Source organism: Paracoccus alkenifer, from assembly GCF_900108405.1.
In the GTDB taxonomy this organism is placed as follows: domain Bacteria; phylum Pseudomonadota; class Alphaproteobacteria; order Rhodobacterales; family Rhodobacteraceae; genus Paracoccus; species Paracoccus alkenifer.
Window position 1 is genome coordinate 446,205 of record NZ_FNXG01000001.1, and the last position, 111,271, is coordinate 557,475.

Here is a 111,271-nt window from a genome sequence, read left to right on the forward strand (position 1 = left end):
TGCGCACGCTTCCCTCGATGCGGCCGACCCCGGCGACGTTCAGCGCGACCACCTGTCCGGGGCGCAGCTCCGGCAGCGCGGTCTCGATCACCTCGCCCTCGAACTCGACCGAGCCGTCGGCGATCAGGGTGAACATCGGCCCGGCGCTGGCCGAGGCGATTGCCCCGATCTGCGCGCTGCGGCTGGCGACGCGACCTGCCACCGGGGCGGTGATCACCGTGCGCTCGACGTTGATGCGGGCGATGTCGCGGGCGGCGCGGGCCTGCGCCTCGGTCGCGCGGGCGACCTCGATCCCCTCGCGCGAACTGGCGGCAACGCCGCGGGCGGCGGCCTCGGCGGCGACGGCCTGATCCAGCGCGGCCTGCGTGCCGCTGCCCGACTGCCGCAGGCTGCGGGCGCGTTCCAGCGCGGCGACAGCCTGCGCCAGCGCGGCCTCGTTGCTGGCGATCTGGCTTTCCGCCTGCGCCACCCCGGCGGTCGCGCGCTGCAATTCCGCATCGGCCTGCGCCAGCTGTGCGCGCAGCGTCACGTCGGACAGGCGGGCAAGTTCCTGCCCCTGTTCCACCCGGTCGCCCGGCTCGGCTCCCAGCGACAGGATTTCCTGACCCTCGATCCGGGGGGTGACCTGCACCACCTCGCGCGCGACCAGCGTGCCCGACAGCGGCACCCGCGCCTGCATCTCGGCGGTGACGGCGGGGGCCACGGTCACGGCGGGGGCCGTGGCCTCGACCACCGCAGGGGCGGCAGGCGGGCGGTCGCCCATCGCCAGCGCCGCCCCCGGTCCCATGCCCCCCGTCGCAAGCAAGGCCAGCATGAAGAAAAGGAAATTGCGCTGCATGGTCAAAAGGCCCCGAGGTTACCGCTGCCACATAAGCAACGCCGCGGCCTGCCACAATGTGCCATGCCCCGCCGCCGCCCTCGGCACAGAGCCGCCGGCTACAGCTGGACCTTGACGCCGGGCAGCCGCAGTTCGGTCAGCAGGTCGCGCAGTTCCTGCCGGGCGGCGATGTTCGACATCGACAGCTGCTGCGTGCCGATGTCGCGCAGGTCCAGCAGCGTCAGCCCGCGGGGGAACAGCTCGCGGTAGATCACCCGTTCGGCAAACCCGGCTGCGACGCGGAAACCGATGCGGCGCGACAGGCGGGTCAGCGCCTCTCCGACCCTGCGTTTGTTGTGCATTTCGGTGGTGCCCAGCCGGTTGCGCAGCACCACCCAGTCGATCGGCCCGGCCCCCGCCTGCCCGCGCAGCTGCCGCGCCGACCAGACCATTTCGGCATAGATCGAGGGGCCCAGCACCTCGCCCTCGGGCGACATGCGGGCCAGCAGGTCAAAGTCGATGAAGCTGTCGTTCATCGGCGTCACCAGCGTGTCGGCCAGCGTATGCGCCATCTGGCTGAGCTTGGTGTGCGAGCCGGGGCAGTCGATCACGATGAAGTCATGATCGGGGTCCAGTGCCCCCACCGCGGCCGACAGCGGGTCCATGTCCTCGACGTCGCGGGGCAGTTCGGCCAGCGTGGGGGTGGGCAGCGCGACGCCTTCGCGCGCGATAAAGGCGATGCGGTTTTCCAGATAGCGGCCGAAGCTGCGCTGGCGCACATCCAGATCCAGCGCGCCGACGCGATACCCCATCCGGGCCAGCGCCGTCGCGATATGCATCGAGGTCGTGGATTTCCCCGACCCGCCCTTTTCATTGCCGACGACGATGATATGCGCCACGAATCGCCTCCGCTTGTGCCGGCAATCTAGCGGGCGCGCGCGGTCGAGTCATGGGCGCGCCACGACTAAGCTGTGGACAACCCGCGAAAATATCATGAAAATCCAACGCAAGACGCCGCCCGGATGGGGGCGGCGTCTCTTTTTTACGGCAACGGTCGGGATCAGAAGCCCAGACCGGCGTATTTGTTCTTGAAGCGCGAGACGCGCCCCCCGGTGTCCATCAGCTTGGCCGAGCCGCCGGTCCATGCGGGGTGCGAGGTCGGATCGATGTCCAGCGACATGGTGTCGCCCTCTTTGCCCCAGGTCGAGCGGGTCTGATAGGTGGTCCCGTCGGTCATCTTGACGGTGATCATGTGATAGGCGGGGTGGATTTCGGCTTTCATGTCGCGCGACCTCAGGCTTGGGCGTCGGCCTTGGCGGCCTTGGGCTTGTAGTTGGACATTTCGGCGATCCGGGCGGATTTGCCGCGGCGCTGGCGCAGGTAATACAGCTTGGCGCGACGGACGCGGCCACGGCGCACGACCTCGATCGAATCGACGTTGGTCGAATACAGCGGGAACACCCGCTCGACGCCCTCGCCGAACGAGATCTTGCGCACGGTGAACGAGGCGGCCAGCGTGTCGCCGCCGCGGCGGCTGATGCAGACGCCTTCGTACATCTGCACGCGCGAACGGGTGCCTTCGGTCACCTTGTAGCCGACGCGCACGGTGTCGCCGGCCTTGAAATCGGGGATGGTCTTGCCGAGAGCGGCGATCTGCTCGGCTTCCAGCTGGGCGATCAGGTTCATCGCATTTCGTCCTTGTCATGCTCGCGGTGGTTCCGCGATTGGTCTGATGCGCCCGAGAGCTGCGTCCTTCGGCCCGGGTCCACATGCGCTTGCGCATATGCCCGCCACAGGTCGGGGCGGCGTTGTCTGGTCAGGCTTTCGGCCTGTTCTGCCCGCCAGCCCGAGATTGCCGCGTGATTGCCCGACAACAGCACGTCGGGGATCCGGCGACCCTCCCATTCGGCGGGTTTCGTGTATTGCGGGTGTTCAAGCAGGCCGTGAGCAAAGGACTCATCGGCCAGAGAATCCTGATTCCCCAGCACGCGCGGTATAAGACGGACCGTCGCGTCGATCAAGACCTGAGCCGCGATCTCTCCGCCGGTCAGGACGTAATCGCCGATGCTGATTTCGGTGACGTCATGGGCTTCCAGCACCCGCTGGTCCACGCCCTCGAACCGGCCGCAGATCAGGGTGACGCCGGGGCCTTGCGCCAATTCGCGCGCCAGCGCCTGGGTCAGCGGGCGGCCGCGCGGGGACAGATAGACCACCGGCAGGTCGGGCGCGGCGGCCTTCGCCGCCTGCAACGCGGGGCCCAGCACATCCGCGCGGATCACCAGCCCCGCCCCGCCGCCCGCGGGCGTGTCGTCCACGTTGCGATGCCGGCCCAGCCCGAAATCGCGCAGCTGGATGGTGCGCAGCGCCCAGATCCCGTCCGCCAGCGCCCGCCCGGTCAGCGACAGGCCCAGCGTGCCGGGGAACGCCTCGGGGAACAGGGTGACGATCTGCGCGGTCCAGGGCGCGGTGGGCGCGGGGCTATTCATCGCTGTCCGGAGGGTCGGCGACGATGCGCCCGGCGGCAACATCCACCGTCGGCACCGCCGCGCGGGTAAAGGGGATCAGCAGCGCGCCCCCCTGCCCCTGCACGTCCAGAATGTCGCCGGCGCCATGGTCGTGGATCGCGCGCACCCGGCCCAGCACCGCGCCGCCGGGGTCCACCACCTCAAGCCCGATCAGGTCGGCGTGGTAGAATTCATCCTCGGGCAACGAAGGCAGCGCGTCGCGGTCGGCCCAGAGCGTCGCACCCTTGAGCGCCTCGGCCTGTTCGCGGGTCTCGACCCCCGACAGGCGCGCGGCCAGCCCGCCGGTGACAGGCCGGGTCAGCCGCACCGTAAAGCGGCGGGCGCCGTCCTCGGTCGCAAGCGGGCCATAGGTGGCGATGTCCTCGGCGGTGGTGCAGAAACTTTTCAGCCGCACCTCGCCACGAACGCCGAAAGCGCCGGCGATGGCGCCGACGCAGACGGTTTCAGCCTTGGCGCCTTGGGTCATGGGCGGCCTTTCGCTGGGCAGGGCCTGAACGTCGGCGGTGGGGCAGCCCCCCGCCGCCGCAGGGGTCATTCGGTCGCGGCTTCCTCGGCGGGGGCCTCAACGGGGGCCTCAACGGGGGCAGCCTTGGCCTCTTCGGCGGCGGCGCGGGCGGCCTCTTCGCGGTCCAGACGCTTTTGCACGCGCTCTTGCGCGGCCTTGCCCGGCTCGCCCTTTTTCAGGTTCTTGCGCTCGGCCTTTTCCCGCACGCCGGCGGCTTCAAGGAAACGCGCCACGCGGTCGGTCGGCTGCGCGCCGTGGCCCAGCCAGTATTGCACCCGCTCAAGGTCGATCTTGATGCGGTCTTCTGCATCCTTGGGCAGCAGCGGGTTGTAGGTGCCCAGCTTTTCCAGAAAGCGGCCGTCGCGCGGCATCCGCGAATCGCACGCCACGATGGCGTAATGGGGGCGCTTCTTGGACCCGCCACGGGCGAGACGGATTTTCATGGCCATTTGGTTTCTCCTTTGGGAATGGCGTGTTGCGACGCGGGGGCGCCTCAGGATTGCAGGATCTCGTGATGCCGGATCACCTCGGCGATCACGAAGTTAAGGAATTTGCGCGCGAATTCCGGGTCGAGATTGGCCTCGCGCGCGAGGCGCTCCAGCCGCTCGATCTGCTGCGATTCACGCGCAGGGTCCGAGGGCGGAAGATCGTGTTCAGCCTTGAGCCGGCCGACGGATTGCGTGTGCTGGAACCGTTCGGCCAGCGTATAGACGATGATCGCATCCAGCCGGTCGATGCTGGCGCGATGTTCGCGCAGCAGCTCGGCGGCGCGATGGGGGGCGTCGCTCATGCGCGGGTTTCCCTTGCGGTGGAGGTCGAAGCGCGCGCGGTCATTTCTTGCCAAACAGCCCCGACAGCCCGCCGGGCAGGTTCATGCCGCCCAGCTGCCCGCCCATGCCGCGCGGATCTTGCAGCATCCTGGCGGCCTCGGCCATTTTCGCGGGGTCGGCGTCGGCCAGATCGGGCAGCCCGCCGCCCTTGCCGGACATGGCGCGCATCGCCTGTTTCAGCATGGCGCCCTTGCCCATCTTGCTGACCTTTTTCATGGTGTCGGCCATCTGGCGCTGCATCTTGAGCAGCTTGTTCAGCTCGGCCACCTCCATGCCCGCGCCGGCGGCGATGCGCCTTTTGCGGCTGGCCTGCAACAGATCGGGGTTGGCGCGTTCCTTTTTGGTCATCGAGTTGATCAGCGCGATCTGCCGGCGCAGCATGGTGTCGTCGATGCCCGCGGCCTCGGCCTGTTTCGCCATCTTTCCCATGCCGGGCATCATGCCCATGATGGACTGCATCCCGCCCATCTTTTGCATCTGTTCCAGCTGGTTACGCAGGTCGTTCATGTTGAACAGACCCCTGGCAAAACGCTTCATCATGCGCTCGGCCTGCTCGACCTCGAGAACCTCTTGCGCTTTTTCGACCAGCGCCACGATGTCGCCCATGCCGAGGATGCGGCCCGCGACGCGTTCGGCGTCAAAGCTTTCCAGCGCGTCCATTTTCTCGCCAAGCCCGACAAAGCGGATCGGCTTGCCGGTGATCTGGCGCATCGACAGCGCCGCACCGCCGCGGCCGTCGCCGTCCATCCGGGTCAGCACCACGCCGGACACGCCGACCTTGGCATCGAATTCGGTCGCGACGTTCACCGCGTCCTGCCCGGTCAGCCCGTCGACGACCAGCAGGGTTTCGCGCGGGTTCACCACGTCGCGGACGGCCTGCACCTCGTCCATCAGCACATCGTCAACATGCAGCCGGCCGGCGGTGTCCAGCATATAGACGTCATAGCCGCCAAAGCTGGCCTGCTGCCGGGCGCGTTTCGCGATCTGCACGGCGTTTTCGCCCGGCACGATCGGCAGCGTATCGACGCCGACCTGCTGGCCGAGGATCGCTAGCTGCTCCATCGCGGCGGGGCGGTTGGTGTCGAGGCTGGCCATCAGCACGCGCTTTTTCTCGCGTTCAGTCAGGCGCTTGGCAAGTTTCGCGGTGGTGGTGGTCTTGCCCGAGCCTTGCAGCCCGACCATCAGGATCGGCGCAGGCGGCGTGTCGATTTGCAGGGTTTCCGGGGCGTCGTCGCCTTGCAGGGTGCGGATCAGCTCGTCATGGACGATCTTGACCACCTGCTGGCCGGGGGTGATCGACTTGGTGACCGCGGCCCCGGTGGCCTTGGCGGTGACCGCGCGCACGAAGCTGCGCACCACGGGCAGCGACACGTCGGCATCCAGCAGCGCCTGACGCACCTCGCGCATGGCGGCGGTGACGTCATCCTCGGTCAGGGCGCCCTGCCGGGTCAGGCGGTCGAAGACACCGCCAAGACGGTCTGATAGGCTTTCGAACATCGCGACCTCCGGCAATCGCCGCATAAACCAGTATTGCCCCCGTGGGCGCATCCGCGCTGACGGGGGGCGATCCCCGGACAGGCGGGGACCGGAAGGACGACCTTCCGGGGAATCCGGGTGGACATTTCAGATCGCAGGGCCAGAGTCAACCGGAACCGCAAGGATGGGGGCTCTGCCCCCGCCGCGTTGCGGCTCCCCCGGGGTATTTGAGCCAGAAAGAAGACCATGAACCCACCGATCAGCCGCTTTGCCATCCCGAATCTGCGCGCCCTGCCGACGGATATTCAGGAAATGATCCGCGCCGTGCAGGAAAAATCCGGGTTTGTGCCCAATGTGTTTCTGGCGCTGGCCCATCGCCCGGCCGAGTTCCGCGCCTTTTTCGCCTATCACGACGCGCTGATGGACAAGGACGAGGGGCTTTCCAAGGCCGAGCGCGAGATGATCGTGGTCGCGGTCAGCGGGCTGAACCGCTGCCAGTATTGCGTGGTCGCGCATGGGGCGATCCTGCGGGTGCGGGCCAAGGATCCGCTGCTGGCCGACCGGTTGGCGGTCAACTGGCGCAAGACTCCGTTGAGCGACCGCCATTATGCGATGCTGGATTATGCCGAATTGGTCGCGACCGAGGCCGAAAGCATCAGCCAGGACGATTATGAGGACATGATCGATTTCGGCTTCACCCCGGACGAGATCTGGGACATCGGCTCAATCGCGGCGTTCTTTGGCCTGTCGAACCGGATTGCGAACATGGCCGACGTTCCCCCGAACGAGGAATTTTTCATGCTGGGAAGGGTGCCGCGCCCGTCGTGAACCGGTCATGCGGCGCGGGGTGCCGTGCGCTGCCGCCGCACCCCGCGTCGCTCAGGCCGCCCGCGCCTCGGGGTCCACCAGCGCCACCAGGTCCATCATGATCCGGTTCAGCTCGAAATCCTTGGGCGTATAGACCCGCGCCACCCCCATCTCACGCAGCGCTACCGCGTCATCCTCGGGGATGATGCCGCCGACGATCACCGGGATATGGTTCAGCCCGGCGCCGCGCATCCGCTCCATCACATCGCGCACCAGCGGCAGGTGGCTGCCCGACAGGATTGACAGCCCGACCACATGGGCCTGCTGTTCCTGCGCGGCCGCCACGATCTCGGCCGGGGTCAGGCGGATGCCGTCATAGGTGATGTCCATGCCGCAGTCGCGGGCGCGAAAGGCGATCTGTTCGGCGCCGTTGGAATGGCCGTCCAGCCCCGGCTTGCCCACGACGAATTTCATCCTCCGCCCCAGCCGGGTGCTGACCGCATCCACTGCCTCGCGGATCGGCTCAAGCCCCTCGGTCCGGTTCGAGGGCGAGGGCGAGACGCCCGTGGGGCCGCGGTATTCGCCGTGGACCGCGCGCATGACCCCGGCCCATTCGCCGGTGGTGGCCCCCGCCCTGGCCGCCGCGATGGATGCCGGCATGATGTTGCGCCCCTCTTGCGCGTCCGCGCGCAAGCGTGACAGCGCGGCCTCGACGGCCGCGTTGTCGCGGGCCTCGCGCCAGTCGTTCAGCCTTGCGATCTGGTCCTGTTCCACCGCCGGATCGACGACAAGAATGCCGCCGTCGCCCGAGGTCAGCGGCGAAGGCTCGCCCTGCTGCCAGCGGTTGACGCCGACCACCACGGTCTCGCCGTCCTCGACCCGGTTCAGCCGCGCCGCATTCGATTCCACCAGCCGCGATTTCATATAGTCGATGGCCGCGATGGCACCGCCCATCTCGTCCAGCAGCTCAAGCTCGGCCCGCGCCCCGTCCTTGAGCGCCTGGACCTTTGCCGCCACCGCCGGGTTGCCGTCGAACAGATCGCCGTATTCCAGCAGGTCGGTCTCATAGGCCATGATTTGCTGCATCCGCAGCGACCATTGCTGGTCCCAGGGGCGCGGCAGGCCCAGCGCCTCGTTCCAGGCGGGCAGCTGCACGGCGCGGGCGCGGGCGTTTTTCGACAGTGTCACCGCCAGCATCTCGATCAGGATCCGGTAGACGTTATTTTCCGGCTGCTGCTCGGTCAGGCCAAGGGAGTTCACCTGCACGCCGTAGCGGAAGCGGCGGTATTTCTCGTCCTCGATCCCGTAGCGGCCGCGGCAGATTTCGTCCCACAGCTCGGTAAAGGCGCGCATCTTGCACAGCTCGGTGACAAAGCGGATCCCCGCGTTCACGAAAAAGCTGATGCGGCCGACCATGGCCGGGAACGCCTGCGGCTCGACCTTGGTTTTCAGGTCGTCCAGCACCGCGATGCCGGTGGCCAGCGCATAGGCGAGTTCCTGTTCCGGCGTCGCACCGGCCTCTTGCAGGTGATAGGAACACACGTTCATCGGGTTCCATTTCGGCAGGCTTTTCGCCGTATAAGCCGCGACGTCGGTAATCATCCGCAACGAGGGCTTGGGCGGGCAGATATAGGTGCCGCGCGACAGGTATTCCTTGATGATGTCGTTCTGCACCGTGCCTTGCAGGCTGGCGACATCCGCCCCCTGTTCCTCGGCCACCGCGATATACAGCGACAAGAGCCACGGCGCGGTGGCGTTGATCGTCATCGAGGTGTTCATCTGTTCCAGCGGGATCTGGTCGAACAGCGCCCGCATGTCGCCCAGATGGCAGACGGGCACGCCGACCTTGCCGACCTCGCCCCGCGCCAGCACATGGTCCGAATCGTAACCAGTCTGCGTCGGCAGATCGAAGGCCACGGACAGACCGGTCTGCCCCTTGGCAAGGTTGCTGCGGTAAAGCTGGTTGGACTTTGCAGCAGTGGAATGGCCGGCATAGGTGCGGAACAGCCAGGGTTTGTCCTTGGGGGCCACGGCGAATCCCTTTCGCAAGATTCTTTCGGTTGAGGTCAGTTAGCGGACATAATGCTGCGCCGTCAATTCGCTGCGGCGCGGCACGGGTCTTGCGTGAGGGCGGGAGCCTCCGGCGGGGATATTTGGGGCAAGATGAAAGCCTCCTGTCAGGACGCAGCGACATGAGAGACATAATATTGCGCGACTGATGCAGGGCGCTATTGCAATGTTGCGCATGGATCTTTAGCGATTGGGGCCGGACGCCGCGATTCTGCGCTGCGGCATGATTACGCAAGGACTATGGCCATGGCATTCGACACCCCCAGCCCCATCGCCCCCTATGACGCGCCTGAAAAGGATCTCTATGAAATCGGAGAGATGCCGCCCCTGGGCCATGTTCCCAGGCAGATGTATGCTTGGGCGATTCGGCGCGATCGGCATGGCGAGCCGGACAAGGCCATGCAGGTCGAGGTCGTCGACACCTGGGAAATCGACAGCAACGAGGTGCTGGTGCTCGTGATGGCCGCGGGGGTCAACTACAACGGCATCTGGGCGGGGCTGGGTACGCCGGTCAGCCCCTTCGACGGGCACAAGCAGCCCTATCACATCGCCGGCTCGGACGCCTCGGGGATCGTGTGGAAGGTCGGCGACAAGGTGCGCAACTGGAAGGTCGGCGACGAGGTCGTGATCCACTGCAACCAGGACGACGGCAACGACGAAGAATGCAACGGCGGCGACCCGATGTATTCCCCCAGCCAGCGCATCTGGGGGTATGAAACCAACGACGGCAGCTTTTCCCAGTTCACCCGCGTGCAGGCCCAGCAGCTGATGCCGCGCCCGCGCCACCTGACATGGGAGGAATCGGCCTGCTACACGCTGACGCTGGCCACCGCCTATCGGATGCTGTTCGGCCACGAGCCGCATGAGCTGAAGCCGGGCATGAACGTGCTGGTCTGGGGCGCCTCGGGCGGGCTGGGGTCGTTCGCGATCCAGCTGATCAACGCCGCCGGCGCCAACGCCATCGGGGTGATCTCAGAAGAGGACAAGCGCGAATTCGTGATGAACCTGGGCGCCAAAGGCGTCATCAACCGCAAGGATTTCAACTGCTGGGGCGCCCTGCCCAAAGTCAACAGCGAGGAATACAAGCAGTGGTTCAACGAGGTCCGCAAGTTCGGCAAGGCGATCTGGGACATCACCGGCAAGGGCAACAACGTCGATATCGTCTTTGAACACCCGGGCGAGGCGACTTTCCCGGTGTCGACCTTTGTCTGCAAAAAGGGCGGCATGGTGGTGATCTGCGCCGGCACCACCGGCTTCAACTGCACCTTTGACGTGCGCTACATGTGGATGCACCAAAAGCGCTTGCAGGGGTCGCATTTCGCGCATCTCAAGCAGGCGTCGGCCGCCAACCGGCTGATGCTGGAACGCCGCATCGACCCGGCCATGTCCGAGGTGTTCCCCTGGGCCGAAATCCCGCAGGCGCATCTGAAGATGCTGCGCAACCAGCACAAGCCGGGCAACATGGCGGTGCTGGTGCAGTCGCCCGAGGCCGGGCTGCGCACCTTCGAGGACGCGCTCGAGGCCGGCCGCAGGGGCTGAACGCCCATCGCCGGAACGTAAAAGCGCGCCCGTTTCGGGCGCGCTTTTCGTTGGCGAGGTGAGGCTCAGTAATTCCCGGGCGGATCGCTGGACGGGAAAGAGGCATCGCTGGCCTCGTCCACATCTTCCCAGCGCCGCGGCGGGTCGCGCATCGCGCCGCGCCCGGCGGGGCGGACGAAATCGCAATCGTCGGTCGCCTCGCCCTCGGCCGCGGCCTTGTCCGAAATCGCCGCCAGCCGCCTGCGCCGATGCTGCGGCCCGTGCTGCCGCCCGTCCGGCCGCCCATGCGAAAGGCGCCCCTGGCGGCAAAGCATGGCGGCACCCCAGCCCAGCACCCCGGCCAGCGCCACAAAGGGCAGGATCGAGCCGGCCCGCTCATGGTGATGTGTCATCTTCCTTTGCTCCGTTGCAGCCCGGCGGCGCCCTGCGGCAACCCCGGTCGCGACCCCAACGCGCCCGCTTGCCGCGCGGATCCGCTCCGCGCCCCGCAACAGGTGCTTTCATCTTGCCCCAAATATCCCCGCCGGAGGCGCCGGCCGCGCCACCACGCGCTCGGCCCCCGGCTGTTCCCGAACGCCGCCGCTTGGCCCCACCCGCCGCCGCGGCTAGGATGGCGCGATGCAGCCGACGCTTCGCCTCGACGCCCCCGCCGAACGGCCCGATCCGCCGTCGCTTTCCCCCGACCAGGCCGAGGCATGGGACCGGCTGGCCGAGGCATTGGCTGCCGCCGGCGTGGACCTTGTCTCCGAAGAGATCGTGCCCCCCGCGCCCGGCAAGGCACAGGTGCTGGCGGTGCTGGGCAAGGCCGGGTCCGGCAAGACGCTGCTGCTGGCTGAAATCACCCGCGCGCTGGTCGCAGCCGGGGTGCATGTGGTCAGCGGCGATTACGAGAGCAAGCGCCGCAAGGACGCCCGCAGCGTGGCGATTCTGGCGCCGACCAACAAGGCCGCCTTTGTGCTGCGCACCCGGGGCGTGCCCGCCACGACTATCCACCGCATCCTTTATACGCCGGTCTATGACCCCGAATACGAACGCCTGGCCGAGTGGCTGGCCGGCACCGGCGAGCGTCCGGTGATCGCGGCCCTGACCGACGAGGCGATGGACCGCGCGCTGCTGTTTTACCAGCAGCACGGCTCGATCCCCGGGGCCCTGGCGGCTGCGGGGCTGAGGGGCTCGGATTTCATCACCGGCTGGAAACGGCGCGAGGATCCGCTGGACATCGGGCTGATCGACGAATCCTCGATGCTGGACGAACGCCCGTTCGAGGATCTGCGCGAGATCTTTCCCCTGCTGGTGCTGTTCGGCGACCCGGCGCAGCTGGCCCCGGTCGGGCAGTCGGGGCAGATGGTGTTCGACCGGCTGGCGGCGCCGCAGAAACTGATGCTCAGCCGCATCCACCGGCAGGCGGGGGACAGCCCGATCCTCGATCTTGCCCATGCGCTGGCCGACCCGGCGGTGGATTTCCCGGCTTTCGAACGGCTGGTGCGCGATGCCGCAAGCCGCGACGACCGGGTGGTCTGGGCGGAGCGGATGGACAGCGACCTGATGGCGCGCTCGCCCGCGCTGGTCTGGCGCAACGCCACGCGGGTGCGGCTGATCACCGCCTTTCGCGCCGCCCACGGCGCGCCGGGCGACGCGCTGTTGCCGGGCGAGCCGCTGGTCTGCGACGGGATCGAGCTGCCGCTGAAGCACCGCAAGAAGCGCATCGACCTTGAGGCGCGGGGGCTGATCAAGGGCGCGCAGGTGATCTATCTGGGGCCGGGCAAGAAACCGGGGTTTTCACGGCTGCACGTCATCGGCGTCCCCGAGCCGCGGCTGTCGGCCGCCAGCATCATCAAGATCGAGACGCCGGACGTCGAGGAACCCTTTATCCCCTATGCCGCCCGCATGGGCGCGGCCTTTCTGCATGGCGCCGCGGTGACGATCCACAAGGCGCAGGGCTCGCAATGGCCCGAGGTGCAGCTGTTCGGCCCCGACATCTCGGCCGCCGCCTGGGCGAACCGGGTCGAGGCCGGGCTGCCGCTGTGGAAACGCCTGGCCTATGTCGCGATCACCCGCGCGCAAGAGCGGCTGTTCTGGGTCACCCGCGCGGCGCTGGCGCGGCCGAAATCGGGTCTGTCGGTCAGCGACCTGACGGTCGAGGCCGCGGCGCTGGAGCTGGCGGCACCCGAAGCCGCGCCCGAGTGAGCGGTGGCGCGGCCGGAGCCTCCGGCGGGGATATTTTCGGCAAGATGAAAGCGGCGGCAGATCGCCTTAGCGGCGGGCCGGTTTTTGCAGCGCCTTGCTGCGGCGCTGGTCCATGCGATCGACCAGCGCCTCGGTCAGGGCCTCGCGCGGCAGGCCGGTTTCGCGCGCCAGCCGCAGCAGCCCGAAATGCACCCGCGCGATTTCCTGATAATACCCGGCAAAGGCAAAGTTGATCGAGGCCCCCGCCACCGCCCCGAACACCGGCGTGGCCTGCGCCGCCAGCTTCTGGCCCAGCACCGCCGCCAGCCGCGGCGCGATGCGGGCGATCAGCCCCTGCACGGTCTGGCCGGTGATGGTCACCTTGGCCGCCAGCAGCCCCAGGTCGGTGCCGTCGTCATCCGACATCGGCCCGGCGGCGGCAAAGACGCGGATCGCCTCGATCCGGGTTTCCTCGGCCTCGGGGTCGAAACCGTGTTCGGCGGCAATTTCCAGGATCGCGCGCAGCAGCATGGATACCGTCAGCGGCAGTTCCACCATCGCGCCGGGCAACCCGGCCGCGCCTCCGGCGGCGCCGGATACGGTCGTCGCCAGCCGGTTGAACCAGTCGCCGCGGTCGCGGACATAGTGGCGCGAGCGGCTGGCCGCGTCAAAGGCGCGGTTCAGCGCCGTCAGGGTGATCCCGTCCAGCCGGTGGCGCACAAAGCCCGGCAGCCGGTCCAGCAGCCCCTGCGCGCCGCCGCCGATGCTGACCAGCAGGTCCATCACCAGCCCCCCGGCATCAAGGTATTTCCCGGCCAGCCGGTCGATTTGCAGATGCACCGACGGGTCGTCGATCGGCGGCAGGATCGCCTGTCGGGGGATGGTGGTGGGCGTGGCTGCCATGGGTCCGTCCTTGCTTGGCGCGACATCATCACGAAAACGCGCCCCGCCCGGCGCTGTCAAGCGTCAGGGGGGCGGGTGTTCGCGGCCGCGGCTTCGCGCGTGACCGCGCCGCGCAGGTCAACCCATGCGCCGGGTTCCAGTTCCAGCCCCAGCACCCGGTCGGGGTTGGTGGGGGGCGGCATCTCGACCCCGTCCAGCCGCGAAAAACCAAAGCGGCTGTAATAGGGCGCATCGCCCACCAGCATCACCCGCTGCCAGCCCCTTTGGGCCGCGAGCGCCAGGCTTTCGCGCATCAAAAGCCCGCCCAGCCCTTCGCCCTGCGCCGTGGGGTGGACCGCGACCGGCCCCAGCAGCAGCACGGTTTTGCCCGCCACCCGCACCGGCCAATAGCGGATCGCGGCCAGCAGAACGCCGTCGCTGCCGTCCCCGTCGCCGGTGCTGGCACGCAGGGTCAGGCACAGATCGCGCACCGGGGCCACGCCTTCGCGCAGCCGATAGGACGACAGCGCCGTCCGCCCCGGGGCAAAGCACAGGTCCAGCAGGGCCTCGACCTCGGGGGTGTCGGCGTCGGTTTCGGGGGACAGCGTATACATCGGACCTTTGCGCCGCGGATCGGCGCGGGCTTAACACCCTGCGCCCGCGCGGGAAAGGCCGGCGCCGCCGCTTGCCCCCGGCCGGGCGTCCGTCCATCATGACCGCCCGACCGCCATCGAAAGCCCGCGCCCATGTTCTATCGACCCGAGGCCGGGCATGGCCTGCCGCACAACCCGTTCAACGCCATCGTGGCCCCGCGCCCCATCGGCTGGGTGTCGACCCGCGGGCGGCAGGGCGACAACCTTGCGCCCTATTCCTTTTTCAACGCCACCGCCTATGTGCCGCCGCAGGTCATGTTCGCCTCGACCGGGGCCAAGCCCGACCGGCCCGGGACCAAAGACAGCGTGGCGCAGATCGCGGAAAGCCGAGTGTTCTGCATCAACATCGCCGACGGGGCGCTGAAGGAGGCGATGAATGCGTCCTCGGCGATGCTGCCCGCCGGGGTGAACGAGTTCGAGGCCGCCGGGCTGACCGCCCTGCCCTGCGAAACCATCGACTGCCCGCGCGTGGCCGAGGCGGCGGCAAGCCTTGAATGCCGCGCGACAAGGATCATCCGGCTGGCGGGCAAGGCCAATCACATGGTGCTGGGGGTGGTCACCGGCATCCACATCCGCGACGATTGCGTGGTCGAGGGGCGGTTCGACCTGCGCCGCACCGGCTGGCTGTCGCGGCTGGGCTATCACGACTATACCATCACTACGGAACTGTTCGAGATGCGGCGCCCGGATTAGGCGCCGCTTTTCGGGCCCGCCCCCAGCCGTGTCAGCAGCCGCGCCCGCGCGGGGGGCAAGGGCCGGCCCACCTGCCCCTCGGCCAGCCGCGCGGTCAGGAAATGCCCGGTCAGCGCCAGCGCCTCGGCCAGCCCCCCTGCCCCCGCGGGCCCACCAAGGATCGCAGGCAGGGGCAGCAGCCGCGGCGCCCATTCCCCCGCCGCCGCCGCCGTCACCGCATGGCCGGTGCGGGGGGAAACCCCGGCCAGCCCTTCGCGCGCGCCGCTGACCGCGCAGCGATCCAGCGACAGGCCGAAGCCCAGCTCGTCCAGCAGCAGCAATTCCCACCGCAGGTAATCGGCGGCCCAAGATGTGGGTTCTTCATCACCGAAATATCCTCGGGGCTCTTGAGCGCCCGGAAAACGGTCCGGGGGACCGTTTTCAGCGAAAGAGGCCACGGCAGTGGCGCGGGGGGCAGACAGCCCCCCGCCGGCGCCACCGCCGCCGGGCACCGCGATTCCGGCCTCGATCGCGTCCAGCAGCGCCTCGGTCGCGTCGGTCAACTGCGGGTGGGGGTCGCGCTCGGGCAGCGCCCAGCTTATCAGCGCGGTGACGGCGTTCAGCCCGGCCAGCGCATCGGCATCGGCCATCAGCCCCGGCCGCGCCCGCGCGGGTTCCGCCGAGAAACTGCCCAGCTGGTCGTCCAGCCGCGCCCGCCAGCGCAGGCTCAGCCGGTTGCCCGGTTGCAGCATGGCGGCGCGCTTGACGCTGGCCCCGCCCGGCACCACGCCGGAAATCAGCCCGGCGTCGCGCGCCAGCACGGTCAGGATCACCGCATGTTCGCCGTGCCTGCGCCGCGCGATCGCGGTTGCCTCGCCCTGCCACTCCATCCGTCTTTCCTTCCGGTGCCGCCTGCCGCAATCTGGGGCATTATCCGGCAAAGGAAAGGGCCCGCGATGTTGAAACCATGGATCGAGGCGCAGGCGCGGCTGGTCGAGGTCGCGGCAGGGCGCGCGCCCGCCGACATGGTGATCCGGGGCGGGCAATGGGTGAACGTGCACACGCGCGAGGTGCTGGCGGGCCACGACATCGCCGTCGCCGACGGGCGCATCGCCTGCGTGCTGCCGGATGCCGGCGCCAATATCGGCCCCGACACGCAGGTGATCGAGGCGCAGGGCCGCTACATGATTCCCGGGCTGATCGACTCGCATATGCATGTCGAATCCGGGATGCTGACGCCGGCCGGTTTCGCCGCCGCGGTGATCCCGCACGGCACCACCACAATTCTGCACGACCCGCACGAGATCGCCAACGTGATGGGGCTGGAGGGGGTGCGGCTGATGCGCGACGAAAGCCTGGCGCAGCCGATCACCATGCTGACCCAGATGCCCAGCTGCGCGCCCTCGGCCCCCGGGCTGGAAACCACCGGCCACCCGATCACGGCGGGCGAGGTCGCGCAGGCGATGGGCTGGGAAGGCATCGTGGGTCTGGGCGAGATGATGAATTTTCCCGGCGTGGCGGCGGGCGACCCGGCGATGCTGTCCGAGATCGCGGCGACACGAGCGGCGGGCAAGGTGGTCGGCGGGCATTACGCCAGCCCCGATCTGGGGCGCAGCTTTGCGGCCTATGTCGCGGGGGGCGCGGCCGACGACCACGAAACCGTGGCCGAACATCAGGCCATCGCGCGGGTGCGGCAGGGGATGGGGGCGATGCTGCGGCTGGGCTCGGCCTGGCACGATGTGGCCGCGCAGATCACCTCGATCACCGAAAAGGGGCTGGACCCGGCCGGGTTCATGCTGTGCACCGATGATTGCCATGCGGGGACGCTGGTCCATGACGGGCATATGGACCGGGTGGTGCGCCATGCCATCGACTGCGGCTGCGACCCGCTGATCGCGATCCAGATGGCCACGATCAACACCGCCCGGCATTTCGGGCTGGAACGCGAGCTTGGCTCGATCACCCCGGGGCGGCGGGCGGATGTGATCCTGAGCAGCGATCTGGGCACGCTGCCGGTCGAGCTGGTGATCGCGCAGGGCCGCGTGGTGGCGCAATCGGGGCGGCTGCTGGTCGATTGCCCGCAGATCGAGTGGCCCGAGGCCGCGCGCAACTCGGTGCATCTGGGCCGGGCGCTGACAGCGGCGGATTTCCGCGTGCCGGCCACGGGCAGCCGCGCCACCGTGCGGGTGATCGGCGTGGTCGAGAACCAGGCCCCGACACAGGCGCTGACCGCCGATCTGCCGATCCGCGACGGCTTCGTTCAGTCCGAGGCCGAGGTGGCACGCATCGCGCTGGTCGAGCGCCACCGCGGCACCGGCGGCGTGGTCAACGGTTTCGTGCAGGGGTTCGGCTATCAAGGGCGGATGGCGGTAGCCTCGACCGTGGCGCATGACAGCCACCACATGATCGTCGTCGGCACCTGCGGCGACAACATGGCGGCCGCCGCGGCGCGGCTGGGGGATTTGGGCGGCGGCATCACCGTATTTCGTGACGGGGTCGAACTGGCCCATGTCGCGCTGCCCATCGCCGGGTTGATGTCCGACCGCCCGGCGCCCGAGGTCGCAGCGGCTGCGGAAGCGGTCAATCAGGCGATCCGTGATTGCGGCTGCACCATGAACAACGCGGTAATGCAGCATGTGCTGCTGGCGCTGGTGGTGATCCCAGAGTTGCGGATTTCCGATCTGGGGCTGGTGGATGTGACGCGGTTCGAGATGGTCGATGTGGTGATGTCGTCGGCGTAGAATGGGTATTTGAGCCAGAAAGAAGCTATTCCTCGGTCGCCGTTGAGGCGGCGCCGTCGCGGTGGATCGACAGGTAGCGGGCGCGCGGGCCGAAGGCGGAAAACAGCTCGCGCCCGGTGCCGGTCAGGAAGGATTGTGCGGGCAGCGCGGTGATTTCGTCGTAAAGCGCGGTGCGGCGGTCGGCGTCGAGATGGGCCGCGACCTCGTCGAGCAGCAGCACCGGGCGCTCCGCCGCCAGCGCGCGGGCGTTGGCGAGGATGAGGGACAGCAGCAGCGCCTTTTGCTCTCCGGTCGAGCTTTGCGCGGCGGGCATGTCCTGCGGCCCCCAATGCGCGCCAAGGTCGGCGCGGTGCGGGCCGGTCAGGGTGCGGCCGGCGGCCATGTCGCGGGGGCGGGTCGCGGCCCACCGCGCGGCGATGCTGTCCGCGTGGGGGTCGTCGGCGTGGCCTTCGCCCGGCAGCAGCGCCAGCGTCGCGGCCGGAAAGCTGGTCGCGGCCGAGGCTTGCGCGGCATGGATGCGGTCCAGCGCGGCCAGCCGGTTCGCGGTCAGTTCCGCCCCCGCCTGCGCCATGCGGGTTTCCAGCGCCCGGAACCAGCGGTCGTCGCGGATTTCATCCCGCAGCAGGCGGTTGCGTTCGCGCATCGCACGCTCATACGCCAGCGCGGTTTCCGCGTGCGAGGGGATCAGGCTGAGCGTCAGCCGGTCCAGAAACCTTCGCCGCGATTCGGGCGGGTCGGTCCACAGCCGGTCCATCGCGGGCGTCACCCAGATCAGCCGCAACAGCCGCCCCAGCGCCACCTGCGGCGCGGGCTTGTCGTCGATGGTCAGCTTGCGCGATTCGCCGGGGCTGGCGCCGGTTTCCACCCGATGATCGCCGATCACCGCCCGGATCCGCCAGCCCGCATCCGGCCCTTGCCGAGCCTGATCGCCGGGGGCGGCATTGCGCAGGCCGCGGCCGGGGGACAGCATCGACAGGGCTTCGAGGATGTTGGTCTTGCCCGCGCCGTTCGGGCCAAAGATCGCCAGCGGCCGGTCGTCGAGGTCCAACCCCAGCCGGGGCCAGGACCGGAATTGCGCAAGCTCCAGGCGGGTGAGCGTCACACCCGCATCGGCATCACGACATAGACCGCCGAATCGTCCCCGCCCTCGCGGATCAAGGCGGCGTCGCCCGAGCCGTTGAACAGGAACACCGCGTTTTCGCGGTCGATCTGGGCGGCGATTTCTTGCAGGTATTTGGCGTTGAAGCCGATCTCCAGGGGCTCGTCGGCATAGGCCACGGCCAGTTCCTCGTCCGCGGCGCCGGCATCGGGGGCGTTGACCGACAGCACCAGCCGATCCTCGTCCAGCGCCAGCTTGACCGCGCGCGAACGCTCGCTGCTGACCGTCGCCACCCGATCCACCGCGCGGGCGAAATCGGCGGCATCGACCTCGAGCCGGCGGGTGTTGCCGCGCGGGATCACCCGGCTGTAGTCGGGGAAGGTGCCGTCGATGACCTTGGAGGTCAGGGTGATCGTCGGCGTCGCAAACCGCACCTTGGTTTCCCCGACCGAGACCGCGATTTCGGCCTCGTCATCATCCAGCAGCTTGCGCAGTTCGGCCACGGTCTTGCGCGGCACGATCACGCCGGGCATCGCCTCGGCCCCCGCGGGCAGGGCCGCATCGACGCGGGCCAGCCGGTGGCCGTCGGTCGCCACGCAGCGCAGGCTGCGGGTGCCGTCCTCGGTCTCGGCGACATGCATGTAGACGCCGTTCAGGTAATAGCGGGTTTCCTCGGTCGAGATCGCAAAGCGCGACTTGTCGAACAGCCGCCGCAGCACCGGCGCGGGCGCCGCGAAATTCGCCGCGTATTCGGTCGAGGCCATCACCGGGAAATCCTCGCGCGGCAGGGTCGCGAGGTTGAAGTTGGAACGCCCCGCCTGCACGGTCAGCCGCGCGGTGGCGGCATCGGCGGCGATGTTGACCAGCGCCCCGTCGGGCAGCTTGCGGGCGATTTCGTTCAGCAGCGCCGCGCTGACAGTGGTGGCGCCGGGGCGCTCCACCATCGCGGGCGCGCGATCCACGATTTCGGTGTCAAGGTCGGTGGCGCGGAAGCTGACGCCATCCGCCCCGGCCTCGATCAGCACATTGGCCAGAATCGGGATGGTGTTGCGGCGTTCGACCACCGACTGGGCCTGATTGGCCGCCTTGACGAGCACCGCGCGTTCGATCGAAAATTTCATGGCTTCCTGGCCCCGTCTGCTGGCCGCTGTCTGCCGGCCCGTCTGTCTTGCGACCCCATCCCGCGGACAGGGGCGCGCGCGCCACGTTGTTTCAATGCGCGGCGGCGGTCAAGCACTTGCAGAACCTACATCTGCAGCGCGCGGCGCAGCAGGTCGATATCCTCGGCCATGCTGCGATCCTCGCGCCGCAGTTCCTCGATCTTGCGCACCCCGTGCATGATGGTGGTGTGGTCGCGACCGCCGAAGCGACGACCGATTTCCGGCAGGCTGCGGCTGGTCATCTGCTTGGCCAGATACATGGCGATCTGGCGCGGCCGGGCCAGCGTGCGCACCCGTTTCGGCCCCACCAGATCGGACAGGCGGATGTTGTAATGTTCCGCCACCTTGCGCTGGATTTCCTCGACCGAGACCTTGCGGTCGGATGCGCGCAGGATGTCGGCAAGGCTTTCCTGCGTCATGTCCAGGTCGATGTCATGGCCGGTCAGGCTGGCAAAGGCGAACAGCCGCTGCAGCGCGCCTTCGAGCACGCGGACGTTCGAGGTGATGCGGTGGGCGAGGAATTCCAGCACGCCGTCGCACAGCGTCAGCCCGGGATAGGTGGCGCGGAACAGATCGGTCTTGGATTGCAGGATCGACAGGCGCAATTCGTAGTCGGTGGGGTGCAGGTCCACGATCAGCCCGCAGGACAGGCGCGAGCGGATGCGTTCCTCCATATCCTTGATCTCGCCCGGGGCGCGGTCGGCGGAAATCACGATCTGCTTGCCCTGATCGACCAGGGCGTTGAAGGTGTGGAAGAATTCTTCCTGCGTGGAATCCTTGCCGGCGATGAACTGCACGTCATCGACCATCAGCAGGTCGACGGTGCGGAACAGCTCCTTGAAGTTCATCACCGTGCGCTCGCGCAGGGCGCGGACAAAGCGATACATGAACTGTTCGGCCGACAGGTAAAGCACGCGCGCGTCGGGGTCGCGGGCCTGGCGTTCGCGGGCGATGGCGTGCATCAGGTGGGTCTTGCCCAGCCCGACACCGCCGTAAAGAAACAGCGGGTTGAAGGTGACGGGACCGCCCTCGGCCACGCGGCGGGCGGCGGCATGGGCCAGCTCGTTGGGCTTGCCGACGATGAAATTGTCGAAGGTAAAGCGGGAATCCAGCGGCGCCGACATTTCGTCATCGCCCATGATGCCGCGGGCGGGGACGCGGGGCGCGGGCTGTTCGGGCGCCTGTGCCGGCGCGGCGGCGGCCGGGCGGGTGCCGGTCGCGATGGTGAAGTTCAGCCGCTCGACCTCGGCGCCCTGCCGGCTGAGCGCGTCGAGAATCGGGCGCGTATAGTGGCGCGACACCCAGTCGGACAGGAACCGGGTCGGACAGGCGATGTCGGCGGCGCCGCCCTCGATCGCGCGCAGATCCAGCGGTGCGATCCAGGTCGCAAAATTATGCGACCCCACCCGCGCCTCAAGCTCTGACCGCACGCCCGCCCATAGTTCGTTCATCGACTTGTCCCTTCTGTCCCCGGATCCGGCCGCTTCGTCGGCAGGACATGCGATGCCGCCCGCGGCAGGGGACGAACGGAACGGGGCGAGCCCCGGAATACCAAGGCACGCGAGGGCCTTGCAGGCCCTGTCATTCTGTTCCCGGGTCAGCCGTTCCGGTGGCAGCCGGATCGACCTGCGGCGCGCCGCAACAAACCCGGTGGCAGCCGAGGCAGTTGCGGCTGGCGCCTGCCCGAACACGGCGGAATGGCCGGTCCGGGCGATCGCCCCCTGTCGCGAGTGAATCGCTGCGACAAAGCTAGCGGCAAGCGCAGCGACCCTGCAACCGAACTATGCGCTTGACAGCCGCTTTGCGCCGCGAATCTGCCGGACTGTGGCAGCGGCGCAATTTGTCAGATTTTACAGGAATTTGGCAGCTTCCACAAAGCGGGAAGCCCAACGAAAAAGCGCCCCGGAAAACCCCGAGGCGCCTTGATCTGCAAGCGTTCCGGCCCGTCGATCAGGCCCTGATCCGACAGGGCCGTCCGGCGTCTGACCGGGCCGGAATCAGGCCGGGACGGTCAGTGCCTTCACACGGGCCGACAGCCGCGACATCTTGCGCGCGGCGGTGTTCTTGTGGACCACGCCCTTGGTCACGCCCCGCATCAGCTCCGGCTGCGCGGCGCGCAGCGCCTCGGCCGCAACCTGCGCGTCACCGCCCGCAATCGCTTCCTCGACCTTCCGCAGATAGGTGCGGATGCGCGAGCGACGGGCCTTGTTGACGGCGGTGCGGCGCTCGGTCTGGCGGGCGCGCTTCTGGGACTGGGGGGTATTTGCCATGGGTGCTTGTTTTCTCTGTCGGTCTGTTGCGGTTTGTATCGGTGCGCAAAAGACCCGGCAAACCGCCCCCGAAGGAGCGGTGCTGTTTCTTGCCTAAGCGGGCCCACGCGCATGTCAGCGGGGCCTATAGAACAGCCCGCGCCGAAAGAAAAGCCGAAATCAGCGATCGCGGAACTGCGCCTCGCGCTTTTCGGCGAATGCGCTCATCCCTTCCTTCTGGTCCTCGGTCGCGAACAGCGCGTGGAAGGCGCGGCGTTCATACAGCAGCCCCTCGCGCAGGGTGGTTTCATAGCTGCGGTTCACGGTTTCCTTGGCGACCATGGTGGCCACCGCGGATTTCGAGGCGATCTTGCGCGCCGCCGCCATTGCCTCGTCCACCAGCTTGTCCACGGGGACCACGCGGCTGACCAGCCCGGAACGCTCGGCCTCGGCCGCATCCATGAAACGGCCGGTCAGGTTCATGTCCATCGCCTTGGACTTGCCGACGAAACGGGTCAGGCGCTGGGTGCCGCCGATGCCGGCAATCACGCCCAGGTTGATCTCGGGCTGGCCGAACTTGGCGTTTTCCGCGCAGATGATGAAATCGCACATCATCGCCAGCTCGCAGCCGCCGCCCAGCGCATAGCCGGCGACGGCGGCGATGATCGGCTTGCGAACGCGGTTGATCTGTTCGATCTCGGGACCGAACAGGTCGCCGGTCAGCACGTCCACATAGGATTTCGAGGCCATTTCCTTGATGTCGGCGCCGGCGGCAAAGGCTTTCTCGCTGCCGGTCAGCACGATGCAGCGGATCGCCGGGTCGGCGTCCGCCGCTGTCACCGCCGCGGCGAGTTCGGTGATCAACTCTCCACTGAGCGCATTCAGCGCCTCGGGGCGGTTCAGGCGGATCAGGGCGACGCGGTCATGATTTTCGACGATGAGGGTCTGGTAGGCCATGCGAAACTGTCCCTTTTCTGGGTTGGGCGGCGTTGCGGGCTTGTTACCAAAGCTCACGCCCGCGTGCCAGCCGGTCGATGCGGCGGGGTCAGTGCTGGCACTGCGGGCAGAACCAGCTCGAGCGGCCGGATTGCGTGATCCGCGCGATCGCGCCCCCGCAGCGGGGGGTCGGGCACACCGCCCCTTCGCGCCCGTAGACGCGGAAATCATGCTGGAAATACCCCATCTCGCCCGACGCCTGCCGGTGGTCGCGCAGGGATGAACCGCCGGCCGCGATGGCATCGGTCAGCACGTCGCGGATATGGCCCCACAGCGCCGCGATCTCGCCCGCGGCCAGCGCGCCGCCGGGGCGGGCAGGATGGACGCCGGCACGGTGCAGCGCCTCGCATACATAGATATTGCCCAGCCCGGCGACGATGCGCTGGTCCAGCAGCAGCGATTTCACCGGCGCCTTGCGCCCCGCAAGCGCCGCCGCGAGCACAGCGGGGGTGAAATCCTCGCCCAGCGGTTCGGGGCCAAGCGCGGCCAGCAGCGGATGATCCTGCCCCGGGCGCAGCAGATCGACCGCACCGAAGCGACGCGCGTCGTTCAGCGTCACGCTCACGCCCTCGTCCGTGGTCAGCACCAGATGGTCGTGTTGCGGGCGCAGATTGGCGTCGTGGTGAAAACCGCCCAGAATCCCGCCCTCGACCCGGATACGCCCCGACATGCCCAGATGCAGCAGCATGGACGCATCGCGGTCGAGGTCGATCAGGATGTATTTCGACCGCCGCCGCAGCCCCTCGACCCGCGCGCCGGTCAGCACCTGCACCAGATCTGGCGGCATCGGCCAGCGCAGGTCGGGGCGGCGCTGATCCACCCGCACCAGCCTGCGGCCGGTCAGATGCGGCTCAAGACCGCGGCGCACGGTTTCCACCTCTGGCAGTTCTGGCATTTCCCCGGTTTCCGCTGCATGGTGCCGCCCGGACCGGCGACTGGATGGCTGACCTATGAACGACAAGGCGCGTAATCAAACCCATTTCGGCTTTCGGCAGGTCGCCGAGGACGAAAAACCCGCGCTGGTGCACGGGGTGTTTTCCCGCGTCGCCTCGAAATACGACGTGATGAACGACCTGATGAGCGTCGGCATCCACCGCGTCTGGAAAAACGCGATGATGGACTGGCTGGTGCCGCAGTCGGGCCAGCACCTGCTGGACGTGGCGGGCGGGACCGGCGACATCGCATTCCGCTTTCTGGGCCGCGCACCGGGCGCGCGCGTCACCGTCTGCGACATGACCGAATCGATGCTGGTCGAGGGGCGCAAACGCGCCGAGGCCGGGCGGCTGGCCGACAGGCTGGCCTGGGTGACGGGCGACGCGATGGCCCTGCCCTTTGCCGATGCAAGCTTTGACCGCTACACGATCAGCTTTGGCATCCGCAACGTCACCCGCATTCCCGATGCGTTGTCCGAGGCGCATCGCGTGCTGAAACCCGGCGGCCGGCTGATGGTGCTGGAATTTTCGCAGATCCCGGTGCCGGCGCTGCAATGGGCCTATGACCGCTATTCCTTCAACGTGATCCCGCCGCTGGGGCAGCTGGTGGCGCAGGACCGCGACAGCTACCAGTATCTGGTCGAATCGATCCGCCGCTTTCCCGATCAGGAAACCTTCGCCGCGATGATCCGCGATGCCGGGTTCGAGCGGGTGCAGTATCGCAACCTGTCCATGGGAATCGCGGCGCTGCATTCGGGCTGGAAGCTCTGAATGCGGGGGCCTCACAACATCTGGCGGCTGATCCGCACCGGCGCGACATTCCAGCGCACCGGCGCAATGGGGGCCGCGCTTGACGCGATGAACGCACCCGCGCGGGTGCGGGCGGCGGCGCGGCTGCTGGGCTGGCCCTTTGCCTGGCTGGGCTACCCGGGCGACCCCGACCTGCCGCCGATCACCCGCGCGCTGACCGCGCTGGGGCCGGCCTATATCAAGTTCGGCCAGATCCTTTCAACCCGGGCGGACGTGGTGGGGGTGGAAATGGCCGGGCATCTGCGGATGTTGCAGGACCGGCTGCCGCCCTTTCCGGACGAGATCGCCCGCGCGCAGATCGAACAGGACTTGGGCGCGCCGGTGTCCACGCTGTTTTCCGAGTTTTCCCCGCCGGTTGCGGCGGCCTCGATCGCGCAGGTGCATCGGGCGCGGCGGGCGGATACCGGGGCCGAGGTGGCGGTCAAGGTGCTGCGGCCCGACATCCTGGCCGATTTCCGCCGCGATCTTGACGCTTTCCACCTGGCGGCCTCGCTGATCGAGTTCCTGTCGCCGGCCTCGCGACGGCTGCGGCCGCTGGATGTGGTGGGGCATTTCGAATCGGTGGTGCTGGGCGAGCTGGACCTGCGGCTCGAGGCGGCCTCGGCCTCGGAATTCGCCGAGAACACGCGTGGGGACGAAGAACTTGCCGTTCCCCGCCCGCATTGGGATCTGAGCGGGCGCCGGGTGCTGACCAGCGACTGGGCCGAGGGCATCCCGATGGCCGATGTCGCCGCGATCCGGGCGGCGGGGCACGACACCAGCCGCATCGCCGCGCGGCTGCTGCAACTGTTCCTGTCCCACGCGCTGCGCGACGGATTTTTCCACGCTGACATGCACCAGGGAAACCTGCGGGTGGCGGCGAACGGCGACATCATCGCCTTTGATTTCGGGATCATGGGCGAGATCGACGAATACACCCGCCGGGTCTATGCCGAGATCCTGTATGGTTTCATCCAGCGCGATTATCACCGCGTCGCGAGGGTGCATTTCGAGGCGGGCTATGTGCCCTCGGACCGCAATATCGCACAATTCGCCCGCGCGTTGCGGGCGGTGGGCGAGCCGATCTTTGACGCCGATGCCAGCCGCATCTCGATGGCCAACCTGCTGGCATATCTGTTCGAGGTGACCGAGCGTTTCGGCATGGCCACGCGGACCGAACTGATCCTGCTACAGCGCACCATGGTGGTGGTCGAGGGCGTAACCCGCACGCTGGACCCCCAGATCAACATCTGGGCAACCGCACGGCCGGTGGTCGAGACCTACATCCGCAGCAATCTTGGCCCGCGAGCGCTGCTGCGCGACGGCCTGCGGGTGATCGAGGCGCTTGGTCGGCACGGCCCCCTGCTGCCCGAGGTCGTGGACCGACAGCTGGATCGCCTGTCACGCCCACAGCCGGCCCCGGTCGTCGTCGAGCGCCGCAACCCGGGCTGGCTCATCACCACGATATTGATCGCCATCGGCGCGGCAATCGGCGCATTTCTGGCCTGACCCGGCGGCCAAGGAAACATGGCCCGCGCGCTGACGCATTGGCGGTGCGATAATCAACCCTGCTGCCGGTCAGACCCTTGTGATAACAAGGGTTGGCGGCGCGTCCCGCAATTCGATCTGCCTGGGTATTCCGCCAGGGTCAAAAATCCATTACCCTCCATAACGAAGAACCGGCTAACCCAAGGCCGGTCGGTTGGCGCTGTTCGACAGCAACAGCAACGCGGCGCTGTAAGATGATTGCACCGGGCTGATCATTTCCGCGCGGATCAGAAATTTCTGAATGAGTTTTTCCAGATTTTTCGGATCACCAAAGGCCGAAGGCGAGGCGGAGCCAAACATCGCGGCGGTGCGCTGCTTTAATTGTTCGACCTGTTTTTCTACCGGAAACTTGATGAAATCCGAGGTCAGCCCCAGCGCGCCCTCGATCACTTTCCGCAGCGGTGCCGAGCCGATGATATTATACCAGCGGACATTATCCGAAGCAGCCGATTCGCCAATCTTGGCGAGTTCCCTCTGCGCATTCATGGCCAGGCGCAAATTGCCGTCGATCGTGCCCACACGTCTTTCCAGCTCGGCCGATACATGGCGCTCGGCAATTTCATCCGCCAGATCCCTGCTCGGTCCCGATCCGGATCCATAGCCGAATGCCTCGGCCAGCGCGAGGTAGCGCTTATCCCCCAGCCGATTGGCAAGACTCTTGGGGTCGCTCAGATCCGATTCAAGCACTTTGCGAATAAAGAATCGGTTGTTCACGTCATCTTCAAGACCGAAAGCGCTCAATGCGGTATGTCGCAGACGATAATCGGCAACAAGCGCCTCGGCAGTTTCCGTGCTGCCCAACCGCTCGCGGACATAGGCAACGTCGCGGGCAACCGACTGCTCTTTCGCGACCAGGGATCGCTGCAATTCGCCAGTGCGTTGCAGCAACCGCCAGCCCGAATAACCGCCCTGCCCCACGATCGGCTGAAAGCTCATGACAAATGCGCGAGCAATCGCGCCTCCCGCGGCAAAAGACTGCGCAGTTGGCGCAGCGCGCGATAGATATTGCCGTCGATCACATCGGCTGTCGCGCCATCCAGTGCCTGCCGGCTGTCCCTATCGTCAAACACCTGCGACAATTGTTCGATCCCGCGCAGCAGATTGCGCCGGCCTTGGGAATCATCGGCGTCGCCCGACAGGACCAATTGCGCATCGTAACAGACCCGCGCTACCGGCGTGGAGATATCGGTCGGATGAATCGCATCCTTGAGCCGCAGGATATTGGCATTCGGGGTCTTGATCGAAATCTTGCAGCGCCGGTCCCCGTTCTCGATAACGGCGCCGTTGATCAGCACGCGCTCATTGGGCGCGAGTTTCAGGATGAGTCCGCTCATGATATGCTCCGTTTCGGCCGCATGATGCCGCCAGTATCAATGGGACCGCCAGCGCCGGTCGTGGGCGTAAAGGCGTTGACAGTGCATCAACCCGGCTGTTCAAAAAGCCCGCGTGCAACCGTGCGGTTGAGTTCGATCAGCGTCTGGGCATCGTTGCCGCCGCCCAGCACCCGCGCGGTTTCCTGTTCCACGAACTGCGCCAGCGACAACAGCTGAACCCGCAACGCTTGTGGCAATTCATTGCCATCATCGGTCAGATCCATCGCAACAATGCGCCAGAAACGCCGGTTTTCATGCACGGCGCTCGCCAGCGCGGCAAAGCCCGACTTGCCGAGTTCAGAAGCGCGGATCATGCCGGCCGCCAAGCGCGAAAGCACAAGAGCCTCTGCCCGCCTGGGGTCTGTATCAGCATGAGCAGCAGCCGCATAACCGGTTGAAACCTGTATGTTCAAAACCGTTCCTTTCAATGCCCGAAACAGGGCGGCGTCCAGGTGCTCCGGGGCCCCGAAGGGCCCCGGAGCAGTTCATCAGCCGCGGAACAGCGACAGCAGGGTCTGCGGCGCCTGGTTGGCGATCGACAGCGACTGCGTCGCCAGCTGCTGCTGGACCTGAAGCGCCTGCAGGCGCGCCGAGGCTTCCTCCATATCGGCATCCACCAGCGCACCGATGCCCGAGGTCATCGCATCCGACAGCTTCTTGACGAAGTCCGACTGGATATCGATGCGCTTCGCCACCGAACCGAAGTTGGCCGAGGCGGTGATTGCCGCCTGCAACTGCGTTTCGATATCGGCCAGGGCAGCCTCGTGATCGCCCTCGACATCATAGGCCGCCACCGCGGTGTGGATCGCATCGAGATCCTGCGGGGCAACCGCAATGCTTGCGGCCGTCACCGAGCCATCCGCCGCACGGTCAAGCGAGGCGAGAACCGAAACGTCGGCAGTCTGGCTGCCATCGACCAGATTCAGGCCGTTGAACTGCGCGGCGCTGATGATCGAGCCGATTTGGGCGGCCCGTTCGGTGATATCCGTCTGGATCTTGGCCCGGTCGACGTTTTCTTCCTGCGCCGAGACGATCAGTTGCTTGATCTCTTTCAGCAGGTCAGTCACGCTTTCCGATGCGGCACGAGCCACGCCAACGGTGGACTGCCCCAGGGCGAGGCTGTCGCCGATGGCTTTGAAACCCGCCACGTCGGTTTCCATCGTCTTGGTGATTGCCCAGACGGCGGCGTTATCCTTGGCGCTCGCAACCGATTTACCGGTCGAGATCTCGTCCTGAATCTTGGCCAGGTTGCTGTTGATGCCGCGAAGGGTCTGCAGCGCGACCATCGCGCTGTTGTTGGTCAGAATGCTGGACATTATATCCTCCGTTATTCCGGATGAATTATCCCACCCGGGTTTCATTGGTTTCGGCCTTCTGACCCGCGGAATTATCCGGCGTCGTCTTGACGCAATCACCTTTTATGCCGGTGACACCTAAGGAATAGTAAATTTCCCGTCGGACACCAAAGCCGGAATCCAAAGCATTTTATCAAAACCTTTCCGCGCGAGCGGGCAGGTCGGTGACGACCCTTTGCCGGCCCGAGCGATCATAGACATCCAGCCCGCCCAGCACGGCGGATAATTCACGCAGCCAGTCCCGCGACGCATCCAGCCCCTCGGCCGCTGCACCGGCCAATCCCCTGAGCCGCTCAAGCCGGCGACCGCATTCGGCACGCGCGGCGGCGTCCAGTGATTCGTGCTCGACCCTCGCGCGGAATCGCTCGAGAAATGATTCGCAACCCTGCGAATCCCCGGCAATCATTGCATTGCAGGCGTCATCCAGCAGTCGGATCAGGTCAGCCATTGGGTGCCTCCAGCCGCGAATCGAGCTTCAGATCAATGCGCGACGCGATCGCCGTTGCATGTTGCTCGATCAGGAATGATGAAAACTGCGATTCGCCGATGCCGCCGTGAAACGGCCCCTTGCCTGGTTCCGGCATGGCGATTTTCAGCATTTCGCTTAGAAATGCGCCCTCTAGCCGGTCGCCGACACTGGCGTTTCCCGATGGTCGGGGCGGCGGGGACATGGACATGTTGATCTTCACAAAGCGCCTCCGATTAAATTGCCGTGTTTTGTTTGATATCGGACGCCGGTAAATATTTGGTAACGAAAAGGGCGTAAAACGACGAGGTGATTCTAAAAGGTCGGACCATGACGGCGCTGAATATTCCTGCCCTGACCACGCCACCCATACCGGGGGCGGCGATGGCGGACCCAACCCGGAAACAAGGCGGTGCCGAATTCGGGCGATTGATGGCGGCTGCCGACTCGCGCGAACAGGCAGACAAGCCTGCGCCCGATCAGCCTGGCGGCGGGGAAGGTTCCGCGCGGGACAATCCGATTCGTTCCGATTCGGGGCATGGGGAACGACGTCCCGGCGTGCCCCCCCCATCCCAACCCGACGACGCCGAAACAGGGCCCGCGTTGCATGATATCCTGACTGAGGATGAGGCTTGCGACGTCTTTTGCGCGGTTCTGCCTCAGCCCCCGCCGTCCGAATCACTGAGCGGTCATGTTGACGCGTCCGTGGCCTATCCGGCACTGGCGCCACAGCCGACGGTGATCGACCCAGCTTTCGATAACGATCCGGCCGCCCCGGCCGCCGATGACGATCCAGAACTGTCGTCCGACATTCCTGCAAAGATGCTGCGCGCTGATATGCGCGAGTCGATTCGCAATGGCTCCATACCGGCTGCAAAACCGCCCGAACAGCCGCCCCTCCAACCGACCGGCGAGGTCGTTCAACACCGCAACTTGCAGCGAAATACGAGCATGACCTGGCCCGAAGCCGAGATGCCAACCTCGACGGCTACGCTGGATTCGCAATCCGTCCTGGACCCGGTGGTCGGGTTTGCGGCCACCGCGCCTGCGGCCCGCGACGTCGCAGCAACGCCGGATCAGCTGGTCGCCACCAGAGCCGCAGCCTTGCCCGAACCGCATCGGCAGATTGCCGATGCGATCGTGCGCACCCGATCCGGGCAGGTCGAAATCATGCTCGACCCCGTCGAACTCGGCCGGGTGACCGTGCTGCTTGGCGAGGACGGCAATCCGGGACGGATTGCAGTGTTCGTCGAGCGCCCCGAGACGCTTGAACTGATTCGGCGCCACAGCGACCAGCTGCTGCGGGATCTGCGCGAAAACGGAATGCCTGACGCGCAGCTTGAGGATTTGCGGCAGGACGGCTCGGGAAATCAGCGTGAAAGCGCCCTGCCGCCCGCTGCCCGGGACAGGTCCGAGGCGCAGGATCAGCACGCGCCCGAACTCGAAACCCAACCGCCCGCCAGGGCAGTGACCCTGACCCGGCTTGATATTCGCTTCTAGGAAAGCTTCATGACCAGTTCCATCCCCGCGACCACCGCCCCGAACCCGCAAGCAGCCACGCAGCCTGGCAGCACAAGCTCCCAGGCCGCCAGTTTTGCCGGCGGCGATTTCCAGACCTTTCTCAAGATGCTGACCACCCAGATCAAGCATCAAGATCCGCTCAACCCGATGGAAGGCTCTGACTTTGCAGTGCAGCTTGCGACGTTTTCCGGCGTCGAGCAGCAGGTCCGGACGAACCAGATTCTGGAACAGCTGGCGGGCACTCAGGCCGGCGGTCTGGCAGCATTGGCCGACTGGATCGGAAAAGAGATCAGGACCACTGCACCCGTCGCATTCGACGGCACCCCGATCACCCTTGATATCCGGCCGGACCCGGGCGCTGATCGGGTCGAACTGGTGACGCTGGACACAAGGGGCCGCGAATTGCTGCGCGAAAATATCGGGCTGGGCAGCGGCGAGGTCGACTGGGCCGGACGAACCGACAACGGGTTGCTGCCCGACGGCATCTACAGTTTCCAGTTGATAAGCTATCGCGGCGACGAGATTCTGTCCTCTGGCGCGGTCGCGGCCTTCACCCGCGTGACCGGCGCCGAACTGACCCGCGAAGGTGCGCGGCTGTCATTGCATGGTGGGGCAAGCGCGCTGGAAACCCAGGTCACTGCCCTGCGTGAGGCGCGATGACACGCGCCCACCGGGAACAGAATCGTCGCAAGCACCATTCCTGACGGCATGTCATGCGCAGTTAAGGGCAAGCGGCCAGCGGCCAGCCTAACCCGCTGTGAGTGTAAGATAACTGGTGCAACGAACGCGATAACGCGCGGCATTCGCCTCGGATACAACAATTTTACGCACCGTTGTCCGCCGCAGAGCGCGCGCCTGCCCTTGCAGAACCGTTGTCGGGCACTATAACCCCGGTCGATTTAGAAGCCGTGATCGCCAGGGGACCCCATGCCGAAGAGAACCGATATTTCCTCGATCCTCATAATCGGCGCCGGACCCATCGTCATCGGACAGGCCTGCGAGTTCGACTATTCGGGCGCTCAGGCCTGCAAGGCGCTGCGCGAAGAAGGGTATCGGGTCATCCTGGTGAACTCGAACCCCGCAACGATCATGACCGATCCGGGTCTGGCCGACGCAACCTATATCGAGCCGATCACCCCGGAAGTCGTCGAAAAAATCATCGCGGCCGAGCGCCCCGACGCGTTGCTTCCGACCATGGGCGGCCAGACCGCACTGAACACCGCGCTGGCGCTGGACGATATGGGCGTGCTGGAAAAATACGGCGTCGAGATGATCGGCGCGCAACGCGCCGCCATCGAAAAAGCCGAGGATCGCGCCCTGTTCCGGCAAGCGATGGAACGGATCGGCCTGGAAAATCCGCGCGCCACGATTGTCACCGCGCCAAAGACCCCCGAGGGCAAGTTCGACCTTAATGCCGGCGTCGCCATAGCAATGGAATCGTTGGATGAAATAGGCCTGCCGGCCATCATCCGCCCAGCCTTTACCCTGGGCGGAACCGGCGGCGGTATCGCCTATAACCGCGACGATTATCGCGCCATCGTCCGCTCGGGCCTCGACGCCAGCCCCATGGCGCAGGTGCTGATCGACGAAAGCCTGCTGGGCTGGAAAGAGTTCGAGATGGAGGTCGTCCGCGACAAGGCGGACAATGCGATCATCATCTGCTCGATCGAAAACATCGACCCGATGGGGGTGCACACCGGCGATTCGATCACCGTCGCCCCGGCGCTCACGCTGAGCGACCGCGAATACCAGCGGATGCGCAGCGCCTCGATCGCGGTTCTGCGCGAAATCGGGGTCGAGACTGGCGGCTCGAACGTGCAATTCGCGGTGGACCCCGCGACCGGCCGCCTGGTCGTGATCGAAATGAACCCGCGGGTCAGCCGCTCGTCGGCGCTTGCTTCCAAGGCGACGGGGTTCCCGATCGCCAAGATCGCCGCGAAACTCGCCGTCGGCTATACGCTGGACGAGCTGGACAACGACATCACCCGGGTAACCCCGGCCAGTTTCGAGCCGTCGATCGACTATGTGGTGACCAAGATCCCACGTTTCGCATTCGAGAAATTCCCCGGATCGAAGCCGGATCTGACCACCGCGATGAAATCGGTCGGCGAGGTGATGGCGATCGGACGCAGCTTCCACGAATCGCTGCAAAAAGCGTTGTCGTCGATGGAAAGCGGGCTGACCGGGCTGGACGAAATCGAGATCGAAGGCGCCGCCGAGCAGGGAAAACCTGCCTATATCAAGGCGTTGTCGCGCCAGACCCCCGACCGGCTGCGGGTTGTCGCCCAAGCCATGCGTGCCGGGCTGTCTGACGACGAAATTCAGCGCACGACCAGTTTCGACCCATGGTTCCTTGCCCGCATCCGCGAAATCGTCGAGGCTGAGGCCGAAATTCGTGCCTCGGGCCTGCCCGATGACGTTGCCGGCTTGCGTCGGGTCAAGATGATGGGCTTCAGCGATGCGCGGCTTGCGGCCCTGACGAATCGCAGCGAAACCGAGGTCCGTCGCGCCCGCCGCGCAGCCGGTGTGCTGCCGGTGTTCAAGCGCATCGACACTTGCGCCGCCGAATTCGAGGCGCAGACCCCCTATATGTATTCGACCTACGAGGCCCCGGCGATGGGCGAGGTCGAGGATGAGGCGCGGCCCACGGACCGCAAGAAAGTGGTGATTCTCGGAGGAGGCCCAAACCGTATCGGCCAGGGAATCGAGTTCGATTACTGCTGCTGCCACGCCTGTTTCGCGCTGACCGACGTTGGCTATGAAACCATCATGGTGAACTGCAACCCCGAAACCGTGTCGACCGACTACGACACCTCGGACCGGCTGTATTTCGAACCGCTGACCCTGGAACATGTGCTGGAAATTCTGCGGGTCGAGCAGGAAAACGGCACGTTGCACGGGGTGATCGTGCAGTTCGGCGGGCAAACCCCGCTGAAACTGGCCAATGCGCTTGAGGCCGAGGGAATTCCGATCCTCGGCACCTCGCCCGACGCCATCGACCTGGCCGAGGACCGCGAGCGTTTTCAGAAACTACTACAGGATCTGGGGCTGAAACAACCGGTCAACGGCATCGCCTCCAGCCCCGAACAGGCGCGTGAAATCGCGGCGCGGGTCGGTTTTCCGCTGGTCATCCGCCCCTCTTACGTGCTTGGCGGCCGCGCGATGGAGATCGTGCGCGACATGGACCACCTGAACCGCTACATCACCACTGCGGTGCAGGTTTCCGGCAAGAACCCGGTGCTTCTGGACAGCTATCTGTCGGGCGCGATCGAGGTTGACGTGGATGCGCTGTCGGACGGAAATTCGGTCCATGTCGCTGGAATCATGGAACATATCGAGGAAGCCGGCGTCCATTCAGGGGATAGCGCCTGTTCGCTGCCCCCCCATACGCTGAGCGCCGCGACCCTGGACGAGCTGAAAACCCAGACCGAAAAAATGGCACGGGCACTGAACGTCGTTGGCCTGATGAACGTGCAGTTCGCAATCAAGAACGGCGATATCTACGTGCTTGAGGTGAACCCGCGCGCCTCGCGCACCGTGCCCTTTGTCGCCAAGGCCACTGACAGCGCCATTGCCTCGATCGCGGCGCGGCTGATGGCGGGCGAGCCGCTGTCGGCTTTCCCCACCCGCGCGCCCTACCCCGCTGAACTCGGCCCCGACGATCCGCTGCCCTTTGCCGACCCGCTGACGCTAGCCGATCCGGTGACGCCGTGGTTTTCGGTCAAGGAGGCCGTTCTGCCCTTTGCCCGTTTCCCGGGGGTCGATACCCTGCTCGGCCCGGAAATGCGCTCTACCGGCGAGGTGATGGGCTGGGACCGCAACTTTGCGCGCGCTTTTCTCAAGGCGCAGATGGGGGCCGGCACGCATCTGCCCGAATCGGGCCGCGTTTTCGTCTCGATCAAGGATACCGACAAGACGCCCGACATGGCCGCCGCCGCAAGCGATCTGGTTGCGATGGGCTTTACCGTGGTCGCCACGCAGGGCACCGCCCAGTTTCTGCGCGATGCCGGGGTCGAGGCGGAATTGGTCAACAAAGTGTATGAGGGGCGCCCGAATATCGTCGACCGCCTGAAGAACGGCGATATCGCCATGGTGCTGAACACCACCGAGGGCGCGCAGGCGATCTCTGATTCGCGCGACATCCGCTCGGTGGCGCTTTATGACCGGATCCCCTATTTTACCACCGCGGCGGGGTCTATTGCCGCCGTTGCGGCGATCCGGTCGCGGGAAGAAGGCGAGATCAGGGTGCGAACCCTGCAAGGCTGAACCTTTGGTCAGCGCGGCAGTCACGCGCCGCCGATCAGCGAAGCAAGTGGAATAGCCAATGAGTTTCAATAGCTTCGGCCGGGTATTCACTTTTACGACCTGGGGGGAAAGCCACGGGCCGGCGCTGGGGGTGACGGTGGACGGCTGCCCCCCCGGCGTTCCATTGGACGAAGCCGAGATTCAGCCGTTTCTGGACCGTCGACGGCCCGGTCAGTCACGCATGACCACCCAGCGGCAAGAGCCGGATCAGGTGCGCATCCTTTCCGGCGTGTTCGAGGGCCGGACGACCGGCACCCCGATCCAGCTGATGATCGAGAACACCGACCAGCGTTCCCGTGACTATGGCGACATTGCGCAAGCGTTCCGACCCGGCCACGCCGACATCACCTATCACCTGAAATACGGTATCCGCGACTATCGCGGCGGCGGACGTTCCAGCGCAAGAGAGACTGCCGCCCGCGTGGCGGCCGGCGCGGTGGCCCGCGCGGCTCTGCGCGAGCTGGCCCCCACGCTGTCGATTACCGGCTATATGGTGCGGATGGGCGATCTTGCCATCGACCGCAGCCGTTTCGACGTCGCCGAGATCCTGAAAAATGATTTTTTCCTGCCGGATGCCGCGGCAGTGGGCGAATGGACCGCCTATCTTTCACAAATTCGCAAAAATCAGGACAGCGTCGGCGCCGCGGTCGAGCTGCTGATCCGGGGTTGCCCCCCCGGGCTGGGCGCGCCCGTTTATGCCAAGCTCGACACCGACCTGGCCGCCGCGATGATGTCGATCAACGCGGTCAAGGGCGTCGAGATCGGCGAAGGGATGGAGGCCGCGCGGCTGCACGGCACTGAGAATGCAGACGAAATCCGCCTCGGCCCAAAAGGGCCGCTGTTCCTGTCGAACCACGCCGGGGGCATTCTGGGGGGGATCTCGACCGGGCAGGACATCGCCGTCCGGTTCGCTGTCAAACCGACCAGCTCGATTCTGACCCCGCGCCGCACGATCAACGCCGCCGGTCAGGAAATGGAACTGGTGACCAAGGGGCGGCATGACCCCTGTGTCGGAATCCGCGCCGTGCCGGTGGCCGAGGCGATGGCGGCCTGCGTCATCCTCGACCATCTGCTGCTCGACCGCGCGCAGACCGGAGGCCGGCGCGGAACGATCGGCCCGGGCACCTCAGGCAGCCAGGCGGTCTGACTGCACAACAAAGGGCGCGATTGTCACCGATTCGCCCTCGAACGTGCAGAACGTCCCGGGCGGCACCTCGAACCAGTCAAGCTCGTCGCTTTCAAGGGGCTCGGACACCACCGCCCGCCCTCCGCGCGTCGCAGACCAGCGATGGTAAAGCGTCGGCGCCTGATCGTCCGACGCATAACGCACTGCATAAAGCCGCACCCCATCCGAAAAGGCGCAGGTCAGCCGGACATGGGGCGCTGTTCCCCGCCGGCGGGCCAGGGCCTCGAACCGGGCGGTGGCGCGCGCCAGTGCGCCGCATGGATCCTGCTGCAATCCCTCGCCCAGCGCACAAAGAAACAACGCCTCGCTGTCGGTCGCCCCTTTGCGATGCCGGTATGCATCGTCCGGAATCAGCAACTCGGCGGAACGGCGCCAGGAATCATACCCGCCGAACTGCCCGTTGTGCATGAAGCTCCATTTGCCGACCGCAAAGGGATGGCAATTGTTGCGGCTGGTCGCGGTGCCCGTCGAAGCCCGCACATGAGCCATGAACAGATGCGATTTCACCGTGGCAGTCAGGCTGCGCAGATTCGGATCCGACCAGGCGGGCATCACGTCGCGGTATAGTCCCGGCTCATCCCGGTCGCCGTACCAGGCGATACCAAAACCATCCGCATTGACCGAGGTGGCGCAGCGCGTCGCACCGTGACTTTGCCGGATCAGAGAATGCCCCGGTCGGCTGACGATGTCTTCCAGATAGATCGGCTTGCCCAGATAGGCCGCCCAGCGACACATTTCCCGTCCCTTTTTGCCGTTCAAGGAAACTCTAACCCGGCATGTATTAAGATTTCACCCTATTTTTGCAGGACATCGGCATCCCGTGAACATGAATTCACATCAAAAGCCGCCCATCCACGGCGGGACAGTCGGTGCCCCGACAAAAAGCGGGGGGCCGCGCCTCAGTTCGCGGCCGAGATGATTTTTTCGACGGCTTCGACTGCCGCATCCAGCGCGGCAAGCGAGGGCGCGCCACCCTGCGCCCGGTCCGGACGACCACCACCGCCCTTGCCGCCAAGCGCAGCTACCGCGGCCTGAACCAGTGTCACCGCAGTGATCCGCTGGGCCAGTTCCGGGGCCACCGACGCTGCGACCGTGGCCTTGCCGTTGTCCTCGGTCATCACCACCACGGCGCCATTCGTCAGCCCTGCGCGCATCTGGTCGGCGAGCGCGCCCAGTTCTTTGCCCGAAACCCCGTCGATGCGGCGTGCGATCAACTGGACGCCGTTGATTTCCTTGGGCGCAACCTCGGCGCCGCCTCCCATCGCCAGCTGCCGCCTGAGCTGGGCGATCTCGTTCTGCATGGATTTGCGGTCGTCACTCAGCGCCTTGACCCGGGCCACCACGTCGCCGGCCTGCGCCTTGAGAAGCCCGGCAATTTCAGACAGTTGCCGCTCTGCCGCGCGCAGATGCGCCAACGCCGGTTCGCCGGTCAGCGCCTCGACCCGCCGCACCCCTGCCGCCGAGGCGCTGTCGCCAAGCAAAACGAACGCGCCGATGTCGCCGGTTCGCTTGACATGTGTCCCGCCGCACAGTTCGATCGAATAGGTGTCCCGGTTCGTCCCCTTGCCCGAATCCGGATGGCGTCCCATCGAGACCACCCGCACCTCATCGCCATATTTTTCGCCAAACAACGCCTGCGCGCCCATTCCCCGGGCGTCGTCAGGGGTCATCACCCGGGTTTCGACAGGGGTATTCTGGCGGATGATCCCGTTGACCTCGGATTCCACCGCGGCGAGTTCCTCGGGGGTGACCGCCCGGCCATGGCTGAAATCAAAGCGCAGCCGGTCAGCGGCGTTCAGGCTGCCCTTCTGGACGACGTGATCGCCAAGCGCATTGCGCAACGCCTCATTCAGAAGATGGGTGGCCGAGTGATTCGCGCGAATCGCGCCGCGACGGTCGCTGTCCACGGCAAGCGCAGCGCCCTGACCGCGCTCAAGCCGCCCCATGGTCACTTCGGCAACGTGGATGAAAAGATCGCCGGATTTACGCGTATCGGTAACCCGCGCGGCGCCGGTTTCGGTCTTGATCAGCCCGGTATCGCCGACCTGCCCGCCGCTTTCCGCATAGAAGGGGGACTGATTCAGCACGATCTGCACCTTGTCGCCTTCGGCCGCCGAATCGGCCTCGGCCCCGTCGATCACCAGCGCCAGGATCGCGCCTTCGGCCTGTTCCGTATCATAGCCAAGGAATTCCGTGGCACCGTGGCGTTCCGCCAGGTCGAACCAGATCGCAGCGTCGCGCGTCTCACCCGAGCCGGTCCAGGCCGCCCTCGCCTTGGTCTTTTGCTCGGCCATGGCGGCGTCGAAACCCGCGACCTCGACCGCACGACCCTGTTCGCGCAGCGCGTCCTGCGTCAGATCGAGCGGAAAACCATAGGTGTCATAGAGTTTGAAGGCCGTCTCACCCGGAAGATCGGCACCTTCGGGCAGCCGCGCCAGCTCGTCCGAAAGCAGCCGCAGGCCGCGGTCGAGCGTCTGGCGGAAACGGGTTTCCTCGCCACGCAGCGTTTCTTCGATCAGCGGCTGGGCCTGCGTCAGTTCGGGATAGGCCGCGCCCATCTGGCGGACCAGCGCCGGAACCAGCCGGTGCATCAGCGGATCCTGCGCACCCAGCATATGCGCGTGGCGCATGGCGCGGCGCATGATGCGGCGCAGAACATACCCTCGCCCTTCGTTCGACGGCATTACCCCGTCCGCGATCAGAAAGCTGGTCGAGCGCAAATGATCGGCAATGACGCGGTGATGGACCTTACCGGGCCCATCGGGATCAGAACTCGTCGCATGGGCCGACGCCTCGATCAGCGAACGCATCAGATCCGTGTCGTAGTTGTCATGCTTACCCTGAAGCAACGCGCCGATCCGTTCCAGCCCCATGCCGGTGTCGATCGAGGGATTCGGCAGCGGCTTCATCGAGCCGTCCTCGAATTGCTCGAACTGCATGAAAACGAGGTTCCAGATCTCGATAAAGCGGTCGCCATCCTCGTCCGGGCTGCCGGGCGGTCCGCCCCAGACCCCCGGGCCGTGATCATAGAAGATCTCGGTGCAGGGACCGCAAGGACCGGTCGGACCCATCTGCCAGAAATTGTCGCTTGTGGCGATGCGGATGATCCGCTCATCCGGCAGGCCGGCGACTTTCTTCCAGATATTCGCGGCCTCGTCATCGGTGTGATAGACGGTGACCAGCAGCTTGTCCGCCTCGATCCCGAATTCGCGCGTCAGCAGCTCCCACGCATAGGGGATCGCCTGCTCTTTGAAATAGTCGCCGAAGCTGAAATTTCCCAGCATTTCAAAGAAGGTATGGTGGCGCGCGGTATAGCCGACATTATCCAGGTCATTGTGCTTGCCGCCCGCGCGCACACATTTCTGTGCAGTGGTGGCGCGGGTGTAGTCGCGGTGTTCCAGCCCGGTGAACAGGTTCTTGAACTGCACCATCCCCGAGTTGGCGAACATCAGGGTCGGGTCGTTGCGCGGCACCAGCGGCGAGCTGTCCACCTGCCGATGGCCGTTCCGGACAAAGAAATCGAGAAAGGTCGAGCGGATGTCGTTCAGGCTGGCCATGGAGAGTTCCTGCGGGAAATGCTGCCGTGCAGAGATAGCCGCGCCCGTCCCTTCTGTCCAGAATGACGGCCGTCGGCAGGACTGTTCCGTTTCCTGCCGACGGCGCCATGCGGGTCCAGGGTGGCTCAGTCTTCCGTCAGCGCGCCGTCCTCATCCGGCCCCGAGGCGAAATCCAGACCGTGGCTGGCCCGGATCCGATCCTCGATCGCATGGGCAACCTCGGGGCGGTCGCGCAGGAATTGTTTGGCATTTTCACGACCCTGACCGATGCGCTCATCTCCATAGGAATACCAGGCGCCCGATTTTTCCACGACCCCGGCCTTGACCCCGAGGTCGATCAATTCACCGACCTTCGAGATGCCTTCGCCATACATGATGTCGAATTCGACCTGCTTGAACGGCGGGGCGACCTTGTTCTTGACCACCTTGACGCGGGTGGCGTTGCCAACCACCTCGTCGCGATCCTTGACCGCACCGGTGCGCCGGATGTCGAGGCGGACAGACGCATAGAATTTCAACGCGTTGCCGCCGGTCGTGGTCTCGGGGTTGCCGAACATCACCCCGATCTTCATCCGGATCTGGTTGATGAAGATCACCATGCAGTTCGACCGGCCGATGCTGGCCGTCAGCTTGCGCATCGCCTGGCTCATCAGCCGGGCCTGGCTGCCCATCTGCATGTCGCCCATGTCGCCTTCGATTTCCGATTTCGGCGTCAGCGCCGCGACCGAATCGACCACCACCAGGCTGACCGCGCCCGAACGCACCAGCGTATCGACGATTTCCAGCGCCTGTTCGCCGGTGTCGGGCTGGGAAATCAGCAACTCGTCCAGATTCACGCCCAGCTTGCGGGCATATTGCGGGTCAAGCGCGTGCTCGGCGTCGACAAAGGCGCAGACGCCGCCCTTTTTCTGTTCTTCGGCTACAACATGCAGCGTCAGCGTCGTCTTGCCCGAGCTTTCCGGCCCGAAGATCTCGATGATGCGGCCCTTGGGCAGCCCGCCGATGCCCAGCGCGATGTCCAGCCCTAGCGAGCCGGTCGAGGTCGCCTCGATCTCGGCCACCGGGTTGTCGGCACCGAGCTTCATGATCGAGCCCTTGCCGAATTGCCGTTCGATCTGCGCCAGCGCGCTGTCCAGCGCCTTTTGCCGATCCGCACTGCGTTTGTCGTCCATTTTCAGAATGCTCGCCCCAGACATTTTTTTCACCTTATTGCGCAGCAAGGCCCGGCACAACGGCAGCCGGCAACGATTGCATGTTCTGTAAGTGTTCTATTCCTTTTTCTACTGCGACGCCAGCCTTTGCAACGGGCTTTCCGAATCTGCATAGTCGAGATTCGTTAACAAACCGTTGATCCGCTTGCGGCGGCGGGCTTGCGGCGTCATCCTGCGCCTCATGTCCGCAAACCCTCGGAAACCATGACACCTTCCGCGCGCGCAGCCGCAGCCATCCAGATTCTCGACGCCATCAACGCGGGCGCGCCGGCCGAGGCTCAACTGACCCGCTGGGCCCGCGCCAGCCGCTTTGCCGGCTCGGGGGATCGGGCTGCGGTGCGCGATCTTGTCTATCAAACCCTGCGCCGCCGACGCAGCCACGCGGCATTGGGCGGCGGCGACAGCGGCCGCGCGCTGATTCTGGGCGCCTTGCGCGAGGCCGGAACCGACCCCGCAACGATCCTTGACGGAAGCCGGCACGGTCCCGCGCCGCTGACGGCACAGGAACTCAAGGCCGGCCGTCCCCCGTCCGGGGCAGAGGCCAGCGATCTTCCAGACTGGATTTCTCTGCGGCTGCAACAGGATCTGGGCCCCGACTTCGACGCCGTCGCGTCGGCCCTGCGCGGCCGGGCGCCGGTCTGGCTGCGCACCAACCTTGCCCGCGCGACGACCGCGGACGCACAATCGATCCTTGCCGCGGACGGAGTTCAGGCAATCCCGGATTCTCGTTGCGATACAGCTCTTTGCGTGACCTCTGGCGAGCGGCGCCTGCAAGCCTCTGCCGCTTGGCGCGACGGGCTGGTCGAGTTGCAGGACCTCTCTGCGCAGATGGCGTGCGCGGCGTTGGAAATCGCGCCGGGGGACCGGGCGCTCGATCTCTGCGCCGGCGGAGGGGGCAAGGCGCTGGCGCTGGCCGCCCGCGGCGCGCGGGTCACCGCATGGGACATTGCGCCGGCGCGGATGCGCGACCTGCCCCGCCGGGCGGAACGAGCGGGTGCGGCAATCGAGCAAGCCGGGGCTTTGGGGCCAAAAGGCCTTTACGATCTGGTGGTTGCGGATGTTCCCTGCTCTGGCTCGGGAACCTGGAGGCGCACGGCTGATGCGAAATGGCGCCTGACCCCAGAGGCATTGGCCGCGCTCGAACGCACCCAGGCCGAGATTCTTGCGCAAGCCGCCAACCATGTCCGCCCTGGCGGAACGCTGGCCTATATGACCTGCTCGTTGCTGCGGTCGGAAAATGAAGCCCAGGTTTGCGGCTTTCTGACCGCTCATCCCGATTTTCGTTTGAAAACCAGCCTTTCCATGACACCGTTAACCGCGAGCGACGGTTTTTTCCTTGCGGCGCTCGTCCGTTAATCCCCGCTTAACTTCCGATGGGCTATGCTGGCCCCGAATCGATGACGAGGCAGGGATGAAGGATAACGCACTGCTGCTGTCGCGCGGCCTTGCGGCCGTGCCGGTCCTGATGCTGCCGATGGCATTGGGCGCGCTGTGGCTGGCCCTGCAACCTAATGCAGTTTCGGCCCGGGCGCTGGTGATTGGCGGCGGGGTGGCCGTGGCCTGGTATCTGCTGGCCGGGCTGATGGTGGCGCAGCAGGTTGTGCAGCATATCCGCATCAGGCGGCAACTGCGGAGGGTCCGGCCCGTCATCGCCGAGCAGGCCGGTTGCGCCTGGATCGTCGATGCGCAGGGCGCCATTCGCGCACAATCCCCGCAGGCCGAGCAGTTTCTGGACATGGCCGGGCGCGATGCGGCCGCGCTTTTATCCCGCCATCGCGCCAGCCCGGCCACCGCCGCGCAGGCGCTGTTGCGGCGCATCGGCGACGGCCGCCCCTGCAATCTGCCATTACAAGACGGCGCCCGGCTGATCGCCCAGCGGATACCGGGAACCACCTTGCAGCTATGGCGGATCGAGATGCCCGCCCCTGCCCCGGAACCGCCCGCACCCGCCGTCTCGATCCCGGAAACGGGTCACGGTTATCGAGACCTGCCGATCGCGATTCTGGAATTCGAACCCAGCGGCCGCATGATCGAGGCCAACCCTGCGGCCGAGGCGTTGCTGGGCCCGGTCCGGCCGGGCAGCCATCTGGGCAATCTCGTCGATGGCCTGGGCCGACCGCTCGAGGACTGGATCGCCGAGGTTCACGAAGGCCGCGACAATGGCCGCGCCGAGGTGCTCCAGACGCGGGGCGAAGTCGAGCGCGATCTTCAGATAAGCCTGGTCTCGACCGCAGATGCGCAGCGGATGGTCGCCGTGCTGACCGATGTCAGCGCGCTGAAATCCCTGGAAGCGCAGTTCACACAAAGCCAGAAGATGCAGGCGATCGGCCAGCTAGCCGGTGGAATAGCGCATGATTTCAATAACCTGCTTACTGCCATCAGCGGGCATTGCGACCTGTTGATGGTGCAGCGGGACAATGCCGACCCCGACTATGCCGACCTGCACCAGATCTCTGAGAACGCGAACCGGGCGGCGGCCCTGGTCAGGCAGTTGCTGGCCTTTTCGCGCAAGCAGACGCTGACGCCGGAAATCATCGACCTGCGCGATTCGCTGTCGGATCTCAGCCATCTGCTCAACCGCCTTGTCGGCGAAAAGACGGTGGTGACGGTCACGCATGACCCAGAGCTGCGCCCGATTCGGGCCGATGCAAGGCAGCTTGAGCAGGTCTTGATGAACCTCGTGGTCAACGGGCGCGACGCCATGGCAGACGGGGGCGAGATCACCATCAGCACCGAAAACGTGCATCTCGAGTCGGGGCTGACCCTCAACCGGGTCAATATCCCCAAAGGAGAATACGTCCGCATCACAGTGTCCGACCAAGGCTCTGGCATTTCTCCTGAAATTCTCGACAAGATCTTCGACCCGTTCTTTACCACCAAAAAGCAGGGCGAAGGCACGGGGCTGGGGCTTTCGACCGCCTACGGCATCGTCAAGCAGACCGGCGGCTATATCTTCTGCCGCAGCATTCTGGGCGAAGGCACGAAATTCACCCTTTATTTCCCCGCCCAGAACCCTCGCCAGACAGCAGTCGCTGCCCCGGGGCCGCCACCCTTGGCCGACGAACTGCCCGGTGAGGATCGGCGAACCATTCTTCTGGTCGAGGATGAGGCCCCCGTCCGCGCCTTTGCCAGCCGCGCCCTGCGGCTGCACGGCTATGAGGTGATCGAGGCAGAAAGCGGCGAGCGTGCGCTGGAGATACTGGACGATGCGGCGCTTGCCGTGGATCTGTTCGTGACGGATGTCGTGATGCCGGGAATGGACGGGCCAAGCTGGGTCCGCGAGGCCCTGCGCAAACGCGAGCATACGCCGGTGATCTTCATGTCGGGCTATATGGAAACGGATCTCGGCTCTGGCAGCCGCGCGATCCCGAACGCCATCTTTGTTGCAAAGCCGTTTTCGCTTTCGGAGCTGGCGGCAAGCGTCGGCGGTCACCTGACCGCACACCCGCCACGCACGGAGCAGGCGGTTCCTGGCCCGGTCGTATAGGCCGGCTGCCGTCGCAACCGCAGGGATGATGGCCGGTCAGTTTGCTGGACACTGCGGGATCCACAGCTTAGGAACCTCATTCCCGGCACGGTAGAGTTCTACGCGCTGCCGTTACCCACGCTGTGCAACTCTGGCTCCCGGCCCAACATGACATCTGCCCGCAAGACCGCGCTGATGCTCGTGGCCGTGGTGTTCACCCTAGCTCTTGGCATCGGAATGACGACTGCCACGATCCGGCTGGAAAACCGCGCGACCGCAATGCGGTTCGAGAGACTGGCTGATTCCGTCGCCAATCGCATCCACCAGCGCATGATCCAGCATATCGCCCTGCTGCGGGCCACCCGCAGCCATTTCGACGCCAGTGAACGGCCGGTGTCCGAGGTCGAATTCCAGCGCTTTGTCGACGGGCTTGCCCTGCAACGCGACTATCGCGGCATCCAGGGGCTGGGCTACGCGAAATTATCCCCGGCCTCCGAAACCGCCGGCGCCGCGCAATCCCGGGACCGGACCGGCTTGATCGCGCTGCTCGAGCCGATGAACGCGCGCAACAGCGTCGCGATCGGCTATGATATTTTTTCCGATTCGACCCGCAGACGGGCGATCATGGCGGCCCTTGCCACCGATGAACCACAGGCATCAGCTCCGGTCGAGCTGGTGCAGGAAATCACCCCCGAAAAACAGGCCGGTTTCCTGATCTATATCCCGACCCGCGAGGGGCCTTCGCGGCATCATCCAGACGGCCATGGCGGGGTCGTCTATGCGGCGTTTCGTGGCGGCGACCTGCATCACGCAGCGCTGGAAACCTATCCCGACCCGCCGGTCATGTTGCGCACCATCGACAAACGGGCCCCCGACCGGCCGCTGTTCGACAACCGGACGGCCCGGATTCCCGCGTGGCTTGCCCGCTACAGCGTCCAGCGCGAATTCGAGGTCGCCGGACGAAGCTGGCAAGTGACCCTGACCCCAAAGCCGGGGTTTCTGGACTCAGACGATCGCCGCGCCAGCCTGATGGTCGGGGCGCTGTCGTCCCTGCTGGTGCTTGCGGTGATCGCGGCGATGCTGACGCTTTTCCGCGCGCTGGCCGCGACCGAACGCAGCGCCCGCCAATCCGCACAACAGGCGCAGGAACGCGCCCTGCTGCTGCGCGAGATGCAGCATCGCATCAAGAACCATCTGGCCCGGATCCAGGCGATTTGCCGGCAGACAGCGCGAGCCTCGGGCGATCTGGCAAGCTTTGAAAAGATGTTCGGCGCACGGCTGTCGGCTATGGCCAAGGCGCAGGATGCGGTGACGCGCGGGCGCCGGGATTCAGCGGATCTGCACGGGCTGCTCTGCGCCGAGATCGGAGAGCTGGTCCAGGGTGGCGCCGGCAACGGGTCGCTGAGCGGGCCCGAGGTGCGGCTTGACGGGCGCGAGGCACAGGCGATCGGGCTGATCGTCTATGAGCTGGCAACCAACAAGATGAAACACGGCACGGAAACCGGCAGCCCGACCATCCGCTGGCACATTGAAGCACGCGGCAGGCAGCGCTGGCTGGCGCTGGACTGGTTCGAGAGCGGGGCCAAGCCCTGCCCCGATCAGGCCGGGACCGGCGCGGCGGGGGGGTTCGGATCGCAGCTGATCGAGGCGCTGGTCCAGGGCGATCTGGAGGGTCGTTTCACCCGCAGGTTCGACGCCGCCGGCATGCGGATCTCTATCGAATTTCCGCTGTCGCTGCATTGACCGAACCGCGCTGCCGGCCGCATCAAAGCTCGTCCGGGATCTCGGGCGGAACCTCGGGCTGTTCGTCACTGCGGCTGCGGGGACCGAACAACGCCCCGCGGCTGCCGCCCAGCAGAGAGCCACGCCCCTGCGCCACCACAGCCAGCGATGCCGGCGTCCCCGTCGGCTGCGATCCCAGCGGCGCGCCCAGCAGGGTCAGCCGCTCGCGCGCGCGGGCGATCTTTTCGGGCGCGACCGGCGCGGCGATGGCAAAGCTGTTATAGGTTTCGGGCGCATCGAACAGCCCTTCGAACCCGCGGGCGCGAAGCCCGGCACGCAGTTGGTCGAACCGCGCCAGATAGCGCGTCGCATGGACCGGAGTGCGCGAATGGAACGCACCGGCCGCCAGCCGCCAGTCGCCCAGCTCGGCCTGCAACTCGCGCAGGAAGCGCGCGGCGTAACGCGCGTTTTCCAACGGGTCGAACATCGCTATCAGCGACGGAAAATTGGCGCCATGCCAGCGATAGTTCAGCTGGAAACAGCCGATGTCGAGGTTCAGCCGCCCGGCCTCGACCCGATCCTCGGCAAAGGCCAGTGCTTCGGCCGGGTCGTCGAACCAGCTGCCCGCGCCTTCGGAATTCACGCTCCACGCCCAGGGGCGGACGATGCCGCCGCGGCGGCGGCCGGTTTCGGTCAGGGTCAGCGCGCCCATGATGTCGGGGGGCACCCCGGTTTCGGCCGCCGCGGTCAGCGCCGCCCATTCGCAGATCGCCGCCGGCTGGTCGCCGGGGCCGGCCGACGCCAATGCCGGGCCGGCCAGCGTCGCGCAGAGCGCCCAAAGCAATACGACCAGCCGCATGGTTCCCCCGTCAATACAACGGAACACTAGCAGCCGCAGCCTAAGATTCGGTTAAGCTCAGCCGAAAAGCTCGTGGCAAAAGCTCAGCCCGTCGACCAGCGCATCGACCTCGGACCTTGTGTTATACATCGCAAAGCTCGCCCGCGCCGAGGCCGCCAGCCCGTAATGCTGCATCAAGGGCATGGCGCAATGCGTCCCCGCCCGCACCGCGACGCCGCGCTGGTCAAGGATCGTGGCGATGTCATGGGCGTGCGCCCCCCGCATTGTCATCGAGAAAATCGCGCCTTTGTCCGGAGCATTTCCCTGAATATCCAGCCAGTTGAGCGCAGACAGCCGTTCGTTGGCATAATCGCGCAGCCCGGCCTCATGCGCGGCGATGTTGTCCATGCCCAGCGCCATCAGATAGTCCAGCGCCACGCCCAGCCCGATCTGGTTGACGATGCCGGGGGTGCCGGCCTCGAACCGCAGGGGCGGGTCGGCATAGCTGACCGCATCGCGCGAAACCTCGCGGATCATGTCGCCGCCACCAAGAAAGGGGCGCATCTCGGCCTGACGCTCGGACCGGACCCAGATCGCGCCGGACCCCGAGGGACCGTAAAGCTTGTGCCCTGTGATCACATAGAAATCGCAGCCCAGCGCCTGCACGTCGACCGGCATATGCACCGCCGCCTGGCTGCCGTCGACCAGCACCGGCACGTCGGTGCCGCGCGCGATGGCGCCGACGTCGACCACGGTGCCGGTCACGTTGGACATATGGGTGATCGCGATCAGCCGCGTGCGCGGACCCACCGCCGCCAGCACCTTGTCGGCGGGCAGGCTGCCGTCGGGTTCCGGCTCGACCCAGCGCAGCACCACGCCCTGACGTTCGCGCAGGAAATGCCACGGCACGATATTGGCGTGATGTTCCAGCACCGACAGCAGGATTTCATCGCCCGGTTGCAGCCGCGGCGCCGCCCAGGCATAGCTGACCAGGTTCAGCCCCTCGGTCGCGCCGCTGGTGAACACCACCTCGTTTTCGTCGCGCGCGCCCAGAAAGCGGGCGATGATGCCGCGCACAGCCTCATACCGGTCGGTGGCGAGGTTGGACAGATAGTGCAACCCCCTGTGAACATTGGCGTATTCCCCCGCATAGACGCGCGAGATCGCGTCGATCACCACCTGCGGCTTTTGCGCGCTGGCGCCGCTGTCCAGATAGACCAGCGGCCGTCCGTTCACCTGCGTGGACAGGATCGGGAAATCCGCGCGGACCTTGTCGATGTCGAAGCTCATGCCGGACCTCCGGGAAGAACGCCGAGGGTGGCGGCAAGGACCGACAGCAGGAAACTGGCCAGCATCACCGTGCCCAGAATCCCCACCACCACCAGCAGCGGGTTGCGAAAACCATGAACGGCCATGGTCAGGCCGACCATCAGATAGGCGGCCAGCAGCAGCGAGCCGATGCCGACCAGCGCCCCCAGCGGCGGCAGGATCAGCGTGGCCAGCAGCTGCACGACCTGACAGGCGACCATGATCGCCTCGATCCAGCCGACCGCAAGCAGCGCGTCGGGAAAGCGCCCCTTGCCGCCAAAGACGCGCCCGACCTCGGCCAGCAGGAACGCGCCCAGCGCGGCCGAGCCGACCTGCACCCCCGCCATCGACATGGGCGAGATCGCCAGCAACGACAAGATCCCGCCGTCGTCGCCGGCAGTGGACAGCAGCACCGCCCCCAGCCACGACACGATGGCCGAGCCCGCGGCCGTGGCAAACACCAGCGCCCAGCGATCGGCCAGCGACCAGCCGCGGCCGGCCAGCACCGGCCACCCGGTGATCGGGTTGCGGATCGTCAGCCTTATCAACTCGATCATGCCGCCTGCCTTATGTCGCCCGCAAAGGGGCAGAAAGTTCCCGCAGCCCGGCGATCCAGAACACCGTAAAGGCCCCGCCGGCCAGGATGCTGACCGTGGTCACCGCCGGACCCGGCCCGACAAATCCCTGCACCAGCCCTTGCAGCAACATCGCCGGAGCCGCCGCCGCAAGGGCCCAGATCAGCGCCAGCCGGGAATGCCGCCCCTCGATCGCGATACCGAACAGCGATGCAAGAACCTGCACGACCCATGCCACCGTCATCACCACCAGCGGCATCAAGAACATCGTGGCCAGCAGCGCGCCGCCCAGCCGCGCTTGCAGCGGCACCGAAGGGTCCAGCGCCGCCGCCCGCGCATGCGCCGGCCATTGCGCGACGAAATACAGCGTCATCGTCCCGATCAGCAGCGCCAGCAGCGCCGGTTCGGACATCAGGGCCACCCCCCGCACCGTGCGGCCGGGCGCGCGCCACGTCAGCAGGATGCGGGGGATCAGCCCCATGGGTCAGCCCTTGGCCCGGGCGGTCAGCCACTCTTCCAGCCGGTCGGCAATCTCGGCGCGCAGCGCCTCGTCCTCGACCTCTTCCAGCGCGTCGGCAAGGAAGCTCAGCACCAGCAGCACCACCGCGCGTTCCCGCGGCACCCCGCGCGAGCGCAGGTAGAACAGCGCCGTTTCATCCAGCGCGCCGGTGGTCGAGCCGTGGCTGCATTTCACGTCGTCGGCGTAGATTTCCAGCTCGGGCTTGGCAAGGAACTGGCTGTTTTCGTCCAGCAGCAGCGCCTGGCTGATCTGGTAGCCGTCGGTTTTCTGCGCACCGGGGCGGACAAGGATCTTGCCCTGAAAGACGCCGGTCGCGCCGTTCTTGAGCACCTTCTTGAACACCTGCCGGCTTTCGCCGCGCAGCCCGGTGTGGGTGATGAACACGGTGTCATCCTGATGGACGGAGGTGCCGTCGCCCAGCATCGCGCAGGCGACATGGGCCACCGCATCGTCGCCCAGCAGCTCGATCACCGATTCCGTGCGCAGATGCCGCCCGTCCACCGACAGCGCAAAGGACTTGAGCGAGGCGCCCTCGGCCACCCGGCCGAACAGGTGGATGTTGGACACCCGCGGCACGCCGGCGCGATGGGCCGCGACGTGATGCAGCTGCGCGCCGGGGGCCAGATCGGCCTCGATCACGATATTGCCGCGCGCGCCCACCAGCCCGTTTTCCAGCAGGGTCAGGTCGGCGCCAGCCTCAAGCCGCAGCACATGGTGGATGGTCACATCCGCGGCCGGGTCGGAACGGCGATAAAGGATCTGCACCGGCCGTGCCGCCCGCCCCGTGACGCGGATCACCGCGCCGTCGGTGGCGATGGCGGTGTTCAGCGCCGCAAAGGGCCGCGCGGCCGGCGATTGCCCCTGTTTTTCCAGCGCACCGTAGGCGTCGCCGACCCAGTGGTCGGGCTGGGCGTCGGCCTGCGACAGGGGCGCGATCTCGACCCCCGCCAGCGACAGCTCGTCCGAGGCGGCGGCGTCGAAACGCCCGTCCACGAACACCAGCCGCAGCTTGTCCACCCCGGCAAACAGCGTCGGATCACCCGAGGCCGCATCCAGTGCGATCGGATCGGGCGCCTGGGTGTTGAAGGGGGCGGGGTCGGTATAGCGCCAGTATTCATCCCGCGGGCCGGGCAGGCCCTGCGCACTCAGCCGGTCCAGCGCATCGGTGCGGGCGGCATCGGTGGCGCGGGCGTGCGGAGGCGGGGTGGCGGCCAGCCGCGCCTGCAACTGCTGGGCGGCGGGACTGAGGCGCGGCGCGCCCTCGACGGCGGGGGTCTGGATGGTCGCGGCCTCAGGCATCTGCGACCTCGGCCAGAATATCGGCGTAACCGTTCTGCTCGACCTCAAGCGCAAGCTCTGGCCCGCCGGATTTCACGATGCGCCCGTCGTTCATGATATGCACCACGTCGGGCACGATATGATCCAGCAGCCGCTGATAATGTGTGATCACAAGAAAGCTGCGATCCGGCGCCCGCAGCGCGTTCACCCCCTGCGCGACCAGCCGCATCGCATCGACGTCAAGGCCGGAATCGGTCTCGTCCAGGATGCACATCCGCGGCTCAAGCATCGCCATTTGCAGGATTTCATTGCGCTTTTTCTCGCCCCCCGAGAAGCCGACATTGACCGGACGCTTGAGCATCTCGGCGTCGATGTCCAGCGCCTTGGCGCGTTCGCGCACCAGCTTCAGGAACTCGCCGGCCGACAATTCGTCCTCGCCCCGGGCCTTGCGCTGCGCGTTCACGGCGGTGCGCAGAAAGGTCATGTTGCCGACGCCCGGGATCTCGACCGGATACTGGAACGCCAGGAACAACCCGGCGGCGGCGCGCTCTTCGGGTTCCATTTCAAGCAGGTCGTGGCCTTCGAGCGTCGCCTGACCTTCGGTCACCTCATAGCCGTCGCGGCCCGACAGCACATAGGACAGCGTCGATTTCCCCGAGCCGTTCGGCCCCATGATCGCGTGGACCTGCCCGGCCGGGACGGTCAGCGTCACGCCCTTGAGGATCTGCTTGTCCTCATCCTCGAGCGCGACATGAAGGTTGTTGATTTGCAGCATCGTCTTTCCTTTTCCTCGGCGCCGGTCCGGGTCCGGCAAGGGGGCGGCCCCCTGAAATTACCAGTCACGCGGCGGCGGTCCGCGTGGATTTCATCGGCGTGTTCGCATCGCGCCGGCCGAACCGCCAGCCCCGCAACAGGGGCAGGCGGCGGCATGAGTTACCCGACGCTGCCCTCAAGGCTGATCGCGACCAGGGCCTGCGCCTCCATCGCGAACTCCATCGGCAGGGCCTGCAACACGTCGCGGCAGAACCCGTTGACGACCAGCGCCACGGCCTCTTCCTCGTCCATGCCGCGGGCGCGGCAGTAGAACAGCTGATCCTCGTCCACCTTGCTGGTGGTGGCCTCGTGTTCCACACGCGACGAGCTGTTCTTGACCTCGATATAGGGCACGGTATGCGCCCCGCAGCGGTCGCCGATCAGCAGGCTGTCGCATTGCGTATAGTTGCGGCTATCGGTCGCACGCGGATGCATCGAGACCAGCCCGCGATAGGTGTTCTGCGCCTGCCCCGCGGAAATTCCTTTGGAAACAATGCGCGAGCGGGTGTTCTTGCCAAGATGGATCATCTTGGTGCCGGTGTCGGCCTGCTGCATGTTGTTGGTGATGGCGATGGAATAGAATTCGCCCTGGCTTTCTTCGCCCCGCAGGATGCAGGACGGGTATTTCCAGGTGATCGCGCTGCCGGTTTCGACCTGCGTCCACATCACCTTGGCCCGCGGCTCGCGGCAGTCGGCGCGCTTGGTGACAAAGTTGTAGATGCCGCCGCGGCCTTCCTCGTCGCCGGGGAACCAGTTCTGGACGGTGGAATATTTCACCTCGGCATCTTCGAGGATCACGATTTCCACCACCGCCGCGTGCAGCTGGGCGGTGTCGCGCTTGGGGGCGGTGCAACCCTCAAGATAGCTGACATAGCTGCCCTTGTCGGCGATGATCAGCGTGCGCTCGAACTGGCCGGTGTTTTCGGCGTTGATGCGGAAATAGGTCGACAGCTCCATCGGGCAGCGCACGCCCGGCGGCACATAGACGAACGAGCCGTCCGAAAACACCGCCGAGTTCAACGTGGCGTAATAGTTGTCCGACTGCGGCACCACGGAACCGAGGTATTTCTTGACCAGCTCGGGGTGTTTGCGGATCGCCTCGGAAATCGGGCAAAAGATCACGCCCGCCTTGGCAAGCTCATCCTGAAAGGTGGTGCCGACGCTGACGGAATCGAACACCGCGTCGACCGCCACCCGGCGCACGTCGGCAGGGGCGGCGTCCGCGCCCTCGACCCCGGCCAGGATTTCCTGCTCGCGCAGCGGAATCCCCAGTTTTTCATAGGTGGCCAGCAGCTTGGGGTCGACCTCGTCCAGCGATTTCGGCCGCACCGCCATGCTTTTCGGGCGGGCGTAGTAATACTGGTCCTGAAAGTCGATCTCGGGATAGTTGAGCATCGCCCAGCTGGGCTCGGTCATGGTCTGCCAGCGACGAAACGCCGCCAGCCGCCACTCGGTCATCCACTCGGGTTCCTCGTTCTTCTGGCTGATCAGCCGAACGATGTCCTCGTTAAGCCCCTTGGGGGCGTATTCCATCTCGATCTCGGTGTCCCACCCGTATTTGTAGGAACCCATGCTCGCGACGGTTTCGACCGTCTCGCGGTCAACGCCTTCGCGGACTTCGATCTCGGGCGCGTCCTGAACGGTCATATCTACCTTCCCTGCTTGCCTTGCCAGCGGGCGCGGGCGGATAGCCACGCGTCGGCAAAGCGGTCCAAATCCTCGCGCGTCGTCGTTCCCCCGAACGAGACGCGCAACGCGCAGCCGGCATCCTGTCCGGCCACGCCCATCGCGCGCAAAACCCCGCTTTCCCGGACCTTGCCGGAAGAACAGGCAGACCCGGCGGAAACGGCAAAGCCGGCCAAGTCCATCTGCATCACCTGCGTCTCGCCCTTCCATCCCGGAGTCAGGATCGACAGCGTCTGCGGCAGGCGCGGGGAATCGCGCCCCGGAAACATAGTAATTCCCTCGGCAATTTCCAGCCTGTCCATCAGATGATCGCGCATTTCGGCCAGACGCTCGACCATTCCCCCGGCCAGGTCACGCTGGGCGGCAGCAGCGGCGGCGGCAAACCCGGCAATGGCGGCCAGATTTTCGGTGCCGGCGCGGCGACCGCTTTCCTGCCCGCCGCCGCGCAAAAGCGCCTCGCGGTCCTCACCGGCGGCCAGCACCAGCGCGCCGATGCCGCGCGGGCCGCCCAGCTTGTGGGCGCTGACCATGCCGGCGCGGATTCCCAGCCAGTCAAAGGCAAAGGGGATCTTGCCGAACCCCTGCGTCAGGTCGCTGATCGCCAATCCCGGCGGCAGGGTCTGGATCACCCCGGTTTCGCTGTTGGCCAGTTGCAGGGTGGCGCTTGCGGGGTCGGGCGGGGCGACCTGGCCGTCGCGGCCGGCCTGCAACGTTTCGTCGCACCAGACGCGCACGCAGTCATGCTCGATCCCGGCGCAGGCCAGCCCGCGCCCCGCAAGCGCCAGCGCCGCCGCCTCGGTCGCGCCCGAGGTGAACACGATGTCGGACTGCGCCGCGCCCAGCGCCTCGGCCAGCTGCTCGCGCGCGCGTTCCAGCAGCATTTTCGCCGCCCGCCCCTCGGCATGGACGCTCGAAGGGTTACCGATGACGTCCAGCGCATCGGCCATCGCGGCCCGCGCCTCGGGGCGCAGCGGCGCGGTGGCGTTCCAGTCCAGATAGATCCGGCTCATCCGGCGATCTCGGCCAGCCGCGCGGCGATGCGTTCGGCCAGGCGGCGCCCGACCTCGGCCTTGGGCAGCCGGGGCCAATGCTCGACGTTGTTTTCGCTCACCAGAATCGCGGTGTTGTCGGCGCCGCCCATCACGCCCGAGTCGGGGCTGACGTCGTTCGCCACGATCCAGTCGCAGCCCTTGCGCTGGCGCTTGGCGACCGCATTGGCAACGACGTCGTCGGTTTCAGCGGCAAACCCGACCACCAGCAAGGGCCGCCGTTCCGCGCGGCTGACCCAGGCAAGAATGTCAGGGTTTTCAGTCATTTCCAATGTCGGAGGCCGGTCGCTGCCGTCCTTTTTCATCTTCTGCCCGGCGGCGTTGACCACCCTCCAATCCGCCACCGCCGCCGCCATCACCGCGGCATCGGCAGGCAGGGCCGCCTCGACCGCTGCGCGCATCTCGGCGGCGGTCTCGACCCGGATCACCTGCACGCCGGCGGGTGGGGGCACCACCGCCGGGCCGGTCACGAAACTGACCCGCGCCCCCAGATCGCGCAGCGCCGCCGCGATCGCCGCCCCCTGCGCGCCCGACGAGCGGTTCGCGATATAGCGCACCGGGTCGATCGGCTCATGCGTCGGCCCCGAGGTCACGACGACGTGGCGCCCCAGCAACGGCCCCGAGGGCGCAGCGATGGCCGCAGGCGCTGTATCGGGGGCAAGCTGCAACTGGTCGCTGGTCAGGCGCAAGGGCGGCTCGGCACGGGCAGAAAGCGCGTCCCGGATCGCCTCGAAAATCTCGTGGGGTTCGGCCATGCGCCCCTCGCCCCATTCGCCACAGGCCATGTCGCCCTCGCCCGGGCCGACAAAGCTGATCCCATCGTCTTGCAGGATCTGCCGGTTCCGACGGGTCGCGGGATGGCCCCACATGCGCACATTCATCGCCGGCGCGATCAGCACCGGCTTGTCGGTGGCCAGCAGCAACGTCGAGGCCAGATCCCCGGCCAGCCCCGATGCCATCTTGGCCATCATATCCGCCGTGGCCGGCGCCACCACCACCAGATCGGCCGAACGCGACAGCTGGATATGGCCCATCTCGGCCTCGCGGGTCAGATCCCACAGTTCCGTGTGGCAGGCTTCGCCCGCTAATGACGACAAGGTCAACGGGGTCACGAATTGCGCGCCGCCCTCGGTCAGGACCGAGGCTACGCCAACCCCGGCCTTGCGCAAAAGCCGCACCAGCTCGGGCAGCTTGAAGGCGGCAATCCCCCCCCCAACGATCAGCAGAACGCGCTTTCCCTGCATTGCCGTCATCCCCTGTTTCTCCGGCCGCCGCGACCAGTCCTAGAAGAGTGGCGCGCGGTGGGCAAGAAAGCCGCGGACCGGCCCGGTCTGCGGCCAGGGAAACGGGCTTCTTTCTGGCCCAAATACCCACGCGGCCGCGGCCCCAAGTGCCGCCGAATCGGGCTGCAAATGCCCGGGTCATTCCCGCAGCCGTCCTTGGCAAAAACGCTCGCCGGACCGGGGCCCTGCCCCGGACCCCGGGATATTTCAGGCAAGATGAAAGCCCGTCCAGAACAGGCATCAGGCGGCCATGGCAAAGGGCAGGCGATATCCGATCGCTTCGGCGAGATGGGGCGCACGGACGCGATCGGATTGATCCAGATCGGCGATGGTGCGGGCGGTGCGCAGGATCCGATGATAGCCGCGGGCGCTGAGGCCGAGTTTCTCGGCCGCTCGGTGAATCAACGCACGACCCTCGCTGTCCGGCTCGGCGATTTGTTCAAGCAGCGGCCCCGAGGCGTCCGCGTTCACCCGTGCCCCGGGACGATCGGCAAAGCGGCGGCGCTGGATTTCGCGGGCGGCCTGCACCCGCAGGGCGATGCTGGCTGTCGCTTCGCCGCCCTTGCGTTGATCCAGTTCGGAAATCGTGACGGGCGGCACCTCGATTCTCAGGTCAAAGCGGTCCATCAACGGTCCCGACAGCTTGCCCATGTAATCGGCCCCGCATTGCGGCGCGCGGGCGCAGGCGCGGGCGGCATCCGCCAGATATCCGCAGCGACAGGGGTTGGCCGCGGCTACCAGCAGAAAACGGCAGGGATAGCGCACATGCGCATTGGCGCGCGCCACGACGACCTCGCCGGTTTCCAGCGGCTGGCGCAGGGTTTCCAGCACCTGCCGGGAAAATTCCGGCAATTCGTCCATAAACAGAACGCCGTTATGGGCCAGGCTGATCTCGCCCGGCCGCGCGCCCCGCCCGCCGCCAACGATCGCCGCCATCGACGCGGTATGATGCGGATCCCGATAGGGCGGATCGCGCGAGATCCCGCCGTCGGTCAGCATCCCGGCCAGCGACTGAATCATCGATGTCTCAAGCGCCTCGGCCGGCGACAGCTCGGGCATCAGCCCCACCAGCCGCGCTGCAAGCATCGACTTTCCCGCGCCGGGTGGTCCCACCATCAGCAGATGGTGGCGACCCGCGGCCGCGATTTCCAGCGCCCGGCGCGCGCGTTCCTGCCCGCGCACATCGCTCATGTCCGCCCGAATCGGCGGTCGCACCACATGCCCAGGGGTCGAAGGTGCAACCGGCGCACGTCCGGTCAGATGGTCGACAACCTGTTTCAGCCCGGGCGGCGCCACCACCGGCACCGTGCCGATCCAGGCGGCCTCAGCCCCGCAGCCGGGCGGGCAGATCAGGCCGCGCTGGTCCTCGGCTGCGGCGACGGCAGCGGGTAATGCGCCCGCAACCGACACCAGCCGCCCGTCCAGAGCCAGCTCACCCAGCGAGACCACGTTGGCGAGTTCTTCTGCCGGCACCACCTCGAGCACCGCCAGCACTGCCAGTGCGATGGGCAGGTCGAAATGCGAGCCCTCTTTTGGCAGGTCGGCGGGCGACAGGTTCACCGTCACCCGCTTGGACGGCATGGCCACCGACATCGCGCTGAAAGCGGCGCGGATCCGCTCGCGCGCCTCGCTGACCGCCTTGTCCGGCAGCCCGACGATGCTGAACGCCGGAATACCCGGGGATACCGCCGCCTGCACCTCGACAAGCCGCGCCTCGATCCCGTCAAAGGCGACGGTAAAGGCGATTGCGACCATTCCACCCTCCGCCGCCGGTTTCGACCGTTCTAGCAAGAGGAATTTAAGGAAAGGTTAACACCAGCCATCGATGTCCGGCCTTATCCGGAATCGTTATTCAATCAACAACGCACGGAAATCATTCACGTTTGTCAGCGTTGGCCCCGTGATCACCTGCCCGCCGATCCGGGCGAAAAAACCATGGGCATCGTTGCTTGTCAGCGCAGCCTGCGCATCGGCGCCACAAGCCCGGGCCCTCGCCAGGGTCTCGGGACCGATCACTGCGCCGGCAATCTCGGCCGCACCGTCAATTCCATCGGTATCGCAGGCAAGAGCGTGGATCCCGGCAGCCCCATCCAGCGCAAGCGCCAGGGCCAGAGCATATTCTGCATTCGGCCCGCCGCAGCCATCGCCGCGACGGGTTACCGTCAACTCGCCGCCCGACAGGATCACGCGCGGGCCGGGCGCGGAAAGCGCCATTCTGGCATGGTCGGCCGCGACTTCCCTCGCCTCACCCTCGATGGAATCTCCAAGAATTTCAACGTCGAACCCGTGGGTAGCGGCCAACTCCGCCGCAGCCACCAACGAACGCGAAGGCGCCGCATAGACAATGTTCCTGACCCCGGACATGGCGGGATCATCGGGGGCACGCACGCCTGTGCCACCCCGCAGCACCGCATCGACCGATGCCGGAATCGTCACCCCCCAGCGGTCAAGGATCGCACGCACCTCGGCTGCGGTCGAGCGGTCGCCCACGGTCGGGCCAGAGCCGATCAGCGCCGGCTCATCGCCCGGCACGTCCGAAATCATCAGGGTCAGCACCGGCGCAGGCCATGCTGCGGCCGCCAGCTGGCCGCCCTTGACCCGGCTCAGATGCTTGCGAACGAGGTTCATCTGCCCGATCGGCGCCCCGCTGGCCAGAAGCCCGCGGTTGAGCTGCTGTTTCTCGGCCAGAGAGACATTTCCGGCCGGGGCGCATAGCAGCGCCGAAGCGCCGCCCGAGATCAGCGCCAGGACAAAATCATCCTCGCCAAGACCATCGAGCAATGCCAGCATCCGCAGCGTGGCATCCACCCCCGCCTGATCAGGAACCGGATGCGCGGCCTCGACGATCTCGATCCCGCTGGTGGGGCGGGCATGGCCGTATCGGGTGATCACCAGCCCTTCGCACGGCCCCCATGCGGCCTCGACCGCTTCGGCCATCCGCGCGCTGGCCTTGCCGGCACCAACGACAACCACGCGACCAGCCGGCCGGGGCGGCAGAAATCCGGCAAGGCTTTCCATCGGATCCGCCACCGCGACCGCGCGGTCGAACATGGCGCGAAGAAGGCTGTCGGGGGTCATGCGCTGGTCCTTGAGTTGAAAGCGGCGGACGCGGAAGTCAGCGGGCGCTCAGAGGCTGCGCCTGCGCTCGATTGCCTCCCAGATCAGGGCGGCAGCATTGATGCCATCAAAGCGCTCCAGCTCTTGAATTCCCGTCGGAGAGGTCACGTTGATTTCGGTCAGCCACCCGTCAATCACGTCGATTCCGACGAAAATCAGACCTTTCTCGCGCAACACCGGCCCGATCTCGGCGCAGATTTCCCGCTCGCGCTCGGTCAGCCCCACCTTTTCGGGCCGTCCGCCGACATGCATGTTCGAGCGGGCCTCGCCCTGCGCCGGAACCCGGTTTATCGCGCCGACCGCCTCACCGTCGACAAGGATAATGCGCTTGTCGCCCTTGACCACAGCAGACAGATATTTCTGCACGATCACCGGCTCGCGGTTGATGCCGCCGAACAACTCGAGCAGCGCGGACAGGTTGGCGTCAGCCTGGGGCAGATGGAACACCCCGGCCCCGCCATTGCCGTAGAGCGGCTTGATGATGATTTCTTGGTGGCGGGCGCGAAATTCCCGGATCGATTCCACGTCGCGGGCAATCATGGTGGGCGGGGTCAGCCCGGGAAAATCAAGAACAAACAGCTTTTCGGGCAGGTTACGGACCCAGAAGGGATCGTTGACCACCAGCACGTCCGGCTGGACGCGGTCCAGCAGATGGGTGGTTGTGACATAGCTCATGTCGAACGGCGGATCCTGCCGCAGCCAGATCACGTCGAACTCGGACAGTTCAGCCCGGCGCCACTCGCCGAAACTGACGTGGTTGCCCTGCTCGCGCCGCAGCGTGATGTCGCGGCCGCGGGCAAACAACCGGCCCTCGTCGAAAATCAACCCGTCGGGAGTATACTGAAACAGCCGGTGCCCGCGCGCCTGCGCTTCCAGACCTATGCGAAAGCTCGAATCGGCGTCGATCGAGACATGCTCGATCGGATCCATCTGAAGGGCGACGCTGAGGGACATATGGCGACTCCGGCCTTCGTGTTGCGCTGGAGCCGGTTCTGACCTGCCCGACAGCACGATGCAAGCAGAGGGGGCGCAGGCCGAGGCGGCACATCCCGTCAGTTGGCGCCAAAGGCATTCTCGATGATGTCCACCCGGCCGCAACCATCCACCAGCGCCGCATCGAAACGCATCTCGGTCAGCGAGCCGGTGGGAAAACGATCAGTGTAAAGCAGAGCTGCCGTGCAGATCCGATCCATCTGGCGCCGGGACAGCCGCTGCGCCGCCAGATCATGGGTTCCGGATCTCTTGACCTCGACGAACACGATGGCATCGCGGTCGCGCAGGATCAGATCGACCTCGCCGGCCGCGCTGCGCCAGCGCCGCTCTAGAATTTCGCAGCCGCGTTCCTCGTAAAGCTCAGCGACGCGGGCCTCGGCAGCCTGTCCCGAGGCATGAGCCGAGACCCCGCGGGCGACCCGGGCATGACTGGACCGCCCGACTTGACGGCCCTCAAGCCATGGCATGACCATCTGCATTCCCATCCTCCTGCATGGTCAGGGCCATGCGATAAACCTCTTTGCGCGGACGCCCGGTTTCCGCCGCCACCTCGGCGACCGCGTCGCGCATCGTCATCCGGTCCAGACGCGCACGCAGCGCGTCCAGCACTGCGGCATCGCCCGTCACGACCGCTGCGGGCGGTCCCATGACCACCACCACTTCGCCCCGCAGCCCTTCGGCGGGGATCAGATCGACCAGCCCCCGGGCCGGCCCTCGCATCACCTCTTCGAATTTCTTGGTCAGTTCCCTACAGACCGAGATATCACGTTCCCCATCTGTTTCGCACAAATCTTTCAATAATTCCTTAACGCGCCTCGGGCTTTCAAAAATCGCCACGGTTGCGTCGATTCCCGTCAGTTCCTTAAGCCAGCGGCGGCGGGCGCCGCGCTGGGACGGCGCGAATCCCGCAAACATGAAGCGGTCGGTGGGCTGCCCCGCCACCGTCAACGCCGCCAGCAGCGCCGAAGCCCCGGGGACCGCATGGACCTTGCCGCCCGCCTCCGCGACATCCCGTGCCAGGCGAAACCCCGGATCCGCGACCAGCGGCGTGCCCGCATCCGAGCAATAGGCGACCGAGCGCCCGGCGGTGATCGCGGCCAGGATCGCGGGACGGGCGCGATCGGCATTGTGGTCGTGATAGGACAGGATCTGCCGCCCCCTCAGCGGGATCCCGTGGATCGCCATCAGGTGGCGCAGGGTGCGCGTATCCTCGGCCGCCAGCAGCTCGGCCGCGTTCAGCACGTCCAGCGCACGCAAGGTGATGTCGCGCGCGCGTCCGATCGGGGTCGATACCAGATAAAGCCCCGCATCAAGCCGGTCAGCCAGCACCAAGGCCGGGATCGGCCCTGCGCCCTCGGCCGTTTCGTGCAGGCCCCCGGCCCGGCCCGGGGGGTGTGGCTGATCCTGCATTCTCGACGCTCCTGCCCTGTGGTCCCGCGGTCCGGGATCCTTGCCCGGCAGGGGGTCAGGTTGCCACGCCGGGCGGTCTGTGACTACCCTTGCCCGACCCGGCATATCACCACAACAAGGGAATCAACCCGATGGTCTCAACCGCCCAGTCCCACGACGGCGCCGCCCGGCCCCGGCCATCCCGGACCTCCAGACATCCGTTCCGGCGCCCGCTGCTGCGGGTCGCGGCCGTGTTTTCGGCAATAGCGCTGGCGGCCTGCGAACCGGGCGGGCTGCAAGGTTCAGGCCCGCAGACCGGCCCGACCATCGACCCCGCCCAGCCGCTGCAAGTGGCGCTGCTGGTGCCCGGCGGCTCGGGCGATCCGAATTACGACTACATGGCGCGCTCGATGAGCAATGCCGCCCGCATGGCCGTCGCCGACGCGCAGGGCGCGCGCATCGACCTGCGCATCTACGACAGCGGCGACGACGCGGCACTGGCGGTGCAGCGCGCCAACCAGGCCGTGGCCGAGGGCGCCAAGATCATCGTGGGCCCCCTGCACGCGGAATCGGCCAATGCCGTCGGCACCGCGGTGGCGGGGCGGGTGAACGTGCTGTCATTCTCCAACAACGCCGACATCGCGGGGGGCAATCTCTTTGTCCTTGGCAACACCTTTGGCAACACCGCCAGCCGGCTGGTGTCCTATGGCGTCTCGCAGGGGCTTAGCCGCTTTCTGCTGGTCCATGAAAACGATGTCGCCGGCCGGATCGGCGGCGCAGCGATCGAAACCGCCATCGCCCGCAACCGCGCCACGCTGGTCGGCAAGACCGGGCACGGTCCCTCGCGCGAGGACATGGACGCCATCGCCCCCACCATCGCCCGCGCGGCCGCCGCCAACCAGGCGCAGGCGGTGTTCCTGACCGGCAACAACCAGGCCGTGCTGCCCGAAATCGCCGCGGCACTGGCCGAGGCGGGGCTGAGCAGCCGCTCGGTCCAGCTGATGGGGCTGACCCGCTGGGACGTGCCCGCCAGCCGCACCACCCTGCCGCAGTTGCAGAACGGCTGGTTCGCCATCCCTGATCTGGCGCGGATCGCCCAGTTCAACAGCCGCTATCGCGCCGCCTATGGCGAGACCCCGCATGAATTCGCGACGCTGGCCTATGACGGCGTCTCGGCCATCGCGGCGCAGCTGCGCGCGGGCAAGCGCAATGCGGTCACCACCGCCGGGCTGACCCAGGGCGCAGGTTTTGCCGGCATCCAGGGCACGTTCCGGCTGATGCCCGACGGCAGCAACCAGCGGCAGCTGTCGGTGGCGACGCTGCGCGGCGGGCAGCTGGTGGTGCTGGACCCGGCGCGGGGCAGCTTTCGCGGCGCCGGGTTCTGACCTTGCCGCAACCGCGGCCCCCGACCGGGGCGCAGGGCGGGGAAACCCCCGCCGCCCCGCCGATCCAAAGCGCCCCGGCCCTGCCCGGGGCGCATCCCCTGTTCGACCCCGACCACGCCATCGCCGTGCTGGACGCCGCGCTGGCGGGGCTGGCCGACCCGCGCGACATACGCGCCCGCAGCGTCGCGATCCTGTCCACCCTGCGCGCCGAGGCGATGGAGGACATCATCGCCGGGCTTGCCTCGCACCCGCGCAAGGGGCGCGAGACCGTGCGCGCCATCGCCGATCTGACCGACGCCACCATCCGCGCCATCCACCACGTCGCCACCACCCACCTGCACCCCAACCTGTCCCCGACCGAGGGCGAACGCATCGCGGTGATCGCCACCGGCGGCTATGGCCGGGGCGAGATGGCGCCACATTCCGACATCGACCTGCTGTTCCTGCTGCCGTGGAAACCCAGCGGCTGGATCGAAAGCGTCGTGGAATCCATGCTCTACATGCTGTGGGATCTGCGGCTGAAAATCGGCCACGCTACCCGCAGCCTGAACGACTGCCTGCGGCTGGCGGAACAGGACTTCACCATCCGCACCAGCCTGCTGGAACACCGGCTGATCTGCGGCGACGCGGTGCTGGCGCAGTCACTGCGCGACCGGCTGTGGCCCGAGCTGTTCGCCCGCACCATCCCCGAATTCATCGAGGCCAAGCTGACCGAACGGGCCGAACGCCACCGCCGCCAGGGCGGCCGCCGCTATGTGCTGGAACCCAACGTGAAAGAGGGCAAGGGGGGCTTGCGCGATCTCCAGACCCTTTACTGGATCGCGAAATACATCCACCAGGTCGACCGCGCCATCGAGCTGGTCGACCTTGGCCATTTCACCCGCGCCGAGCATACCACCTTTTGGGCGGCCGAGGATTTCCTGTGGGCTGTGCGCTGCCACATGCATCTGGTCGCCGGCCGCGCGGTGGAAAAGCTCAGCTTCGACATGCAGCTCGAAGTGGCCGAGCGCATGGGCTACCACGACACCGGCGGACGGCGCGGGGTGGAAATCTTCATGCAGAGCTATTTCCGCCACGCCACCCGCGTGGGCGAGCTGACCCGCGTGTTCCTGACCGGGCTGGAACAGCGCCACCTGTATCGGGCCTCGTTTCTGGAACGGCTGCGCCGGCCGCGGGTGGCCGCAGGGCTGCGGGTGGAAACCGGGCGGCTGGCCATCGCCGATCCCGACCGCTATTTCGCCGACCCGCTGAACATCCTGCGCCTGTTCCACGAGGCGCTGCGCACCGGCATCCTGATCCACCCCGAGGCAATGCGGCAGGTCACCCACAACCTGCGCCGCATCGACGACACCATGCGCAATTCGCCCGAGGCCGCGCGCATCTTTCTGGGACTGCTGCTGGACCACGGCAACCCGGAACGCGCGCTGCGCCGCATGAACGAGCTGGGGGTGCTGGGCGCCTATATCCCCGAATTCGAACGCATCGTCGCGATGATGCAGTTCAACGTCTATCACCATTACACGGTGGACGAACATCTGATCCAATGCGTGGCCGCGCTGTCGCAGATCGAGCGGGGCGAGCTGGTCGAAAACCTGCCCATCGTGTCCGGCATCATGGCCGAGGGCCGCATCGACCGCACGGTGATCTATCTGGCCACGCTGCTGCACGACATCGGCAAGGGCCGCCCCGAGGATCACTCGATCATCGGGGCCCGTATCGCGCGGCGGGTCTGCCAGCGGCTGGGGCTGGAAACCGCGCGGGTCGAGCTGGTGGAATGGCTGGTCCGCAACCACCTGCTGATGTCGGACGTGGCGCAGAAACGCGACATCTCCGACCCGCGCACGCTGGGCGATTTCGCCAAGGCGGTGCGCTCGCGCCAGCGGCTGGACCTGCTGACCGTGCTGACGGTCTGCGACATCCGCGGCGTCGGCCCCACCACCTGGAACAACTGGAAAGCCGAGCTGCTGCGCAACCTGCACCGGCTGACCGCCGAGGCGCTGGAAAACGGGCTGGAAGAGGTCAACCGCGAACAGCAGGCCGACGAGGCGCGCCACGGGCTGTGCCTGCTGCTGACCGCGCAGGGCTGGGACACGCCCGAGATCGACGCCGAGACCGCCCGCCACGACGACGGCTATTGGCAGGGGCTGCCGGGCGACACCCATCAGGTCTTTGCCCGGCTGTTGCGCGGGATCGGCGCGGGGGAAATCCGCATGGATCTGGACCCCGACCTGCGACGCGACGCGACGCGGGCGGCCTTTGTCGTGGCCGACCAGCCGGGGCTGTTTTCGCGGCTGGCCGGGGCGCTGGCGCTGGCCGGGGCCAATGTGGTGGACGCGCGCACCTATACCACCCGCGACGGCTACGCGACGGCGGTATTCTGGGTGCAGGACGCCGAAGGCCGCCCCTATTCCGCCGAACGGATGCCGCAGCTGCGCCGGATGATCGACCGCACGCTGGCCGGCCGCGCGGTGGCGCAGGCGGCGCTGGCCGACCGCGACCGGGTCAAGAAACGCGACCGCGGCTTTCGCTTTCCGACTCATGTCACCTTCGACAACGAAGGCTCGGACAGCCACACCATCATCGAGGTGGACAGCCGCGACCGCCCCGGCCTGCTTTACGATCTGACCCGCACCCTGGCCGAGGAACAGGTCCAGATCGTCAGCGCCGTGATCGCCACCTTTGGCGCGCAGGTGGTCGATGCGTTCTATGTCAAGGATGCCGACGGCGCGAAACTTCTGTCGCCCGCGCGGCGCGAGGCCCTTGAACGCAGGCTGCGCGAGGCGATACGCGAAGGCTCGGAACGAGCGGGGGCCTGAGCGATGCAGGGAAGACAGCGGGGCGGGTTGGTGCGGGGGTTCGTCTCCGTCGGGCTGTGGACGTTCCTGTCGCGGGTCTCGGGCTTCGTGCGCGACATCCTGATGGCGGCGTGGCTGGGCACCGGCCCGGTGGTCGAGGCGTTTTTCGTCGCCCTGTCCCTGCCCAACATGTTCCGCCGGTTTTTCGCCGAGGGTGCCTTTAACACCGCCTTTGTCCCGATGTTCTCGCGCAAGCTCGAAGGCGGCGAGGATCCGCAGAAATTCGCGCAGGACGCGTTTTCGGGGCTGGCCTTCGTGGTGGCGGTGTTTTCAGCCGTGGCGATGATCGCCATGCCGGGGCTGGTGTGGCTGATGGCGGCGGGGTTCGCGGCGGATGAACGCTTCGACCTGGCGGTGGAATACGGGCGCATCACATTCCCCTATATCCTGCTGATCTCGCTGGCCTCGATGATCTCGGGGGTGCTGAACGCGAACGGGCGGTTCACCGCGGCGGCGGCGGCGCCGGTGCTGCTGAACCTGCTGTTCATCGCCGGGCTGGTGCTGGGGCGGGTGCTCGGCTGGGATCTGGGGCTGACGCTGGCCTGGGCCACGCCGATCACCGGGGTGGCCCAGCTGGCGCTGGTCTGGTGGGACGCGGCGCGCAACGGCTGGCGGCTGGTCCCGCACCGGCCCCGTCTGACCCCGGACATGAAGCGGCTGCTGACCATCGCGCTGCCCGCGATCTTTGCCGGCGGCGTGGTGCAGATAAACCTGCTGGTCGGGCGGCAGGTGGGATCGTTCTTCGAGGGCGCGATCGGCTGGCTGAACTATTCCGACCGGCTTTACCAGCTGCCGCTGGGGGTGGTCGGCGCGGCTGTGGCGGTGGTGCTGCTGCCGGAACTTGCCCGCCGCCTGCGCGCGGGCGACGAATCTGGCGGCCAGTCGGCGCTGTCGCGCGCGACCGAGTTCGGAATGTTCCTGACCCTGCCCGCCGCCTTTGCCATTGCGGTGATCGCGGTGCCGATGGTGGCGACGCTGTTCCAGCGCGGCGCGTTTGATGCCCATGACACCGCGATGACCGCGCAGGCGCTGGTGGTCTATGCGCTGGGGCTGCCGGCCTTTGTGCTGCAAAAGATCCTGCAACCGCTGTATTTCGCGCGCGAAGATACCAGAACCCCGTTTCGCTATGCAGTGAACTCGATGGTGGTGAATGCGGCCGCGGCCTTCGGGCTGATGGGCGTGGTGGGCTTCCTTGCCGCTGCACTTGGAACCACGCTGGCCGCCTGGGTGATGGTGACACAGCTGTGGTGGGGGACGCGCGGAATGGGACAGTCCGCGCGCTTTGACGCGCGGCTGCGCCGGACGGTGCCGCGCATCCTGCTGTCCTCGGCGCTGATGGCGGCGGCGCTGTGGTTCCTGCGCGCCCGCCTCGCCGCGGATGGCGAAGGCGACGTGGCCGGTCTTGCCATCCTCGTCTTTGGCGGTGCCGCGATCTATTTCGCGCTGAGCTTCGCCACCGGCGCGATCAGCCTGGCCGAACTGCGAGCTTATACGCGGCGCAGGCGCTAAAGGTAGCGCCGCACCGGGGGTTTTCCACCCCCGGACCCCCGGAGGATATTTGCAGCAAGATGAAAACCGTAGCGGCTGCGGCGTCTTCTTTCTGGTGAAAATACCCCGGGGTCCGGGGCAGCGCCCCGGTCCGGCGCTGCCGTCAGCGCTGCCGCACCCGGTTCCGGACGCGGGAAAGCCCGCCCGGGACCAGCACGAAGGACAGGGCAAAGCCGATTCCGAAACCCGCGATCTCGGCGATCCAGTTTCTGCTGGCGCTGCCAAAGACCACTCCGAACACCAGCTGGAATAGCAGCAGCATCCCGATCAGGGTAAAGGCGCGCATCTGGTTGGCGTTTTCCTGCCCCAGCCGCGTCCACAGCAGAAAGGTAAAGGCGCCGAGCAACCCGTAGACCGGCGCATACCCCCCGACCAGCGGATCAAAACGCAGCTGCGGCAGCAGCCCCGCCGCCAGCGAATAGATCGCCGCCCCCCCGATGGCCGAGGCCGCGAACAGCACCACCGCCGCCCAGGGCCGCATCGACCGCGCCACCATGTTGCCAAGCGCCAGCAGGAACACCACCACGAACAGCGCGTGGGTGGCCGAGTAATGGACAAAGGGAAATGTGATCAGCCTGTGCAGCTGTGCCCCGGCGACCGAGCCGCGGTCCCAGGCACGCAGCAGGAACTCGGGGGCAAAGGCCGTCTGCTCGACCAGGATCTGACGGGCGGCGCGGCCGGCATTGCTGCCTCCGGCCAGGAAACCCAGCCGGCCGAGGCCGAAATACGCCTCGGTCGCGATGATCGGCAGGGCCAGCATCCACAGCACCGCGGGCAGGCTGTTGAAGGGGCTTTCGGGTGATCCGGCGCGCATATGTGTCGGTTGCTCCATTCCCGCGGCGCGGTTGCGCCTGTCGGGGGCAAGGGGTAATCCCTTCGCATCCGGTTTTCCAGCAGGCAGTTCCATGGCACGCGTTCACCCTATGCGCATCTTTTCGGGCATCCAGCCGTCGGGCGGGCTGACGCTTGGCAACTATCTGGGCGCGCTGCGCCGCTTTGCCGAGAAACAGGGCGAGATCGAGACGGTCTATTGCCTGGTCGACCTGCACGCGATCACCGTCTGGCAAGAGCCCGAGCGCCTGCGCCAGCAGACGCGCGAGGCTGCCGCCGCCTTTATGGCCGCAGGCATCGACCCGGCGCAATCGGTGCTGTTCGTGCAAAGCCACGTCCCTGCGCACGCCGAGCTAGCGTGGCTGTTGTCCTGCGTCGCGCGGCTGGGCTGGATGAACCGGATGACCCAGTTCAAGGACAAGGCCGGCAAGAACGCCGAGGCTGCGAGCCTTGGGCTTTACGCCTATCCGGCGCTGATGGCCGCCGACATTCTGGCCTATCACGCCACCCATGTGCCGGTGGGTGACGACCAGAAGCAGCATATCGAGCTGACCCGCGACATCGCCGCCAAGTTCAACCACGACTACGGCGTCGACTTCTTTCCGATGCCCGAACCGGTGATCGAGGGCGCCGCGACGCGCGTCATGTCCCTGCGCGACGGCACGAAAAAAATGTCGAAATCCGACCCCTCGGACGCCAGCCGCATCAACCTGACCGATGACGCCGACACCATCGCCCAGAAAATCCGCAAGGCGCGCACCGATGCCGACCCGCTGCCCGGCACCATGGAGGGGCTGAAGGACCGCCCCGAGGCCCGCAATCTGGTCAATATCTTTGCGGCGCTGTCGGACGAGAGCGCGGATTCGGTGCTGGCCCGGTTCGAGGGGCAGGGTTTTGGCGCCTTCAAGCCGGCGCTGGCGGATCTTGCGGTGTCGGTGCTGGCACCGATCACCCGGCGGATGAACGAGCTGATGGCCGACCCGGCCGAGATCGACCGCATCCTGCGCGCGGGTGCGCATCGCGCCGATGCCATCGCCGCCCCGATCGTCGCCGAGGCGCGCGAGATCATGGGGATGATCCCGGCGGCGCGGTAATTCGGCGTAAGGCGGGGGCGCTGCCCCCGTCCCGTGCCGGGACTCCCCCGGGATATTTTTACACCAAAGACAGGCTCAGTCGCGGGGCGGCAGGATTTCCTGCAACCTTTCCTCGGGGCGGCACAGGCGCGTGCCTTGCGCGGTGCGCACGAAGGGACGCTCCAGCAGGATCGGGTGCGCCTCGACCGCGTCTAGCAGCTGGGCGTCGGTCAGTGCGGGATCGTCCAGCCCCAGATCGTCATAGGGCGTGTTGCGCCGGCGCAGGGCCTGGCGGATGGTCAGCCCGGCGTCGGTGATCCACTGGCGGATCGTCTCGCGGTCGGGCGGGGTCTGCCGGTAGTCGATCACCTCGGGGGTTTCGCCGGCGTCGCGCAGGGTTTGCAGGACGCGGCGCGAGGTGCTGCAATTGGGGTTGTGCCAGATCGTGGTCATGGCCCCATCCTGCACCCGCACCTAGAACAGCGCAAGCTGATCGCCCGGCCGTGGCGGCGGGGCGAAACGGCTGCAATCAAGCGGCGGTGCGGTGCGGTCATAGCCCAGCCTCTTGCGGGCGATGCGGAAACGCTGGTGCATCAGGTCAGCCTCAACCCCCTCGCCGCGCATCCGCTGGCCAAAGCGCGGGTCGTTGTCGCGGCCGCCGCGGATCGCGTGGATGCGCGACATCACATGGGCGGCGCGGCCGGGGTGGTGGCGGTCCAGCCAGTCTCGAAACAGCGCCGCGACCTCAAGCGGCAGGCGGATCGGGATCATGCTGGCGCTGGCGGCGCCGGCTTTGCGCGCCGCCGCCAGCAGCGATTCGATTTCGTGGTCGGTCAGCCCGGGGATGATCGGGGCCAGCATCACCCGCACCCGGACCCCGGCCCCGGCCAGCGCCCCGATCATCGCCAGCCGCGTGGCGGGGGCCGGGGCGCGGGGTTCCATCTGCCGGGCAAGCGCGGGGTCCAGCGTGGTCAGCGACACGCCGACGAAGATCTGCCCCCGCGCCGCCATCGCCCCGATCAAGTCGAGATCGCGCAGCACCAGACGCCCGCGCGTCACCAGGCTGACCGGGTGGTTCCAGTCATGCAGCACCCGCAGGCATTGCCGCATGATGCCCAGCCGCGATTCGGCCGGCTGATAGGGGTCGGTGTTGGTGCCAAAGGCGATGGGCGCCACCGCATATCCCGGCCGGGCGATTTCCGCCGCCAGCAGCCGCGCGGCATCGGGCTTGGCGGTGATGCGGGTTTCAAAGTCCAGCCCCGGTGACAGCCCCAGATAGGCGTGACTGGGGCGCGCGAAACAATAGATGCAGCCATGTTCGCAGCCCCGATACGGGTTCACCGAGCGGTCAAAGGGCACGTCCGGCGACTGGTTGCGGCTGATGATCCGGCGCGGGGTCTCAAGCGAGATTTCCGTGCGCAGCAGATGTTCGTCGGGCGCGCTGTCCCAGCCGTCGGATTCGCGCACCGCCTGATAGGGCTCGAATCGCCCGGCCGGGCGGTGGGCCGCACCGCGCGCCTTGAGGATTTCATCGGGATCGCGCGGTGGCAGCATTCTGCCAGAAATGGAACAATTCAGGAACAATTGCAAGCATCGCGTTCACCGAATCTGCAATCGCCGCTTTTCAACCGGCGACGCCGGTCCCATATTGAGGGCAGAGAAGGAGGGAACCCATGCCCCTGCCCCATTTCCTGCTGCTGGTCCTGGCCGTGATGCTGGCCGCCGCGCTGACCCTGGCGCTGGCGATCGCGCTGGGGGTGCCGTTGCAGGTATTCGCGCTGGTGACGGTGATTGCGGCGCTGGTTGCGCATCTGTCGGCGCGGGCGGGCAACGGTCCGGGGCACAGGCCCGAGGCATAGGAACCCGAAAGACCGGGCGCACAGGCTCAGCCTTCCAGCTCGGCATCCCAGTAGAGGTAATCCATCCAGCTGACATGCAGGTGATTGGGCGGAAAGCGCCGGCCGATCCTGTGCATTTCCTCGGTTCCCGGCCGGCGCGGCGGGCGCTTGAGCCGCAGCCCCGAGGCACGCAGGCTCTTGCTGGCCTTGCGCAGGTTGCAGGGCGAACAGGCAGCGACCACGTTTTCCCAGCTGGTCACGCCGCCCCGCGACCGCGGCACCACATGGTCAAAGGTCAGTTCTCCGCGTGCGCCGCAATACTGGCAGCGGAATTCGTCGCGCAGGAACAGGTTGAAACGGGTAAAGGCTACGTGTTTGCGCGGCTTGACGTAATCGCGCAGCACCACGACCGAGGGGATGCGGATCGCCGCGTGCTGGCTGCGCACCACCTCGTCATATTCGGCAAGGATCGCGACCCGGTCCAGCACCACCGCCTTGACGGTTTCCTGCCACGGCCACAGCGACAGCGGGTAATAGCTCAGCGGGCGGTGGTCGGCGTTCAGGATCAGGGCGGGGTTGCGGCGCAATGCAGCGGGGTCGCGCACGAACTGGGTGCGGAAATCCGTGTCCACCTGCCTGTTGTCGAGCATCCGCGATCTGTCCCCCCGCCTTTCCGCATCAAGGAACCTGCGCCGACTATATGCCCGTGAAAGCCGCTGGCAAGCGTCAACAGCGGCCGCGCGCAAGGTTTCGCGCGGCCGTCATGCGGGGTGAAAACCCGTGACTGGTCAGCCGGTCCCCAGCCGCGCGCGGATAAAGGACAGCGCCGCGCCTAGCCCGTCGGGGGAAATCCCGTGGCCGGTGCCGCGCATGATGTGGGTCGCGACCTCGAACCCCGCGCCGCTCAGCGCGCGCTCGGCCAGGCCCATGTCGGCAAAGGGGACCATCTGGTCCTGATCGCCGTGCAGCAGCAGCACCGGCGGGTGCTGCCTGGCCTCGGCCAGCAGCTCGGGAGCGAGCAGCCGCCCGGAAAACCCGACGATCCCCGCCACCGCCTGATCGCGGCGCGGCAGCACATGCAGCGCCATCATCGTGCCCTGCGAAAATCCGACCACCACCATGCGATCGGCGGCCAGCCCTTCGCGCGCCAGCACGGAATCGAGGAACCCGTTCAGGTCGTCGATGGCATGGGCCATCGAGGCGCGGGCTTCGTCCTCGGTCGAGCCGTCCAGCCAGGGGATCGGAAACCACTGGAATCCCATGGGGTTGTTGCGGCAGCGTTCGGGCGCGTCGGGGGAATAGAACGCGGTCCGCGGCAGATGGGGCGCCAGCGGATCGGCCAGCCCCAGCAGGTCGACCCCGTCGGCGCCATAGCCGTGCAGGAACACCACCACCGAATCCGCCTGTGCAGGCCCGCGGCGTCCGGATTGCAACTCTCGCGTCATGTCACCCCCTCGCGTCCCTTGGCTTCGCGGTAATAGGCCCACAGGCCCCGCGCCGCAACCGAACGCCAGGGCGCCCATGCCTCGGCCTGCGCGGCCAGCGCCTTGGGGCGGGGGCGTTCGGGCAGGTCATACATCAGCCGCGCGGCCTCTTGCAGGGCAAGATCGGCGGGGGCGAACACATCGGCCCGGCCCAGCGCAAAGATCAGATACATCTCGGCGGTCCAGCGCCCGATCCCGGGCAGCGCGGTCAGCGTGGCGATCACCTGTTCGTCGGGCCGCTCGCGCAGCGCGTCAAAGTCGATGCCCGCCTCGGCCACCGCCCGCAGATAGCGCCGCTTGGGGCCGGACAGGCCGCAAAGCCGCAGCGTCTCGTCCTCGGCGGCCAGCACGGTTTCGGGGCGGTCCAGCCCGGCCTGGGTCAGCCGGCCAAAGATGGTGCGCGCGGCACTGGTGGAAAGCTGCTGCGAGGTGATCGCATTGACGATCGCCGCGAAACCGTCCGGGCGCCGGCGCAGTTCCAGCGGCCCCAGCCCGGGCAGCACCCGCGCCCAGACCGGGCAGATACGGGCCAGATGCGCGGCGCCCTCGGCCACATCCGCATCGGCCTCGATCAGCCGCAGGCTCACCGCGGGCCCTGTTCGATGGTGCTGGCCCAGACCCGCGCCGATTCCAGCAGCCTGGTCTGATAGGCGGTCGAGATATGGTTGCGCAGCGCCGATTCCGCCGCCGCCGCATCGCCCGAGGCGATGGCCTCGACGATTTCCCGGTGCTCGGCCAGCGACCTGTGCCCCCTGCCCTCGGCCGCAAGCGAGGTGCGCGCCATCAGCGCCATGGTGCGATGCACGATGTCGAGCTGCTGGACCAGATAGCGGTTGTGCGAGGCCAGATGGATCTGGTGGTGAAAGCGTCGGTTGGCACGGCTGAGCGCCTGCGGATCATCGACGATGGCGTGGTCGTCGTCCACCATGCGGCCCAGCACCAGCACCTCTTCGCGGGTGGCGTGGCGGGCGGCCAGCTTGGCCGCCAGCGCCTCGAGCTCGGTGCGCACGGTGTAAAGCTCGGCCAGCTGGTTGTGGTCCAGCGTCGCCACGATCAGGCTGCGCCCGTCGCGGGTCAGCATCGACTGGGTTTCCAGCCGTTGCAGCGCCTCGCGCACGGGGGTGCGGCTGACGCCGAAACGCTCGGCGAGTTCGGATTCCACCAGCCGGTCGCCGGGGCGATAGGTGCCGTCGTCGATGGCTGCGAGGATCAGGCTGTATGCGTCTTTCATGTCGCAGAAAGACTTGGCGCCCAAGGCGCCGGAATGCAAGCGCGCGGGACAGCTGCTGCGGCAAAAGGGGGGCTGTCCGCCCCCCATCGCCTGACGGCGATTCCCCCCGAGGATATTTGCGGCAAGATGAAAACGTCCATGCCGGCTTTCATCTTGCCATAAATATCCACTGCGGCCGCAGCTGCGGGACACGGCCGCGTTGAGGGGGCGCGGCGGTTCAGCCGGCGGCCGAGCCGGGGGTGGCGGCGGCCCGTGGCGCAGTCGGCTGCGGAGCATCGCCCTTGCGCGCGCCGGTGCGGTCCGAGCGGATCGGGTCGGCCAGCAGCCGCAGCCCGTTCAGCACCACCAGCACGGTGCCGCCTTCGTGGCCCAGCACCGCCAGCGGCAGCGGCAGTGCGAAAAACAGGCTGCCGGCCACCAGCACCACCATCATGCCCACCGAAAAGACCAGGTTCTGCCGGATGATCCGCCTTGTGCGCCGCGCCAGCCGGTGCGCACCCGCCAGCCGTCCCATGTCGTCCGACAGCAACGCCACATCCGCCGCTTGCAGCGCCACGTCACTGCCGGCCGCGCCCATGGCGATGCCGACATCGGCGCGGGCCAGCGCGGCGGCGTCGTTCACCCCGTCGCCGACAAAGGCGACGCGGCCGTGCGCAGCCAGTTCGCCCACCAGCCGCACCTTGTCCTCGGGCAGCAGGTCGGCGTGGATGTCGGCGGGGTCAAAGCCCAGTTCGGCCCCGATCCGCAGCCCGACCGCGCGGCGGTCGCCGGTCATCATGGCGATGGTCCCGACGCCCGCGCGGCGCAAGGCCGCAAGCCCCTCGGCCGAGGTTTCGCGCGGACGGTCGGCCACCGCGACGGCGCCGAGGATCCGCGTGCCGCGCCCCAGCCAGATGATCGTCTGCGCGCCCTCGTGCAGGAAGTCATGTTGCAGGCCGTCATGTTGCAGGTCGGCGCGCGCGCTATCGTCCGGGTCGGCACCTTGCTGCCGGGCCATGCGCCGGTTGCCGGCCCAGAGTTCCGCGCCCCTAGCGTCCACCCCGCTGATCCCGGCGCTGGCCAGCGACACCACGTCGCGGATCGGCGCCGGGACAATGCCGCGCTCGGCGGCATGGCGGCGGATCGCATCGGCGATGGGGTGTTCGGACTGCGCCTCAAGCCCGGCCAGCAGCGACAGGAATTCGCGCTCGTCATCCCGCGCCTCGACCGCGGTCACCACCGCCTTGCCGGTGGTCAGCGTGCCGGTCTTGTCAAATGCGAAGGTCTCGACATCGGCCAGCATTTCCAGCGCGGCGCCGCCCTTGAACAGCACGCCGCCCCGCGCCGCCGCAGCCAGCCCCGACAGGATCGCCGCCGGGACCGAGATCACCACCGCGCAGGGGCTGGCCGCGACCAGCAGCGTGGCCGCGCGATAGAACGCATCCCGCGTGTCCCAGCCCAGCGCCAGGAACGCCAGCAGCGCCAGCACCGAGCCCGCCAGCACCGCCACCGTGTAACGCTGCCCGAACCAGTCGCTGAAGCGTTCCGAGGGCGCGCGGGCGTGCTGGGCCCGGGTGACCAGCTCGATCATCCGCGCCACGGTGCTGTCCTCGACCGAGCGGGCGACCCGCACCGCCAGCACCCCGTTGAGGTTCACCGTCGCCTCGAACACCTTGCCGCCGGGCGCCTTGTGGACCGGCATCGATTCGCCGGTGATCGTGGCCTCGTCCAGCGAGCCTTCGCCCTCGATCACCACGCCGTCGGCAGGGACACCCGCGCCGGGGCGCAGAATCACCACCTCGCCGGGGCGCAGGTCGCCCACCGGCACCTCGGTCACCGCGCCATCCGCGCCGCGGCGCAGGGCGCTGGCCGGGCGTAGCGCCATCAGCGCCTGCACCGCGCGCCGGGCGCGGCCCATGGCGCGCTGTTCCAGCGTGTGGGACAGGTCGAACAGCGTCAGCAGCACCGCGCCTTCCAGCGCGGCGCCAACCGCCGCCGCCGCCAGCGCCGCCACGATCATCAGCAGGTCGATGTCCAGCACCCGGTCGCGCCACAATTCGCGCAAGGCCCGCCAGGCCGTCGGCACGCCCCCCGCCAGATAGACCAGTGCCAGCCCCCCCGGGCCCCACGGGCCATGCAGCACGAATGCGTCCAGCGCCGCCAGCGCCATTCCGATCAGGGTGGCGCCGGTCAGCAGCGCCATGGGATCGCGAGCGACCCCCAGGTGTTTCTGCGTCAATGGCCGTGCCTGTCTGTGCCGCGCGGGCAGTGGATGGGAAGGCGCGGGGCAAGCCTAGCAGGGCGACAGGCGGATTTGAATGACTTTGGTCACGGCAGCGGGCCGGGCCGCGCTCAGTTCGGCTTGCCGCCGATCCGGGCCAGCAGCATCGCGGGCAGCGTCCCCACCGCCACGATCAGCAGTGCGGCGATGGCGCCCTCTTCGTAGGTGCCGCGGGCGGCCTCGCCATACAGATGGGTGGCGAGGGTTTCAAAATTCAGCGGCCGCAGCAGCAGCGTGGCCGGCAGTTCCTTCATGCAGTCCACGAACACCAGCAGCGCGGCCGAGGCCAGCGCCGCGCGGCACAGCGGCAGATGCACATGGCACAGCGTGCCGCAGCTGCCACGGCCCAGGCAGCGCGCGGCATGGTCGTAGGATCGCGGCAACCGCGCCAGCCCCGATTCCACCCCGCCCGAGCCGATGGTCAGGAAGCGCACGAAATACGCATAGGACAGCGCCGCCCCCGATCCGATCAGCAACAGCCCGGTCGAAACCCCGAACCATTCGCGCGCGGCGGCGTCGATGCTGCGATCCAGCGCCGCGATGGGGATCAGGATGCCGATCGCCACCACCGTGCCCGGCATCGCATAGCCGATGGCGGCGATGCGCCCCAGCGCTGCGGTGGTGCGCGACTGAAAGGCGCGGGTGACAAAGGCCACCAGCAGCCCCGCCGCCACCACGACAGCCGTGACCGAGCCGGCGAGAATCACGGTGTTCAGCGCCTCGCCCGCCAGCCGCGACGATATGCCCGACACCTGCACCCGCCGGAACGCCACGATGGACAGATGCAGCGCCGGGAACACGAACCCCAGCAGCACCGGCACCAGCGCCAGCCCCAGCGCGGCAAGCCCTGCGACCCGGCCCAGCCGGTGGCGGGCCAGCGGGCGGGCGCGCTGCGCGTTGGTCCAGTAACGCTGGCTGCGTCGCGCCCAGCGCTCCAGCACCACCAGCGCCACCACCACCGCCAGCATCACCAGCGCGATCTGCGCCGCCCCCGGCAGGTCGGACCGCGTGACCCAGGTGGTATAGATCGAATTGGTCAGCGTGCGGATGCCCAGAAACTCGGTCGCGCCGATGTCGTTCAGCGCCTCCATCAGGGCCAGCGACACCCCCACCGCGATGGCCGGACGTGCGAGCGGCAGCGCCACCCGCAGGAACACCCCGCGCCGCGTGACGCCGAAACTGCGCGAGACCTCGACCAGATTGGCGGCTTGCGTGACGAACATCGCACGGGTGGTCAGGTAGACGTAAGGATAAAGCACCAGCCCCAGCAGCAGGATCCCCCCGGTCATGGAGCGGATGTCGGGCAGGCGGAAATCGCGCGGGCTGTCGAAACCCAGCAGCGCCCTGATCGCGGTCTGCACCGGACCCAGCGGATGCAGGATATCCAGATAGGCATAGGCGATGATATAGGTGGGCACCGCCAGCGGCAGCAGCAGCAGCCACTCCAGCCAGCGGCGGCCCGGAAAATCATAGGCGGTGACCAGCCACGCGGTCGAGGTGCCGATTACCGTCACCAGCACCCCCACCCCGGCCAGCAGGATCGCGGTCTGGCTGACCGCCTGCGGCAGCACATGCGCCAGCATATGCGACCACAGCCCCTGCGAGCCGCGGGCGGCCTGCCACAGCAGCGCCAGCACCGGCACCGCCACCAGCGCGGCCACCAGCGCCAGCGCCACCACCCACAGCCGCCCCGAGCGCGAACGCGTCACCGTCACGCCGGCTGCACGGACGGGGGCGGCTGCGCGGTCGGGGGCGGCCGGGCGGGCAAGCTCGACGGGATCGGCAGAGACGGCCATGGGGTGCAACCGGCCCAGGGGCCGCGCCACCGCGCAGCCCCCCGGCCCCTTTCGCGGTTCAGTTGTCGATGCCGACCTTTTCGGCCAGCTCGCTGGCTTCCTTGCGCTTGGCCACGATCTCGATGATCGGGGTCGGGTCGATCTTCAGCTCGCCGAACTCGGCGATGATCGGGTCGACGGCGACGCCGGCCTTGACCGGGTATTCAAAATTGGCCTTGGCATACAGCTCTTGCGCCTCGTCCGAGACCAGATATTCCAGCAGCGCCACCGCCTGATCGCGGTTCGGCGCGTGTTTGGCCACCGCCGCGCCGCTGATGTTGACGTGGGTGCCGCCGTTTTCAAAGGTCGGCAGGATCACGTTGATCGCGTCGGCCCATTCCTTCTGCTCGTCGCCGCCGCGGCCGGAACGCATCAGCCCGACATAGTAGGAATTGGCGATGCCGATGTCGCAGATGCCGCCCAGGATGTCCTTGGCGACCTCGCGGTCGCCGCCGGCGGCCTTGCGGGCCAGATTGGCCTTGATCCCGGACAGCCATTCCTCGGTCGCCTCCGCCCCGTGATGCACGTCATAGGCAGCAAACAGCGCGGTGTTGTAGGGGTGCTGGCCGGAACGCAGGCAGATCCGGCCCTTGTATTCGGGGTCGGCCAGATTGGCGTATTCAAAGCTTTCCAGCCCCAGATCCTTGGCCGCGTAAAGCACACGCGCGCGCATCGACAGCGCGAACCAGTTGCCGTCTGCGTCGCGCAGGTTTTCGGGCACCGCCTCGGCCAGCGCGGCGGATTCGACCGGCTGGGTCAGACCTTTTTCGACCAGATCGGCCAGATTGCCGGCATCGACCGTCATCAGCAGGTCGGCGGGCGAGCTTTGCCCCTCGGAGGCCACCCGTTCGGGCATCCCGTCCTTGAGGAACACGGTGTTCACCCGCACCCCGGTCTTTTCCGTATAGGCGTCCAGCAGAGGCTGGATCAGCCCCGGCTCTCGGGTGGTGTAGATATTGACCTCATCTGCCAGCAGGGCCGAGCCGGTGGCGGCGGCCGAAATGGCCACCGCACCGCCCATCAGGGCCACGCGCAGCGGAAAGCGGGAAAACATCGGCGGATCCTTTCGGCTGTCCCACCGGGCGACTGCCCGGCATCTTCGCCTGCATGGCATGACCTATGGTTTCAATCAAGTATCCACGCTGTCGCAGAGGGTAACCCGGTGCGTTCAGGCCATGGCCACGGCAGCGGGTTCTTTTTCGGGGGGCAGGACGATGGCCTGCCCGGCATCGACGCCAAAGCGGACGATCTCGCCCGGCAGCGTGTCCAGCCGCTGCGAGGTGCGCAGCCGCAAAGGTGCGTCCAGCCCCTCGACCCGCAGGGTCAGTTGCTCGACCTCGCCCAGAAAACTGCGCTGGACCAAGGTGCCCCGCAGATCGGCGCCGCGGCGTTCGTCGCAAATGGCGACCGGAAACAGCGCCTTGGGGCGGATGCAGACCACCGCCGGCGCACCTTCGGCAAAACCGGGCGCGGGGAACGCGCCCAGCACGGTTTCCGCGCAGCCGCCGCGGATACGGGCGGGAATCTGGTTGCACGGCCCCAGGAACCGCGCCGCATAGATCGAGCCGGGGCGGTCATACAGACTGTAGCCGGTGCCGATCTGCACCACCTGCCCCGCGCGCATCAGCACCACCCGGTCGCCGATCGACATCGCCTCTTCGGGGTCGTGGGTCACGATGACGGCGGTGGCGTCCGCGTCGCGCAGCGTGGCCAGCGATTCCATGCGCACATGTTCGCGCAGCCGCCGGTCGAGGTTGGAAAACGGCTCGTCCATCAGCAGCACCAGCGGCTGCGGCGCGAGGGCCCGGGCCAGCGCCACCCGCTGCTGTTCGCCGCCCGACAGCTCATGGGGATGGCGCGCGGCCAGTTCCCCGATACCGATACGGCGGATGATGCTGTCGGCCTGCGCCCCGGCCCGCGGTTTCGGCAGGTGGCGCAGGCCGAACAGGATGTTGTCGCGCACGGTCAGATGCGGAAACAGCGCGTAATCCTGAAACATGAAGCCGACGCGGCGATCCTCGGGCTCGACGAAACGCGAGGGGCCGGCGATTTCCTGCCCGTCCAGCAGGATGCGGCCGCTGTCGGGCACATCGACCCCCGCAATCAGCCGCAGCAGCGTCGATTTTCCGCAGCCCGAGGGGCCGACCAGACAGACCACCTCGCCCCGCCTGATGTCCAGCGACACCTCTCGCACCGCATATCGGTCACCGAAACGGCGCGACACGCGGTCGAGTTCAAGGATCGGTCGGCTCTGGTCGCTCATGCACCTGCTTTCGTGGTCGGCGGCTTGCGGGTGCAACATATCCGGACTGCCGCGGTTCAGCCAGTCCGTCGCTGATGAAAGCAAGAGGCCACCCGAAAACAAGGACACCCCGCAGGGGAGGATGCGGGGTGTCGGACCGGGCAGCAGCGCCGCCGGCCATGCTGTTCAGCCCTTTTCCGGCAGCATCGGCGCGGCGCGGTCCAGCACCAGGTCGCTGCGGGAAAACCGGATGGGGGTGCGCAGCCCCGGGATGCCCTCGGGGGCGATGCGCAGGTCGCGGGCGATCACCTGCGGCTCGGCCAGCGCGTCGGCGACGCTGTTGATCGGCCCGGCGGGCACGCCCTCGGATTCCAGCGCGGCGATGGTTTCTGCGCGCGTCCGGGCCGCGGTGGCGTCCGAGATCAGCGCACACAGCGTCGCGCGGTTTTCCACCCGCGCCGGATTGGTCGCATAGGCCGGATCGTCGCCCAGCGGCCCCAGCCCCAGCGCCCGGCACAGCCCGGCAAACTGCCGGTCGTTGCCGCAGGCGATGATCAGATGCCCGTCGTGGGCCGGAAACACCTGATAGGGCACGATATTCGGATGCGCATTGCCCAGCCGTTTCGGCACCGTGCCGCCGATCAGGTGGTTCATCGCCTGATTGGCCAGCACCGCAACGCCAACGTCCAGCAGCGACAGGTCCACCTGCTGCCCGCGCCCCGAGCGTTCCCGTTCCGCCAGCGCCGCCTGAATCCCGATCACCCCGTAAAGCCCGGTGAAGATGTCGATCCAGGCCACGCCGACCTTCTGCGGCTCTCCGTCCGGTTCGCCGGTCAGGTCCATGATCCCGCACATGCCCTGGATCAGGAAATCATAGCCCGGCTGGGTGGCGCGCGGCCCGTCCTGCCCGAAGCCGGTGACCGAGGCATAGATCAGCCGCGGGTTCAGCGCCGACAGGCTGTCGTAATCCAGCCCGAAACGCCGCAGCCCGCCGACCTTGAAGTTTTCGACCACCACATCGGCGGTGGCGATCAGTTCCTTCAGCCGCGCCAGATCGCCCGCGTCCTTGAAGTCGCAGGTGATCGAGGTCTTGCCGCGGTTGGCCGCGTGGAAATACGCCGCCACCCGTTCCGTGCCGCCGTCCGGCCGCGGCCGGTCAAGGAAAGGGGGGCCCCAGCTGCGGGTGTCGTCGCCCTCGGGCGCCTCGACCTTGATCACCTCGGCGCCCAGATCGGCCAGCGTCTGGCCGATCCACGGGCCGGCAAGGATGCGGGCGAGTTCGACCACCCGCAGCCCTTTCAGCGGCGCACCCGTATCTGGCTGATCGCTCACGCGAAGGCCTGCAACCCGGTGATGGCGCGGCCCAGGATCAGCGCGTGCACGTCGTGGGTGCCTTCATAGGTGTTCACGGTTTCAAGGTTCTGCGCGTGGCGCATGACCTGGAATTCCTCGGAGATGCCGTTGCCGCCGTGCATGTCGCGGGCGATGCGGGCGATATCCAGCGCCTTGCCGCAATTGTTGCGCTTGACGATGGAAATCATTTCCGGCGCGGCCTGCGCCGCATCCATCAGCCGCCCGACTTGCAGGCTGGCCTGCAACCCCAGGGTGATTTCGGTCATCATATCGGCCAGTTTCAGCTGGTAAAGCTGGGTGTTGGCCAGCGGACGCTTGAACTGGTGGCGGTCAAGCCCGTATTGCCGCGCGGCGTGGAAACAGAACTCGGCCGCGCCCAGCACGCCCCAGCTGATCCCGTAGCGGGCGCGGTTGAGACAGCCGAACGGCCCCTTGAGCCCCTCGACGTTGGGCAGCAGCGCGTCCTCGCCCACCTCGACATCCTGCATGACGATCTCGCCGGTGATCGAGGCGCGCAGGGACAGCTTGCCCTCGATTTTGGGGGCGGACAGGCCCTTTGTCCCCTTGTCCAGCACAAAGCCGCGGATCTTGCCGCCGTGCGCCTCGGATTTCGCCCAGACCACGAACACATCCGCGATCGGGCTGTTGGAAATCCACATCTTGGTGCCGTTCAGCAGATAGCCGCCGGCGGTCTTTTTCGCGGTGGTCTTCATGCCGCCGGGGTCGGAACCGGCGTCCGGTTCGGTCAGGCCGAAACAACCGATGAACTCACCCGAGGCCAGCTTGGGCAGGTATTTCTGCCGCTGTTCTTCGGACCCGTAGGCATAGATCGGATACATCACCAGCGACGACTGCACCGACATCATCGAGCGATAGCCCGAATCGACCCGCTCGACCTCGCGCGCGACCAGCCCGTAGCTGACATAGGACGCGCCCAGCCCGCCGTATTCCTCGGGGACGGTCACGCCCAGCAGGCCCATCTGGCCCATCTCGCGGAAAATCTCGGGGTCCGTCGTCTCGTCGCGATAGGCGGCGATCACCCGCGGTTGCAGCTTTTCCTGCGCATAGGCGCGGGCGCTGTCGCGCATCATCCGCTCGTCCTCGGACAGCTGGTCGTTCAGGCGGAACGGATCCTCCCAGTCAAAGCGGTTCAGGTCGGGCGCGTCCTTGGGCTTGAGTGCGGGCATGATTTCCTCTCCATCTGTTGCGTTGGGTCTAGCGAAGCTGCGCAGGCAAGGATATCGAGGTTTCCTGTCCAGTTCATGAGTTTTCCTGATGATCCGCCAGACCCGCCCCTCTTACACGCCGACGGTGCAGGAACTGCGCGCCCTGCTTTACAGCGCCGATCTGGGCACCGTATCGGCCGCGGCCGAGGCGCTGAGCCTGACGCAGGGCGCGGTCAGCCGCTCGATCCGCACGCTCGAGGAACGGCTGGGCGTGCGGCTGTTTCACCGCGAACGCCAGCGGCTGGTGCTGTCGGACGCCGGCCGCGCGCTGGTGCGCGACGCGCGCGACATCCTTGACCGGATCGAATCATCGGCGCGGATGGTGATGGCCTTTGGCGGGGGCGAGGACGTGCTGCGGCTGGCGGTGCTGCCGACCTTTGCCACCAGCTGGCTGATCCCGCGGCTGGCCGGGTTCTCGCGCCGCCACCCGGGCATCGGCATCGACCTGGCCGAGGCGCTGGCCCCGGTCGATTTCGACGATTCGCCCTTTGACGCGGCGTTGCAGCGGGTGGAAATGGCGCGGCCGGGCAGCAGGGTGCTGCCGATCTGCCCCGAAAACCTGATCGTGGTGGCCTCGCCCGCGCTGATCGGGGATGCGCCGATGACGCCCGCCGAGCTGCTGAACTGGCCGCTGATCCAGCAATCCACCCGCCCCGAATTATGGAGCGACTGGCTCGCCGCCGCCGGGGTCGCACCCTTCGGCCAGCTGCGCGGCCCGCGGTTCCAGCATTTCGGCATGGTGATCGCCGCCGCCCGCGCCGGCATGGGGGTGGCGCTGCTGCCCGACATCTTTGCGGCCGAGGCGCTGGCCCAGGGCACGCTGCGCCAGCCCTGCCCGCAGGTGCTGGCCGGCGGCTCGTCCTATGCGCTGATCCGCCCGGCACAGACGCGGGCGCAACGCTCGCTGGACCTGTTCTCGGACTGGCTGCAAGAGATCGCCGAAACATAGGCGGCGCGGCGGGAAAAATTCGGGGATGGTACCGCCTCCCCGGCTTGAACGGGGGACCTCTGGATCCACAATCCAGCGCTCTAACCAACTGAGCTAAGGCGGCACAGGCGCTTCAGATAAACCCTTGTCGACAGGGATGCAAGCCCGTCTTGCCGCCCCTGCCCCGGTCGGCTAGACCGCTGGGGCAGACTGCGCAAAGGACGATTGCCATGGGGATCAACAAGCAAAGCGAGATCGCCGCCAATCTTCAGATCGGCCCGACCGAACTTGGCATGGTGCGCATCTATGTCGAGGGCGAGGGCGTCGAACTGCCGCTCGACTTCGACCCCGACGAGGCCGTCGAGATCGCCGAGGAATTGATGGCCGCCGCCGAGGCCGCGCGCGAAATCGGCCAGGCTCCGCAGCCGAAATCCCCCCGCCCCAAAGGCCCCGCCCGCCGCTGAGCCTGCCTTCATCTTGCCCCAAATATCCCGGGGGAGCCGTCGCAGACGGCGGGGGCAGCGCCCCCTGCCGCCTCAACCCCGCATCTCGGCCCCCGGATCGCCAAGCCGCAGCAGCCTGACCGCCGCCGCGCGCGCCACGTCGCGCAGCACCCGCGCGCGCCGTGCCGCCGCCAGCCGGGCCAGCGGCGCCATCAGCTGCAACTCGGCGCCGTAGGGATCGGCCAGAATCAGCCCACTGCCGTCGGGCAGGATCTCGCGCGGGAAATCGCCGTCCACCGCCCAGAAGAACCGGTCGCACCACTCCAGGTAGCCCTGCCATTTGCGATCCGCGATGAAATCCTCGCGGCAGCTCTTGCACTCGACGATCCAGATCTCGCCGCCGGGGGCCACCGACACCACATCGACGCGCAGCCCCCGCGCCGGCACGAATTCGCACAGCGGCGCATGACCCAACGCCAGCAGCATCCGCGAGACGCCGCGCGCCAGCAACTGCCCCGGCTGCGGCCGGGCCGGGTCGGTCGGACTGATCGCGATCACCATGCCGCCACCATGAACGAAACGGAAACACCCTGCAACGTTCCCCGCCCCTTGCGGCGCCCGCCCCACGTCACTACCTAGGGCGCAGGCGGGCTTCTGCTCTTCTCGTGACGGCCTTTTTTTCCACTGGCCTATAACTCTTCCGAGGGGGCTGGCTCTGTCAGGGCCCTGGTCCTGTTACCCGGCTCCCACCTGGACATCCAGGCTTTCGGGGAAACCTGCGTCGGCACGGTTGCTGCGGTTCCCGCCACCTGATCCCATCATGCGGCAAGGCCGCCCGTTTCGGGGCGGCCTTGTGGTTTTCGGCCTGCGCAAAAGAAAGGGCGGCCGCAAGGACCGCCCCTTCCCGAGAGACTTCTGACGAGGGAACGATCAGAAGCCGTAGACCAGCGACACGCCCAGCGTATTGTCGGTGCGGATCGCACGGTCCGACACGTATTCGGTCTTGTAGGACACGCGGGTGGACAGCGCGTCGCTCATCTTGAAGTTCAGGCCCAGCTCGTTCCACGCCACGTCATTGGCGTCCGACGTCAGATAGTCGGTGTCGTTGGTCAGGAAGAACTGGTCGTTGAACTTGTGATAGAAGCGCGACGAGGCGATGTAGCCGACGGAGGTATCCGATTCGACATAAGCCTCAGTCGGATCGACGGTAGGAGCCCGCACGGTATGCGTATAGCGGACGCCGACACCGGCCTGGACACGCCACGCGGTGGTGTCGTTGTTGATGATCCGGTAGCCCGGACCAAAGCCGAGGAACGCATCGCGCTTCAGACGGCCGTCACGATCCAGAAGATCGTCGCCAGTCACAGAGCCGTCGTCCAGCCCGTCATCAGCCAGCCCGTCAACGGCAGCACGGCCCAGAATGAACGCATAGAGCTGATCGTTGAAGTAATAGTTGCCGTCATAGAGCACCGAGGTGCGCTTGGTGTCGGTGTCGCCGTCGTTGTCCTCGCCGTATTCCAGCAACAGACCGACCGTCTGCTGGAACGGGCCTTCGTTATGCGACAGGCGGCCGGCCAGCGAGAAGTCCTGGTTCTCATAGTTGCCGCTGCGCCCGGCATAGGTCAGCGCGATCGAACCGAAGGTGCCCGAGCGGCGATCCGCCGGACCGAAACGGCGCGCATCCTGCGAACGCTCGAAATCGTCGCGCACCGCGTCTTCGACGTCTTCAATACGGTCCTCAAGGCTGCTCACGCCGGTGATGTTGGCACCGGTCGAGAATTCGGTCTGCGCAAAGGCGGGGGCGCCGATGGCAAGGGCCAGCACCGATGCGCTGGCGATAAGGGGGATATTTTTCATGTTGAGCCTCTCGTCCTGTGGCGGCGACGGGCGCCGCCTGGTCATGTAACGAAGAATTAGACCCTGGGTGCCCGCGGGTTAACCGGGGCGGCGAACGCTGGCGCCGTCACGGAACTGTGACGTCATGTGACGGAACCAATTACCCGCATGGCGTGAATAATGTATGATTTGTCTGCGGATGACAGGGAAAGCGCCGAGTTCTAGGTAGTTGTGCGGCGCCGTCTGCGCCGCGGATTTGGGGGGTTGGCGCCGCCACTCTTCACGCCGTCGTCTGATCCTGCGCCGGGTGCGGCCACAGCTTGTTGCATATTCCACACAGAGTGATGCCGGAATACAGCGACAGACACGCGCAGCCCGCGCACCAGGAACGGGCCGCGGGGGTTTCTTGACCGAAAATGGACGGGATCGGCCGCGTTCAGCCGCGGCGCGAACGCGCCGGAACGGCCACCGGCACCCCGGCCCCACCGGGCGCCCGCCCGGTCAGCGGGGCGTGGCTGCCGCGCCGCGGCCCGTCGCCGGGTTCGGCCATGCGCATCACGGCGATGGCGAACTGCACCCCGGCAAACACAATGGTGTTGAAGATGACCAGCATCACGATGCCCAGCCAGCCGCCGCGGGTTTCAAGCGTCAAATGGCGCAGATTTGCCACATCCAGCCCGATCAGCAGCCCGGTAAACACCAGCGCCAGCAGGAACCCGATCAGGATGTTGCGCAGATACAGGCGCACCAGCTCGGGCATCGCGGGTTCGGGGTCGGGCATCTGAGGGTCGCGTATCTGATGGTCGGGCATCGGGCGATCTTTCGCAGGCTCTGCCCCAATGTAGAGGCTGCGGCCGCCGCTGTCACCTCGGCCGCGCCCGTTTAGCGCGGTTTGAGCTCAAAAGCCTCGGGGCGGGCGTCCCGGGCCATGTGGTCCAGCACCGCATTCACGAACCGGGTCTCGCGCCCGTCGGGGAAAAACGCATCCGCCACCGCGACATATTCCGAAATCACCACCCGAGGCGGCGTCTCGGACCCCACCAGCTCGGCCCCGGCGGCGCGAAACAGCGCCCGCAGCACCGGGTCGATGCGGGCGATGGGCCATTTCGCCACCAGCGCCCGGTCGGTCATCTGGTCGATGCGCGCCTGCCAGTTGACGGTCGCATCGACGATCCGGCGGAACAGATCCTCGTCGGCCTCGGGCGAGACGCCCTCTTCGTAATCGACCCCGATGCGCCAGTCGGAAAATTCGCGCACCACCCGGTCGGCGGACTGGTCGGCGGCCTCCATCTGGAACAGCGCCTGCACGGCATAGACCCGCGCCGCGGCGCTAAGCGCGCGGCGGTCGGGTCTTTGCGGTTTCTGCCCCTCGCTCATGCCTTGGCCGATCCGTCGATCTCGCCGGCCAGCCGGATCACGTCGCGATCCCCGTCGCGATCCCCGTCGCGTTCCCCGTCACGGCCGAAACCCATCGGGCGCTTTGCCCCCGCCCAGCGGCGATGCAGCGCGATCAGATGCAGCGCAGCAGAGGCGGCGCCGCCGCCCTTGTCCTGCTGCGCGGGCTCGGCGCGGGCGACGGCCTGGTCCATGTTTTCCACGGTCAGGATGCCGTTGCCGATGCACAACCCCTGCAACCCCAGCAGCGTCAGCCCGCGCGAGCTGTCGTTGCAGACGGTCTCGTAATGCGTGGTCTCGCCCCGGATCACGCAGCCCAGCGCGACAAAGCCGTCGTATTGCGCCAGTCGCCCGGCCATGCCGATGGCGGTGGGGATTTCCAGCGCGCCCGGAACCTCGATCAGATCGACCGAGGCGCCGGCGGCTTCGGCCGCCGCCCGGGCGCCGGCGACCAACGCATCGGCAACGGCACGGTAATAGGGCGACACGACGATCAGCAGCCGCACCGGCGCGTCAAAGGTCGGAAGCGGCAGGATGGTGTGTTCGGTCAGCGCGGCCATGGCGTTCGGTCAGTCCTGGGAAATGGGGCGGGTCGAATGGATGGAAAGCCCGTAGGCGTCAAGCCCCACCACCTTGGGCAGGCTCGAATTGGTCAGCAGCACCAGCTGATGGACCCCGAGCGAGGCAAGGATCTGCGCCCCCAGCCCGTATTGGCGCAGCGTATGCGGCGACGGCTCGCCCATCCGCGGCAGCGACGGCGACAGGTCGCGCAGCAGCACGACCACGCCCCGGCCCTCTTGGGCGATCATCCGCATGGCGGCGGGCAGGTCGCCAGCGCGTCCGATCCCCAGCAGATCCTGCAACGGGTCCAGCGCGTGCATCCGCACCAGCACCGGCTCGGGCGTGGTCAGGTCGCCCTTGCTCAGCACGATATGCTCGGCGCCCTGCGCCTCGTCGGCGAACACCCGCATCATCCATTCGCCGCCATGGGCCGAGGAAACCGGCCGCAGGTCGCGTTCGGCGATCAGGTTGTCGTGGCGGCGGCGATAGGCGATCAGGTCGCTGATGGTGCCGATCTTCAGCCCGTGCTTCTGCGCAAAGGCCACCAGATCGGGCAGCCGCGCCATCGAGCCATCGTCCTTCATGATCTCGCAGATCACGCCGGCGGGGTTCAGCCCGGCCAGCCGCGAAATATCCACCGCGGCCTCGGTATGACCGGCGCGGACCAGCACACCGCCCCGGCGCGCGCGCAGCGGGAACACATGGCCCGGCGTCGCGATGTCGGCGGCGCCGCGCGTGGGGTCGATGGCAACCGCCACCGTGCGGGCGCGGTCATGGGCGGAAATGCCGGTGGTCACGCCCTCGCGCGCCTCGATCGACATGGTGAATGCGGTCTCGTGGCGGCTGGAGTTCTTGGGCGACATCAGCGGCAGGCCCAGCGCGTCCACCCGCTCGGCGGTCAGCGCCAGGCAGATCAGCCCGCGACCATGGGTCGCCATGAAGTTGATCGCATCGGGCGTCGCCATCTGGGCGGGGATGACCAGATCGCCCTCGTTCTCGCGGTCCTCGTGGTCGACCAGCACGAACATGCGCCCGTTGCGGGCGTCCTCGATGATCTCTTCGATACCCGAGATCGCGTCGGACCAGTCGCGCTCGACTTGTCCGGGCTGTTCATATTGCATCTTGACGGCCTCGCAGAATGTTTGGCGACGGCTTAACCCAAGCGGCCGCCCGGCGAAAGGGCGAGCCGCGCCCAGCGCCGGTCCTTTGACGCTCGCGCGCAGCATACTGCTTCGGGCGGTAAATAAATATCCCGGGGTCCGGGGCAGAGCCCCGGCTTTGGGCGCGACCCGCCTAGCTGTCACCCGGCCTCGGCCAGCCGTGCGACATAGCGGGCCAGCGTGTCGATTTCCAGGTTGACGACATCTCCCTGGGCCACGTCGCCCCAGTTGGTGACCTCGCGCGTATGGGGGATCAGGTTGACGCCAAAGCGGTTGCCCGCGACCTCGTTCACGGTCAGCGAGGTGCCGTTCAGCGCGACCGAGCCCTTGGGCGCGATGAAACGCGCCAGCTCGGGCGGCGCCTCGAAGGTCAGGCGCAGGCTGTCGCCCTCGGGGCGGGCCTCGACCACTTGCGCGACGCCGTCCACATGGCCCGAGACGATATGGCCGCCCAGCTCGTCCCCCAGCTTCAGCGCGCGTTCCAGATTGACGCGCCGCCCCAGCGGCCAGCCGTCCGGGCCGATATTGGTCTTGGCCATGGTTTCGGCCGAAATATCGACGTCGAACCAGCCTTCGCCCTTGGCGACGACGGTCAGGCACACGCCATCGCAAGCGATCGAGGCGCCCAGGTCCACCCCCTGCATGTCATAGGAACACGCGATCCGCGCCCGCAGGTCGCCGCGCATGTCGGACCGGGTGACCGTGCCGATATCGGTGATGATTCCGGTAAACATCCGCCTGTCCTTGCCCATGCTGTGGTGATCGCGCGCCACGATGGCCCCTGGCGCCCCGCGAAGCAAGTGCCCCATGGCGGCAAAATTCTGCGATCCGCGCCGGGATGCGGCATATTTTCCGCAACTTCGACTTGACCCGCCCCGGCCTTCCCGTGTTTGTCGGCCGGGTAATCATGTCCTGTTTGCCTGTAGCGGATCTTTCTGCATGAACGCCCAACCCCAAGGACTGACGGCCACCGCGGTCCCGGCCGGTCCGCCCCCGGCGCAGCGCCGCGCAGACTTGCGCCCACCGGTCGAAGCCCGGGTCTTTCTGCTGTTGCAGGGGCCGCACGGCCCGTTCTTTGACCGGCTGGGGCGGCTGCTGACCTCGGCCGGGGCGCAGGTGTGGCGCGTCGGCTTCAACGCCGGCGACGAATTCTTCTGGAGCGATCGGCCCCGTTTCATCGCCCATTCCGGCCGCCCCGAGGACTGGCCCGCGCATCTCGACCGGCTGATCGCGGAAAAGCGCGTGACCGATATCGTGCTTTACGGCGACGTGCGGCCGGTCCACGCCGCGGCGCGGGCGGCGGCAGCCCGCCACGGGCTGGCCCTGCATGTGTTCGAAGAAGGCTATCTGCGCCCCTATTGGATCACCTATGAACGCGACGGGGCGAACGGAAATTCGCGGCTGATGCAGATCGGGCTGGACCGGATGCGCACCATGCAGCGCAAGTTCGGCGACGACGTGAACCGGCCCCCCGCGCGCTGGGGCGACATGCGCCAGCATAAATTCTACGGGGCGCTTTACCATTTCATGGTGCTGGCCGCGAACCGGCGCTTTCCGGGGTTCAGCTCGCACCGCGAGATTTCGCTGTGGCGCGAGTTCCGGCTGAACCTGACCCGGCTGCTGCTGGCCCCGGCGCATTCGGCGCGCAGCTGGCGACAGATGGGGCGGATCCGCTCGGCCGGGTTTCCCTATGTGCTGGTGCTGCTGCAACTGGAACATGATTCGAGCTTTGTCGCCCATTCGCCCTATCGCTCGATGGCCGAGTTCACGGCCGAGGTGCTGGCCGCCTTTGCCCGCGCGGCCCCGCGCCATCACCATATCGTGTTCAAGGCGCACCCGCTGGAGGACGGGCGTGGCTCGCTGCACCGGGTGGTGCGCGAACAGGCGCAGGCGCTGGGGCTGGCGGACCGCGTGCATCTGGTCTGGGGCGGCAAGCTGGCGGCGCTGCTGTCGCTGGCGCGCGGCGTGGTGACGATCAATTCGACCTCGGCGCAGCAGGCGCTGTGGCGGGGGCTGCCGGTCAAGGCGCTGGGGCGGGCGGTCTATGCCAAGCCGGGGCTGGTGTCGGACCAGTCGCTGGACGAATTCCTTTACCACCCCGCCCCGCCCGATCTGGCCCGCTATCGCGACTATCGCAGCTATCTGCTGGACACCTGCCAGGTGCCGGGCGGGTTCTACGCAAGGCGCTCGCGCGCCCATGCGCTGCGGCTGGTCGTGGACATGATGCTGGCCCGGGACGACCCTTATGCCGCATTCGAGGGCGGGCTTGCCTATAATCGACAACAGATGACCGACGATGATCGCTAGGCTGCGCGTTTCGGTGGATGCGCCCGGCCTTGCAAGGTAAAGAATATTTGAATGTCATGTGATCCGGCGAGCCAGAATCACCGGAAGGGACAGGAGACCGGATTTGACTGAACTCACCCTCTCGCCCTTGCCGCAGCGCGGCACTGCCCGCGCCGCGTTGCGTTTTGCCGCAATGGCGTCCCTGGTGCTGCTGGCGGCCTGCGCGCTGCCCCGCTCGGGGCCCAGCAAAAAGGAAATCTACCGCGGCTCGATCGAGAACGGCGGCAATGCCCATATCCTGTTCGTCGACGACCGGGTCGCGCGGGCGGCCTCGTATACGCCGTCTTACGGGTTCGGGCAGGATTTCCTGCGCGCCGGACAGGTCGGCGCCGATGAAATCCGCGCCGGCGACGTGCTGGGGCTGACCATCTGGGAAAACGTCGATGACGGGCTGCTGGCCTCGATGGGCGCGTCCAACACCTCGCTGACCGAACTGCAGGTCGACAGCGCCGGTTATATCTTTGTCCCCTATGCGGGGCGGGTGCGGGCGGCGGGCAACTCGCCCGAAGAGCTGCGCAACCTGATCACCCAGCGGCTGGCCACCCAGACCCCCGATCCGCAGGTGACGGTGACCCGGGTCGCGGGCGACGGCGCCACCGTGTCGGTGATGGGCCGGGTCGGCGGTCAGGGGGTGTTCCCGATCGAGCGGCCCACCCGGTCGCTGTCCGCGATGCTGGCGCGCGCCGGCGGGGTCTCGGTCGATCCGGACGTGGCGGTGGTGACCGTCAAGCGCGGCGGCAGCAGCGGGCGGATCTGGCTGCGCGACCTGTATTCCAACCCGCGCTACGACATCGCCCTGCGCCCCGGCGACGTGATCCTGGTAGAAGAGGACCAGCGCAGCTTTACCGCCCTTGGCGCGCTGGGCGGGCAGACCAAAGTCCCCCTCGGGTCCGAGGAAATCAACGCGATCGAGGCCATCGCCATGGTCGGCGGCCTGCATTCCGGCCTAGCCGACCCCACCGGCGTCTTTGTGCTGCGCAACGAGCCGCAGGCTGTGGCGACCCGCGTTCTGGGCAAAAGCGTCTATGGCGACCAGCGCATGGCCTATGTGCTGGACCTGACGCGGCCGAACGGGCTGTTTCTGGCCCGCGACTTTCTGATCCGCGCCGGCGACACCGTCTATGTGACCGAGGCGCCCTATGTGCAGTGGCAAAAGACCCTCAGCGCCATCACCGGCAGCGTGGCCACCGCCGATTCGATGGCCAGCATCGGCGAGTGATCGCCGGCCCGATGCCCCTGCCGCAAAAGCCGCCGCACGAACAGCGGCGGCTTTTCATCTATAACGGCGGCTTTTTCCTGCAACCGCGGCTGCGGCGGATCCTTGGGCTGGCGGGTTGGCGGCTGTGCATTGGCCTGCCGGGGCCGGGCGATTGCGTCGCGGTCTGGGGCGCCAGCCCCACCGCCTGGCGCGGCCGCGCCATCGCCCGACAGCGCGGCGCCGCGGTGGTCACGGTCGAGGATGCATTCCTGCGCTCGGTCCTGCCGGGGCGCGACCGCAGCCGCATCGGCCGGCGCGGCCCCATCGGGCTGCTGATCGACCCAAGGGGGGTGCATTTCGACCCCTCCTCCCCCTCGCTGATCGAGGAACTTGCCGCATCAAAGCAGGCGGCAGCGCTGGCCGGGCGGGCAACCGCGATGCTGGCCCGGCTGCGCGCCGCGGATCTGTCGAAATACAACGCCCACCGCCCCGGGCTGTCCGCCGCCGCCCCCGGCTATGTGCTGGTGGTGGACCAGACGCGGGGCGATGCCTCGCTGATGGGTGCGGGGCGCGAGACCTTTCTGCGGATGCTGACGGCGGCCCGCGACGAACACCCCGGCGCCCGCATCGTCCTGCGCAGCCACCCGGAAACCGCCGCCGGGCTGCGCCCCGGGCATCTGAGCGCCGCCGACCTGCGCCCGGGCGAGGTGCTGTGCGACACCCCCGTCTCGCCCTGGCGGCTGGTCGGGGACGCGGCGGCGGTCTATGCGGTCAGCTCGCAGCTGGGGTATGAGGCGATGCTGGCCGGCCACCGCCCGCGGCTGTTCGGCCAGCCCTTCTATGCCGGCTGGGGGCTGTCGGACGACGAAGCCCCGGTGGCGCGCCGGCTGGGCCGCACCACCCTGCCCGCGCTGTTCGCCGCCAGCCACCTGCTGGCGCCGGTGTGGTATGATCCCTGCCACGACAGGCTGACCGACCTTGAGGGTGCGATCCGCCAGCTGGAATCCGAGGCCCGCGCCCATGCGCAGGACTGCGACGGGCATCTGGCGCTGGGGATGCGGCTGTGGAAACGCCGCCCCCTGGCCCGGTTCTTTGGCGAGGGGCGCGGGGTCCGGTTCACCGACCACCCCTCGGCCAAGGTGTCGCTGGTCTGGGCCGGCCACGCGGACAAGGCCCCACAGGCGCTGCGGGTCGAGGACGGGTTCCTGCGCTCGCGCGGCCTTGGCGCCGCGCTGGTGCCGCCGCTGTCGCTGGTCGCCGATTCCCGCGGCATCTACTATGACCCCGGGCGCGAAAGCGATCTTGAGCACCTGATCGCCCAGCCCCTGCCGCCCCAAGGCCACGCCCGCGCCGCCGCGCTGATCGCCCGGCTGCGGCAGGCGGCGCTGACCAAATACAACCTGCCCGGGATGATGCCCGCGATCCCCCGCGACGGCCACCGGGTGATCCTGGTCCCCGGACAGGTCGAGGACGACGCCTCGATCCGCCTTGGCGCCGGGGTTGAGCGCACAAACCTTGCGCTGCTGTTCCGCACCCGCGCGGAAAACCCCGGGGCGCTGATCGTCTGGAAGCCGCATCCCGATGTCGAGGCCGGGCTGCGCCCCGGCGCGGTCGCGGACGCGCAGCTTGCGGGGCTGGCCGACATCACTGCCCGCAATGCCCCAGCGGCCGCGCTGATCGACGCGGTGGATGAGGTCTGGACGATCACCTCGACCCTCGGCTTCGAGGCGCTGATCCGCGGCAAGCCGGTCACCACGCTGGGCGCGCCGTTTTACGCCGGCTGGGGGCTGACAAGCGACCTTGGCCCGATCCCGGCCCGCCGCAGTGCGCGTCCCGATCTGGAAACGCTGGTCCATGCCGCGCTGATCGCCTATCCGCGCTACCGCGATCCGCTGTCGCAACTGCCCTGCCCGGCCGAGATCGCCGCGGACCGCCTCGCCGACCCGACCGCCTCCCCGCAGCCCTCGACCCTGCGCTGGCTGGCGAAACTGCAAGGCGCGCTGATCCCCCACAGCCGGCTGTGGCGCTAAGCCTCTTCTTCCTTGTGAAAATATCCCGGGGATCGTCGTATACGACGATGGGGCTGGCTCCCGCTTTCTCAGCGCAGCGCCACCCAGCGATGGAACACATCGCCGCCCAGCGCCCGCGTCTCGGCCAGCCGGAACCGCGGCGCCTCGGCCAGCGCGCCCAGCCCCAGCGGCGCGACGGCGGCGCGGCCGTCGCCGCCCAGCACCACCCCGGCGGTATAACCGACCAGCTCGTCCACCAGCCCCGACGCCAGCAACGCCGCTGCCAGCTGGCCGCCGCCTTCGCAGAACACCCGGGTCAGGCCGCGCCGGCCCAGCTCGGCCAGCGCCTCATCGACGGGACCGGGCAACACCCACAGCGGGCCGTGGTCCGGCCCCTCGGGCGGCAGCGCGGGGATGGGCGCATTGGCGATCACCACCCGCACCGGCTGCCGCACGGCACCAAAGCCGCGCACGTTCAGCGCCGGCAGGTCGGCGCGGGCGGTCCCCGCACCCACCATCACCGCGTCATGGGTCAGCCGCAGCAGATGCACATGCCGGCGCGCGGCCTCGCCGGTGATCCAGCGGCTTTCGCCCAAAGCGGTGGCGATGCGGCCGTCGAAACTGGTCGCAAGCTTCAGCGTCACCATCGGCCGGCCCCGCGTCACCCGGGTCAGGAACCCGCGCTGCAACGCGGCAGCCTCGGCCGCGCGGACGCCCTCGGCCACCTCGACCCCCGCCGCGCGCAGCCGCGCATGGCCGCGCCCCGCGACGCGGGGGTCGGGGTCGGTCAGGGCCGAGACCACCCGCGCCACCCCCGCCGCGATCAGCGCGTCGCTGCAAGGGGGTGCACGGCCGTGATGGGCGCAGGGCTCCAGCGTGACATAGGCGGTGGCGCCGCGCGCGGCCGCGCCCGCCGCATCCAGCGCCATGCGCTCGGCGTGCGGGCGGCCGCCGGGCTGGGTCCAGCCGCGCCCGACCACGCGGCCCGCCGCCACGATCACGCAGCCCACGGCCGGGTTCGGCCACACATTGCCCAAGCCCCGCCGCGCCAGCCGCAGCGCGTGGTCCATGTGGCGCAGATCGTCGGGGGCGGCGCTCACTCGGTCGTCGGGCGCAGTTCCGACACAAAGCGGTCGAAATCGTCAGCGGCCTGAAAGTTCTTGTAGACGCTGGCAAATCTGACATAGGCGACGGTGTCGATACGGGCCAGCGTCTCCATCACGATCTCGCCGATCACCTTCGACGGGATGTCGGCCTCGCCCATGCTTTCCAGCCGCCGCACGATGCCGGAAATCATCTGGTCGATGCGGTCGGCCTCGACCGGGCGTTTCTGCATGGCGATACGGATCGAGCGGGCCAGCTTGTCGCGGTCGAAATCCTCGCGCCGGCCGGTGGATTTGATCACCACCAGATCGCGCAGCTGCACCCGTTCATAGGTGGTAAAGCGGCCGCCGCAGGCCGGACAGAAACGGCGACGACGGATGGCGACGTTGTCTTCGGCGGGGCGGGAATCCTTGACTTGCGTATCGGCGTTTCCGCAGAACGGACAGCGCATGGGTAGCCCCTTGATCAGCCTCAGATACCGCCAGCATACAGGGCCCGCATGATCTTGGGTAGAGGCTTGCGCTTGCCACTAGATAGGAGCCTGCGTCACCGCCTCATCAGTCGCGTCCTTATCAGCCGCGTCATCCGCATCATGGATCAGCGCGATGGTGCGGGTGTTGCGCGCGCCCAGCTCGCGCAGCATTTCCGCCTGCCGCACCACATTGCCCGGCCCCCGCGACAGCCGCGCCACCGCCGCGCCATGGGCGCGGTGGGCCGCATCCAGCGCCGCCCCGGCCTCGTCCAGCGCCGCGACCACCAGCGCCAGCTTGTCGTAAAGCGCGCCGGCGCGCCGGGCGATTTCAGCCCCGTTGCGTTCGCGGCGTTCCACGGCCCACAGATGTTCGACCGTGCGCAGCGCCAGCATCAGGGTCGAGGGCGTGACCAGCCCCACCCGCCGTTCCAGCGCCTGTCCCATCAGCGCGGGGTCGGTGCGCAGCGCCTCGGCAAAGGCGCCCTCGACCGGCAGGAACATCAGCACGTAATCGACGGAATCGGGGTGCAGCGCCTGATAGCCGCGATCCGAAAGCTCGGCCACATGGGCGCGGATGGCGCTAACATGGCGGCGCAGCGCGGCGTCGCGTTCGGCCATGTTCTCGGTCGCGCAGGCGTCCGCATAGGCGTTGAGCGAACATTTCGCGTCGATCACCAGCGAGCGCCCGCCCGGCATGTCCACCACCACATCCGGCCGCAGCCGCCGCCCGTCTCCGTTGGTGCCGGACGCCTGGGTGCGATAGTGGAGGCCCGGTTCCAGCCCCGCGGATTCCAGCACCTGCGCAAGGATCATTTCCCCCCACGCCCCCTGCCGCTGCTTGTCGCCGCGCAGCGCCCGGGTCAGCGCCACCGCGTCGCGGCCGATGTCCTCGGACCGGCGGTGCAGCCCCTCGATCTGTTCGCGCAGCGCCGCCTGCGCCGCCTGATCCGCGCGCTGGCCCGTCTGCAATTCGTCCTGAAACCGCGCCACCTGTTCGCGAAACGGGGTCAGCAACCCGGTCAGCCGTTCCTGATGCGCCCGTTCCAGATCGGCCCCCTGCCGGCGCAGGGCATCATCGGCGATCAGGCGGAATTGCGCGGTCATTTCCTCGCGCGCCTGTTGCAGGGCCTGCAATTCGGCGGCGGCGCGGGCGGATTGATGCGCGGCCTCAAGCCTTGCTGCATCCAGCGCCCGGTCGCGGGCCGCGATGTCCTGTCTTGCGGCGTGCAGCGCATCGGTCAGATTGTCGCGTTCCTCGGCCAGTTCCGCCAGACGGGCAGCGCGCGCCGCATCATTGGCGCGCAACGTCGCGGATTCCAGCGCGGCGGCGTGGGTTGCAGCCTCGGTCCGGCGGCGGGCGCGAGCCTGCGCCAGCGCCCACAGCAGCAGCCCAAGCGCCAGCGCCCAGCCCAGCAGCGCCGCCGCCGGGTCGATTGACATCTGTCGGATAAGGTCCATTTTTATTGCAGCGCCCCCGGCATTCCGGCCATTGTTCTTGATTTGGTCCTGAATTTCAAGCCGGCACCCGCGGCCCCCGCGCCGCTAAGTCGAAAGGGTTTTAACAATGTCCCGTTCCGTCGCCGTCCTTGTCGGATCGCTGCGCGCGCAGTCGATCAACCGCATCACCGCCAAGGCGCTGGCCCGCGTGGCCGAGGGCAGCCTGACGTTCGATTTCGTCGAGATCGGCGACCTGCCGCTTTACAACGAGGATCTGTGGCAGGACGGCGCCGGCCCCGCCCCGGTCGAACGGATGAAGGCGCAGGTCGCCGCCGCCGATGCGGTGCTGCTGGTGTCGCCCGAATACAACCGCGCCGTGCCCGGCGTGCTGTGCAACGCGCTGGACTGGGGCAGCCGCCCGCCCGGAAAATCGGTCTGGAGCCACAAGCCCGCAGCCTGCGTCGGGGCGTCGCAAGGCGCGATCGGGACGGCGGCGGGACAGGTCCATCTCAAGGCGCGGATGGTCACGCTGGGCATGATCGCCATGGGCCACCCGGAATTCTACCTGCGGTTCGAGCCGGAAAAATACGCCCCTGACGGCAGCGTTCAGGACGAAAGCCTGCGCAAGTTCCTGACAGGCTACATGGACGCCTTTGCCCGCCATATCGAGCGGCTGGGCTGAGATCCGGTCTGACAGTGCCCCGGCGTTCCGGCGCGCTCTTCCAGAAAGGACAGCAGCGCCATCGCATAGGCCGATTGTTCGCGCACCGTCACCGCGTGATCGGCCATCCAGCGCAGCAGCGAATAATCGCTTTGCGTCGAATACCCCATCGGGCAGTCCGGGAACCGCCGCTGCGGCAGCGGCCCGCTGGCCAGCGTCACCAGGTTGCGGTGACGCGGGTCGCGGCCGATCCGCTCCATCGTCAGGGACAGATTGTCGCCATCCCCTTCCAGCCAGTGAAAGAAGATGCCGTCGTCATGGTGCAGGAACCCGGTCAGTGACTGTTCCAGATTGCTGCGGCGGGCGCAGCCGATCATCGCCCGGGTGACGTCGCTTTTCGGCGTCAGGCTGGTCTCACTGCGATAAAGCACGAAGGAATGTGCGTTCATCCCATCCTCCGAAGGTTCGACCCGGGAACCGGGATCACCTTGGATCATGGACCGCGCACAACGTTGTTATAACCCGATTCGGTAACAAGTTAACATTATATTAGTCAAATCCCGCGGCGGTGAACCGCCGATTTGCCCACAACCCATGCGCGAAAACTTGCCCGGAGCCTGAATCTCCGGGCAAGACGCGTCATCACTGATCCAGAAAGCTGCGCAGCTTGCGCGAGCGCGAGGGGTGTTTCAGCTTGCGCAGCGCCTTGGCCTCGATCTGGCGGATGCGTTCGCGGGTGACGCTGAACTGCTGGCCGACCTCTTCCAGCGTATGGTCCGTGTTCATGCCGATGCCGAAACGCATCCGCAGCACCCGTTCCTCGCGCGGGGTCAGCGACGCCAGAACCCGGGTCGTGGTTTCCTTGAGGTTTTCCTGGATGGCGCTGTCCAGCGGCAGGACGGCGTTCTTGTCCTCGATGAAATCGCCAAGCTGGCTATCCTCTTCGTCCCCGATGGGGGTTTCAAGGGAAATCGGTTCCTTGGCGATCTTCATCACCTTGCGGACCTTTTCCAGCGGCATTTGCAGCTTTTCGGCCAGTTCCTCGGGGGTGGGTTCGCGGCCGATCTCGTGCAGCATCTGGCGCGAGGTGCGCACCAGCTTGTTGATCGTTTCGATCATATGCACGGGAATGCGGATGGTGCGGGCCTGATCGGCGATCGAGCGGGTGATCGCCTGCCGGATCCACCAGGTCGCATAGGTCGAGAACTTGTAGCCGCGACGGTATTCGAACTTGTCCACGGCCTTCATCAGGCCGATATTGCCTTCTTGAATGAGATCAAGGAATTGCAGGCCGCGGTTGGTGTATTTCTTGGCAATCGAGATGACCAGCCGCAGGTTCGCCTCGACCATTTCCTTTTTGGCCTGACGCGCCTCTTTCTCGCCGCGCTGGACCTGGTTCACGATGCGGCGGAATTCCTCGATGTCGACGCCGACATATTGGCCGACCTCGGCCATGTCGCCGCGCAGGCCCTCGACCTGGGGGCGCGAGCGCTCGAACAGCGCCTGCCAGCCGCGGCCCTTGTTTTCGCCCATGCGGTCGACCCAGGTCGGGTCGAGTTCCGAGCCGCGATAGGATTCGATGAATTCGCGGCGGTTGATGCGGGCGGCGTCGGCCAGCTTCACCATGCCGGAATCGATTGTCACGATGCGGCGGTTGATGCCGTAGACCTGATCGACCAGCGCCTCGATGCGGTTGTTGTGCAGATGCAGCTCGTTGACCAGCAGCACGATTTCCGCACGCAGCTTCTGATAGGCCTGCTCGTCCGAGGCCGAAAAGCTTTCGTCCTCGTTCAGCGTGGCCGACATCCGCTGATCCTGCATGTCGGCCAGCAGCTCGTAATCCCTGGCGATGGCTTCCAGCAGTTCCAGCACGCGGGGCTTGAGACTGGCCTCCATCGCGGCCAGCGACAGGTTCTGGCCGTCGTCCTCGTCGTCGTCATCCGCATCAGCGTCGGGGCGCAGCGGGTTGCCGTCGGCGTCCACCTCTTCAGCCGGGCGCTTGTCGGCGGTGCGGGCCTGTTCGCCCGAGCTGCCCAGCGGCAGGTCGACCGGCAGAACCTCGTCCTCTTCTTCCTCGCCCATGGCGCGGCCAAAGGTGGTTTCAAGGTCGATCACGTCGCGCAGCAGGATGTCTTCGTTCAGCAACTCCTGCCGCCACATGGTGATGGCCTTGAAGGTCAGCGGGCTTTCGCACAGCCCCGCGATCATGGTGTTGCGGCCGGCCTCGATGCGCTTGGCGATGGCGATCTCGCCCTCGCGCGACAGCAGCTCGACCGAGCCCATCTCGCGCAGATACATGCGCACCGGGTCGTCGGTGCGGTCCAGCTTTTCGGTTTCGGGCGCCGCCACCGCGATTTCGCGGCTGGTCGAGACGGGCACCACGGCGCCGCCGGCCTCGGCCTCTTCGGCCTCTTCGTCCTCGATGACGTTGATGCCCATTTCGGACAGCATCGACATCACGTCCTCGATCTGTTCCGACGACACCTGATCGGGCGGCAGCACCGAATTCAGCTGGTCATAGGTGATATAGCCGCGCTCGCGCGCCTCGGCGATCATCCGCTTTACGGCGGCCTGGCTCATGTCCAGCGAGTGATCGTCGTCCTTGGCTTCCGGCTTGTCGTCGTCGTCCTTGGCCATGGGCGGTTCCTTCTTAGCTGATTCGCGGGGATAGCGAATCGGGTGCCGGGATTCCGGCGGTTCTAATCGAAAGCCGCCGCCGATCAAAGACGGCGACGGGTGATTCGCGCAGGTGATTCGGCGCGCTCAACGGCGTTTTCGCCAGATTTCATCGCTCAGCGCGCGGCTGAGCCGTGCGGCAAGCGCCTCTCGGTCCTCGCCCAGATCGTCGCCGCCGCCGATTGCGGGCTGGTCGGCCATGATTCGCGCCCGCGCCGATTGCGTGACGCGCCAGGTCAGCCCTTCGTCGGCCATGCCCTCGATCTCGGTCTCGGCGCGGGCCAGCTCGTCGCGTGCGGCGCGGCGGGATTCGATCCGGTCCAGAGCGTTCAGCAGCATCGGTTCGGCGGTGTCGGCAGCGCCCGAAGGACGCGAGATGGCGGGCGCCGAGCGGACATGGGGATCGCCCATGATCGAATCAAGGGCCGCGCGGCCGGCGGCGCTGCTGGTGCCGGCCAGCAGGTCATGGACCAGAGCGGCGCGGTCAGGGTCGGCGGGCTCCAGCCGTTCCAGCCGCGATTCGACCAGCGGCACCAGATGCGGATGGGCGGCGCAGATCGCCAGCACCATCGCCTCGATCAGCAGATCGCCCGCATCAAGGGCCACCAGCGCCGAGGCGCGGGTCTGCGGCAGCGGCGGAGGCGGCGCATCGCGGCGCGCAAAGCGGCCCTTGGGCGTGCGGGCGGGCGCGAACAGCGCCCAGCGGCGGTTTTTCAACTCGCGGGTGTAATGCTCGCGCGTGGCGGGGTCGGGGATGCGCGCCACCGCGGCCTCGATGGCGCGGTCCAGCGCGGCGCGGCGTTCGGGGCTGTCGAAAACGCGGCCCTCGGTCTCGCGCCGCCACAGCAGCTCGACCAGCGGCTGCGCCTGGTCCAGCACCGCCCGCGTCGCCCCCACCCCGCCGCTGCGGATCAGGTCGTCGGGATCCTGCCCCCCCGGCATCAGCGCGAAGCGCAGCGCCTGCCCCGGCCCGGCCAGCGGCAGCGCCATGTCGATCAGCCGCATCGCCGCGCGCTGCCCGGCCGTATCGCCGTCCAGCGTGATGATCGGCTCCGGCGAGACGCGCCACATCAGCCGCAGCTGATCCTCGGTGATGGCGGTGCCCAGCGGCGCCACCGCGCCCTCGAACCCGGCCAGCGCCAGCGCGATCACGTCCATATAGCCCTCGGCCACCACCAGCGGCTGACCCTTGGACACCGCCGCCCGCGCGGGGCCAAGGTTGAACAGGTTGCGCCCCTTGTCGAACAGCGCGGTCTCTGGGCCGTTGAGGTATTTGGCCCGCGCATTCGGGTCCATCGCCCGCCCGCCAAAGGAAATGCAGCGCCCGCGCGCATCCCGGATCGGAAAGATGATGCGGCCGCGGAAACGGTCATAGGCGGCGCCGCCGTCGTCGGGCTTTGCCGCCAGCCCGGCCTCGACCGCCAGTTTTTCGGGCACCCCGGATTCCGCCAGATGCCGCAACAGCCCCTGCCGCAGGTCGGGGGCAAAACCGATCTCGAACCGCTCCAGCGCCAACCCGTCCAGCCCGCGCCCGGCCAGATAGTCGCGCGCCTCTGCCCCGGCGCCGGTCTGCAATTGCAGCCGAAACCAGCGCAGCGCGCGGTCCATCACCTCGACCAGCTGGGTGCGGCGGTCGGTCTGCGCCTGTTCGCGGGGGCTGCGTTCGGGCATCGGCAGCCCGGCCTCGGACGCCATCGCCGCCACCGCATCCATAAAGCCCATCCCCTCGGCCTCGCGCAGAAAGGTCAGGGCGTCGCCCTTGGCGTGGCAGCCAAAGCAGTAATAAAAGCCTTTTTGGTCATCGACGTGGAACGAGGCGGTCTTTTCGCCGTGGAACGGGCATGGCGCCCACCAGTCGCCCTTGGCCTGATTCGAGCGTTTCAGATCCCACGTCACCTTGCGCCCCACGATCCGGCTGATCGGGACGCGGTTGCGCAGTTCGTCAAGAAATCCGGGCGGCAGGCTCATGGTGCGATCATCCTGCGCCGACCGCGCCGCGCACAAGCCCCCAATAGTGGTCCGCCACTGCCTGCCGGTCCAGTCGCCCGCCTTCGCGAAACCAGTTGGTGACCCCGGTCAGCATGGCAATCAGCGCCATGGTGGTCAGCCGCGCGTCGGCCAGCCGCATCACCCCCGCCGCAGCACCCTCGCGCAGGATCGCGGTCAGCGCGTCCTCATACCGTCCGCGCAGGGCGGCGATGGCGGCGTGGTTCTCGGGGTTCAGGTTGCGCAGCTCCATATAGCTGAGAAACACCGAATCGGCGTGGTCCAGCGAATAGGCGATATGAAAGCGCACGAAAGCCTCAAGCCGGTCCATGGGCGGCGCGTCGGGGCCGTCGCCCCAGGCGGACAGCAGATCCTCCATATGCTCGACCAGCAGCCCGGCCAGCAGCGCCTGCTTGTCGGGCGTATAGGCATAAAGCGCCCCCGCCTGCACACCCACGGCGGCGGCGATCTGACGCATCGAGACGGCGGCATAGCCATGCCGCGCGAAAAGCTGTAGCGCCGCCCGCCGGACAAGCGGTCCGGTGATCGCGGCGCGGGAACCTGTGGTGCGGGCCATGGCGCCGTTCTAGGCCAAGGCGCGCGGCGGGGAAAGCCGCCGGGGTTTCCGAGTGCCGATGCGCTTGCCGCGCCGGGCCGCAGTTTCTATCGTGCGGGCGATGTCCAACCGCCCCGCCATCCGCCGACTCATCCCGCTTGCCGCGCTGATTGCGCTGGCAGGATGCGGCGATCCCGGCGGCCAGCCTTATCCGCAGCTGCTGCCGCTGTCGCAACTGAACGCGCCCCCTGCGGTCCCCGCCCACGCGGCCGATGCGGCCGCTGACCCGGGCGCCGTCGAATCCTCGCTGCGCGCCCGGCAGGCGGCGGCCCGCCGCCACGCCCCCGCCAGCCCCGCCGCCGACACGGCACTGACTGACCGCGCCGCCGCCCTGCGCGCCCGCGCCGGGGCGCTGGCCGCGACCGATCCCGCCGCCGCCGCGCCCATGCCGGCGACGGAAACCGACCCCGAAACCGCCGCAAGGGCCGAAGCCCTGCGCCAGCGCGCCCGCGACATGCTGGGCACAGGCGCCGGCGAGCCGCCCCCCTGCCCGCCCGAAACCGACGATCCCGAGGCCGCGGATTGCGCGCCCCATTGAGCCAAGGAACCCTCCCATGCCCGTGATCACCTGCATCGAAGACCTCAAGCGCCTGCACAAGGCGCGCACCCCGCGGATGTTCTACGACTATGCGGAATCGGGCAGCTACACCGAGCAGACGTTCCGTGAAAACACCAGCGATTTCCAGCAGATCCGCCTGCGCCAGAAGGTTGCGGTGGACATGACCAACCGCAGCCTTGCATCCGACATGGTGGGGCTGCCGGTGTCGATGCCGGTGGCGCTGGCCCCGGTGGGGATGACCGGGATGCAGCGCGCCGACGGCGAGATCAAGGCCGCGCGCGCCGCCGAGGCCGCGGGCGTGCCCTTTTGCCTGTCCACCATGTCGATCTGTTCGATCGAGGATGTGGCGATGCACACCTCGAAACCCTTCATGTTCCAGCTTTACGTGATGAAGGATCAGGAGTTTCTGGAAAACATCATCGCCCGCGCCAAGGCCGCCCGCTGTTCGGCGCTGGTGCTGACGCTGGACCTGCAAATCCTTGGCCAGCGCCACAAGGATCTGAAAAACGGGCTGTCGGCGCCACCCAAGCTGACGCTGTCCTCGATCGCGGATCTCGCGACGCGCTGGCGCTGGGGGCTTGAGATGTTGCAGACGAAACGGCGATTCTTCGGCAATATCGTCGGCCATGCCAAGGGGGTGACCGACACCGCCAACCTGGCCAGCTGGACGGCCGAGCAGTTCGACCCGCAGCTGGACTGGGACAAGATCGCCCGCATCCGCGAGCTGTGGGGCGGCAAGCTGATCCTCAAGGGGATCCTGGACGCCGAGGACGCCCGCATCGCCGCCGATTTCGGGGCCGATGCGATCATCGTGTCGAACCACGGCGGGCGGCAGCTGGACGGGGCGCTGAGTTCCATCCGGATGCTGCCGGAAATCGTCGCCGCGGTGGGCGACCGGATCGAGGTGCATCTGGATTCCGGCATCCGCTCGGGTCAGGACGTGCTCAAGGCGCTGGCGCTGGGGGCGCACGCGACCTGGATCGGGCGCGCCTGGATTCACGGGCTGGGCGCGATGGGGCAAGAGGGCGTGACCGCCGCGCTGGACGTGATCCGCAAGGAACTGGACGTGACCATGGCGCTGTGCGGCGAACGCGACATCCGCAACGTCGGGCGCCATAATGTCATGGTCCCGGCCGGCTGGACCGACGCATACCGCTGAATCGCGCTTTTCTTTCCGGCCGCGCCGCTGTATAGGCGCGGCTTCCGGCCATGCACCCTTGGAGGATGGCCGGCAGCAACCTGAAAGGAAATTCGCAATGGCCAAAGAGATCCCTGATCTGGTGGCCGAGGCACGCGCGGGGACAGGCAAGGGGGCCGCCCGCCAAGCTCGCCGCGCAGGCAAGGTGCCCGGTATCGTTTACGGCGACGGGAAAGACCCGCAGCCGATCCAGCTTGACTTCAACCCGCTGCTGACCAGGCTGCGCGCCGGTCGCTTCATGTCCACGCTGTGGAACCTGAAGGTCGAGGGGCAGGACGACGTTCGCGTCATCTGCCGCGGCGTCCAGCGCGACGTGGTCAAGGATCTGCCGACGCATATCGACTTCATGCGCGTACACCGCAACAGCCGCGTGAACCTGTTCGTCAACGTGGAATTCATCAACCACGATGACAGCCCCGGTCTCAAGCGCGGCGGCACCATGGTCGTGGTGCGCCCCGAGGTCGAGCTGATGGTCACCGCGTCGGACATCCCCGAGGTGATCACCGTGGACCTGACCGGCAAGACCATCGGCGACGTGATCCACATCAACGACATCGCGCTGCCCAAAGGCGTGCGCCCGACCATCGACCGCAACTTCGTGATCGCGAACATCGCCGCGCCCTCGGGCCTGCGCTCCGACGACAACGAAGCCGAGGCCGAGGCCGAGGCACCCGCCGAGGGCTGATCGCCCCCGCGCCGGAACTGCAACGGGCGGTGCTGCGGCGCCGCCCTTTTTCGTCCTGCCTTGCCGACCATGCAACCAGCCCCGTGCCCAAAGGTGCGTGCAGAGCACACACCCTACAGCGGGTCGTAGGGTGCGTGCTCTGCACGCACCACGGGGCTACAGCGCAGTTCGTAGGGTGCGTGCTCTGCACGCACCACAGGGCCAGACTGCGGGAAAGGCCGGACGCCACGAACCAAAGATCCGCGCCCGCGCCCTTTCCCGCCCTGTCCTTCGTTGCTAGACCGCCCCCATGACCGAACCCATCCATATCGTCGGCGCCGGCATGGCCGGGTCCGAGGCCGCCTGGCAGGCAGCGCAGGCCGGCGTGCCCGTGGTGCTGCATGAAATGCGCCCCCATGTCGGCACTTTTGCCCATCGCACCGGCGATTGCGCCGAGATGGTCTGTTCCAACAGCTTCCGTTCCGACGACGACGTGAACAACGCGGTCGGGCTGCTGCATTGGGAAATGCGCGCGGCGGGCGGGCTGCTGATGGCGGCGGCCGACCGCCACCGCCTGCCGGCTGGGGGCGCGCTGGCCGTGGACCGCGACGCGTTTTCCGCCCATGTCACCGCCACCCTGCGCGCGCATCCGCTGGTCAGCATCGCCAGCGGCGAAATCACCGCCCTGCCCGACAGCGGCAACTGGATCCTTGCCACCGGGCCCCTGACCTCGGACGCGCTGGCACAGGCGATAAGGGCCGAGACGGGGACCGAATCGCTGGCCTTTTTCGACGCCATCGCCCCCATCGTCCACGCCGAGACCATCGACATGGGGATCGCCTGGCGCCAGTCGCGCTATGACAAGGGCGAGACCGAGGCCGAGCGCACCGCCTATATCAACTGCCCCCTGACCCGCACCGAATACGACGCCTTTATCGACGCGCTGCTGGCCGCCGACAAGACCGAATTCCGCGAGGGCGAGACCGCCGGCTACTTCGACGGCTGCCTGCCGATCGAGGTGATGGCCGAGCGCGGGCGCGAGACCTTGCGCCACGGCCCGATGAAGCCGGTCGGGCTGACCAACGCCCACAAGCCGGACGAAAAACCCTATGCGGTGGTCCAGCTGCGCCGGGATAACGCGCTGGGAACGCTGTATAATATCGTCGGCTTCCAGACCAAGATGAAATACGGCGCGCAGACGCAGGTATTGCGCATGATCCCCGGCTTGCAGGATGCCGGCTTTGCCCGGCTGGGTGGAATCCACCGCAACAGCTTTCTCAACTCGCCCACGCTGCTGGACGGGCGGATGCTGCTGCGCGCGCGCCCGCATATCCGCTTTGCCGGGCAGGTGACGGGGGTCGAGGGCTATGTCGAAAGCGCCGCCATGGGCCTGCTGGCCGGGCGCATGGCCGCCGCGCAGGCGCTGGGACGCGATCTGGCGCCGCCGCCCGGCACCACCGCCATGGGCGCGCTGGTCCACCACATCACCGGCGGCGCCGAGGCCAAGACGTTCCAGCCGATGAACGTCAATTTCGGGCTGTTCCCGCCGGTCGAGGCGCGCGGCGGCCGTCGCGGCCGCAAGGACCGCTATCCCGCCTATACCGAGCGCGCCAAGCAGGATTTCACCGCATGGCTGGCGGCGCAATAAGCGGCGGGATCAGGCGGACGCGGTTTGCGCCCTCGCCCACCGGGCCGCTGCATCTGGGCCACGCTTTCGCCGCGCTGACCGCCGCCCGGCTGGCGGACCCCGGGCAGTTCCTGCTGCGGATCGAGGACATCGATCGCTCGCGCTGCCGCCCCGAATGGGAGCAGGCGATCCATGACGACCTGCACTGGCTGGGGCTGAGCTGGCCTCAGCCGGTCATGCGCCAGTCCGAGCGCCTGCCCGCCTATGCGGCGGCGCTGGAGCGGCTGGCGGCGATGGGGCTGCTTTACCCCTGCCGCTGCCGCCGCGCTGACATTTCCGCCGCATTGTCGGCCCCGCAAGAGGGCGCGCCTGGTCCCGACGGCCCGGTCTATCCCGGCACCTGTCGCGGGCGGGCGATGGAGGATGCCGGGGCGGGCGACGCGATCAGGCTGGACGTGGCCCGCGGCTTTGCCCTGCTGGGGCTGGATCGGATCGGCTTTCTGGACGAGGCCGTGCAGCCCGGCCAGCGTCATGAGTTGACGGCGGCGGATTTCATCGCGGGCATCGGCGACGTGGTGCTGGCGCGGCGCGGGATGGGGACCAGCTATCACCTGTCGGTGGTGGTGGACGATGCCGCGCAGGGGATCACTCTGGTCACGCGTGGAAAAGATCTGTTCGATTCCACATATATCCATGCGCTTCTTCAGGCGTTGCTGGAACTACCGCAGCCGCTGTATCACCACCACCGCCTGATCCGCGACGACAGCGGCAAGCGACTGGCCAAGCGCGACGACGCCCGGGCGATTGCGCAGTATCGGGCGCAGGGGGTCTTGGCCGCCGACATCATCGCCATGGTTTTTGGGGGCGGTTGAATCCCGCTTGCGCGGCGCTTTTTTCGGTTCCGCATGGGTATTTGGGCCAGAAAGAAGTTCCTGCCGGGTCAGTCTTCGGGGGCCATCAGCACGACCTCGGCACCATCGCGCAGCGCGGTGTAGAAACAGGTCCGGCGGTTGGTGTGGCAGGCGGGGCCGGCCTGTTCGATCAGCAGCAGCAGGCAGTCGCGGTCGCAGTCGAGCCGCATTTCCACCAGCCGCTGGGTGTGGCCCGAGGTCTCGCCCTTGATCCAGAAGCTTTGCCGCGAGCGCGACCAATAGGTGACGCGGGTGGTTTCCAGCGTGCGGGCAACCGATTCGGCGTTCATCCACGCCAGCATCAGCACCTGGCCGGTTGCGTGGTCCTGCGCGATGGCGGGGATCAGGCCGTTTGCGTCATAGCGCAGGCTGGCGGGGTCGAACATCGGTTTTCCTTTCGGCTGCGGGCGCCTATCTAACGACCATAGCGCAGGGGGAAAAGCGATGGCTGGTTCTGACAGGGCGGGCGACGACATGATGGCGCTGTATTCGCGCAGGCTGCTGGCGCTGGCATCCGACATTCCGCATCTGGGGCGGCTGGCAGCGCCGACCGGCACCGCCTCGCGTCGTTCGCCGCAATGCGGATCGACCGTGACTGCCGATGTAGTGGTGGCCGGCGGGGTGGTGACCGAGTTCGCGCAAGAGGTGCGGGCCTGCGCGCTGGGGCAGGCTTCGGCCGCGGTGCTGGGGGCTGCGGTGATCGGTCGCACCCCGGCGGAACTGGCCACGGCCCGCGATGCGATCCGCGCCATGCTGACCACCGGCGCCCCCGCCCCCGATGGCGTGTTCGCCGAGGCCGAGGCACTGACCCCGGCGCGAGAGTTCCCCAACCGCCACGCCTCGATCCTGCTGGCGTGGGAGGCCGCGGCCGCGGCCGCCGGCGCCTAGACCGGCGGTGAGGTTCGGTCGGGGTCGATCCCGATCAGCTCAAAGAAGGATTGCGGCGCCCGGGACAGCAGTTCCTCGGCCAGATCCAGCCCCAAGGCAGGACCGTCGGCCGCAAGCCCGCGGCGTTCGCCGGTGATCGACAGCGAGCCGTCGGGCAGCAGGATCTCGCCCCGCAGCCACAGCTGGTCGCCGTCCAGCAGCGCCAGCCCGGCGATGGGGGTCTGGCACGATCCGTCCAGCCGGCGCAGATAGGCCCGTTCCGATTCCACCCGCAGGGCGGTGGGCTGGTCGGCGATGGCGGCCAGCAGCCCGGCCGCGATCTCGTCGCCCTTGCGGCGTTCCACCCCGATGGCGCCCTGCGCCACGGCGGGCAGCATCTCTTCGGGTTCAATCGCGCCCCTGACGACTTCGAGCATCCCCAGCCTTGTCAGCCCGGCCATGGCAAGAAAGGTCGCCGCCGCCACGCCTTCGTCCAGCTTGCGCATCCTTGTCTGCACATTGCCGCGGAATTCGACCAGTTGCAGGTCGGGGCGGCGATGGGCCAGCTGCGCGCGCCGGCGCAGGCTGGAAGAACCGACCGCCGTGCCCGCCGGCAGCTCGGCGATGGAACCAAAGCGGCGGCTGACAAAGGCGTCGCGCACGTCCTCTCGCGGCAGGTAGCAGTCGATCACCAGCCCGTCCGGTTGCAGCACGGGCATGTCCTTCATCGAATGCACGGCGATGTCGATGGCGCGGTCCAGCAGCGCATCCTCGATCTCGCGCGTGAACAGGCCCTTGCCGCCGATCTCGCGCAGCGGGCGGTCCAGCACCCGGTCGCCGGTGGTCTTGATGACGTGGATTTCAAACGCGGCCTCGGGCAGGGCGTGGGCCGCCATCAGCCGGTCGCGGGTCTCATGCGCCTGCGCCAAGGCCAGCGGAGAGCCGCGGGTGCCGATGCGCAACGGGCGTTCGGGGGAAGGGTGTGCATCCATGGCCACGGGTTAGCCCCAAGGCCGCGGCTTGACAACCGCCCCGCCGCTGCGATGAAGGGCGCATGACTGTGAACCCTGCCCCCCGCCCGACCAAGACCATCCTGCGCGCCCTTGCCGGCGAGAGGCTGCCCACCCCGCCCGTCTGGATGATGCGGCAGGCCGGGCGCTATCTGCCCGAATACCGCGCGACCCGGGCGCAGGCCGGCGACTTTCTGTCGCTGTGCTACACGCCCGATCTTGCGGCCGAGGTGACGCTGCAACCGATCCGCCGCTTTGGCTTTGACGCGGCGATCCTGTTTGCCGACATCCTGCTGATTCCGCAGGCGCTGGGGATGGACCTGTGGTTCGTCACCGGCGAGGGGCCGCGCCTGTCCACCATCACCACGGGGGCAGAGCTGGCGGCGTTGAAACCGGCTGACGCCGTGCATGAGACGCTGGCCCCGGTCTATGAAACCCTGCGCATCCTGTCGCGCGAATTGCCCCGCGAAACCACGCTGATCGGCTTTGCCGGCGCGCCCTGGACGGTGGCGACCTATATGGTCGCGGGTCGCGGCGGGCTGGAACAGGCACCGGCACATGCGCTGAAGGATCAGGACCGCGCCACGTTCCAAGGGTTGATCGACTTGGTGACCGAAGCCACGATCACCTATCTTTCCGCCCAGATCGAGGCCGGCGCCGAGGTGGTCAAGCTGTTCGACAGCTGGGCCGGCAGCCTGCGCGGGCAGGATTTCGACGATTTCGCGCTGGAACCCACCCGCCGCATCATCGCCGCGCTGAAACAGCGCCACCCGCAGATCCCGATCATCGCCTTTCCGCGCGAGGCGGGCGATCGCTATATCGGCTTTGGCCGCGCGACGGGGGCCGATTGCGTGGCGCTGGACAACTCGGTCGCGGCGGAATGGGCGGCCGAGCATGTGCAAAAAGACGGCTGCGTTCAGGGCAATCTCGCGCCGGGACACATGGTCACGGGCGGACAGGCGCTGGTGGACGAGACGCG

General features: G+C 67.5%; 104 protein-coding genes and 1 tRNA gene (2 of these 105 only partly in view). 32 read left to right on the forward strand and 73 right to left on the reverse strand.

Features of this window, described 5'->3' with window-relative positions:
- The 9 genes from BLW83_RS02130 to ffh form a co-directional block, all read right to left on the reverse strand.
- A protein-coding gene (locus tag BLW83_RS02130) for an efflux RND transporter periplasmic adaptor subunit (RefSeq protein WP_245728584.1) crosses the window boundary here: on the reverse strand, positions 1–838 show its 5' portion. 479 nt of this gene lie to the left of the window's left edge; the window shows 838 of its 1,317 coding nt (coding positions 1–838); the start codon lies at positions 836–838; its stop codon lies off the left edge, out of view.
- 98 nt (positions 839–936) lie between these two features.
- Positions 937–1,716, reverse strand: a complete 780-nt coding sequence (locus BLW83_RS02135; protein ID WP_090845080.1) for a division plane positioning ATPase MipZ — start codon at positions 1,714–1,716, stop codon at positions 937–939.
- 161 nt (positions 1,717–1,877) lie between these two features.
- The gene (gene rpmE, locus BLW83_RS02140) at positions 1,878–2,099 is read right to left on the reverse strand and encodes a 50S ribosomal protein L31 (RefSeq protein WP_073064586.1); all 222 of its coding nucleotides are present in this window, start codon (positions 2,097–2,099) and stop codon (positions 1,878–1,880) included.
- Positions 2,100–2,110: 11 nt separating this feature from the next.
- Positions 2,111–2,503, reverse strand: a complete 393-nt coding sequence (gene rplS, locus BLW83_RS02145; RefSeq protein ID WP_090845082.1) for a 50S ribosomal protein L19 — start codon at positions 2,501–2,503, stop codon at positions 2,111–2,113.
- Positions 2,500–3,303, reverse strand: a complete 804-nt coding sequence (gene trmD, locus BLW83_RS02150) for a tRNA (guanosine(37)-N1)-methyltransferase TrmD (protein ID WP_245728585.1) — start codon at positions 3,301–3,303, stop codon at positions 2,500–2,502. Before trmD ends, rplS begins: the two co-directional genes overlap by 4 nt.
- Entirely contained in the window at positions 3,296–3,808 is a 513-nt protein-coding gene (rimM, locus tag BLW83_RS02155) for a ribosome maturation factor RimM (protein WP_090845860.1), read from the reverse strand. Before rimM ends, trmD begins: the two co-directional genes overlap by 8 nt.
- A gap of 65 nt (positions 3,809–3,873) precedes the next feature.
- Entirely contained in the window at positions 3,874–4,296 is a 423-nt protein-coding gene (gene rpsP / locus BLW83_RS02160; protein WP_090845086.1) for a 30S ribosomal protein S16, read from the reverse strand.
- A gap of 44 nt (positions 4,297–4,340) precedes the next feature.
- Complete coding sequence (locus tag BLW83_RS02165) at positions 4,341–4,637, reverse strand: chorismate mutase (RefSeq protein ID WP_090845088.1); 297 nt, start codon at positions 4,635–4,637, stop codon at positions 4,341–4,343.
- A 40-nt stretch (positions 4,638–4,677) separates the two neighbouring features.
- Entirely contained in the window at positions 4,678–6,174 is a 1,497-nt protein-coding gene (ffh, locus tag BLW83_RS02170) for a signal recognition particle protein (protein WP_090845861.1), read from the reverse strand.
- A 225-nt stretch (positions 6,175–6,399) separates the two neighbouring features.
- Between ffh and BLW83_RS02175 the strand changes: the two genes are divergently transcribed.
- On the forward strand, positions 6,400–6,981 hold the full coding sequence (locus BLW83_RS02175) for a peroxidase-related enzyme (RefSeq protein WP_090845090.1): 582 nt from the start codon (positions 6,400–6,402) through the stop codon (positions 6,979–6,981).
- Between the two features lie 51 nt (positions 6,982–7,032).
- On the opposite strand, the gene BLW83_RS02180 is transcribed toward BLW83_RS02175, so the two are convergent.
- Complete coding sequence (locus BLW83_RS02180) at positions 7,033–8,991, reverse strand: protein meaA (protein WP_090845092.1); 1,959 nt, start codon at positions 8,989–8,991, stop codon at positions 7,033–7,035.
- A 285-nt stretch (positions 8,992–9,276) separates the two neighbouring features.
- Here BLW83_RS02180 and ccrA point away from each other — a divergent pair, with 285 nt between their 5' ends.
- Complete coding sequence (ccrA, locus tag BLW83_RS02185) at positions 9,277–10,569, forward strand: crotonyl-CoA carboxylase/reductase (protein ID WP_090845876.1); 1,293 nt, start codon at positions 9,277–9,279, stop codon at positions 10,567–10,569.
- A 65-nt stretch (positions 10,570–10,634) separates the two neighbouring features.
- Here the strand turns inward: ccrA and BLW83_RS02190 are convergent, their stop codons facing one another.
- Positions 10,635–10,961, reverse strand: a complete 327-nt coding sequence (locus BLW83_RS02190; protein ID WP_090845094.1) for a hypothetical protein — start codon at positions 10,959–10,961, stop codon at positions 10,635–10,637.
- 226 nt (positions 10,962–11,187) lie between these two features.
- Here BLW83_RS02190 and BLW83_RS02195 point away from each other — a divergent pair, with 226 nt between their 5' ends.
- On the forward strand, positions 11,188–12,756 hold the full coding sequence (locus BLW83_RS02195; protein WP_090845096.1) for an ATP-dependent DNA helicase: 1,569 nt from the start codon (positions 11,188–11,190) through the stop codon (positions 12,754–12,756).
- Between the two features lie 66 nt (positions 12,757–12,822).
- Here BLW83_RS02195 and BLW83_RS02200 read toward each other — a convergent pair whose 3' ends face one another.
- Together BLW83_RS02200 and BLW83_RS02205 are read right to left on the reverse strand one after the other, a co-directional pair.
- Positions 12,823–13,638, reverse strand: coding sequence for an EcsC family protein (locus BLW83_RS02200; protein ID WP_090845097.1), 816 nt, complete (start codon positions 13,636–13,638; stop codon positions 12,823–12,825).
- Positions 13,639–13,694: 56 nt separating this feature from the next.
- Positions 13,695–14,231, reverse strand: a complete 537-nt coding sequence (locus tag BLW83_RS02205) for a GNAT family N-acetyltransferase (protein WP_090845099.1) — start codon at positions 14,229–14,231, stop codon at positions 13,695–13,697.
- A gap of 132 nt (positions 14,232–14,363) precedes the next feature.
- Here BLW83_RS02205 and BLW83_RS02210 point away from each other — a divergent pair, with 132 nt between their 5' ends.
- On the forward strand, positions 14,364–14,963 hold the full coding sequence (locus tag BLW83_RS02210) for a flavin reductase family protein (protein WP_090845101.1): 600 nt from the start codon (positions 14,364–14,366) through the stop codon (positions 14,961–14,963).
- On the opposite strand, the gene recO is transcribed toward BLW83_RS02210, so the two are convergent.
- Complete coding sequence (gene recO / locus BLW83_RS02215) at positions 14,960–15,832, reverse strand: DNA repair protein RecO (protein ID WP_090845103.1); 873 nt, start codon at positions 15,830–15,832, stop codon at positions 14,960–14,962. The genes BLW83_RS02210 and recO overlap by 4 nt on opposite strands.
- Positions 15,833–15,898: 66 nt before the next feature.
- Here recO and BLW83_RS02220 point away from each other — a divergent pair, with 66 nt between their 5' ends.
- Positions 15,899–17,683 carry an adenine deaminase gene (locus BLW83_RS02220; RefSeq protein WP_090845106.1) on the forward strand — a complete coding sequence of 595 codons (1,785 nt, stop codon included), beginning with the start codon at positions 15,899–15,901 and terminating at the stop codon, positions 17,681–17,683.
- Between the two features lie 25 nt (positions 17,684–17,708).
- On the opposite strand, the gene recF is transcribed toward BLW83_RS02220, so the two are convergent.
- The 6 genes from recF to mutM form a co-directional block, all read right to left on the reverse strand.
- Positions 17,709–18,785, reverse strand: a complete 1,077-nt coding sequence (recF, locus tag BLW83_RS02225) for a DNA replication/repair protein RecF (protein WP_090845108.1) — start codon at positions 18,783–18,785, stop codon at positions 17,709–17,711.
- Positions 18,782–19,903, reverse strand: coding sequence for a DNA polymerase III subunit beta (dnaN, locus tag BLW83_RS02230; RefSeq protein WP_090845110.1), 1,122 nt, complete (start codon positions 19,901–19,903; stop codon positions 18,782–18,784). The genes recF and dnaN overlap by 4 nt, the downstream gene beginning before the upstream one ends.
- Positions 19,904–20,028: 125 nt before the next feature.
- Positions 20,029–21,393 carry a chromosomal replication initiator protein DnaA gene (dnaA, locus tag BLW83_RS02235; protein WP_090845111.1) on the reverse strand — a complete coding sequence of 455 codons (1,365 nt, stop codon included), beginning with the start codon at positions 21,391–21,393 and terminating at the stop codon, positions 20,029–20,031.
- Positions 21,394–21,939: 546 nt separating this feature from the next.
- Positions 21,940–22,212 (reverse strand): 30S ribosomal protein S20, encoded by a 273-nt coding sequence (gene rpsT, locus BLW83_RS02240; protein ID WP_090845113.1) that lies wholly within the window; start codon positions 22,210–22,212, stop codon positions 21,940–21,942.
- Positions 22,213–22,371: 159 nt separating this feature from the next.
- A complete protein-coding gene (locus BLW83_RS02245) occupies positions 22,372–23,148 on the reverse strand; it encodes an enoyl-CoA hydratase (RefSeq protein WP_090845115.1) in 777 nt (258 codons plus the stop codon).
- Positions 23,149–23,236: 88 nt separating this feature from the next.
- Positions 23,237–24,082, reverse strand: a complete 846-nt coding sequence (mutM, locus tag BLW83_RS02250) for a bifunctional DNA-formamidopyrimidine glycosylase/DNA-(apurinic or apyrimidinic site) lyase (protein WP_090845117.1) — start codon at positions 24,080–24,082, stop codon at positions 23,237–23,239.
- Positions 24,083–24,137: 55 nt separating this feature from the next.
- Between mutM and ubiE the strand changes: the two genes are divergently transcribed.
- Together ubiE and ubiB are read left to right on the forward strand one after the other, a co-directional pair.
- Positions 24,138–24,890, forward strand: a complete 753-nt coding sequence (gene ubiE / locus BLW83_RS02255; RefSeq protein WP_090845119.1) for a bifunctional demethylmenaquinone methyltransferase/2-methoxy-6-polyprenyl-1,4-benzoquinol methylase UbiE — start codon at positions 24,138–24,140, stop codon at positions 24,888–24,890.
- Complete coding sequence (ubiB, locus tag BLW83_RS02260; RefSeq protein ID WP_090845121.1) at positions 24,891–26,417, forward strand: 2-polyprenylphenol 6-hydroxylase; 1,527 nt, start codon at positions 24,891–24,893, stop codon at positions 26,415–26,417.
- Positions 26,418–26,591: 174 nt separating this feature from the next.
- Here ubiB and BLW83_RS02265 read toward each other — a convergent pair whose 3' ends face one another.
- The 6 genes from BLW83_RS02265 to BLW83_RS02290 all read right to left on the reverse strand — a co-directional run bounded on the left by BLW83_RS02265 (position 26,592) and on the right by BLW83_RS02290 (position 29,783).
- A complete protein-coding gene (locus BLW83_RS02265) occupies positions 26,592–27,392 on the reverse strand; it encodes a DUF1217 domain-containing protein (RefSeq protein WP_090845123.1) in 801 nt (266 codons plus the stop codon).
- Entirely contained in the window at positions 27,389–27,790 is a 402-nt protein-coding gene (flbT, locus tag BLW83_RS02270) for a flagellar biosynthesis repressor FlbT (RefSeq protein ID WP_090845125.1), read from the reverse strand. Before flbT ends, BLW83_RS02265 begins: the two co-directional genes overlap by 4 nt.
- Before the next feature lie 86 nt (positions 27,791–27,876).
- The gene (flaF, locus tag BLW83_RS02275; RefSeq protein ID WP_177172460.1) at positions 27,877–28,242 is read right to left on the reverse strand and encodes a flagellar biosynthesis regulator FlaF; all 366 of its coding nucleotides are present in this window, start codon (positions 28,240–28,242) and stop codon (positions 27,877–27,879) included.
- Between the two features lie 75 nt (positions 28,243–28,317).
- Positions 28,318–29,145 carry a flagellin N-terminal helical domain-containing protein gene (locus BLW83_RS02280; RefSeq protein ID WP_090845129.1) on the reverse strand — a complete coding sequence of 276 codons (828 nt, stop codon included), beginning with the start codon at positions 29,143–29,145 and terminating at the stop codon, positions 28,318–28,320.
- 172 nt (positions 29,146–29,317) lie between these two features.
- Positions 29,318–29,632, reverse strand: coding sequence for a hypothetical protein (locus BLW83_RS02285; protein WP_090845131.1), 315 nt, complete (start codon positions 29,630–29,632; stop codon positions 29,318–29,320).
- A complete protein-coding gene (locus tag BLW83_RS02290) occupies positions 29,625–29,783 on the reverse strand; it encodes a hypothetical protein (RefSeq protein WP_245728586.1) in 159 nt (52 codons plus the stop codon). The genes BLW83_RS02285 and BLW83_RS02290 overlap by 8 nt, the downstream gene beginning before the upstream one ends.
- A gap of 197 nt (positions 29,784–29,980) precedes the next feature.
- Here BLW83_RS02290 and BLW83_RS02295 point away from each other — a divergent pair, with 197 nt between their 5' ends.
- From BLW83_RS02295 to aroC, 4 genes are all read left to right on the forward strand, one after another.
- Positions 29,981–31,150 carry a flagellar hook-length control protein FliK gene (locus tag BLW83_RS02295; RefSeq protein WP_090845133.1) on the forward strand — a complete coding sequence of 390 codons (1,170 nt, stop codon included), beginning with the start codon at positions 29,981–29,983 and terminating at the stop codon, positions 31,148–31,150.
- Positions 31,151–31,159: 9 nt separating this feature from the next.
- A complete protein-coding gene (locus tag BLW83_RS02300; protein ID WP_090845135.1) occupies positions 31,160–31,831 on the forward strand; it encodes a flagellar hook capping FlgD N-terminal domain-containing protein in 672 nt (223 codons plus the stop codon).
- A 267-nt stretch (positions 31,832–32,098) separates the two neighbouring features.
- Positions 32,099–35,437: a carbamoyl-phosphate synthase large subunit gene (carB, locus tag BLW83_RS02305; RefSeq protein ID WP_090845137.1), complete on the forward strand. Its 3,339-nt coding sequence runs from the start codon at positions 32,099–32,101 to the stop codon at positions 35,435–35,437.
- Between the two features lie 58 nt (positions 35,438–35,495).
- Entirely contained in the window at positions 35,496–36,623 is a 1,128-nt protein-coding gene (gene aroC / locus BLW83_RS02310) for a chorismate synthase (RefSeq protein ID WP_090845139.1), read from the forward strand.
- Here the strand turns inward: aroC and BLW83_RS02315 are convergent.
- The 3 genes from BLW83_RS02315 to recA form a co-directional block, all read right to left on the reverse strand.
- Entirely contained in the window at positions 36,603–37,397 is a 795-nt protein-coding gene (locus BLW83_RS02315; RefSeq protein ID WP_090845879.1) for a class II glutamine amidotransferase, read from the reverse strand. The genes aroC and BLW83_RS02315 overlap by 21 nt on opposite strands.
- A 164-nt stretch (positions 37,398–37,561) precedes the next feature.
- Positions 37,562–40,219 carry an alanine--tRNA ligase gene (gene alaS / locus BLW83_RS02320; protein ID WP_090845141.1) on the reverse strand — a complete coding sequence of 886 codons (2,658 nt, stop codon included), beginning with the start codon at positions 40,217–40,219 and terminating at the stop codon, positions 37,562–37,564.
- A 125-nt stretch (positions 40,220–40,344) separates the two neighbouring features.
- Complete coding sequence (recA, locus tag BLW83_RS02325) at positions 40,345–41,415, reverse strand: recombinase RecA (protein WP_090845881.1); 1,071 nt, start codon at positions 41,413–41,415, stop codon at positions 40,345–40,347.
- A gap of 219 nt (positions 41,416–41,634) precedes the next feature.
- Between recA and BLW83_RS02330 the strand changes: the two genes are divergently transcribed.
- The 3 genes from BLW83_RS02330 (at position 41,635) to BLW83_RS02340 (ending at position 46,639) form a co-directional block, all read left to right on the forward strand.
- Positions 41,635–42,786 (forward strand): RsmB/NOP family class I SAM-dependent RNA methyltransferase, encoded by a 1,152-nt coding sequence (locus tag BLW83_RS02330; protein ID WP_090845143.1) that lies wholly within the window; start codon positions 41,635–41,637, stop codon positions 42,784–42,786.
- A 55-nt stretch (positions 42,787–42,841) separates the two neighbouring features.
- Complete coding sequence (locus BLW83_RS02335; protein WP_090845145.1) at positions 42,842–44,917, forward strand: hybrid sensor histidine kinase/response regulator; 2,076 nt, start codon at positions 42,842–42,844, stop codon at positions 44,915–44,917.
- 147 nt (positions 44,918–45,064) lie between these two features.
- Positions 45,065–46,639 carry a CHASE domain-containing protein gene (locus BLW83_RS02340; RefSeq protein ID WP_090845147.1) on the forward strand — a complete coding sequence of 525 codons (1,575 nt, stop codon included), beginning with the start codon at positions 45,065–45,067 and terminating at the stop codon, positions 46,637–46,639.
- A gap of 22 nt (positions 46,640–46,661) precedes the next feature.
- On the opposite strand, the gene BLW83_RS02345 is transcribed toward BLW83_RS02340, so the two are convergent.
- From BLW83_RS02345 to rsmI, 14 genes are all read right to left on the reverse strand, one after another.
- Positions 46,662–47,477 (reverse strand): lysozyme family protein, encoded by an 816-nt coding sequence (locus BLW83_RS02345; protein ID WP_177172461.1) that lies wholly within the window; start codon positions 47,475–47,477, stop codon positions 46,662–46,664.
- Positions 47,478–47,534: 57 nt separating this feature from the next.
- Complete coding sequence (locus BLW83_RS02350; protein ID WP_090845149.1) at positions 47,535–48,746, reverse strand: cysteine desulfurase; 1,212 nt, start codon at positions 48,744–48,746, stop codon at positions 47,535–47,537.
- Positions 48,743–49,321, reverse strand: a complete 579-nt coding sequence (locus tag BLW83_RS02355; protein WP_090845152.1) for a Yip1 family protein — start codon at positions 49,319–49,321, stop codon at positions 48,743–48,745. The genes BLW83_RS02350 and BLW83_RS02355 overlap by 4 nt, the downstream gene beginning before the upstream one ends.
- A 10-nt stretch (positions 49,322–49,331) precedes the next feature.
- On the reverse strand, positions 49,332–49,820 hold the full coding sequence (locus BLW83_RS02360; protein WP_090845154.1) for a hypothetical protein: 489 nt from the start codon (positions 49,818–49,820) through the stop codon (positions 49,332–49,334).
- 3 nt (positions 49,821–49,823) lie between these two features.
- On the reverse strand, positions 49,824–51,158 hold the full coding sequence (locus BLW83_RS02365) for a SufB/SufD family protein (RefSeq protein ID WP_090845156.1): 1,335 nt from the start codon (positions 51,156–51,158) through the stop codon (positions 49,824–49,826).
- Positions 51,151–51,912: a Fe-S cluster assembly ATPase SufC gene (sufC, locus tag BLW83_RS02370; protein WP_090845158.1), complete on the reverse strand. Its 762-nt coding sequence runs from the start codon at positions 51,910–51,912 to the stop codon at positions 51,151–51,153. Before sufC ends, BLW83_RS02365 begins: the two co-directional genes overlap by 8 nt.
- Before the next feature lie 158 nt (positions 51,913–52,070).
- Positions 52,071–53,597, reverse strand: coding sequence for a Fe-S cluster assembly protein SufB (gene sufB, locus BLW83_RS02375; RefSeq protein ID WP_090845160.1), 1,527 nt, complete (start codon positions 53,595–53,597; stop codon positions 52,071–52,073).
- A gap of 2 nt (positions 53,598–53,599) precedes the next feature.
- On the reverse strand, positions 53,600–54,646 hold the full coding sequence (locus BLW83_RS02380; RefSeq protein WP_090845162.1) for a cysteine desulfurase family protein: 1,047 nt from the start codon (positions 54,644–54,646) through the stop codon (positions 53,600–53,602).
- Positions 54,643–55,929, reverse strand: a complete 1,287-nt coding sequence (locus BLW83_RS02385; RefSeq protein WP_090845164.1) for a bifunctional phosphopantothenoylcysteine decarboxylase/phosphopantothenate synthase — start codon at positions 55,927–55,929, stop codon at positions 54,643–54,645. The genes BLW83_RS02380 and BLW83_RS02385 overlap by 4 nt, the downstream gene beginning before the upstream one ends.
- A 279-nt stretch (positions 55,930–56,208) precedes the next feature.
- Complete coding sequence (locus tag BLW83_RS02390) at positions 56,209–57,723, reverse strand: YifB family Mg chelatase-like AAA ATPase (protein ID WP_090845166.1); 1,515 nt, start codon at positions 57,721–57,723, stop codon at positions 56,209–56,211.
- Between the two features lie 93 nt (positions 57,724–57,816).
- A complete protein-coding gene (locus BLW83_RS02395; RefSeq protein ID WP_090845168.1) occupies positions 57,817–59,046 on the reverse strand; it encodes a glycerate kinase type-2 family protein in 1,230 nt (409 codons plus the stop codon).
- Positions 59,047–59,094: 48 nt separating this feature from the next.
- Entirely contained in the window at positions 59,095–60,039 is a 945-nt protein-coding gene (gene gshB, locus BLW83_RS02400; protein ID WP_090845170.1) for a glutathione synthase, read from the reverse strand.
- Positions 60,040–60,137: 98 nt separating this feature from the next.
- Positions 60,138–60,557, reverse strand: coding sequence for a YraN family protein (locus BLW83_RS02405; protein ID WP_342707485.1), 420 nt, complete (start codon positions 60,555–60,557; stop codon positions 60,138–60,140).
- Positions 60,532–61,488, reverse strand: a complete 957-nt coding sequence (gene rsmI / locus BLW83_RS02410; RefSeq protein WP_090845173.1) for a 16S rRNA (cytidine(1402)-2'-O)-methyltransferase — start codon at positions 61,486–61,488, stop codon at positions 60,532–60,534. Before rsmI ends, BLW83_RS02405 begins: the two co-directional genes overlap by 26 nt.
- A gap of 230 nt (positions 61,489–61,718) precedes the next feature.
- Here rsmI and BLW83_RS02415 point away from each other — a divergent pair, with 230 nt between their 5' ends.
- The 3 genes from BLW83_RS02415 to murJ are packed head-to-tail and all read left to right on the forward strand — an operon-like array spanning position 61,719 to position 67,216.
- Positions 61,719–62,852, forward strand: a complete 1,134-nt coding sequence (locus BLW83_RS02415; RefSeq protein ID WP_245728588.1) for a penicillin-binding protein activator — start codon at positions 61,719–61,721, stop codon at positions 62,850–62,852.
- A 2-nt stretch (positions 62,853–62,854) separates the two neighbouring features.
- Positions 62,855–65,668 carry a [protein-PII] uridylyltransferase gene (locus BLW83_RS02420; RefSeq protein WP_090845175.1) on the forward strand — a complete coding sequence of 938 codons (2,814 nt, stop codon included), beginning with the start codon at positions 62,855–62,857 and terminating at the stop codon, positions 65,666–65,668.
- 3 nt (positions 65,669–65,671) lie between these two features.
- On the forward strand, positions 65,672–67,216 hold the full coding sequence (gene murJ / locus BLW83_RS02425) for a murein biosynthesis integral membrane protein MurJ (RefSeq protein ID WP_090845177.1): 1,545 nt from the start codon (positions 65,672–65,674) through the stop codon (positions 67,214–67,216).
- A gap of 142 nt (positions 67,217–67,358) precedes the next feature.
- On the opposite strand, the gene BLW83_RS02430 is transcribed toward murJ, so the two are convergent.
- Complete coding sequence (locus BLW83_RS02430; protein ID WP_245728589.1) at positions 67,359–68,087, reverse strand: rhomboid family intramembrane serine protease; 729 nt, start codon at positions 68,085–68,087, stop codon at positions 67,359–67,361.
- A 73-nt stretch (positions 68,088–68,160) separates the two neighbouring features.
- Between BLW83_RS02430 and trpS the strand changes: the two genes are divergently transcribed.
- Positions 68,161–69,180 carry a tryptophan--tRNA ligase gene (gene trpS, locus BLW83_RS02435; protein ID WP_090845181.1) on the forward strand — a complete coding sequence of 340 codons (1,020 nt, stop codon included), beginning with the start codon at positions 68,161–68,163 and terminating at the stop codon, positions 69,178–69,180.
- Between the two features lie 75 nt (positions 69,181–69,255).
- On the opposite strand, the gene arsC is transcribed toward trpS, so the two are convergent.
- Together arsC and BLW83_RS02445 are read right to left on the reverse strand one after the other, a co-directional pair.
- Positions 69,256–69,612 carry an arsenate reductase (glutaredoxin) gene (gene arsC, locus BLW83_RS02440; RefSeq protein WP_090845183.1) on the reverse strand — a complete coding sequence of 119 codons (357 nt, stop codon included), beginning with the start codon at positions 69,610–69,612 and terminating at the stop codon, positions 69,256–69,258.
- 21 nt (positions 69,613–69,633) lie between these two features.
- Positions 69,634–70,713 carry a PA0069 family radical SAM protein gene (locus BLW83_RS02445; protein ID WP_090845185.1) on the reverse strand — a complete coding sequence of 360 codons (1,080 nt, stop codon included), beginning with the start codon at positions 70,711–70,713 and terminating at the stop codon, positions 69,634–69,636.
- A 119-nt stretch (positions 70,714–70,832) separates the two neighbouring features.
- Between BLW83_RS02445 and BLW83_RS02450 the strand changes: the two genes are divergently transcribed.
- Positions 70,833–71,018 (forward strand): hypothetical protein, encoded by a 186-nt coding sequence (locus BLW83_RS02450; protein WP_090845187.1) that lies wholly within the window; start codon positions 70,833–70,835, stop codon positions 71,016–71,018.
- 26 nt (positions 71,019–71,044) lie between these two features.
- Here BLW83_RS02450 and BLW83_RS02455 read toward each other — a convergent pair whose 3' ends face one another.
- The 10 genes from BLW83_RS02455 to BLW83_RS02500 all read right to left on the reverse strand — a co-directional run bounded on the left by BLW83_RS02455 (position 71,045) and on the right by BLW83_RS02500 (position 82,589).
- Positions 71,045–71,629 (reverse strand): HNH endonuclease, encoded by a 585-nt coding sequence (locus BLW83_RS02455; protein WP_090845884.1) that lies wholly within the window; start codon positions 71,627–71,629, stop codon positions 71,045–71,047.
- A gap of 156 nt (positions 71,630–71,785) precedes the next feature.
- Positions 71,786–72,442: an alpha/beta hydrolase gene (locus BLW83_RS02460; protein ID WP_090845189.1), complete on the reverse strand. Its 657-nt coding sequence runs from the start codon at positions 72,440–72,442 to the stop codon at positions 71,786–71,788.
- Positions 72,439–73,068, reverse strand: a complete 630-nt coding sequence (locus BLW83_RS02465; protein WP_177172462.1) for a DNA-3-methyladenine glycosylase family protein — start codon at positions 73,066–73,068, stop codon at positions 72,439–72,441. The genes BLW83_RS02460 and BLW83_RS02465 overlap by 4 nt, the downstream gene beginning before the upstream one ends.
- Positions 73,065–73,712, reverse strand: a complete 648-nt coding sequence (locus tag BLW83_RS02470) for a GntR family transcriptional regulator (protein WP_090845888.1) — start codon at positions 73,710–73,712, stop codon at positions 73,065–73,067. The genes BLW83_RS02465 and BLW83_RS02470 overlap by 4 nt, the downstream gene beginning before the upstream one ends.
- A 217-nt stretch (positions 73,713–73,929) precedes the next feature.
- A complete protein-coding gene (locus BLW83_RS02475; RefSeq protein WP_090845191.1) occupies positions 73,930–75,894 on the reverse strand; it encodes a heavy metal translocating P-type ATPase in 1,965 nt (654 codons plus the stop codon).
- A 149-nt stretch (positions 75,895–76,043) separates the two neighbouring features.
- Positions 76,044–77,768 carry an ABC transporter permease gene (locus BLW83_RS02480; protein WP_090845890.1) on the reverse strand — a complete coding sequence of 575 codons (1,725 nt, stop codon included), beginning with the start codon at positions 77,766–77,768 and terminating at the stop codon, positions 76,044–76,046.
- A 58-nt stretch (positions 77,769–77,826) separates the two neighbouring features.
- Entirely contained in the window at positions 77,827–78,861 is a 1,035-nt protein-coding gene (locus BLW83_RS02485; protein WP_342707486.1) for an extracellular solute-binding protein, read from the reverse strand.
- 114 nt (positions 78,862–78,975) lie between these two features.
- Complete coding sequence (locus BLW83_RS02490; RefSeq protein WP_090845193.1) at positions 78,976–80,070, reverse strand: ABC transporter ATP-binding protein; 1,095 nt, start codon at positions 80,068–80,070, stop codon at positions 78,976–78,978.
- 165 nt (positions 80,071–80,235) lie between these two features.
- Entirely contained in the window at positions 80,236–81,381 is a 1,146-nt protein-coding gene (locus tag BLW83_RS02495) for a CaiB/BaiF CoA transferase family protein (RefSeq protein WP_090845195.1), read from the reverse strand.
- Positions 81,378–82,589, reverse strand: a complete 1,212-nt coding sequence (locus BLW83_RS02500) for an acyl-CoA dehydrogenase (protein WP_090845197.1) — start codon at positions 82,587–82,589, stop codon at positions 81,378–81,380. The genes BLW83_RS02495 and BLW83_RS02500 overlap by 4 nt, the downstream gene beginning before the upstream one ends.
- 88 nt (positions 82,590–82,677) lie before the next feature.
- Here BLW83_RS02500 and BLW83_RS02505 point away from each other — a divergent pair, with 88 nt between their 5' ends.
- Positions 82,678–83,577, forward strand: a complete 900-nt coding sequence (locus BLW83_RS02505; protein ID WP_090845199.1) for a LysR family transcriptional regulator — start codon at positions 82,678–82,680, stop codon at positions 83,575–83,577.
- A gap of 26 nt (positions 83,578–83,603) precedes the next feature.
- Here BLW83_RS02505 and BLW83_RS02510 read toward each other — a convergent pair.
- Positions 83,604–83,680: transfer RNA gene (locus tag BLW83_RS02510), tRNA-His, on the reverse strand.
- A gap of 106 nt (positions 83,681–83,786) precedes the next feature.
- On the opposite strand from BLW83_RS02510, the gene BLW83_RS02515 reads away from it, so the two are divergent.
- Entirely contained in the window at positions 83,787–84,020 is a 234-nt protein-coding gene (locus BLW83_RS02515; RefSeq protein WP_090845201.1) for a DUF6324 family protein, read from the forward strand.
- A 72-nt stretch (positions 84,021–84,092) separates the two neighbouring features.
- Here BLW83_RS02515 and BLW83_RS02520 read toward each other — a convergent pair whose 3' ends face one another.
- The 7 genes from BLW83_RS02520 to BLW83_RS02550 all read right to left on the reverse strand — a co-directional run bounded on the left by BLW83_RS02520 (position 84,093) and on the right by BLW83_RS02550 (position 89,685).
- Positions 84,093–84,560, reverse strand: a complete 468-nt coding sequence (locus BLW83_RS02520; RefSeq protein ID WP_090845202.1) for an MmcB family DNA repair protein — start codon at positions 84,558–84,560, stop codon at positions 84,093–84,095.
- A 369-nt stretch (positions 84,561–84,929) separates the two neighbouring features.
- Positions 84,930–85,856 carry a DUF481 domain-containing protein gene (locus tag BLW83_RS02525; RefSeq protein WP_090845204.1) on the reverse strand — a complete coding sequence of 309 codons (927 nt, stop codon included), beginning with the start codon at positions 85,854–85,856 and terminating at the stop codon, positions 84,930–84,932.
- Positions 85,857–86,271: 415 nt separating this feature from the next.
- Complete coding sequence (locus BLW83_RS02530; protein WP_342707494.1) at positions 86,272–86,595, reverse strand: hypothetical protein; 324 nt, start codon at positions 86,593–86,595, stop codon at positions 86,272–86,274.
- 122 nt (positions 86,596–86,717) lie between these two features.
- Complete coding sequence (nusB, locus tag BLW83_RS02535) at positions 86,718–87,212, reverse strand: transcription antitermination factor NusB (protein WP_090845207.1); 495 nt, start codon at positions 87,210–87,212, stop codon at positions 86,718–86,720.
- Entirely contained in the window at positions 87,209–87,790 is a 582-nt protein-coding gene (locus BLW83_RS02540) for a 6,7-dimethyl-8-ribityllumazine synthase (protein ID WP_090845209.1), read from the reverse strand. Before BLW83_RS02540 ends, nusB begins: the two co-directional genes overlap by 4 nt.
- Positions 87,791–87,799: 9 nt before the next feature.
- A complete protein-coding gene (gene ribB / locus BLW83_RS02545) occupies positions 87,800–88,912 on the reverse strand; it encodes a 3,4-dihydroxy-2-butanone-4-phosphate synthase (protein WP_090845211.1) in 1,113 nt (370 codons plus the stop codon).
- 179 nt (positions 88,913–89,091) lie between these two features.
- The gene (locus BLW83_RS02550) at positions 89,092–89,685 is read right to left on the reverse strand and encodes a riboflavin synthase (RefSeq protein ID WP_090845894.1); all 594 of its coding nucleotides are present in this window, start codon (positions 89,683–89,685) and stop codon (positions 89,092–89,094) included.
- Positions 89,686–90,001: 316 nt separating this feature from the next.
- Here BLW83_RS02550 and BLW83_RS02555 point away from each other — a divergent pair, with 316 nt between their 5' ends.
- From BLW83_RS02555 to BLW83_RS02565, 3 genes are all read left to right on the forward strand, one after another.
- Positions 90,002–91,258, forward strand: coding sequence for a capsule biosynthesis protein (locus BLW83_RS02555; protein ID WP_342707487.1), 1,257 nt, complete (start codon positions 90,002–90,004; stop codon positions 91,256–91,258).
- A gap of 172 nt (positions 91,259–91,430) precedes the next feature.
- Positions 91,431–92,516: a polysaccharide biosynthesis/export family protein gene (locus BLW83_RS02560; RefSeq protein WP_177172483.1), complete on the forward strand. Its 1,086-nt coding sequence runs from the start codon at positions 91,431–91,433 to the stop codon at positions 92,514–92,516.
- 11 nt (positions 92,517–92,527) lie between these two features.
- Entirely contained in the window at positions 92,528–94,525 is a 1,998-nt protein-coding gene (locus BLW83_RS02565; RefSeq protein ID WP_090845900.1) for a capsular polysaccharide biosynthesis protein, read from the forward strand.
- 68 nt (positions 94,526–94,593) lie between these two features.
- Here the strand turns inward: BLW83_RS02565 and ribD are convergent, their stop codons facing one another.
- The 3 genes from ribD to BLW83_RS02580 all read right to left on the reverse strand — a co-directional run bounded on the left by ribD (position 94,594) and on the right by BLW83_RS02580 (position 97,520).
- Positions 94,594–95,574, reverse strand: coding sequence for a bifunctional diaminohydroxyphosphoribosylaminopyrimidine deaminase/5-amino-6-(5-phosphoribosylamino)uracil reductase RibD (gene ribD, locus BLW83_RS02570; RefSeq protein ID WP_090845901.1), 981 nt, complete (start codon positions 95,572–95,574; stop codon positions 94,594–94,596).
- Positions 95,575–95,600: 26 nt separating this feature from the next.
- Positions 95,601–96,059, reverse strand: coding sequence for a transcriptional regulator NrdR (gene nrdR, locus BLW83_RS02575; RefSeq protein WP_090845215.1), 459 nt, complete (start codon positions 96,057–96,059; stop codon positions 95,601–95,603).
- A 78-nt stretch (positions 96,060–96,137) separates the two neighbouring features.
- Complete coding sequence (locus BLW83_RS02580) at positions 96,138–97,520, reverse strand: DNA recombination protein RmuC (RefSeq protein WP_177172463.1); 1,383 nt, start codon at positions 97,518–97,520, stop codon at positions 96,138–96,140.
- Positions 97,521–97,644: 124 nt separating this feature from the next.
- On the opposite strand from BLW83_RS02580, the gene BLW83_RS02585 reads away from it, so the two are divergent.
- The gene (locus BLW83_RS02585) at positions 97,645–98,199 is read left to right on the forward strand and encodes an NADPH-dependent FMN reductase (protein WP_090845218.1); all 555 of its coding nucleotides are present in this window, start codon (positions 97,645–97,647) and stop codon (positions 98,197–98,199) included.
- Here BLW83_RS02585 and BLW83_RS02590 read toward each other — a convergent pair.
- From BLW83_RS02590 to BLW83_RS02605, 4 genes are all read right to left on the reverse strand, one after another.
- On the reverse strand, positions 98,157–98,627 hold the full coding sequence (locus BLW83_RS02590; protein ID WP_177172464.1) for a BLUF domain-containing protein: 471 nt from the start codon (positions 98,625–98,627) through the stop codon (positions 98,157–98,159). The genes BLW83_RS02585 and BLW83_RS02590 overlap by 43 nt on opposite strands.
- A 193-nt stretch (positions 98,628–98,820) precedes the next feature.
- Positions 98,821–100,815, reverse strand: coding sequence for an RNA polymerase sigma factor RpoD (gene rpoD / locus BLW83_RS02595; protein WP_090845222.1), 1,995 nt, complete (start codon positions 100,813–100,815; stop codon positions 98,821–98,823).
- A gap of 126 nt (positions 100,816–100,941) precedes the next feature.
- Positions 100,942–102,822, reverse strand: a complete 1,881-nt coding sequence (gene dnaG / locus BLW83_RS02600; RefSeq protein ID WP_090845903.1) for a DNA primase — start codon at positions 102,820–102,822, stop codon at positions 100,942–100,944.
- A 7-nt stretch (positions 102,823–102,829) separates the two neighbouring features.
- Positions 102,830–103,417, reverse strand: coding sequence for a TetR/AcrR family transcriptional regulator (locus tag BLW83_RS02605; protein WP_090845224.1), 588 nt, complete (start codon positions 103,415–103,417; stop codon positions 102,830–102,832).
- Between the two features lie 100 nt (positions 103,418–103,517).
- Here BLW83_RS02605 and BLW83_RS15640 point away from each other — a divergent pair, with 100 nt between their 5' ends.
- From BLW83_RS15640 to gluQRS, 5 genes are all read left to right on the forward strand, one after another.
- Positions 103,518–103,994 (forward strand): hypothetical protein, encoded by a 477-nt coding sequence (locus tag BLW83_RS15640; RefSeq protein WP_177172465.1) that lies wholly within the window; start codon positions 103,518–103,520, stop codon positions 103,992–103,994.
- A gap of 16 nt (positions 103,995–104,010) precedes the next feature.
- Positions 104,011–105,174 carry an alpha-hydroxy acid oxidase gene (locus BLW83_RS02615; RefSeq protein ID WP_090845226.1) on the forward strand — a complete coding sequence of 388 codons (1,164 nt, stop codon included), beginning with the start codon at positions 104,011–104,013 and terminating at the stop codon, positions 105,172–105,174.
- 97 nt (positions 105,175–105,271) lie between these two features.
- The gene (locus BLW83_RS02620; protein WP_090845228.1) at positions 105,272–105,898 is read left to right on the forward strand and encodes a 50S ribosomal protein L25/general stress protein Ctc; all 627 of its coding nucleotides are present in this window, start codon (positions 105,272–105,274) and stop codon (positions 105,896–105,898) included.
- Positions 105,899–106,187: 289 nt separating this feature from the next.
- On the forward strand, positions 106,188–107,525 hold the full coding sequence (trmFO, locus tag BLW83_RS02625; RefSeq protein ID WP_090845230.1) for a methylenetetrahydrofolate--tRNA-(uracil(54)-C(5))-methyltransferase (FADH(2)-oxidizing) TrmFO: 1,338 nt from the start codon (positions 106,188–106,190) through the stop codon (positions 107,523–107,525).
- Positions 107,507–108,376, forward strand: a complete 870-nt coding sequence (gene gluQRS / locus BLW83_RS02630; protein WP_090845232.1) for a tRNA glutamyl-Q(34) synthetase GluQRS — start codon at positions 107,507–107,509, stop codon at positions 108,374–108,376. The genes trmFO and gluQRS overlap by 19 nt, the downstream gene beginning before the upstream one ends.
- 68 nt (positions 108,377–108,444) lie before the next feature.
- On the opposite strand, the gene hisI is transcribed toward gluQRS, so the two are convergent.
- A complete protein-coding gene (gene hisI, locus BLW83_RS02635) occupies positions 108,445–108,801 on the reverse strand; it encodes a phosphoribosyl-AMP cyclohydrolase (RefSeq protein ID WP_090845234.1) in 357 nt (118 codons plus the stop codon).
- Between the two features lie 58 nt (positions 108,802–108,859).
- On the opposite strand from hisI, the gene BLW83_RS02640 reads away from it, so the two are divergent.
- Entirely contained in the window at positions 108,860–109,303 is a 444-nt protein-coding gene (locus BLW83_RS02640) for an iron-sulfur cluster assembly scaffold protein (protein ID WP_090845236.1), read from the forward strand.
- On the opposite strand, the gene hemC is transcribed toward BLW83_RS02640, so the two are convergent.
- A complete protein-coding gene (hemC, locus tag BLW83_RS02645) occupies positions 109,300–110,274 on the reverse strand; it encodes a hydroxymethylbilane synthase (RefSeq protein WP_090845238.1) in 975 nt (324 codons plus the stop codon). The two genes, BLW83_RS02640 and hemC, sit on opposite strands and share 4 nt — an antisense overlap.
- Before the next feature lie 62 nt (positions 110,275–110,336).
- Between hemC and hemE the strand changes: the two genes are divergently transcribed.
- Positions 110,337–111,271, forward strand: the 5' portion of a protein-coding gene (gene hemE / locus BLW83_RS02650) for a uroporphyrinogen decarboxylase (protein ID WP_090845240.1). Its footprint extends 118 nt past the window's final position; 935 of the gene's 1,053 nt are visible here — the first part of the coding sequence; its start codon is at positions 110,337–110,339; its stop codon lies beyond the right edge, outside the window.

What these genes read in the sequence shown, in the direction of transcription:
- BLW83_RS02580 (WP_177172463.1), bottom strand. Translation starts at nt 97,520, where the DNA reads ATGTCAATCGACCCGGCGGCGGCGCTGCTGGGCTGGGCGCTGGCGCTT.
- BLW83_RS02175 (WP_090845090.1), top strand. Translation starts at nt 6,400, where the DNA reads ATGAACCCACCGATCAGCCGCTTTGCCATCCCGAATCTGCGCGCCCTG.
- rplS (WP_090845082.1), bottom strand. Translation starts at nt 2,503, where the DNA reads ATGAACCTGATCGCCCAGCTGGAAGCCGAGCAGATCGCCGCTCTCGGC.
- gshB (WP_090845170.1), bottom strand. Translation starts at nt 60,039, where the DNA reads ATGTCCCTCAGCGTCGCCCTTCAGATGGATCCGATCGAGCATGTCTCG.
- BLW83_RS02520 (WP_090845202.1), bottom strand. Translation starts at nt 84,560, where the DNA reads ATGGTGATCGCGATCAGTCCGACCGACCCGGCCCGGCCGCAGCCGGGG.
- BLW83_RS02540 (WP_090845209.1), bottom strand. Translation starts at nt 87,790, where the DNA reads ATGGCCGCGCTGACCGAACACACCATCCTGCCGCTTCCGACCTTTGAC.
- BLW83_RS02560 (WP_177172483.1), top strand. Translation starts at nt 91,431, where the DNA reads ATGGCGTCCCTGGTGCTGCTGGCGGCCTGCGCGCTGCCCCGCTCGGGG.
- rpoD (WP_090845222.1), bottom strand. Translation starts at nt 100,815, where the DNA reads ATGGCCAAGGACGACGACGACAAGCCGGAAGCCAAGGACGACGATCAC.
- BLW83_RS02290 (WP_245728586.1), bottom strand. Translation starts at nt 29,783, where the DNA reads ATGCTGAAAATCGCCATGCCGGAACCAGGCAAGGGGCCGTTTCACGGC.
- BLW83_RS02220 (WP_090845106.1), top strand. Translation starts at nt 15,899, where the DNA reads ATGTTGAAACCATGGATCGAGGCGCAGGCGCGGCTGGTCGAGGTCGCG.
- ccrA (WP_090845876.1), top strand. Translation starts at nt 9,277, where the DNA reads ATGGCATTCGACACCCCCAGCCCCATCGCCCCCTATGACGCGCCTGAA.
- BLW83_RS02340 (WP_090845147.1), top strand. Translation starts at nt 45,065, where the DNA reads ATGACATCTGCCCGCAAGACCGCGCTGATGCTCGTGGCCGTGGTGTTC.
- recA (WP_090845881.1), bottom strand. Translation starts at nt 41,415, where the DNA reads ATGTCTGGGGCGAGCATTCTGAAAATGGACGACAAACGCAGTGCGGAT.
- BLW83_RS02335 (WP_090845145.1), top strand. Translation starts at nt 42,842, where the DNA reads ATGAAGGATAACGCACTGCTGCTGTCGCGCGGCCTTGCGGCCGTGCCG.
- nrdR (WP_090845215.1), bottom strand. Translation starts at nt 96,059, where the DNA reads ATGCGCTGTCCGTTCTGCGGAAACGCCGATACGCAAGTCAAGGATTCC.
- BLW83_RS02245 (WP_090845115.1), bottom strand. Translation starts at nt 23,148, where the DNA reads ATGGCCTACCAGACCCTCATCGTCGAAAATCATGACCGCGTCGCCCTG.
- BLW83_RS02490 (WP_090845193.1), bottom strand. Translation starts at nt 80,070, where the DNA reads ATGAGCGACCAGAGCCGACCGATCCTTGAACTCGACCGCGTGTCGCGC.
- BLW83_RS02315 (WP_090845879.1), bottom strand. Translation starts at nt 37,397, where the DNA reads ATGTGTCGCTGGGCGGCCTATCTGGGCAAGCCGATCTATCTGGAAGAC.
- dnaN (WP_090845110.1), bottom strand. Translation starts at nt 19,903, where the DNA reads ATGAAATTTTCGATCGAACGCGCGGTGCTCGTCAAGGCGGCCAATCAG.
- BLW83_RS02345 (WP_177172461.1), bottom strand. Translation starts at nt 47,477, where the DNA reads ATGCGGCTGGTCGTATTGCTTTGGGCGCTCTGCGCGACGCTGGCCGGC.
- trmFO (WP_090845230.1), top strand. Translation starts at nt 106,188, where the DNA reads ATGACCGAACCCATCCATATCGTCGGCGCCGGCATGGCCGGGTCCGAG.
- BLW83_RS02640 (WP_090845236.1), top strand. Translation starts at nt 108,860, where the DNA reads ATGGCTGGTTCTGACAGGGCGGGCGACGACATGATGGCGCTGTATTCG.
- BLW83_RS02165 (WP_090845088.1), bottom strand. Translation starts at nt 4,637, where the DNA reads ATGAGCGACGCCCCCCATCGCGCCGCCGAGCTGCTGCGCGAACATCGC.
- BLW83_RS02470 (WP_090845888.1), bottom strand. Translation starts at nt 73,712, where the DNA reads ATGAAAGACGCATACAGCCTGATCCTCGCAGCCATCGACGACGGCACC.
- BLW83_RS02280 (WP_090845129.1), bottom strand. Translation starts at nt 29,145, where the DNA reads ATGTCCAGCATTCTGACCAACAACAGCGCGATGGTCGCGCTGCAGACC.
- rimM (WP_090845860.1), bottom strand. Translation starts at nt 3,808, where the DNA reads ATGACCCAAGGCGCCAAGGCTGAAACCGTCTGCGTCGGCGCCATCGCC.
- BLW83_RS02585 (WP_090845218.1), top strand. Translation starts at nt 97,645, where the DNA reads ATGTCCCGTTCCGTCGCCGTCCTTGTCGGATCGCTGCGCGCGCAGTCG.
- ribD (WP_090845901.1), bottom strand. Translation starts at nt 95,574, where the DNA reads ATGGACCACGCGCTGCGGCTGGCGCGGCGGGGCTTGGGCAATGTGTGG.
- BLW83_RS02615 (WP_090845226.1), top strand. Translation starts at nt 104,011, where the DNA reads ATGCCCGTGATCACCTGCATCGAAGACCTCAAGCGCCTGCACAAGGCG.
- murJ (WP_090845177.1), top strand. Translation starts at nt 65,672, where the DNA reads ATGCAGGGAAGACAGCGGGGCGGGTTGGTGCGGGGGTTCGTCTCCGTC.
- BLW83_RS02405 (WP_342707485.1), bottom strand. Translation starts at nt 60,557, where the DNA reads ATGCAGATGGTCATGCCATGGCTTGAGGGCCGTCAAGTCGGGCGGTCC.
- BLW83_RS15640 (WP_177172465.1), top strand. Translation starts at nt 103,518, where the DNA reads ATGTCCAACCGCCCCGCCATCCGCCGACTCATCCCGCTTGCCGCGCTG.
- ubiB (WP_090845121.1), top strand. Translation starts at nt 24,891, where the DNA reads ATGCGGGGGCCTCACAACATCTGGCGGCTGATCCGCACCGGCGCGACA.
- arsC (WP_090845183.1), bottom strand. Translation starts at nt 69,612, where the DNA reads ATGACCACGATCTGGCACAACCCCAATTGCAGCACCTCGCGCCGCGTC.
- aroC (WP_090845139.1), top strand. Translation starts at nt 35,496, where the DNA reads ATGAGTTTCAATAGCTTCGGCCGGGTATTCACTTTTACGACCTGGGGG.
- flbT (WP_090845125.1), bottom strand. Translation starts at nt 27,790, where the DNA reads ATGAGCGGACTCATCCTGAAACTCGCGCCCAATGAGCGCGTGCTGATC.
- trpS (WP_090845181.1), top strand. Translation starts at nt 68,161, where the DNA reads ATGGCACGCGTTCACCCTATGCGCATCTTTTCGGGCATCCAGCCGTCG.
- dnaA (WP_090845111.1), bottom strand. Translation starts at nt 21,393, where the DNA reads ATGAACGAACTATGGGCGGGCGTGCGGTCAGAGCTTGAGGCGCGGGTG.
- BLW83_RS02445 (WP_090845185.1), bottom strand. Translation starts at nt 70,713, where the DNA reads ATGCTGCCACCGCGCGATCCCGATGAAATCCTCAAGGCGCGCGGTGCG.
- BLW83_RS02450 (WP_090845187.1), top strand. Translation starts at nt 70,833, where the DNA reads ATGCCCCTGCCCCATTTCCTGCTGCTGGTCCTGGCCGTGATGCTGGCC.
- BLW83_RS02480 (WP_090845890.1), bottom strand. Translation starts at nt 77,768, where the DNA reads ATGGCCGTCTCTGCCGATCCCGTCGAGCTTGCCCGCCCGGCCGCCCCC.
- ffh (WP_090845861.1), bottom strand. Translation starts at nt 6,174, where the DNA reads ATGTTCGAAAGCCTATCAGACCGTCTTGGCGGTGTCTTCGACCGCCTG.
- hemC (WP_090845238.1), bottom strand. Translation starts at nt 110,274, where the DNA reads ATGGATGCACACCCTTCCCCCGAACGCCCGTTGCGCATCGGCACCCGC.
- rsmI (WP_090845173.1), bottom strand. Translation starts at nt 61,488, where the DNA reads ATGCAGGATCAGCCACACCCCCCGGGCCGGGCCGGGGGCCTGCACGAA.
- BLW83_RS02565 (WP_090845900.1), top strand. Translation starts at nt 92,528, where the DNA reads ATGCCCCTGCCGCAAAAGCCGCCGCACGAACAGCGGCGGCTTTTCATC.
- mutM (WP_090845117.1), bottom strand. Translation starts at nt 24,082, where the DNA reads ATGCCAGAACTGCCAGAGGTGGAAACCGTGCGCCGCGGTCTTGAGCCG.
- hisI (WP_090845234.1), bottom strand. Translation starts at nt 108,801, where the DNA reads ATGTTCGACCCCGCCAGCCTGCGCTATGACGCAAACGGCCTGATCCCC.
- trmD (WP_245728585.1), bottom strand. Translation starts at nt 3,303, where the DNA reads ATGAATAGCCCCGCGCCCACCGCGCCCTGGACCGCGCAGATCGTCACC.
- BLW83_RS02395 (WP_090845168.1), bottom strand. Translation starts at nt 59,046, where the DNA reads ATGACCCCCGACAGCCTTCTTCGCGCCATGTTCGACCGCGCGGTCGCG.
- BLW83_RS02485 (WP_342707486.1), bottom strand. Translation starts at nt 78,861, where the DNA reads ATGTTTTCCCGCTTTCCGCTGCGCGTGGCCCTGATGGGCGGTGCGGTG.
- BLW83_RS02295 (WP_090845133.1), top strand. Translation starts at nt 29,981, where the DNA reads ATGACGGCGCTGAATATTCCTGCCCTGACCACGCCACCCATACCGGGG.
- BLW83_RS02265 (WP_090845123.1), bottom strand. Translation starts at nt 27,392, where the DNA reads ATGAGCTTTCAGCCGATCGTGGGGCAGGGCGGTTATTCGGGCTGGCGG.
- BLW83_RS02365 (WP_090845156.1), bottom strand. Translation starts at nt 51,158, where the DNA reads ATGCCTGAGGCCGCGACCATCCAGACCCCCGCCGTCGAGGGCGCGCCG.
- BLW83_RS02385 (WP_090845164.1), bottom strand. Translation starts at nt 55,929, where the DNA reads ATGCAGGGAAAGCGCGTTCTGCTGATCGTTGGGGGGGGGATTGCCGCC.
- BLW83_RS02300 (WP_090845135.1), top strand. Translation starts at nt 31,160, where the DNA reads ATGACCAGTTCCATCCCCGCGACCACCGCCCCGAACCCGCAAGCAGCC.
- rpmE (WP_073064586.1), bottom strand. Translation starts at nt 2,099, where the DNA reads ATGAAAGCCGAAATCCACCCCGCCTATCACATGATCACCGTCAAGATG.
- BLW83_RS02430 (WP_245728589.1), bottom strand. Translation starts at nt 68,087, where the DNA reads ATGGAGCAACCGACACATATGCGCGCCGGATCACCCGAAAGCCCCTTC.
- dnaG (WP_090845903.1), bottom strand. Translation starts at nt 102,822, where the DNA reads ATGAGCCTGCCGCCCGGATTTCTTGACGAACTGCGCAACCGCGTCCCG.
- BLW83_RS02515 (WP_090845201.1), top strand. Translation starts at nt 83,787, where the DNA reads ATGGGGATCAACAAGCAAAGCGAGATCGCCGCCAATCTTCAGATCGGC.
- BLW83_RS02550 (WP_090845894.1), bottom strand. Translation starts at nt 89,685, where the DNA reads ATGTTTACCGGAATCATCACCGATATCGGCACGGTCACCCGGTCCGAC.
- rpsP (WP_090845086.1), bottom strand. Translation starts at nt 4,296, where the DNA reads ATGGCCATGAAAATCCGTCTCGCCCGTGGCGGGTCCAAGAAGCGCCCC.
- BLW83_RS02285 (WP_090845131.1), bottom strand. Translation starts at nt 29,632, where the DNA reads ATGGCTGACCTGATCCGACTGCTGGATGACGCCTGCAATGCAATGATT.
- BLW83_RS02460 (WP_090845189.1), bottom strand. Translation starts at nt 72,442, where the DNA reads ATGACGCGAGAGTTGCAATCCGGACGCCGCGGGCCTGCACAGGCGGAT.
- BLW83_RS02605 (WP_090845224.1), bottom strand. Translation starts at nt 103,417, where the DNA reads ATGGCCCGCACCACAGGTTCCCGCGCCGCGATCACCGGACCGCTTGTC.
- BLW83_RS02360 (WP_090845154.1), bottom strand. Translation starts at nt 49,820, where the DNA reads ATGGGGCTGATCCCCCGCATCCTGCTGACGTGGCGCGCGCCCGGCCGC.
- alaS (WP_090845141.1), bottom strand. Translation starts at nt 40,219, where the DNA reads ATGGCCAGCCTGAACGACATCCGCTCGACCTTTCTCGATTTCTTTGTC.
- sufB (WP_090845160.1), bottom strand. Translation starts at nt 53,597, where the DNA reads ATGACCGTTCAGGACGCGCCCGAGATCGAAGTCCGCGAAGGCGTTGAC.
- BLW83_RS02210 (WP_090845101.1), top strand. Translation starts at nt 14,364, where the DNA reads ATGTTCTATCGACCCGAGGCCGGGCATGGCCTGCCGCACAACCCGTTC.
- carB (WP_090845137.1), top strand. Translation starts at nt 32,099, where the DNA reads ATGCCGAAGAGAACCGATATTTCCTCGATCCTCATAATCGGCGCCGGA.
- BLW83_RS02475 (WP_090845191.1), bottom strand. Translation starts at nt 75,894, where the DNA reads ATGGCGCTGCTGACCGGCGCCACCCTGATCGGAATGGCGCTGGCGGCG.
- BLW83_RS02195 (WP_090845096.1), top strand. Translation starts at nt 11,188, where the DNA reads ATGCAGCCGACGCTTCGCCTCGACGCCCCCGCCGAACGGCCCGATCCG.
- BLW83_RS02390 (WP_090845166.1), bottom strand. Translation starts at nt 57,723, where the DNA reads ATGGTCGCAATCGCCTTTACCGTCGCCTTTGACGGGATCGAGGCGCGG.
- BLW83_RS02205 (WP_090845099.1), bottom strand. Translation starts at nt 14,231, where the DNA reads ATGTATACGCTGTCCCCCGAAACCGACGCCGACACCCCCGAGGTCGAG.
- BLW83_RS02380 (WP_090845162.1), bottom strand. Translation starts at nt 54,646, where the DNA reads ATGAGCCGGATCTATCTGGACTGGAACGCCACCGCGCCGCTGCGCCCC.
- BLW83_RS02330 (WP_090845143.1), top strand. Translation starts at nt 41,635, where the DNA reads ATGACACCTTCCGCGCGCGCAGCCGCAGCCATCCAGATTCTCGACGCC.
- BLW83_RS02530 (WP_342707494.1), bottom strand. Translation starts at nt 86,595, where the DNA reads ATGCCCGAGCTGGTGCGCCTGTATCTGCGCAACATCCTGATCGGGTTC.
- gluQRS (WP_090845232.1), top strand. Translation starts at nt 107,507, where the DNA reads ATGGCTGGCGGCGCAATAAGCGGCGGGATCAGGCGGACGCGGTTTGCG.
- ribB (WP_090845211.1), bottom strand. Translation starts at nt 88,912, where the DNA reads ATGCAATATGAACAGCCCGGACAAGTCGAGCGCGACTGGTCCGACGCG.
- BLW83_RS02525 (WP_090845204.1), bottom strand. Translation starts at nt 85,856, where the DNA reads ATGAAAAATATCCCCCTTATCGCCAGCGCATCGGTGCTGGCCCTTGCC.
- BLW83_RS02200 (WP_090845097.1), bottom strand. Translation starts at nt 13,638, where the DNA reads ATGGCAGCCACGCCCACCACCATCCCCCGACAGGCGATCCTGCCGCCG.
- BLW83_RS02620 (WP_090845228.1), top strand. Translation starts at nt 105,272, where the DNA reads ATGGCCAAAGAGATCCCTGATCTGGTGGCCGAGGCACGCGCGGGGACA.
- BLW83_RS02355 (WP_090845152.1), bottom strand. Translation starts at nt 49,321, where the DNA reads ATGATCGAGTTGATAAGGCTGACGATCCGCAACCCGATCACCGGGTGG.
- sufC (WP_090845158.1), bottom strand. Translation starts at nt 51,912, where the DNA reads ATGCTGCAAATCAACAACCTTCATGTCGCGCTCGAGGATGAGGACAAG.
- BLW83_RS02590 (WP_177172464.1), bottom strand. Translation starts at nt 98,627, where the DNA reads ATGAACGCACATTCCTTCGTGCTTTATCGCAGTGAGACCAGCCTGACG.
- rpsT (WP_090845113.1), bottom strand. Translation starts at nt 22,212, where the DNA reads ATGGCAAATACCCCCCAGTCCCAGAAGCGCGCCCGCCAGACCGAGCGC.
- nusB (WP_090845207.1), bottom strand. Translation starts at nt 87,212, where the DNA reads ATGAGCGAGGGGCAGAAACCGCAAAGACCCGACCGCCGCGCGCTTAGC.
- BLW83_RS02505 (WP_090845199.1), top strand. Translation starts at nt 82,678, where the DNA reads ATGATCCGCCAGACCCGCCCCTCTTACACGCCGACGGTGCAGGAACTG.
- recO (WP_090845103.1), bottom strand. Translation starts at nt 15,832, where the DNA reads ATGGAGTGGCAGGGCGAGGCAACCGCGATCGCGCGGCGCAGGCACGGC.
- BLW83_RS02500 (WP_090845197.1), bottom strand. Translation starts at nt 82,589, where the DNA reads ATGCCCGCACTCAAGCCCAAGGACGCGCCCGACCTGAACCGCTTTGAC.
- BLW83_RS02350 (WP_090845149.1), bottom strand. Translation starts at nt 48,746, where the DNA reads ATGAGCTTCGACATCGACAAGGTCCGCGCGGATTTCCCGATCCTGTCC.
- ubiE (WP_090845119.1), top strand. Translation starts at nt 24,138, where the DNA reads ATGAACGACAAGGCGCGTAATCAAACCCATTTCGGCTTTCGGCAGGTC.
- BLW83_RS02190 (WP_090845094.1), bottom strand. Translation starts at nt 10,961, where the DNA reads ATGACACATCACCATGAGCGGGCCGGCTCGATCCTGCCCTTTGTGGCG.